Annotated in this window: 61 protein-coding genes, 2 tRNA genes and 2 pseudogenes (1 of these 65 cut by a window edge); 30 read left to right on the forward strand and 35 right to left on the reverse strand. The window is 40.3% G+C overall.

The window, feature by feature from the left end; all coding sequences use genetic code 11:
• The 5 genes in view from PQO01_RS10645 to PQO01_RS10665 are tightly spaced (at most 46 nt apart) and all read left to right on the forward strand, a layout consistent with a single transcriptional unit that may run on beyond the window.
• A protein-coding gene (locus PQO01_RS10645) for a vWA domain-containing protein (RefSeq protein WP_274313990.1) crosses the window boundary here: on the forward strand, positions 1 to 128 show its 3' end. The gene continues 898 nt to the left of window position 1, outside the view; only the last 128 of its 1,026 coding nucleotides appear in the window; its start codon lies off the left edge, out of view; its stop codon occupies positions 126 to 128.
• On the forward strand, positions 125 to 2,281 hold the full coding sequence (locus PQO01_RS10650) for a VWA domain-containing protein (protein ID WP_274313991.1): 2,157 nt from the start codon (positions 125 to 127) through the stop codon (positions 2,279 to 2,281). Before PQO01_RS10645 ends, PQO01_RS10650 begins: the two co-directional genes overlap by 4 nt.
• Positions 2,281 to 4,098, forward strand: a complete 1,818-nt coding sequence (locus PQO01_RS10655) for a BatD family protein (protein WP_274313992.1) — start codon at positions 2,281 to 2,283, stop codon at positions 4,096 to 4,098. Before PQO01_RS10650 ends, PQO01_RS10655 begins: the two co-directional genes overlap by 1 nt.
• Positions 4,091 to 4,882: a tetratricopeptide repeat protein gene (locus PQO01_RS10660; RefSeq protein WP_274313993.1), complete on the forward strand. Its 792-nt coding sequence runs from the start codon at positions 4,091 to 4,093 to the stop codon at positions 4,880 to 4,882. The genes PQO01_RS10655 and PQO01_RS10660 overlap by 8 nt, the downstream gene beginning before the upstream one ends.
• Before the next feature lie 46 nt (positions 4,883 to 4,928).
• Positions 4,929 to 6,320, forward strand: coding sequence for an SLC13 family permease (locus tag PQO01_RS10665; protein ID WP_274313994.1), 1,392 nt, complete (start codon positions 4,929 to 4,931; stop codon positions 6,318 to 6,320).
• A 199-nt stretch (positions 6,321 to 6,519) separates the two neighbouring features.
• Here the strand turns inward: PQO01_RS10665 and PQO01_RS10670 are convergent.
• From PQO01_RS10670 to PQO01_RS10715, 10 genes are all read right to left on the reverse strand, one after another.
• A tRNA-Asn gene (locus PQO01_RS10670) sits at positions 6,520 to 6,595 on the reverse strand.
• Positions 6,596 to 6,610: 15 nt separating this feature from the next.
• Positions 6,611 to 6,686, reverse strand: a tRNA-Asn gene (locus tag PQO01_RS10675).
• Between the two features lie 121 nt (positions 6,687 to 6,807).
• Entirely contained in the window at positions 6,808 to 8,529 is a 1,722-nt protein-coding gene (locus tag PQO01_RS10680) for a hypothetical protein (protein WP_274313995.1), read from the reverse strand.
• A gap of 108 nt (positions 8,530 to 8,637) precedes the next feature.
• Positions 8,638 to 9,228: an ATP-dependent Clp protease proteolytic subunit gene (locus tag PQO01_RS10685; RefSeq protein ID WP_274313996.1), complete on the reverse strand. Its 591-nt coding sequence runs from the start codon at positions 9,226 to 9,228 to the stop codon at positions 8,638 to 8,640.
• A gap of 114 nt (positions 9,229 to 9,342) precedes the next feature.
• Entirely contained in the window at positions 9,343 to 11,070 is a 1,728-nt protein-coding gene (locus tag PQO01_RS10690; RefSeq protein ID WP_274313997.1) for a hypothetical protein, read from the reverse strand.
• Positions 11,070 to 12,710 (reverse strand): ABC transporter permease, encoded by a 1,641-nt coding sequence (locus tag PQO01_RS10695; protein ID WP_274313998.1) that lies wholly within the window; start codon positions 12,708 to 12,710, stop codon positions 11,070 to 11,072. Before PQO01_RS10695 ends, PQO01_RS10690 begins: the two co-directional genes overlap by 1 nt.
• 7 nt (positions 12,711 to 12,717) lie before the next feature.
• Positions 12,718 to 13,641 carry an ABC transporter ATP-binding protein gene (locus PQO01_RS10700; RefSeq protein ID WP_274313999.1) on the reverse strand — a complete coding sequence of 308 codons (924 nt, stop codon included), beginning with the start codon at positions 13,639 to 13,641 and terminating at the stop codon, positions 12,718 to 12,720.
• The gene (locus PQO01_RS10705; protein ID WP_274314000.1) at positions 13,638 to 15,818 is read right to left on the reverse strand and encodes a DUF7408 domain-containing protein; all 2,181 of its coding nucleotides are present in this window, start codon (positions 15,816 to 15,818) and stop codon (positions 13,638 to 13,640) included. The genes PQO01_RS10700 and PQO01_RS10705 overlap by 4 nt, the downstream gene beginning before the upstream one ends.
• Complete coding sequence (locus tag PQO01_RS10710; protein ID WP_274314001.1) at positions 15,815 to 17,965, reverse strand: O-antigen ligase family protein; 2,151 nt, start codon at positions 17,963 to 17,965, stop codon at positions 15,815 to 15,817. The genes PQO01_RS10705 and PQO01_RS10710 overlap by 4 nt, the downstream gene beginning before the upstream one ends.
• 29 nt (positions 17,966 to 17,994) lie before the next feature.
• Complete coding sequence (locus PQO01_RS10715; protein WP_274314002.1) at positions 17,995 to 18,879, reverse strand: PSP1 domain-containing protein; 885 nt, start codon at positions 18,877 to 18,879, stop codon at positions 17,995 to 17,997.
• 247 nt (positions 18,880 to 19,126) lie between these two features.
• Here PQO01_RS10715 and PQO01_RS10720 point away from each other — a divergent pair, with 247 nt between their 5' ends.
• The 8 genes and pseudogenes from PQO01_RS10720 (at position 19,127) to PQO01_RS10755 (ending at position 27,701) form a co-directional block, all read left to right on the forward strand.
• Positions 19,127 to 19,936, forward strand: coding sequence for a c-type cytochrome (locus PQO01_RS10720; protein WP_274314003.1), 810 nt, complete (start codon positions 19,127 to 19,129; stop codon positions 19,934 to 19,936).
• A gap of 74 nt (positions 19,937 to 20,010) precedes the next feature.
• Positions 20,011 to 20,559, forward strand: coding sequence for an oligoribonuclease (orn, locus tag PQO01_RS10725; protein WP_274314004.1), 549 nt, complete (start codon positions 20,011 to 20,013; stop codon positions 20,557 to 20,559).
• Entirely contained in the window at positions 20,556 to 21,368 is an 813-nt protein-coding gene (locus PQO01_RS10730) for a lipopolysaccharide kinase InaA family protein (protein ID WP_274314005.1), read from the forward strand. The genes orn (PQO01_RS10725) and PQO01_RS10730 overlap by 4 nt, the downstream gene beginning before the upstream one ends.
• 96 nt (positions 21,369 to 21,464) lie before the next feature.
• On the forward strand, positions 21,465 to 22,475 hold the full coding sequence (locus PQO01_RS10735) for an ABC transporter permease (RefSeq protein WP_274314006.1): 1,011 nt from the start codon (positions 21,465 to 21,467) through the stop codon (positions 22,473 to 22,475).
• Positions 22,475 to 23,677, forward strand: a complete 1,203-nt coding sequence (locus PQO01_RS10740) for an ABC transporter permease subunit (RefSeq protein ID WP_274314007.1) — start codon at positions 22,475 to 22,477, stop codon at positions 23,675 to 23,677. Before PQO01_RS10735 ends, PQO01_RS10740 begins: the two co-directional genes overlap by 1 nt.
• Complete coding sequence (locus PQO01_RS10745; protein WP_274314008.1) at positions 23,674 to 25,740, forward strand: extracellular solute-binding protein; 2,067 nt, start codon at positions 23,674 to 23,676, stop codon at positions 25,738 to 25,740. The genes PQO01_RS10740 and PQO01_RS10745 overlap by 4 nt, the downstream gene beginning before the upstream one ends.
• Positions 25,740 to 26,732 carry an ABC transporter ATP-binding protein gene (locus PQO01_RS10750; RefSeq protein WP_420792904.1) on the forward strand — a complete coding sequence of 331 codons (993 nt, stop codon included), beginning with the start codon at positions 25,740 to 25,742 and terminating at the stop codon, positions 26,730 to 26,732. Before PQO01_RS10745 ends, PQO01_RS10750 begins: the two co-directional genes overlap by 1 nt.
• Positions 26,726 to 27,701, forward strand: a pseudogene (locus PQO01_RS10755) (ABC transporter ATP-binding protein). Before PQO01_RS10750 ends, PQO01_RS10755 begins: the two are co-directional and overlap by 7 nt.
• Before the next feature lie 4 nt (positions 27,702 to 27,705).
• On the opposite strand, the gene PQO01_RS10765 reads toward PQO01_RS10755, so the two are convergent.
• Genes PQO01_RS10765 through rsmD form a run of 3 tightly spaced genes read right to left on the reverse strand, consistent with a single transcriptional unit; the run spans position 27,706 to position 32,795 of the window.
• Positions 27,706 to 31,629 carry a DEAD/DEAH box helicase gene (locus tag PQO01_RS10765; protein ID WP_274314012.1) on the reverse strand — a complete coding sequence of 1,308 codons (3,924 nt, stop codon included), beginning with the start codon at positions 31,627 to 31,629 and terminating at the stop codon, positions 27,706 to 27,708.
• On the reverse strand, positions 31,626 to 32,237 hold the full coding sequence (locus PQO01_RS10770; RefSeq protein WP_274314013.1) for a hypothetical protein: 612 nt from the start codon (positions 32,235 to 32,237) through the stop codon (positions 31,626 to 31,628). The genes PQO01_RS10765 and PQO01_RS10770 overlap by 4 nt, the downstream gene beginning before the upstream one ends.
• Positions 32,238 to 32,795, reverse strand: coding sequence for a 16S rRNA (guanine(966)-N(2))-methyltransferase RsmD (gene rsmD, locus PQO01_RS10775; protein ID WP_274314014.1), 558 nt, complete (start codon positions 32,793 to 32,795; stop codon positions 32,238 to 32,240).
• 645 nt (positions 32,796 to 33,440) lie between these two features.
• On the opposite strand from rsmD, the gene PQO01_RS10780 reads away from it, so the two are divergent.
• Entirely contained in the window at positions 33,441 to 34,205 is a 765-nt protein-coding gene (locus PQO01_RS10780; protein WP_274314015.1) for a TorF family putative porin, read from the forward strand.
• A gap of 106 nt (positions 34,206 to 34,311) precedes the next feature.
• On the opposite strand, the gene PQO01_RS10785 is transcribed toward PQO01_RS10780, so the two are convergent.
• Positions 34,312 to 35,154: a S1C family serine protease gene (locus PQO01_RS10785; RefSeq protein WP_274314016.1), complete on the reverse strand. Its 843-nt coding sequence runs from the start codon at positions 35,152 to 35,154 to the stop codon at positions 34,312 to 34,314.
• A gap of 82 nt (positions 35,155 to 35,236) precedes the next feature.
• Entirely contained in the window at positions 35,237 to 35,839 is a 603-nt protein-coding gene (locus PQO01_RS10790; protein WP_274314017.1) for a hypothetical protein, read from the reverse strand.
• A 254-nt stretch (positions 35,840 to 36,093) separates the two neighbouring features.
• Between PQO01_RS10790 and PQO01_RS10795 the strand changes: the two genes are divergently transcribed.
• From PQO01_RS10795 to PQO01_RS10805, 3 genes are read left to right on the forward strand one after another with little or no spacing between them, the layout of a single operon-like run.
• Positions 36,094 to 37,290 carry a hypothetical protein gene (locus PQO01_RS10795; RefSeq protein WP_274314018.1) on the forward strand — a complete coding sequence of 399 codons (1,197 nt, stop codon included), beginning with the start codon at positions 36,094 to 36,096 and terminating at the stop codon, positions 37,288 to 37,290.
• A 58-nt stretch (positions 37,291 to 37,348) separates the two neighbouring features.
• Entirely contained in the window at positions 37,349 to 37,618 is a 270-nt protein-coding gene (locus PQO01_RS10800; protein WP_274314019.1) for a 2Fe-2S iron-sulfur cluster-binding protein, read from the forward strand.
• Positions 37,618 to 38,226, forward strand: coding sequence for a 4Fe-4S dicluster domain-containing protein (locus PQO01_RS10805; protein WP_274314020.1), 609 nt, complete (start codon positions 37,618 to 37,620; stop codon positions 38,224 to 38,226). The genes PQO01_RS10800 and PQO01_RS10805 overlap by 1 nt, the downstream gene beginning before the upstream one ends.
• A gap of 2 nt (positions 38,227 to 38,228) precedes the next feature.
• On the opposite strand, the gene PQO01_RS10810 is transcribed toward PQO01_RS10805, so the two are convergent.
• Complete coding sequence (locus tag PQO01_RS10810) at positions 38,229 to 39,200, reverse strand: RluA family pseudouridine synthase (protein WP_274314021.1); 972 nt, start codon at positions 39,198 to 39,200, stop codon at positions 38,229 to 38,231.
• Between the two features lie 3 nt (positions 39,201 to 39,203).
• Positions 39,204 to 40,043 carry a prolipoprotein diacylglyceryl transferase gene (lgt, locus tag PQO01_RS10815; protein ID WP_274314022.1) on the reverse strand — a complete coding sequence of 280 codons (840 nt, stop codon included), beginning with the start codon at positions 40,041 to 40,043 and terminating at the stop codon, positions 39,204 to 39,206.
• A gap of 171 nt (positions 40,044 to 40,214) precedes the next feature.
• Between lgt and PQO01_RS10820 the strand changes: the two genes are divergently transcribed.
• The 4 genes from PQO01_RS10820 to PQO01_RS10835 are packed head-to-tail and all read left to right on the forward strand — an operon-like array spanning position 40,215 to position 43,344.
• Positions 40,215 to 41,942: a VWA domain-containing protein gene (locus PQO01_RS10820; RefSeq protein WP_274314023.1), complete on the forward strand. Its 1,728-nt coding sequence runs from the start codon at positions 40,215 to 40,217 to the stop codon at positions 41,940 to 41,942.
• A gap of 48 nt (positions 41,943 to 41,990) precedes the next feature.
• On the forward strand, positions 41,991 to 42,497 hold the full coding sequence (locus PQO01_RS10825; protein WP_274314024.1) for a hypothetical protein: 507 nt from the start codon (positions 41,991 to 41,993) through the stop codon (positions 42,495 to 42,497).
• A gap of 43 nt (positions 42,498 to 42,540) precedes the next feature.
• The gene (locus PQO01_RS10830) at positions 42,541 to 42,813 is read left to right on the forward strand and encodes a hypothetical protein (protein WP_274314025.1); all 273 of its coding nucleotides are present in this window, start codon (positions 42,541 to 42,543) and stop codon (positions 42,811 to 42,813) included.
• Positions 42,814 to 43,344, forward strand: a complete 531-nt coding sequence (locus PQO01_RS10835; protein WP_274314026.1) for a hypothetical protein — start codon at positions 42,814 to 42,816, stop codon at positions 43,342 to 43,344.
• A 76-nt stretch (positions 43,345 to 43,420) separates the two neighbouring features.
• Here PQO01_RS10835 and PQO01_RS10840 read toward each other — a convergent pair whose 3' ends face one another.
• From PQO01_RS10840 to PQO01_RS10855, 4 genes are all read right to left on the reverse strand, one after another.
• Positions 43,421 to 44,620 carry a class I SAM-dependent RNA methyltransferase gene (locus PQO01_RS10840; protein ID WP_274314027.1) on the reverse strand — a complete coding sequence of 400 codons (1,200 nt, stop codon included), beginning with the start codon at positions 44,618 to 44,620 and terminating at the stop codon, positions 43,421 to 43,423.
• Positions 44,621 to 44,787: 167 nt separating this feature from the next.
• Complete coding sequence (locus PQO01_RS10845) at positions 44,788 to 45,015, reverse strand: hypothetical protein (RefSeq protein WP_274314028.1); 228 nt, start codon at positions 45,013 to 45,015, stop codon at positions 44,788 to 44,790.
• Between the two features lie 132 nt (positions 45,016 to 45,147).
• The gene (locus PQO01_RS10850; RefSeq protein WP_274314029.1) at positions 45,148 to 45,285 is read right to left on the reverse strand and encodes a hypothetical protein; all 138 of its coding nucleotides are present in this window, start codon (positions 45,283 to 45,285) and stop codon (positions 45,148 to 45,150) included.
• Positions 45,286 to 45,444: 159 nt separating this feature from the next.
• A complete protein-coding gene (locus tag PQO01_RS10855; RefSeq protein WP_274314030.1) occupies positions 45,445 to 46,899 on the reverse strand; it encodes a sulfatase family protein in 1,455 nt (484 codons plus the stop codon).
• Positions 46,900 to 47,101: 202 nt separating this feature from the next.
• Between PQO01_RS10855 and PQO01_RS10860 the strand changes: the two genes are divergently transcribed.
• Genes PQO01_RS10860 through PQO01_RS10870 form a run of 3 tightly spaced genes read left to right on the forward strand, consistent with a single transcriptional unit; the run spans position 47,102 to position 50,925 of the window.
• Positions 47,102 to 48,496, forward strand: a complete 1,395-nt coding sequence (locus tag PQO01_RS10860; RefSeq protein WP_274314031.1) for an MFS transporter — start codon at positions 47,102 to 47,104, stop codon at positions 48,494 to 48,496.
• Between the two features lie 15 nt (positions 48,497 to 48,511).
• On the forward strand, positions 48,512 to 49,582 hold the full coding sequence (locus tag PQO01_RS10865; protein ID WP_274314032.1) for a Gfo/Idh/MocA family protein: 1,071 nt from the start codon (positions 48,512 to 48,514) through the stop codon (positions 49,580 to 49,582).
• A gap of 14 nt (positions 49,583 to 49,596) precedes the next feature.
• A complete protein-coding gene (locus PQO01_RS10870; protein WP_274314033.1) occupies positions 49,597 to 50,925 on the forward strand; it encodes a 3-keto-disaccharide hydrolase in 1,329 nt (442 codons plus the stop codon).
• A 157-nt stretch (positions 50,926 to 51,082) separates the two neighbouring features.
• On the opposite strand, the gene PQO01_RS10875 is transcribed toward PQO01_RS10870, so the two are convergent.
• From PQO01_RS10875 to PQO01_RS10885, 3 genes are all read right to left on the reverse strand, one after another.
• A complete protein-coding gene (locus tag PQO01_RS10875; protein ID WP_274314034.1) occupies positions 51,083 to 52,633 on the reverse strand; it encodes a sulfatase family protein in 1,551 nt (516 codons plus the stop codon).
• A gap of 74 nt (positions 52,634 to 52,707) precedes the next feature.
• Positions 52,708 to 53,574: an endonuclease/exonuclease/phosphatase family protein gene (locus PQO01_RS10880; RefSeq protein WP_274314035.1), complete on the reverse strand. Its 867-nt coding sequence runs from the start codon at positions 53,572 to 53,574 to the stop codon at positions 52,708 to 52,710.
• Positions 53,575 to 53,600: 26 nt separating this feature from the next.
• On the reverse strand, positions 53,601 to 55,049 hold the full coding sequence (locus PQO01_RS10885) for a sulfatase-like hydrolase/transferase (RefSeq protein ID WP_274314036.1): 1,449 nt from the start codon (positions 55,047 to 55,049) through the stop codon (positions 53,601 to 53,603).
• A gap of 153 nt (positions 55,050 to 55,202) precedes the next feature.
• On the opposite strand from PQO01_RS10885, the gene PQO01_RS10890 reads away from it, so the two are divergent.
• Positions 55,203 to 57,323, forward strand: coding sequence for a serine/threonine-protein kinase (locus tag PQO01_RS10890; protein ID WP_274314037.1), 2,121 nt, complete (start codon positions 55,203 to 55,205; stop codon positions 57,321 to 57,323).
• Positions 57,324 to 57,418: 95 nt separating this feature from the next.
• On the opposite strand, the gene PQO01_RS10895 is transcribed toward PQO01_RS10890, so the two are convergent.
• The 4 genes from PQO01_RS10895 to ltrA all read right to left on the reverse strand — a co-directional run bounded on the left by PQO01_RS10895 (position 57,419) and on the right by ltrA (position 63,715).
• Positions 57,419 to 58,018 carry an RNA polymerase sigma factor gene (locus PQO01_RS10895; protein ID WP_274314038.1) on the reverse strand — a complete coding sequence of 200 codons (600 nt, stop codon included), beginning with the start codon at positions 58,016 to 58,018 and terminating at the stop codon, positions 57,419 to 57,421.
• Positions 58,019 to 58,105: 87 nt separating this feature from the next.
• Positions 58,106 to 60,709, reverse strand: coding sequence for a hypothetical protein (locus tag PQO01_RS10900; protein WP_274314039.1), 2,604 nt, complete (start codon positions 60,707 to 60,709; stop codon positions 58,106 to 58,108).
• Between the two features lie 13 nt (positions 60,710 to 60,722).
• A complete protein-coding gene (locus tag PQO01_RS10905; RefSeq protein ID WP_274314040.1) occupies positions 60,723 to 62,171 on the reverse strand; it encodes a sulfatase family protein in 1,449 nt (482 codons plus the stop codon).
• A 197-nt stretch (positions 62,172 to 62,368) separates the two neighbouring features.
• The gene (ltrA, locus tag PQO01_RS10910; RefSeq protein ID WP_274312433.1) at positions 62,369 to 63,715 is read right to left on the reverse strand and encodes a group II intron reverse transcriptase/maturase; all 1,347 of its coding nucleotides are present in this window, start codon (positions 63,713 to 63,715) and stop codon (positions 62,369 to 62,371) included.
• 1,491 nt (positions 63,716 to 65,206) lie between these two features.
• Between ltrA and PQO01_RS10915 the strand changes: the two genes are divergently transcribed.
• Positions 65,207 to 65,947 carry a hypothetical protein gene (locus PQO01_RS10915; protein ID WP_274314041.1) on the forward strand — a complete coding sequence of 247 codons (741 nt, stop codon included), beginning with the start codon at positions 65,207 to 65,209 and terminating at the stop codon, positions 65,945 to 65,947.
• A gap of 430 nt (positions 65,948 to 66,377) precedes the next feature.
• Entirely contained in the window at positions 66,378 to 66,713 is a 336-nt protein-coding gene (locus PQO01_RS10920) for a low molecular weight protein tyrosine phosphatase family protein (RefSeq protein WP_274314042.1), read from the forward strand.
• A gap of 165 nt (positions 66,714 to 66,878) precedes the next feature.
• Here the strand turns inward: PQO01_RS10920 and PQO01_RS10925 are convergent, their stop codons facing one another.
• Positions 66,879 to 67,190, reverse strand: a complete 312-nt coding sequence (locus tag PQO01_RS10925) for a hypothetical protein (RefSeq protein WP_274314043.1) — start codon at positions 67,188 to 67,190, stop codon at positions 66,879 to 66,881.
• A gap of 449 nt (positions 67,191 to 67,639) precedes the next feature.
• Between PQO01_RS10925 and PQO01_RS10930 the strand changes: the two genes are divergently transcribed.
• Positions 67,640 to 69,253: a DEAD/DEAH box helicase gene (locus PQO01_RS10930; RefSeq protein WP_274314044.1), complete on the forward strand. Its 1,614-nt coding sequence runs from the start codon at positions 67,640 to 67,642 to the stop codon at positions 69,251 to 69,253.
• A gap of 369 nt (positions 69,254 to 69,622) precedes the next feature.
• On the opposite strand, the gene secA is transcribed toward PQO01_RS10930, so the two are convergent.
• From secA to PQO01_RS10960, 6 genes are all read right to left on the reverse strand, one after another.
• The gene (gene secA, locus PQO01_RS10935; protein ID WP_274314045.1) at positions 69,623 to 72,661 is read right to left on the reverse strand and encodes a preprotein translocase subunit SecA; all 3,039 of its coding nucleotides are present in this window, start codon (positions 72,659 to 72,661) and stop codon (positions 69,623 to 69,625) included.
• 66 nt (positions 72,662 to 72,727) lie between these two features.
• Complete coding sequence (locus PQO01_RS10940; protein ID WP_274314046.1) at positions 72,728 to 73,156, reverse strand: hypothetical protein; 429 nt, start codon at positions 73,154 to 73,156, stop codon at positions 72,728 to 72,730.
• Positions 73,157 to 73,309: 153 nt separating this feature from the next.
• On the reverse strand, positions 73,310 to 74,287 hold the full coding sequence (locus PQO01_RS10945) for a hypothetical protein (protein ID WP_274314047.1): 978 nt from the start codon (positions 74,285 to 74,287) through the stop codon (positions 73,310 to 73,312).
• A gap of 124 nt (positions 74,288 to 74,411) precedes the next feature.
• On the reverse strand, positions 74,412 to 76,133 hold the full coding sequence (locus tag PQO01_RS10950) for a Na+/H+ antiporter NhaC family protein (RefSeq protein WP_274314048.1): 1,722 nt from the start codon (positions 76,131 to 76,133) through the stop codon (positions 74,412 to 74,414).
• A gap of 94 nt (positions 76,134 to 76,227) precedes the next feature.
• Positions 76,228 to 78,186 (reverse strand): acetate--CoA ligase, encoded by a 1,959-nt coding sequence (acs, locus tag PQO01_RS10955; RefSeq protein ID WP_274314049.1) that lies wholly within the window; start codon positions 78,184 to 78,186, stop codon positions 76,228 to 76,230.
• A gap of 19 nt (positions 78,187 to 78,205) precedes the next feature.
• Entirely contained in the window at positions 78,206 to 78,724 is a 519-nt protein-coding gene (locus tag PQO01_RS10960; protein WP_274314050.1) for an adenine phosphoribosyltransferase, read from the reverse strand.
• Positions 78,725 to 78,904: 180 nt separating this feature from the next.
• On the opposite strand from PQO01_RS10960, the pseudogene PQO01_RS10965 reads away from it, so the two are divergent.
• Positions 78,905 to 79,883, forward strand: a pseudogene (locus PQO01_RS10965) (serine/threonine protein kinase).
• On the forward strand, positions 79,880 to 80,437 hold the full coding sequence (orn, locus tag PQO01_RS10970; protein WP_274314051.1) for an oligoribonuclease: 558 nt from the start codon (positions 79,880 to 79,882) through the stop codon (positions 80,435 to 80,437). Before PQO01_RS10965 ends, orn (PQO01_RS10970) begins: the two are co-directional and overlap by 4 nt.
• The last annotated feature ends 377 nt before the right edge of the window (positions 80,438 to 80,814 follow it).

Consider the following 80,814-nt stretch of genomic DNA (forward strand, 5'->3'; position numbering starts at 1 on the left):
AATCAAAACTCAAAGCCATTAGCTACACCGACAAATCCCCCGCTTTTAGCATTTTTTCTTTACTCTGCATTTTCTTTCTCTTTATTCATAGCCTTCTTAAATCCACGATCTTGCGGGTGTCGCCATGAATTCAATTTTAGCTCTACAATTCCTCGCACCAAAAATGGCTGTCTTATTTCCCATTTTAGCGCTCTTGATTTATCTGATGATTCATCAGCGTAAAAATAATCAAAAGGATTTACTCGCCTTCTCCCAGCTCAAGCTCAGCAATAACAAAGCGCAAAGCAAAGCCTTTTTACTTTGTTTCACCGTGGCCTGCCTAATTATTGCGCTCATGCGTCCCTCTTGGGGCAGCGAAGACAAGCTCCTCAAAAAAGATGGGCACTCAGTAGTTTTCATTCTCGATATCTCAAATAGTATGCGCGCCGAAGACGTTTATCCCAACCGTTTAGAGAAAGCCAAAAATCTGATTGCAGAATGTGTTTCCTCCCTAGAAGAACACCGCGTCGGACTCGTAGTTTTTGCGGGCTCCGCAAGTATTAAATGTCCACTAACTTTAGATTATGACTTTTTCCTAAAAATGCTCGATAGCGTCAGTTACGATAGTGTGGCTCATGGCGGCACGAGAATCGAAGATGCCTTAATGAAGACTTGCGACAAACTCTTTAGTGGCGACACCCAGCAACATAAAGATATTATCCTCATTTCCGATGGTGGTGATCAAGGTGAACTTTTGGACAAGGCAATTGAGACCGTCAATGAAAAGCAAGCTCGACTGATGCTAATCGGTATGGGAGACGAAAAAAATGGCGCCCCCATTCCAGAAGCAGAAGGGTCAGGCTATATGATGCACCAGGGGCGCGAAGTTTTAACTAAACTCGAGAGTAACACCATGCTTTACCTCAGTGAGCAATGTAAAAACGCCGTTTACCTTCCCCTTGGGACCAAACAGATGAATTTAGCTCGTATTTACCGTCAAATAAGTGAGCAGCAACTCACGCAAGAACTCTCCAAAAATGCCATCCAAGTCCCCATAGAACGCTTCAAAATATTCCTTTACTTAGCACTCATCTCCTTTTTACTGCTGCTCTACACCCCCAATTTCAAAATGGCAAAAACGAGTTCATTTATTGTCATCATGCTTTTGATGAGTCTCAGTCCTTTGCGAGCTCAGCAATTTTCTGCCGACGATTTAAAGGGCATGGATGAAGACATGAAAGAACTCATCATGGCCCAAGAGCAAGAAGAAGAGCTCGTGGAAACTCCAGAGATTCTCGCTTTACTCGAAAAACTCGAAGCCTTTCCCGAGTCCCTTGAACTCAACCGTGCACTCGCCGAAGAGTATGTAAAAGAAGAAGCCTACACGCAATCCTTTCATTACTACCGCCAAGCAATTGCTCTTGTCGACAAGCCCTATGCGGTTTGCTTACTGAGCTATAATTTAGCCAATGCCCATATCAAAGAAGCGCAAAGTGAAGAGGATTACTACACGGCAAAAAATTATATTCAGGATGCCATTCGACTCTATCGCAAAATTGTCCTTAGTCAGCCTCAAATCAAAAAAGCGATCTATAACTTAGAATTGAGCAAAACTTACCTGGCGCAAAGAACTCAGGAACAAGAAGAAGCTGAGGCACGTCAAGCTGCTTTAGAAGAGCAAATCCAAGCCATAAAAAAATTGTTGACTGAAGCCATTGCTGATGAGACTCAAGTGAAATCGAGTATCGAAGAATTATTAAGTCAGGAAAAAGAAATTTCCGAGCTCAAAAATAAACAGGTCCCCATTCAAGAGAATATTAAAAGCATTGATGAGAAGTTTATCCAAATGCAAAAAGAATTCTTCAATAGTCCCGAAGACCCCGATTTCCCCTTTGGTGAATCACAAGAACTCAGTCAAGCAGCACAGGCTAAAGGCATAGAATTAATTCAGGAACTAAGCGAAAACTTAGCTGAAAGCCCTGAAAAAAGTCAAAAAATTATCGATGACCTCACAAAGGCACTCGAATTGATGAATCAAGATCAACAACAGCAAGAACAGGATTCTGATGGCGAATCGCAAGAGGGTGAAGAAAGTGACGAATACGAAGAATCTGACGAAGAAGGTGAAGAAGGCGATGATGAAGCGATGCCTGATAGCTCCAAAATCGACTTAGGTCGCCAAGAGCTCCCTCCACCTGCAAAGAACCCTCAAGATATCATCAAAATGGAACAAGAACTTCAAAAAATTCGCGAGGCCAATAAAAAACCGGCCAAGCGTAGCAAGGTTGAAAAGGACTGGTAATGAAAAATTTATTTATCATCGTTTTACTGCTTTTCTCGAGTCTCATTCAGGCGGAGGAAACAGCAGTTGAAAGCGATCCCATCAAAGTGCACGCCACGAGCTCCACAAATACGTATTTTTTAGGCGAACAATTTTTTCTCGATATTATGCTCATGGGAAGTGATACGGTGTCTCCCTTCGAGGTCAATGAGCTCACGAGTTTTCAACATACGATCATCAGCCAAAAACCCATTCAGGTTCAAAATGAAAAAGCTTACCATATACGCTTGGCGCTGCTTCCCATCAAATCTGGTGAACTCACGATTCCAAGTCAAACTGTTATGATCGCCGACAAAAGCTATGAAACACAAGAATTAGTCATCAATGTCAAACGTCCTGAGATGAGTTCCGAAATCAAACTCGATGTTCAACTCTCCAATACCGATGTCTTTGTGGGTGAACCGATCTTGGCTACTGTTACCTGGTACACAGCTCTTCCCCTCTATGCTTTTAAGGCGGTAGATATCGAGATTCCCGTTTTACAAAACGCTTCTTTCCGCGTTTTAAATAGTAAAAATGAGCCCAATCCAAACGATAAAAATGCCATCGGCCTACCCGTTTCACAAAATCGCATCATTGCCTTGCGCGGTTCAACTAAAATTGGCGAAAAGGAATACGAATTCTTGCGTTTCCAACGCGTCATTATACCATTGAGTGCTGGCTCATTTGAACTCGGCGAAGCTCGTTTACTTTCCGTTTTCCCCAATAAACTCAAAACGACTCAACAGCAAAAACGTTGGCGTCCCACCTACCCTAGCTTTTTCAATAATAATTTTTTCGATAATGAGGTCAACAATAGCGACGTCAAAAAGCTCATGTGCCTTTCATCCGAATTATCTCTCAAAGTTAAAGAATTACCTTCTGCCGGACGCCCATCAGATTTCTATGGTCTTGTTGGCAAAGTCGATTTAACTGTCAAAGCAGATAAAGTTGTCCTAGAATCTGGTTCACCCATAAAATTGGAAATTGATCTAGCTAATCATGCCTTCCCCGAGATTTTGGAACTCCCCCAATTGGATCAGCAACTTCCCTTCACTCAAAATTTCAAATTACTGCCTAATAAGCGCATTGGTGAACTTCGCCAAGACGGTAAAAAGTTTGAGCGCACCTTGCGTCCCATCGATACCGATGTCAAAACTATCCCCACCATTCGCATTCCCTACTTTGACCCAAGTACTCAAACTTACGAAGTAGCCCAAAGTGAAGCCATTGCCATCAATGTAAGTGCCGCTAGTGAACTCACTGCTTTTGATGCCATTATTCAGGGCCCAAACAAACTCAAGAATCACTTGGAAGAAAACCCCGATGGCATCCGTCATAATAATCTATCGAATAGTATACTGAAAAACGACCCCTTAGTATCCAGTTGGATTTGGGCCTTCCTCATTCCCCCAGCTTTATTTCTCATTTTTTATCAAGCCACTGCTTATTCACGCTTATTAATCACCAATCCTGCCCGAGCCCATGCTATTCGCTCTTACCGCAATTTTAAATCTAAAGCTAAAGCCAAATCTAACGATGAGTTAAACCGACAACTCCAGGATTACTTCGCTCAACGTCTACAGCTCACCTCTGGTGCTATCATTTCCTCTGATCTAAAAGAACTTTTGAGTTCACATATAAGCCCCGAAGACTTCCAAGAGTTAAGTACCATACTCGATAGCCTGAAAATTCAGCGCTTTGCAAAAGATCACGACTCAAATATTGAACTCGATCAATTAATCCAACGAAGTCAAAGGATTATTCGACTTATCGAAAGGAGGCTCCCCAATGCCTAAATTCCTACTCTGCTTTATCTTTTTATGCACTTCGCTCTTTGCCGTGGAGTTAAATGAAAAGGATATCCTTACACAAGCTAATAATGACTTTGAACAAGCTAAAGTAGCCGCTTTACAAAACCCAGAAAACTCTGAAGAGCTCTACATCAAATCTATTAATAGCTACCGTTTTCTCATCGAAGAAAAAGGCTATAAAAATAGCCAACTCTACAACAACTTAGCCAACGTTTACTTTATGCATGGTGAAGCAGGTCTCGCCATCTTAAATTATCATCGTGCCCTACGTCTGGATCCCACTAATGCCGACATCTTTCACAACCTTAAATTCGCTCAACTGCAAACTAATGATGTCGTCCCCCAAAATACTTTCCAAGAAATACTGAACTTCATCTGCTTTTGGCATACTTGGAACCCCAAAACACGCTTGGGAATTTTCTTTGCATTCAATATCATCTTCTTCGCCTTGTGTGCCTATGCACTCAAGGATAAAAGTACTTGGATTAAAAAGTCACGTCTTTACGTCGGCTTAGTCACCCTCGCTTTTGCCATTTCCATTCTCATCAGTGTGTTTTCACTCGATCAAAATATTGATGGCGTCATTATTGCCAAAGAAACTAATCCTAGGCAAGGTAATGGTTATATCTACAATAATGCCTTCACCAATCCCCTACATGCCGGCACCGAATTCGCCCTCCTCGAAGATCGTGGCGAATGGTTGCACATCGAACTCCTCAATGGCTCCACCTGCTGGATTAAAAACTCCGACATCGCCCTTCTCAAGTAAGTTTAGTATGTTATAATTCTCAGTAAAATTAAATCTTAACTTACTGATGCATAAAACTTTTAGCTTAATCAAACAATACTCACTCTTCTTAGGTCCTCTCTTAGCCTGCCTCACTTGGGCACTGCTAAATCATTATACTTGGGCAAATGATGCCTGCTGGGCTGGTGCCATTGCCTGCCTTTGTGCTACTTGGTGGGTTTTTGAACCCATCCCTATCCCCGTCACCTCACTCATCCCACTAGCATGCTTTCCCACTCTCGGGGTCATGACTCACAAAGACGTTGCCCTTGCTTACGGACATAAACTGATACTTTTATTACTCGGTGGTTTTATCCTTTCGCGTGCTATGGAAAAGAGTGGCGCTCACAAAAAGATCGCGAGTGCCATCATTGAGCTCGTCGGCACCAATAGCAAACGACGCGTCATTTTCGCCTTTATGATTGCCTCTGCTTGCCTAAGTATGTGGATTTCTAATACTGCCACTACCCTGATGCTTTTACCCATTGCCTTAGCCGTTTTAACAAAGACAAAAGATCGCAGTATGGATATCCCCCTCCTACTCGGTTTAGCTTATGCTGCGAGTGTAGGGGGAATGGGTACACCCATTGGCACACCGCCAAACATCATTTTTATCAATGAATACCAAGCGACTACTTCTAAGGAGATTTCCTTTTTCTCTTGGATGAAAATGGCTCTTCCCGCCGTTATAATTGCTATCCCCATCATGTGCTTATATTTGACTCGCAAACTCAAAGGAAGTTTAGACTTCAAATTTTCTACAAAAGAGAAATGGACCACGGCACAACTCAGAACCCTCATTGTTTTCTCACTCACTGCATTAGCATGGATGACGCGTCAAGAACCTTTTGGGGGCTGGTCCACTTGGTTTAATTTACCCGGAGCCTACGATTCAAGTGTGGCACTTGTGGCCGTTATAGCCTTGTTCATGATCCCCAATGGAGAAAAGACTGGAGAGAAGCTCTTAGACTGGGAACACGCCAGAAACATTCCTTGGGGCATGCTCATCCTCTTTAGTGGTGGCGTTTGTATTGCCAATGCCTTCAAGCAAACAGGGCTAAGTCTTGCCTTAGGCGAACAAGTCACCTCGCTCGCTCAAGTCCCCCTCTTCATATCAGTTTTATGCATATGCTTAGCCGTCACCTTTTTAACCGAACTTACAAGTAATACGGCCAGTACCGTACTGCTCATGCCAGTCCTTGCTAGTGGTGCTCTCGCTTCAGGAACTGATCCCCTAGCCTTTATGCTCCCCGCCGTTTTTAGCGCGAGTTGCGCCTTCATGTTACCCGTAGCCACAGTACCAAATGCCGTTGTGTATGGTTCCGGAAAAATAACAATTGCCGACATGGCAAAAGAAGGCTTCTACCTCAACCTCATCATAGCCCTATGCCTCTCTATCTACTGCTTCATCATTCTCTAATTCGCAGGAAACCTTAGAGCTACTGTTCTAGCTCATCTTAGCTAATCTAAACCTTCAAGAGCGCATGAATTTGCACATTATAAACTAGTGATATAAAAGGGATCTTGGCAATTCGTGTATGTTTTATGTAAAAGGAAATCTAAAGTATAAATGAGCAGTTCATTATCTCTAGTTTTAAAGGGGGAAAGGAGGGAACAGATGGCTCCGCGAATAGGACTCGAACCTATGACAAAGAGATTAACAGTCTCCTGCTCTACCAACTGAGCTATCGCGGAACATCTGGGGTTACTTGGCTCCGCGAATAGGACTCGAACCTATGACAAAGAGATTAACAGTCTCCTGCTCTACCAACTGAGCTATCGCGGATTAGTAACGGGCACAACCATAACTTAAGCGGAAACTTTTACAAGCCCGAAAAATGAACTTTTTGCAGTGATTTTTAGCTTTTTTTTGAAAGTTGATTTTTTCGATGATTTCAAGTCAAAAACTAAGGAAGTGACGGTTGCTTTAATTCAAAAGAGATTTCCTTTTCATAAGGGTTCTTCTGCCTGCTATTCAGGCTCCCATCGAGAGATATAATCACATATGTTAGAAGTAATTCTTCAAAGGATTTAAACTCTTCATTTTCATTATTTTGTAACATTTCTTTATTGATATCCACATTGGGGAAACGACAGTAAATTTTAAATCTTTTTTGATCTCGTAAATCTTCGGCTGTTAGTTGAACAAAGATTTTTTTCTTGACTGATTGCTCTTTCCATTGCGCTATCAGTAAAGAAAACAGCTGCTCCCAAGTTTTTTGTGAACTTTGCACTGAAAAACCTTTACCAAGAAGATTTATATCAATATCATAACTCACATTTTCATTCTTGAGTTCATTAAATATTCTTTCAAAAACCTGATCTACCTCAACTTTTTGTAGTGGCTCCTGTTCTAATTCCTTATTCTGAAAAAGCTCTAAATCATTTAATAAGTTTAAAAGTTGTTGTTTTTCTAAAGAATCACTTCCTGCGAGTTTATTAAGCTTATAATGAATTTGCTCTAAGATTTTCCCAAGGGTCTCAAACTTCATTTCCGAATTTTTATTGAGCTTTCTCTCTTCATTTATTTCTGAAATGTTTATGAGCTGTTCATCTAGCTCTTTTTCTTTTTGTCGCAGAGTATTTAGTTCATCTTCTAAGCGATCTCGAGACAAACGCTCTTTAGTTACATCTGTAGCGACGATCACCCATCCGGATTCATCCTCTGCGACTCGAGAGTGTTTATTAATATGTAGTTTTAAAACAATATCCTCTCCATTTCTTTCGCGGATGATCTCCACCCTCTTACTAAATGAACTCTCTACAACCTCTGGGATTAATTCTTTTAAAGGACGCCGGGCATCGCTTTGATATTCCCCTGGACGATCTAAAGAAAACATACGCAAGGCAACTGGATTTAAATCCGTCACTTCTTCTTTAGAATTAACAATCAAAACCCCCTGCTCTGAAGATTGAAACAACTCATAAACTAAATCACCTAAAGAGAAGGGTAACATATAATATTTTGATATGGCTCGATGCATACAATAAGCCATAATTGCAATGGTCGAGCCTGCCGCTTGGATAGTTGATCCCTCTCCCATAAAGTGAGGCGCTATTAAATCGGTATACATCCCTACATACAGAACAAAACAGCACCCTGCTATCATCAACTTGCGTTGCGATCGTTCATTTTTATCTTTTGCCGTTTTAAAATTAAGCAAAATACAGAGTGCGTACTGCGCCGGAGCAAAAATACATACTATGGCAGCAGGTATAAATAATAAACCCGGCTCATGACGTAAGCCCCACCATACAGGTGTATAGGAATAGACCATAAAGGGCGTAAACACTCCCACCAGCGACACCGTTAAGGGAATAACATAGAAATTCTTATAAAACCAATCTTCTGTCTTACCCACCATAGAGTAGATAAAGCGCATAAAAAAGTAGGCTAAAAAGACATAAGAGGGTACCTGTAAGCGATAAATCGTCATAGTAAACTGATGAGGCATTTGGGACCAGTTCCAGTTAATAAAGTCACAAAAGGTCCACATCGTTACGCAAGTCATGAAATAAACATAGTCGCGATGGACTCTCTTAGACATACCTCGGTGCAAGCCCACACCCAGTAAAACTGCGTTACTTAAGAATGCGATAAAAGGTAAAAATGAATAAATATTTGACATGTAATTTGTTCTCCCTACCCTATGAATTGAACTTCGGAATGTATTTATTCAAGTCACAAAAAAAGCCTTCCATTGGGAAGGCTTTTAATTAATAGCTTTTTGAAAGAATTATTTCAGCATTGCGAATGAAGTAATAACTTTCGAAACCATACCATATGATTTTGCTTCGGCTGGACTCATCCAAAAATCACGATCGGCATCTTTGCTGACTTCTTCTAAAGATTTCTTACATACATCTGCTACAATTTGATTGTAGCGTACGCGAGTTTTATTGATCTCATCGGCAGTAATTTCGATATCTGAAGCTGTACCTCTAACACCTGTACTCGGTTGGTGAAGCATAAAGCGAGAATTAGGTAGAGAGAAGTTTTTACCTTTTTTAGCCGCTAAGAAAATTAAAATAGCCGCACTAGCACACATACCACTACAAACAGTGTAAACTGGTGCTTTAAAGAACTTTAACATATCATAAATCGTAAAGCCTGAATCTGCACAGCCTCCGCCAGAATTGATATAAACATAGATAGGCTCTTTTTCAGAACGCTTATTTAATAAGATCAACTGACTTAAAACTCGTCTCGACAACTCAGGAGAGATTTCTTCTGCAATGATAATTGTACGAGTATCGAGCATCTCTTTCATCATGCCTACTGGCTCTTGCTCACTTTTCTTTTCTTCATCTTTTAAACGAAAATACATTTTAACTCCTTAAATTTTGAATATAGGCAACAATAGGCTGAATTTTACATTTTCCAACAGTTCAAGACGAGCTTGAGAGCGGAAAAATAAGTTCTTCGTAGTTGGACTGACAAGTTAGCGAATCGGCCTATCTATGAGCCTTATGGCTAAAGACTTCGTATAAAAATAATTTTGACTTTGTTTTTGACCTTTCAAGATGCGTTCTGCCATATCTAAAACCTGATCAAAGCTATCGCTATACTCGAGACCTTCCTCTTTTTGCCATTCAACGAATTCCTGAACCTCTTTAAACATACGTTGACCTTCACTCGAGCCAGCTTTTGCCCAGCGAGCTAAACATAAATACGCATTTTGACGCACATATGCTGGATCAAAAACGTTTTCACTCATTGGGACTTTAACCAATTTCGTGGTAATCAATTTCTTTAGCTCAAATAAGTTTTGGTTATTCACATGTTCACTTTTGGTCATTGCCCAAATCATATAAGCTCGCACCGTTGAAGTTGGCTGAGGGTTTTTCTTGCCATCTTTTCTATTCTTTAAACCTGGAGTAATAAGTTTCGCAAAGTCGACTTTAGGGTTGTGGGCCATACCATCAAACAGTGCTTGACGTATATTCATATCACTATCTTGTGAGTACTTCACCAACTTTTGTATACCTGATTGTTTTGCGGAGGCCGCAAGATAAAAAACGGCTCCTTGACGATTAATGACATCACGACTTTTGAGTTGTTTACTCACAAACTGATTATCTACCAAATATTTCATGACACCAAGGTAACGCATTCCTGCAGCAACAATGCCTGGATTAGAACTTTCATTAATTAATTTAATGGTACTCTGGTGACCATAGGACAAAGCCTGATCTTCCATAACACCCAATTTAACCATATTAACTGCATCCGCATTATTCTTAAGTATACAAAAGTTCTTTTGTAAATCAGCAGGGATGGGATGTTCGTTAAAGAGTCCACTTGCAATAACTCCAGCGGTTTCTGGGAGTGTATATAACTTGGGCAATAAATAAGCCATATTATTTTTATTTTCTACCAAAAATGAAGTCGCCGAGATTTTTACTTCTTCGCTTGCATTGGGCAAAACTTCTTTGGCGACATCATCAAAACTTTTATTCCAACCTAACTCTTTCATACGCACAAAGGCTTGAGATGCAAATTTCTTAGATCTTGCTTGTTTAACTAAAAAGCTCTTCGATGTCGTGGAGGCAATAAATTCACTTCTGTGATAATCACTTTCACATTTTGCATAGGCACTGTCATTAGCTAAGCGTGCTAATTGACGAAGGATCAGTAATTTTTGATAATCTTCTTGAACTTTACCAAGAGCTGACATCAAGGTTTTTGAATCGGAAACATTCTTTGCCAAGCAGGCAAGTAATAAGTATTCTTCCGAACGACTTAGATAATCACTCAATTCATTCGGCTTAAGATTTCTTGCGAGAACCGCAAAAGCATCCAAGGTATATTCCTTGTCTTTAGCTATGTTTTTGAGGCGATCTAAATTAACTACACTCTGTTTCATATACACCAAGCACGATAGTATTTGATGCTTCACCAGTTGATTTTTTTCCATCGCAAAAAGTTCTAATAAAGCCGCCGATAACTCTTGGCTCTGAGTGACTTTACCCATCTCTGACAACAAAGTTTTTTTCTCATTTATATTATAATGAGGCCATTGTTTAATCGCCATTTTCAAAAGAGATTGATTCAACTCATAATGTGTGTAATGACTTGGGTAATCCTGTGAAAGAATTGGTCGTTCAATTACGATTTCTTGGTAATCAGGCACCTGTACCTGAATTCCGGCTAACAACATTGCAATCATTAGGCTTTCCTCCTACTCATTAACTGTCCAACTTTAATTGCACCTAAAATCGACAACACAGCGGAAACTATAATTAAAAATAATACATTAATTTGCCAAAATGAGCCTTCTAGAAAATCGGTAAACATGCGATCTGTGTTGCGTAAACCACCTGCGACGGGATTTAACATCAAAATTTTACGCATGAGTTCCTCACCCAATTTATCGGCAAATAATAAAACTGATAAGCTGCCTACTGTTAATGTGAAGGCAAAAATATACGATGCTGCAGTTGCTCCGGCACTCGTTTTTGAGATCGAAGAGAAAAATAAACCGGCACAAATGAAACAAAGTGATGTACTGGCAAGTAACCAAATCATCGGCAACAAGTTGCCTCCCCTACCGTCTTGGAGGAAGTTCAAACTGAAAATGACGGGAATACTGCAAGCCATGATGAAGAAGATATAGATGAAGCCAGCGTAAAGTTTTCCCATCACGTAGCGAAAAGCACCAATACGACTCATACGAATAAATAATAAGTTTCCTGAATTCACATCTTCTGATATTGAGCTCGCACAAACGCCCGGCGCAATTAATACAGTCAAACCCAGTTGATAAATTACCGCGCCATATTCTACAGAATTCTGTCCCAAATGAGTAGCGTAACCACTTGAGAGGACAATTAATAACACAATGCTTATGGCATTACAGGTCGAAAAAGTCCATAAAAGGAAACGAGGATTACCCAGTGTTTTACTGCGTAATTCCGCCATGAAAACTGGATTAATTAACAAAGGGGTTAAACGCTTGGTAGCGGACGTATCAAAAATAAACATCAGTTTGTAGAACAAGCTCTTGCCTTCTTTAACTCTGCTCTGTCTCGCCTTGCTCTGATTACGAGATAGTAATTTGACTCTAAAGACAAAACATGAAATAAGAAATACAATCACATTAAAGCCTAAGAACTTTAAGGTATTATCTCCCATACCACCACCTAAGAGTGTTCTATGTTCGCTGTAAACGAGTTGATAGAGAGCATCAAAAGGACTAAATGAACGTATCAGCTCGAGCGTTGGCTTTAAATTTTGTTGGCTCAAAAGTAGATCGGGGAGAAACACAGCACCACTCATTAAAGCCACTAATAAATAGGCTCTTATAAGGGCAGAGTTACTACTACTAGCACTCGCAGAAACAGCTAAACAAACTCCACCGTAACAAACCGCTGAAATCAAAATAATGATTTGCCCTTGTAACAAAACCTCTGCATTTACGCCACCTGACAAAAGGCACAAAGAACTAATGGGAAGAAAAAACAAAACCATTAACACTTGCATTGTTATGACCGCAAATAGCTTACCAAACATTATATCGCCAGGCTTTAACATGGTGGTGATTAACATCACAAATCGGTTCTTTTCTTTTTCGTCAGAGACCGAACAGGCACACAGAGCCGGAACAAAAGCCAAGATAATCGCTAAGTTAAGTAGTAGAATGATAGAAAAAATATGTCTTCCCGAAGCTCTAATCACTGAAAAGACATCGCTTTCTGGCCATAATAAGCAGAGAAAACCCGCCATCACCAAGAAGGCAAAGAAAACAAAACTCTGAAGACGTACATCCCGCAGATATTGCTTTAGTTCGTGTATAAATATTGTATACATCCGCGACCTACTTAGCTGCTAGCTGCATAAACATTTCTTCTAACTCTAACTCTTGAAGTTTAAATGAGTTAACACGAATATTATTTTCAATGAGGTAAGCTAAAACCCTGGCACCTAAATCCTCTTCTTTCTTGCAAGAAAAAGAAATTTGTTGCTCACGAATCTGCACCTCGTTGATCGAGCCCATATTTACTAAAGTTTCTTTTGCTCGACCTAAATCTTCACCATGGACTTCAATAACATAAGTTTTCTTATCAGTTAATGACTCCGTGATTTCTTCCAACTTACCAAAGGCTTCCATATTGCCTTTATTTATAATGCCCACCAAATCACACATATTCCCCAAATCTGGCAGTATATGAGAAGACAAAATGATAGTTTTGCCCAAATTCTTCAATTCACAAACGACCTCGCGCATCTCTATGCGTGCTTGCGGGTCAAGACCACCGGCGGGTTCATCAAGAATTAAAACTTTAGGATCAGGTAGAATTGTTTTTGCCAAACCAACTCGCTGGCGCATCCCTCTCGAAAGTGATGCTACTTGATAATCGACCATATCTTCTGATCTTGTGAGTTCTAAGGCATTGAGAATTCTTTCTTTTCTCAATTTACGCGGGATGCGATAAGCAGCTCCGAAAAAATCTAAATATTGCCAAACCGTCATGCGGTCATACACACCAAAGATATCGGGCATGTAACCAACACTCTGCTTTAATTTCTTTAAATTGCGTGGTTTAACGGGAATCCCATCAATCGTTGCACTACCACTATCAGGGTCCATTAAACCTGTCAATATTTTGAAGGTTGTCGTTTTCCCAGCACCATTATGACCAACGAAGCCCATAATCGAGCCTTCTGGAACTGTAAAAGTAAGATTGTTAACGCCTCGGCCAGAACCAAAAGACTTGCTTAGTGAGTTTAATTCAATCATGGTAGTTCTCCCTTTAGGCTAATATTAAATTCTTTTAATGTAAATTCTTTTATTGTTTGGAGTCCTGATTTCGACTCAAATGCTATTTCCATATCAAAGTATAATTCATTTATATCTCTAGCTTTTTGCAAAGAGTAGTTAAGTTCATCTCCATTGAAAGCTTTTCGTTTTTTACCTTCTATTAAAGAAATTTTTGCAGGAAAGGATGAATCAATCTTAAATTTAAGCATTAAGTCCTTAACTTTTAAACCTGAAAGCTCTACTGGTACCTGAAGTCTAAAACCGCAACGGTAAATCCCTCCCGTTGCTGTTTTTGTAATCATATTTCGATTAATGTCCCATAAGTTCTGGAAGTCGGTAAAAGCGATCCCTACAAATTCACTCGGGACCAACACTTTCTTTGATTTGGCTTTCAAGACTACTGGACGCGCTGTAATACGCCCCTTGCCATCATCATTTAGCTTGTTTTTATAGAGGACGACTTGGGTGCGTCCTAAGCCTTTAAGTAAAGGCTCTACGATTGCCTCATTAAAGTCGTTGTCTCCCAATAGGATCGAGCCATTATTACCTAATAACACGGCCTCTATATCATGGTTCTTGGAGTTTACACCTGATTCATCAAGAGTAATGGTTAAAGGCTTTTCAATATTATCGAGAGTAGGTAGCGTCCACTCGGCAAAACTTCTCCAAGTTTCTGCCTCAACCTCTGTCCCTGATAAGCTTATTTTTTCCTTGTCGGCACCAATATTCAAGAAATTCACACTAAGCCCCTGAATATCAACTTCTGTTTTTTGATTCTTATTTGTTGAGGTCACACTCATCATTCGAGAACCAGGAGCTTTGGCTTTTTCATAAGTACTTAAACTTAACAAGCGCGACTCCCCCATCTTAGCGTTAAAATCCAAATTTCCAGCCTCAATTTCATACAGACTAAATACTCCTTCTTGTAAACCATCTCTTACTAAATGAGCATATTCTAATTGTAAGTTTTTCGATGAAGAAGGCACATTAATCATTTTATCTTTTGAAGAAATCAGATATAAGCTAAAAGCAATTGAGACTGTCGCTACTAGGGCCCAAGAATACTGGACTTTTTTCAAGATCCTCGCTAACACAAAAATAGCAAAAACACATGCACCATAAATTAAAAGTATCATAAATAGACCACTACTTTTCGGCGCCACCATCCCACTCATACTCGAGGTATAGCGCTCTAGACTCGAATCACCTTTATCTGATGGTAAAACAAGACGTCGACTATAGTTTGTAAAAAACTTCATAAACTCAGCCATATCTTTACTATGAGAAGCTAGTGATTCTTGCGCTAAAGGAATAGCGTAGAAAAAGCTCAACCCTAAGCCCACCGCTCTCGATGCAACTAAGGGATCATTTTGATCCTTTAGCATTACGTAGCTATCTTCAAAAAGTTTTACTTGCATAAAGTCGAAGCCCTGAGGCTCAATCAAATTTGCGTAAGCTTTTTTTAGCATTAATCGACTCTTATTCTTTTTCGTCAAAGATAAGAACTGCGCTGGCAACAAATCCCCATAGCCCAAATCATAAATATGATTAATGCTCTCTGGGTGTGTAAACAAAATACTACCGCCATTATGAACATACTGAGAAATCACCTGTAAGGCTGATTTACTAAGCTGAGCTTTTGGAGGGTTATTGATGATAAATAAATCTACATTCTTTAATGCCACCCAATTGGTAGGTACAGTCGCAACTGTATTAACAACTCTTTGTGAAGATTTAAAAAAGGAGGATTTTAAATAATTTGTATCGAGTAGATCATCTAAGATTAGTATTGTTTCAACATTCTGACTAAAGACCTTAACCTTCACTTGGTTGATTTGGCGTCCACCTTGTTTTAACTGTAACTGCATCTCACGGCAATTGGCATCAAGTTTAAAAGGAAAGTCCCTTATCGAATGAGATTTTGGCGCTAATGAGAATTTATAAGACCAAGTATTTAAGGGGTAGGACGAATTAAAAAACACTAAATCAACGTCGGCCCGTTTATTCGACCGGTTCTCAAAACTAGCGCTCATCACAACGGCACTTTGTGAGCCGACTTTCATGGTCCCGTTTTGCTTAATAAAAGCATTGGTTAATTTTAAGTCCTGGGCTACAACAAGTGTAGTCATCAAAACTAAATATAATAAATACTTCACACTCTCTCCTTAAGCTGCTCGAGCAACTTCGTTACTTTTTCATACTGACCTAACAGTTCTTCATCATCTTTAAATTCTCTTAACAGAAATAAATTCAATTGTTTCATTTTAGCTGAGAGTTCAAATAATTGTTTCTCTTGCTCTTCACTAAGCTTTCTACCTTGACGTAAATTAAACCGAATTCCCGCCATAGATATTTCACTTAATTGTATATGGCTTAATAATTCCTGCCTTTTAAAATCAAAACCCAACCTACGGTAATAATCGCCATAGCGAAGGACCATGTTATGCCCTCTACGACTATCAGGACTAAGTGCCAAACCATCCGCCAAGCTTGACATCACCAATTGTGGAGATTTCTTCCTTTGAAACTGTAACTCCGCTAAACTTAGATAATTGAGCCCATAACGGGGTTCGCTTTTAATGGCTTTCTCCATAGACCTTTCAGACTCAAGGAGGTATTGCTCCATCGCGACCTTATCTACCGCTACGCCTTGCTCAAGAAGGTACTTTTGTCTAAAGTACATGATCATTAATTTCTTACTGGCCATCTTCCATATATCTGGCCTCTCCATCAACTCATCGAGCACTTCACATTCTTTGACAATCATTTCAGCTGACAAGAAACTTGGATCACCTAAAACTCCACAAGAAACGCAATAAGCTAAGTTATCCTGCTGTAATTCTTCGAGGCAATAATCACATTTACTCAGGTCATTGTTAGCGACTTTAGCAAAACGGTAATCAATCAAAGCGCCACCAAAAAACTTATCATGTGTCAGTGAAAAGCGATGTAAAGAATACATGTCTTTGACAAACAGAAATACACTCACAGAAAGACATAGAATCACAATATTGATTCCCGTGCTGGTTTTCTTTCCGAGTATTTGCTCATCACTTTTTGGACGTTCAATCAAAGCCAACATTACTGCAAAAGTCGCTAATGTTCCTGGAATAAAAAAATTGAAGTCTAACTGGGCGTGAATAAACCAAGCTAGCAAGCCCCAGAGAATAAAGTGGTTTAGGGTCCATTTACCTTTATCCAGTATACGAATAATATAGATAAAACTTGCCATAAATAATAAGAAGGCTAAAAGCCCTGGAATTCCACATTGTCCGAGAAGAGTCATAGACATACTATGAGGCAATACAGCTCCTTCTGCTCCGGGGATTTTCCCTAACAAGTAATCATTGCGAAACTCCCCAATACCTGCTCCTAAAGGTTTGTCTGATAACATAGATAAACTTACTCTCGCATATTCACCTCTAACTATTACAGAACCTATTTTAGATAATGTTGGGAGACTGACAAGAGAAAGTAGGAACACCGACAGCCAAATCGAATATTTCTTTTTATTTGTTAAATTGAGTGACAGTGTTATCAGGGTTGCAATAAAGAAGGCCACAAAAGCACCACGACTACGCGTCAAGATTAAACATGATATTAATGGCATCATGAATATTACTGTCCATAATAAAACACGTTTATTATCTGCTATAAAGGAATTAAGGATATGCCTCGTCATATAGAGAAAAACCCCGAAAACCAAGACTAAATGAGCGGCATAACTATTTGATAAAACAAAATCGGCATAGAGTAAAGTTTCTTGCGCCCGACCTTTAAAGTCGCCCAAATTAACAGATGAAGATTGCTCTATACTTTGAACGTTTTGTTGGAAGCCATAAAAATACTGATAAAGCCCATTGAAAATTGATTTGCAACTACCGCAAAAAATAGCCCCTAAAAACATGAGGCGCATTTTGGGTTTCTGATTAACAATAATCCATACAGATAGGGCTAAAGCAAAAACCATAACCACATGACTAATATATTGATTTAAGAAGGCCTTTTCAGTCGTTCTAATTCCCCCAGGAAACAAAGCTAATATGAGAGCAAACCATGGAACTAAAAAATAACTCTGCCTCAGTTCATTTTTAGAACGCTGAGGATAAACGACCACTGTAAAAATCAAACAAAGTAGCGACGCAATTGTCAATATTTGTAAAGGCCATGCTGAAGTATAAATCCATGAAAACAAATCTAATGGGCTAAGTTCTACTGCATTCTGCCCGAAGTTTAAGCCAAAATATAGAGGGCAAAAAAACAATAGCAGCGATATACATAGGACTAATACTCTTTCTGCCAATTTTAAATCCTGAAAACGATTAAGCACCATTACTCCCCACAGCTATCGCAATCACTTGTCGAACAAGATGAATCGGTGGAGCAATCATCCCCGCAAGCGCCCTCTTTCGTGTCAACTAAATCATCCAACTGCTCTCGTGAAACATTCATCACTCGACCATCTTGTTTGACACGTACAAGAACAGAGCGATTCAATAAGGTCGTATCTAACACGCGTGCTTCTTGACCTCTAACCATGATTTTACTTCCATGTAAAGGCATATCTTCGGAAAATAATTGATAACCTTCGTACTCAAACGCTAAACAACATTTTAAACGACCACACTGACCAGATATAATATTATTATTTAAGGACAAGTGCTGCTCCTTAGCCATCCGCACATTAACACTTTGAAATTCGTGTATCCATGAAGTGCAACATAGAACCCGACCACATGTACCAATGCCACCTCTCATTTTAGCAACATCGCGAACTCCAACTTGGCGCATCTCAATTTTCATTCCTAAACTAGAAGCTAACTCTCTAACCAGTTGTCTAAAATCAACCCGCTTTGGCGACAAAAAGCGAATCACCGCTCTTTTTCGATCAAAAGAAATATGAGCATCGACCATTGAGATATCTAAACTTGATCGCTCAATGATTTTTTCTGCTTTCTGAGAAGAGGTACGATTAAAACGATGATTTTCATTGGCTTTATTTTGATCTTGTAAGGTAGCCCGGCGTAAAACTTGAGGCATACTCTCTGCGTCTGCCTCGATTGGCAACTCTCCTCGACAATGGACAACTCGTGCATATTCTTTATATACACCAAAGTCCAAAACGACTGCATCATTCTTTTTCAATTTCTGGTTTTCTAAGCCTAGGCAATCAGTACGAATACCAGACTCTAACCAAACTTCATAAACTAACTTCATTAAATTCCCTGTTTGACGTCGGTTCTTAGGATAAAACTTTTAGAGTGAAAAGCAATACTTGACCGTATGATTAGACCTTAAAGCCTAAAAATAAGTCACTACTTTTATGAAGTTTTTCTACATAGCTAATAAATCATGTTTATTTAAGCTTGCTTTTTCGTTTAAAAAAATATTGACAAGCGCAAGTTCCGTTTTAATTTCATTAACAGAATTTAAATAGTACATACACAATCAAAGGATAAAAATCATGTCTAGCAAACCAAAAAACACTGGTGGCCCTTTAGTTCTCGCTTTCACCGCAGTTCTAGTTGTAATGTTATTTGTAGGCTTCAAAGGCCTCGCAAAAACAGCTAAAGAAAGTTACGCAAAAAACCAAGCTACTATTACAGAGATCCAAGAGCAGCAAGCCAAAGAGCTTAAATCACGTTCAGAAAAAGCTCAAGCTGCTATTGCTCAACAAGAAGACATGAAAGCCCAAGCTGCTTCACCCGTAGCTGGTGCCAATGCCGAATTAGGTAAAGCTAAGTACGCTCTATGTGCTACTTGTCACGGACAAAACGGCGAAGGCATGGCTGCTTTAAAATCACCTGCTCTTGCTGGTCAAAGTGCAGACTACATCATTCGTCAGCTACAAAACTTCAAACATGGTGTTCGCGGTGCTGACCCCGCTAAAGATATGGCAGGCGCACAAATGGCTCCTATGGCTAAAATGCTTTCTGAAGAAGATATGAAAAATATTGCAGCTCACATTGGCACACTCACTGGTAAAGCTGTTCACACACTCACTGGTGATGCCGCTGCAGGTAAAGCGAAGTATGCACTTTGCGCAACTTGTCACGGACCAAATGCTGAAGGTGTTCCAGCAATGAAATCTCCTGGCTTAACTAACCTCCCCGACTATTATGTAGTAACACAGCTCAAGAACTTCAAACATGGTGTTCGCGGTGCTGATCCTTCAAAAGACATGCAAGGATCGATGATGGCTCCTATGGCTAAAATGCTTTCTGAAGAAGACATGAATAACATAGCTGCTTACATCAAAACTTTAGCTAAATAATTTAGTACAGCACATTCTTTTAGGAGCACTTAGGTGCTCCTTTTTTTTTAAAAAAAGCATCTTAAGGCTAATCAATGAGTAAACTCTTCTGGATTGATATGGAAATGACTGGTTTGGACTTAGAAACCAACCGTATCCTAGAAATAGCTATACTCATCACCGATCACAAGCTCGACATAATTGATCGCTTTCAAGCCGTTATAAGGACTCCACAGTCTATCATTGATGGAATGGATGAATGGAACACTCGAACTCATACGGCCAATGGCCTCGCTAAAGAAGCAATTAATGGACGTTTCATACAAGAAGTCGAGATTGACCTACTCAAACTTGCCGACAAACATTTTTCAAACAAACAAATATTTTTATGCGGCAGTTCATTAAGCCTAGATCGTATGTTCATTGAAAAATTCATGCCGAGTTTCGCAAAAAAACTCCACTACCGCATTGTTGACGTCTCTTCCTGGAAAGCCATTTTTCAAACTTTCTTGGATTTGCGCTTTCATAAACAAGATGCTCATCGCGCGATGAATGATATCGAAGAATCCATCCGTGAGCTAAAGCTTTACCTCTCCTATATTGATTCTGAAAAGTTACCCGAAGTACTCAATTTAAGCTTATGAAATTATTACCATGCCTCCATGGGACATTTACACATTACGAAAAACCATGGGAAACTGAACTTAAGAGTCTAGGAATTTTACCAACAGTTCCTTGGACCGAAATCAAAGCAGGAACACAAGTCAGTGGAAGCAAGAGAGTAAACTGCTTCCTCGTTGAAAAAAATGGTAAAAAAGCCTTTTTCAAAACCTACCAACTTCACGATAAATTTTGGGAATTTTTCTTAAGACCTTCCAAATGTCTTACAGAAGTACGCAATTATTTGATCATGAAAAAAATCGGCATCCCATGCCCGCAAGTCATTGCTTATGGTGAACGCCGAAACATAGCAAGCCTTCACGAAAATTTTATTGTAACAGAGGCAATTGAAGACGCAGAGGACTTGAGTGACTACGCTGAAAAATGGCACACCATAAAAGACGCAAGTGAAAAAAACGAGATCTACCGTTCTCTATCCAAAGAAATCCTCAAACAAACTCTAACTGCCCACAACAACAACTTCTTCCATTTTGACCTTCATTGGCGGAATATACTCATCAAGAAAAATAAAGATAGACAATGGCAATCTTTTTGGATTGATAGCCCTCGTGGCCGCACCATGAACTTTAATTCTCAGCGAGGTCGAATCGTTGATCTATCCTGCCTAGCACGCCTTGCGATCTATTACTTGTCAAATACACAACGATATCGCTTCATTTGTGACTACCTTCAAGTATCTGGAGGGCCAAAGGCCAAAGCACTTTTTAGAGATATTGACTCACGTTTATCTAGACGCCCTCCACCTCCCCCCAAAAGCATGAAAAAATCATAGATTTTTCAAGTCATATTCCATTCTAGGACTTTAACTTATTTCGCATGGTTGAAACTTAAGGACATGGGAACTTATATACTTAGAAGAATCTTACTCATGATCCCCACTTTTTTGGTGATCACTATACTCGTCTACTTCCTTTGCAGAACGGTTCCAGGAGGACCGATCGAAAGAGAAAAAGAGCGTATGATGATGGCTCAACTGGAAGAAGGGGCTCAATCTTCTGGATCATACAACGACGAATTAGATAAATTTGCCACAGGTGAATTATCAGACGAAGATAAGGCTGAGCTCATGGCTCAGTATAACATAAGTGATAATGCTTGGGCAGATTACTTCGCATGGCTAGGAAGAACTCTCAGTGGAGACTTAGGTGTTTCTGCCACCTACAATGAACCCGTCTCAAAACTCGTCATTAACCGCATGCCTATTTCAATTTTCTATGGAGTTATCTCCATGTTTTTCATCTATGGAATTTGCGTACCCCTGGGGGTTCTCAAAGCTTTAAAAAATGAAAGCCTTAGCGATAACATCAGTTCCTTTTTTGTCTTCGTTGCTTACGCAATTCCAGGCTATGCATTTGGCGCCATCCTCTTGGTTTATTTTGCAGGTCAATGGCAATTATTCCCCCTCGGGAATTTCGTCTCCGACCATTATGATTCCTTAGGTTTTTGGGGGAAAATTTACGACCTACTTCATCACGCTGTCCTGCCAATGAGCTGTTACCTCATTGGTTCTTTTGCATTCATGACCATGTTGGTCAAAAACACCATGTTAGACAATCTCTCTTACGATTATATTCGCACCGCTCTCGCCAAAGGAGTTCCTTACAGAAAAGCGGTCTTTAAACATGCATTAGATAATAGCCTCATCCCTTTAGCAACACATTTTGGCAATAGTATTTCGATTATCATTGGCGGTTCTTTCCTTATTGAAACCGTCTTTAATATTGAAGGCTTCGGACTACTAGGGTTTAATTCTTTAGAGAGCCGCGACTATGAAGTTGTCATGGGCGTATTAGCTATATCCTGCATCTTACAAATGGTAGGTAATTTGCTCTCTGATATTTGCGTAGCTTATATTGATCCTAGAGTGAAGTTCGACTAATGAATCCGATTAATCAACAGCGCTGGCAAAGGTTCTCTAAAAACAAGATGGCCATGTTGAGTTTGAAAATTTTTCTTGCTCTCACAATCATTTCTTTATTATCAGAAGTCTTCTTTAACGACAAAGCTCTAGTCGTCTATTACAAAGGCGAAATGCATTTCCCTTTCATCCAAAATGCGATCCCCGCAAAAACCTTTGGTTTAGAAAATGAGAGCGAAGCCAACTACCTAGAGTTACAAAAAACCTTCCGTAAAAAACCTGAAGATGGAAACTGGCTAATGATGCCATTTATTCCTTATCATTATCGCAGCATAACTAAGATCGATACAGAACCTATTGATCTTCAACTCAAAAAAACTGAAGATTTTTATAGTAAACAAATCAAAGAACTGCAAATAGACCCTAACGCTAACAAAGAAAAGATCTATCAACTCAAACTCACTCGCAACCAAGCCTTAGGTAAACTTGACTCACAAAAATACCATCCCCTACCTCCAAGCTTGGCACGCAAACACTTTTTGGGGACAGATAGTACTGGCCGAGATATTCTCGCACAACTAAGCTACGGTTACCGCATTGCTATTGCTTTTGCCATCATACTCCTCATCATTAACTATATCATTGGCATTGCTATAGGCTGCGCCATGGGTTATCTAGGTTCTTGGTATGACTTACTCATGCAAAGAGTGATTGAAGTACTTTCCAATATCCCTTTCCTTTACATCATCATTATTATTGCGGCCATCTTACGTAGTCATGGCTTCACGATGGGCTTTTGGGCACTAGTTGGGATCTATGTATCACTTGGTTGGATGGGCATGACTTGGTATATGCGAACCGCAACTCTAAAGGAAAAATCACGTGAATATGTTTTAGCCGCTCGTGCTGCCGGAGCTTCAGATACACGCATTGTCTTTAAACACATCCTTCCGAACGTCGTTTCACTCCTGGTCACCTTTGCCCCCTTTTCAATATCAGGCTCCATCATCGGTTTAACCTCACTCGACTTCCTGGGTTATGGCCTACCAAAAGATTACCCCAGTTGGGGCTCGCTCATAAAACTCGGCACAGATAATATTCAAGCACCATGGATTATCACTTCTATTGTCTGTGCCATGGTACTCGTTTTATTTTTAATTAACGCGGTAGGCGAAGGTATTCGCCAAGCTTTTGACCCAAAAAAGATTTCACACTTCGAATGAAAAAATATTTAACAGTCGTGGGCTTTCTATTTTTCGCCTCAATCTTAACGATCATCCTCCTAGCTGCTCGTAAAAACACCTTTTTGCGTGAAACACGAGAAAATATCTCCATTGCTGATATTAAAAGACCTAAACCTTTCCCCATTTGTGATGAACAATGGCCCACTGATTTAGTGTGGCACAACGGCATGGATCAAGACATCTTCTCAGACCCTAAGGCCACGAAAGGTGGTACTTGGAATACATCCCTCACTTCATTTCCACCAAATTTCAGGCAAGTAGGCCCTGACTCAAACTCCGGCTTTAGAGGTGCTATGGACGATAATGACCTAGGTCTAGTGGACGTACACCCTGTGACTCAAAAACTCATACCAGCACTAGCGAAAGAATGGGCCATTAGTAAAGACCGCACGATAGTCTATTTCAAAATTGATCCTGATGCTAAATGGGATGATGGCATGCCCGTAATAGCAGACGATTTCATCTTCCGCTTAAAGGCTATGAGATCTCCAGGGATTGTCGCTCCCTGGTACAATCAATATTACTCCACTATGGTGTCTGATATACTAAAATTTGATAAACACAAAATTGCCGTCAAACTGCCCTCTCCTATGGCTGACACTGTGCTAAAAGCTGCCATGCGTCCCCTTCCTTATCACTATTATGGTGAACTTCGCGAAATACGCAAGAAATACCCCCTAAGCCGAGCTATCTCATATTTAAAAAGGGATAACAAAGAGGTCCCGCCGAACATATTAAAAATCAAAGATGAGTACGAAAGCTCAGTAACCTCAGCTAAAGAAGGCGAAAAAACACCTAAAGAACCCTCTGTTGAAATCACAGTAGAAGACGTCGAGGCAAACTGGGTCAAAAACCACAACTGGAAAATCCAACCTCGAACTGGTCCCTATAACATCAGTTCTTTTATCAAAGGTAAAGAAGTCACTTTTGAGCGCAACAAAAACTGGTGGGCTAAAGATAAGAAATACTACAAAAACCGCTATAATGTCGATCAAATTCGCTATACCGTGATACGTGACACTAACTTAGCTTTTGAAAAATTTAAACTGGGCCAACTCGATCAATTTGCCCTTCTCCTCCCCAACTACTGGCACTCAAAAGCCAAATACCTGGATCCTGTCGACCGTGGCTACATGCAAAAACTCTGGTTTTACACTCAAAAACCCGAAGGGTCATCACAAATAAGCTTTAACCTCGATCACCCTCGACTCAAAGACAAAAACCTTCGCTTGGGGATTATTTATGCACTCAACATTCAAAACATGTTGGATACCGTTTTGTATGGAGATTATGAACGTTCAGAGACTTTTCATGAAGGCTACGGCGAATACTCTCACCCTACATTAAAAGCTCGACGTTTTAACCCTCAAAAAGCTATTGAATACTTTAACAAAGCCGGCTATACAAAAATCGCTAGAGATGGTGTAAGAATAAATGATAAAGGCGAAATATTGAGTTTCAAAATCTTGTATGCAGCCCCTTTTCATACGCAGCGAATTTTAGCTTTGCAAAATGAAGCTAAAAAACTCGGTCTTCATTTAGAACTTGATAATTTTGACACTACTGCCGTCTTTAAAGCCATGCTAAACAAAGAACATGAAATTGCCTGGCATGGCTGGGGTGCCGGTTTACGTCCACAATACAGAGGGCAATTCCACCAAAGTTTTGCTCATAAAAAACAAAACAATAACTTATCGAACTTAGACGATGACGAAGTCAGTCAGATGATTGATGAATATCGTTTTGCCCTCGACACTCCCACTCGTGTCGAATTAGCCCACAAGATCGAAGAACGTTTATTCGAATTGGCTCCTGCTGTTCCTACTTATAAAGTTCCTTACTTCCGCCAAGGTCTATGGCGCTGGGTCAAATACCCACCTTTTATAGCCACTCCTAGTAATGACATGATCATGGACGCCTACGGTCTCTTTTGGATTGATGTAGAGCTCCAAAAAGAAATCCGAGCAAAAATGACAAAGAAAGAAATCATTTACGACATCCCACCCCTCATCAAAAACACTCGTTATAAAGGGGCTCCCTAATGCTACAGGTAAAAAATTTGAGTACCACATTTGCCTTGGAAAATGAAACTGTTTGCGCCGTCGACAAACTTTCTTTTGATTTACCACAAGGAAAAACTCTTGGCATCGTTGGTGAATCTGGCTCGGGAAAAAGCGTGAGTGCCTTATCAATTCTTAGACTTCTCCCCAGACCCATGGGACAATCTACTGGTGAGGTTCTTGTGGATGGTAAAAATATCCTCGACATGAACCCAGAGGAAATGTTAAAAATCCGTGGCAATAAAATCTCAATGATTTTCCAAGAGCCCATGACGGCACTTAATCCTGTTCACTCCGTTGGAAAGCAACTTATGGAGACCTTTTTCCTTCATTTCCCAGAAATAACAAAAGCTGATGCTTGGAATCGCTCTTTAGAAATGCTCACAAAGGTGGGCATACCTGCTCCCGATAAGCGCATGCATGAGTACCCCCACCAACTCTCGGGTGGCATGCGCCAACGTGTGATGATTGCTATTGCCCTCTCTTGTGAACCCGACATACTGATTGCCGATGAACCGACAACCGCACTGGATGTGACTGTTCAAGCTCAAATCATCCAGCTCATGAAAGATCTCCAGAAAAAAAATAATATGTCCATAATCTTCATCACTCATGATCTTGGTGTTGTTGCGGAAAGTTGTGACGAAGTCTTAGTGATGTATGCGGGGCGAATGGTTGAGCAGGCTCCAGTTATTGAACTTTTTGAAAAACCTTCCCATCCTTATACCAAAGCGCTTATGGCTTCTCTACCCCAATTGAGTCAACAAAGAAAAACGCAACTTCAAACTATCTCAGGGCTTGTACCTTCCCTCAAAGAACTTAAAGATGGCTGTCGCTTTGGGCCACGATCAGGCTTCCCTCATGATGAAGAAAGTTTAACAAAACGACCTGAAATCCAACAAATTACTGAATCACATCGCATTGAGTGGTGCCCCATTTGCCAAAAAGCTCTTCAGGAGACTTCCTTATGCTAAATGTACAAAATTTAAAAATGCATTTCCCTGTTTTCGGAGGACTCTTACGTCGTCAAGTTGCTAAAGTTTTTGCTGTTGATGATGTAAGCCTAAAAGTCGAACCTGGAGAAACTTTGGGTTTAGTGGGAGAGTCTGGATGCGGCAAAAGCACTCTTGGACGAGCTATTTTACAGCTTTATAAGCCCACCGGAGGATCTGTTCAGTTCCTTGGAAAAGAACTCACTGAGCTAAGTAAGAGCCAAATGCGTGATGCCCGTAAGGATATTCAAGTTATCCTACAAGACCCTGGAGAATCACTCAACTCCCGACACACTGTAGGTCGTATCATTGAGGAACCACTAGAAATCCACGGCATTGGAAAAACCGCAAAAGATAGAAAAGAACGTGCTATTGAGCTTTTAAAGAAAGTTGGTTTACAGGAGGATTCTTATAATCGTTACCCCCATGAATTCTCTGGTGGCCAACGCCAAAGAATTAGTATTGCCCGTGCCATTGCCCTTGAGCCAAAACTCATTATTTGTGATGAAGCCGTCTCTGCTTTAGACGTATCTATTCAATCTCAGATCTTAAACCTGCTTATGGATCTCCAAAAAGAAATGAATTTAGCTTATATCTTCATTTCTCATGACCTCTCAGTTGTACGCCATGTCTCAGATCGCATTGCGGTCATGTACTTAGGAAAAATTGTCGAAATTACTGATACTGACACACTTTATTCTGATGCTCTCCACCCCTATACTCAAGCACTCATGTCGGCGATCCCCATGCCGGATCCCCGCAGAAAAAAAGACGGCTCAAATACTTGAGGGTGACGTTCCTTCACCGCTCAAACCTCCTCAAGGCTGTCACTTCCATACGCGCTGTCCGCAGGCCATGGACAAATGCAAGAGCCAAGTGCCCATATTAAAAAGCTACTCCAGTAATGAGAACGAACATTTAGTCTCTTGTCACCTTTTGGAAGATAAATAGAAACTTAAGTTAATAGGCGAAGTAATTCATCAGCTGACATTTTTGCTGATGAACTCTGTGTTCCCAGCATAAAGTCCGCCAACTCACGTTTTGTTTCATGAAGCTTTAGAATTTTCTCTTCGATTGTACCCTCACTAATCAAACGATACACTGTCACCGCCTTTTCTTGACCAATCCTATGTGCTCGGTCAGTTGCCTGATCTTCAACCGCTGGATTCCACCAAGGATCTAAATGAATAACATAATTTGCAGCCGTTAAATTAAGTCCAAACCCACCCGCCTTAAGACTAATTAGAAACACGGAACTCTGCCCCTCTTGGAATTTTTTAACAAGCTGCGGACGTTTTTTCGCTGGTGTACTACCATCCAAGCGTAAAAAATCTACATCTTCTTCACACAAGGCTTTTTCAACAAGATCTAGAAAGCTCGTGAATTGAGAAAAAACTAAAGCCCTATGCCCTGCTTCTTTGAGTTCTTTTACCAGTTCAATAAAACGTTGTAATTTCGCACTCTGATCACTGAATTGTTTATCGAGTAATGAAGGGCTACAAGCCGCCTGACGCAAACGAGTAATTTCCTCTAAAATGAAGAACTTATCTTTGCGATCACCGCGCTTCCCTAAGCGCTCTGATGCGCATGCACGCAGGCCATTATAGACTCCTCGTTCTTCGGCACTTAGCGGGATTCGCAAATTAATTTCAGTGCGTTCAGGTAAATCTTTTAAGACATCTTTCTTGAGGCGTCGTAGAATGAATGGCTGAACGCGTCTTCGTAATCGCTCCCCTAAGCCATTCATGGCCTGGCTCACACCTCCAGAATTAATTTCTTTGCCAAAGGAACTTTGACTCCCCAAATATCCTGGATTCAAAAAATCAAATAAGGCCCAGATTTCTCCTGGATGATTCTCCACAGGGGTTCCTGTAGTTGCAATCTTAAATTTCGCGTGTAAAAGTCGCGCCGCTTTTGAACGTCCACTCTGGGGGTTTTTAATTGCTTGAGCTTCATCTAAGACAACGCCATTCCACTGAACTCGCGAAAGCGATTCTACATCGCGCTGTAACATTGTATAAGAACAGATGAGCAAATCAAATTCAGACAAGTTATCTATTGCGGAGTCCGTAAATGACGAATCGTAAATTTTGACTTTGAGATTAGGCGAAAAACGATTCACTTCTTCTTGCCAATTACCACAAACCGAGGTCGGTGCTACAACTAAACTAGCTCCCAAGTGAGCTCGTGCCGAGAGCACTGCTAAGGCCTGCACTGTTTTCCCCAAGCCCATATCATCTGCCAAGCAGGCTCCAGCACCCCATTCTGCCATACGACTCAACCATTGGAAACCCTCTTCCTGATAAGTCCGTAGATCAGCTTTAAAATCTTTCGGAATAATGAAACGACGATTGAAGACATTTCTCAATTTACTCACATCGGCATCCCAATTTTTGGGTAATACTTTATCTTCCACATTCGCCAAAGCGCGCGCCATCTCACTCTGCCTTAACTTAGGGAAGCCTAAGGCACCTTCATACTCCCCTAAATTGGCCTGCATAATCTGTATTTGCTCCTTAAGTTGAAGACTCAACTTAATAAAGCGATCATCACTGAGCTTCACATAGGAACCATCTTGAGATAAGTTTTTAAATAATTCCGCAAAATGCAGTGCGTCACCATCAAATTCAGCATTCCCATGGAGGCTAAACCAATCGGCATCTTTTTCTATCTTCACATTGAGCTGACCTTTAGCCGCTTTGATTGACCATGCTTTCTTGGGCCAGAAAATATCAATTTCGTTCTCGTGAAGAGCCATTAAAAAGTCTAGCGCCAGCTGTTGTTCATAAAGCGATAAAAAACCATCCTCTTCCATGTGTGGAAGATCATCAACTAAACTTAGAATTTTTTGCAGTTTACGCTTCTCTTCATCTATATCACGCAGGCATTGCTTTCCATCTTTCCAGATAACCACAGGACCTTCACCCGGAACAAACTCCGGAGTTCCTGATCCAAACACAGGCACACGTAAACGGAAGTTCACCCCTTCATCTTCATCCATGGGCTCGGCAATGACGCGAATATCGCTAAATGATTCATTTAATTGCGCTTTAGAATTTTCTTCATCTCGCCAATTACTCATAACTGGCATTTGCTGACTGACTTGCGGAATCAAATTTCTTAAACGCTCATTTTGAGTTTTAGGAACCCTTAAGCCTTCTACTCCCAATTGCTGCTGAATCTCTTCAAAACATTCAGGGAAGCGATAGTACTTATATTTGTAGGGACCGGCACGTTTAATAATGACGTTTCTTTTGTATTCATCGGGAAGATCTAAAATGAAAAAATTATCACTCTCATCTAAGCATATTCCGCCTTCTTCTATCTCGATAGAAATCGACTGATCTAAGTCATAGGCATCAAATAATAAGGGATGCTGAGCAGCTAATTCAAGGACATCATTACCTGTCCATTCAATGTAGTTTCCACTCTGATAAACGATCCTCGATAAAATCTGCTTATCTAATTCACTCAAGTACGTTTTGTGTTGAAGCTTATCAAAGCTAATTTGTTTACCTTTTAACCAAGCTGATTTACCGTGCTTTTGCTCATAGGGCCTTAGGTCCCAGCCCGCTTCATTAAGAGTAAATCTCCAAATCACGCGATACTGTTCCAAGGGAGAAAAAAGTTTTTCCATAAACTCCAAGCCCGTCTCCCATTCCTCCTTCACTTCAATGAAAGAACTAAAACTAGGAAAGCTCAAGCATTCATTTAAGGTCTGTAATTGTACGGGATTTTTATCACTCCCTGCCAACTTTAAAAGAGACAGCCACTCCCTGTAAAGAAGCTGATCCTCACTATCTTGTTCGGCAATGTAGCCACACTCCTTCAACTCCGATTCACTAAGTTTACGTTTCTCCATAAAGAGTCGCAAAGCTTTATAAAAACTGATTTCACTACCGTGTAGAGTAAGCTCTCGCATCGGTGGTAGCTGCCCTGTTTCACGGTATTCATTTATATGCAACAAAGCTTGCTTATGAGAATTCTGTAATTGTCGCCCTTCCAAAATTTTGCGATCTCCGCGCAAACCACTCAGAGCTAAACACCGCAAATAGATCTCATCAAGTTCATTGGGAAACTGCGTCCACTTATCTAATTTTAATTTTGCCAAGCGCGTAAGAGCTCTTGAGGCTTCTCGATAATTTCCTCGAAAAAATTGGTCGATAGCTTCGACTAAATCTTTGGCTAAAGTTTCCTCCCAATTTCGAGAAAGGATTTTTAATCTGAAAAAATCTTTTTCTTTAAGTGCTTTGGCTAATTGATTGAACTTAGATATAAAGGGGGACTGCTCCACCCACTGACTAAATTCTTCCTCATACTCTCGTGCCATTGGTCCCGTCAAAAAATCATCCACCAAGAGTTCATACCAAAAATCTTTGAGTAATTCGGGATTAATTTTCGATGTATAGGCAAAGCCTTCACACTGTGGTTTAATGAGTGTCTTAGCATAAAAATTTACATTTTTTTTGATGCTCGATGGATCCTGCCCAGATAAATAGAAATAACGTAAGTAAATCCTTTTTTCTGCTAAATCCCAAATTCTCACTTCCGATAATTGCGGTGCAATAAACTTTAAATAAAAATGATCTAAGTCTCCATCATCTACCATTTCCATCAGCACTTCTGTTTGAAACAAACTTGAGTACTTGTTCGAAAAAGAAAAGACATCAATATCGAATTCTCGTAAGCTTCGTATCTCATCTTTAATACTATCTGTACTAAGAGCTACGCCCTCGTCAATTTGCGCATCCCGCAAAACTTTTGTGACTTGGAAGGGGGAAAAGTATTGTGGACACAAGGCAAAGATCTTGATAATGTATATTTGAATTTCACTAAGTTGTGTTTTATACAATAACCACTTTTCACCTAGTGACTTCATTTTTCTTCTGTACGTAACTTAGTCAAATGATCAACTATTGCGTCGTGGACTTGCCTTAAATGCCCCATCATCGCCACTGTAATTGTCAGATAGCGCTTATGAACTCTGCCCAAGTCTTCAATTAAACCTAGGGCCGCATTCAGATTTTTTAGGGCCCGTTTACCTGCTGAGATAAAAGACGCCGGCAAATCGTACTGACCATCCGCTAATGAACCTTGATAATAAGCTAATGCTCGACCTAAGTGAAAAATTATTTTTACACCATAGGGGCGATCTTCTTCTGTAAGTAAGGTTGAAAAAATATTACACCAACCAATAGAAACCTGCCTAAGTAAGAGATAAGATTTATCGCGCTCATAAAAGTAAGCTGGAGTATTCATTTCTATCGGATCAAAGGGCTCACTCTCAATTTCAAAATCGAAATCATCTTCATCCATACCCGGTAATTGAAACTCCTGCAGCTGTTCCATAATGTGTTCATCAGCTCCAGAGACTTCCCCAAAATCACTGAATAATTCCATGTATTTATGGGCATAAAGATCCGATTGGCGCATAACATGCTCCCAATCATATTCATCCCATTGATCGTTTGGCTCCATTTTATCCATTTATTTGGTCCTTTCAAAAAATGAAAAGCTTGTGGGATTACAGTGTTTAACTTTCAATCTCTTCCAACTCTCTGAACTGAGCTGACTCCGAGTTAAATGTTCTAAAATAACAAACAGATTATCAGTACCTGCTTTCAAAAGTTCTTCACTTGATAATAACTCGCGCGCCAGTTCACTATCCTCCCCATAAGGAGGGTCAGAAATGAGCACATCAAGCTCAGTGTTAATTTGACTTAGTGCTTGACGCCAATCTTGGCAAATAAATTCAACGTCGCCACATGTCCCTGCCATAGATTTCTTAACTTTTTCGTAGTTACTTTTAATAATCTTCATTGTCTGAAAATCATTTTCAATAAAATAAACTTTACTTGCTCCTCGGGACAAAGCTTCTAAACCTAGCGCACCTGAACCGGCAAACACATCGGCTACCACATCACCTTCCAAGTTGCCTATCATATTAAATAAAGTCTCCTTTAAGCGATCCGTCGTTGGTCGTGTCACCGGGTTATCTCCGGCTTCCAACTTAATACCGCGGGCACCACCACCAATAATACGCATTAAATTCTCGTCCTATCAGTTACATGATTAAGGTCATTGCATTGAGGGCAACGTGACATCGTTTCATAACGTGAAATTAAGTAAATGTGTGAACAGTTTTTACAACGACACAAACGTTCCATCGAGAGGTCTGACTTGGGTTTAGCTCTTTTTAATTCATTATATAACCACAGTCCAGCCAAAAGTGCTAAAATTAGCACACAGTATATAAGTAGGATGTCTTCGGCATTTATCTGAAACATGGCTCTCTCTCTAAAATTCCTGCAATATGCCTTCAGTTTAAACTCTGACAAGTAAGCCTCAATAATGTTAAGCCATATATCTTTCCTAGTAATTATAATATCTACATAAAATAGTAATCGAATTTATTGAATTACACCTGCAGTGTTAATAAACGATAAAATCCTTCACCCTTAATACATCATTCCTAAGGAAAACTTGATTTTTGGGTTAATTACGCTAAACTCAACCTTAACATGGAGTTTACATTTTAAGGATCTCAGCAAGAAAAAAGAGTGGGAAACTACCAAAAACGTAACTTTATTGTACTTTTTTACAAAAAATACCCAAATAGCAATTGACGTATGTATAATTTAATTTAAAATAATGCAACCCTAAACAAACAACACTAAAGGAATAAACGCAATGACTAAAAAATTAGTATTCGCACTCCTTACAGCAGGTTCTTTTTCTGCTGTAGCTCAAGAAGAAGCTCCTGCAGCAACTTCATCTGAATCAAACCTCAGCCTAGATGCATCAATCGGTTACACAAGCCGTTATGTATGGCGTGGTATTACTTTTGCTAACGAGTCTGCTCAAGGTGATATCTCAGCAACTTACGATGCTGGTGATCTTGGTTCATTTAATGTGGGTGTATGGGGTCAACTTGACCTTACTGATGACTATGATGAAGAATTCAACTTCACTGAAGTCGATATTTATGCTGGTTGGGAAAAATCTTTCGATATCATCACTCTTGGTGCTGGTGTAATTAACTACCAATTCCCTAGTATGAACGGCGATGCTGATACAACTGAAATCTACGGTTCTGTTGGTCTTGACGTGATCCTCGCTCCTTCAGTAACAGTATATTACGACGTTGACGCAGCAGAAGGCGATGCTTTCTACGTAAGTACTTCAATTGGCCACGATTTTGATCTTGGATTTTCTACTCTTTCACTTGGCGGTGCGATTGGTTGGGTAAACAGTGATGGCGGCGAGTGGCTTTACGGCTCTGGCGATGGCTTCACAGATGTTGCTGCAACAGCTTCACTCAACTTTGATTTAACTGAAAGTCTAAGCATCTCACCTTTCGTATCTTACACAGCTCTTATCGAAGACGCTAAAGATGCGAACGGTAATGACAACGAAGAGATCTTCGGTGGCATTAACTTAAGCTTCTCTTTCTAATTTAGAAAGAATTTAGTTTATTAAAAAAGGCGGTCGTTGACCGCCTTTTTTATTGCCTACATGAGAAAGAACACATTCACCAATGTATTCTTTCCTAAAGAAAAATTTAATTAACTTCTTTTAAAACCTTAAGAAGAAATTCGACTACTGCTGAATTGGGAACCGCAAAGTTGAGACTATTTGTGGAAGGTATCTGAGCTGTATTCACCCCTACCCACCCTCGTCGCACAGAAACTAAAGGCCCACCTGAAGAACCAGGATTGATGGCCGCATCAGTTTGTAAATAGCCTACATTTATAGTGGATTCATTTTGGAACTTAGATAAGTCTCGATGCTGCTGAGAAACGATCCCCATAGTGACTGAATGACCAAAACCATAAGGGTTGCCTATAGCAACTACTACTTCACCCTCGAGGTCATTATTAATTGTGCACATTTTTAAATATGGAAAACCTTGTTTTAGGTTTTTGATCTTCAACAAAGCTAAATCTTTACCCGGCTCTTCTGCTAAAACTTCCAACTCATACACTTTACCTGTATAATCAACCGCAGATATAACTTCCCCATTTCGAACCACATGTTCATTAGAAATAATATAGCCATCTGGATGAATACAAAAACCAGAACCTAAGCTCTGGCCTTTCATAGCAACTTTCATCTTAGGCCCAGGCAGGAAAGATGGTAGCAAATGAATATTCTTTTTAGTCCTACCACTTATAAATAAGTTTAGAACAGCTTTTTTTGATTGACTCGAGATGCGTGAAACATCATCGAGCATTAGGTCTTCCTTGAATCCATCCTGGACTTTGAGTAAATGCTGGAGTTTTTTCCCTTTTAAATCATTTGATCTCACACTCAAAATCACCCCTTCTTGAACGGGTGCTTCATATTCACTTACACATGAACTAACTGTAAGTAGCATACTTCCAAGAAAAAAACTCTTCCACAAATTATTAATGTTCATCTCCTATTAATTTTATAGAATAAAGCCCCTAGCTAAGAGTCTGTAAATCAAAACATCAATATTTTTACTACTTAACTTCAATCAAGCCGCGTTTTTTTGCCTGTGAAGGTACACTTTCTACTTTTATGAGTTGCGGATTACGCAAGGTAAAATCGCCTTGATACTCTCCCAGGAGAATTTTCATATACGTCCCTAATGAACTCGTTTTTTCTTTCACAGTAAAATAACATAAATGCGTTTTCCACTCAGATGAAAACTCTGAAGTAGGAGCCATTAGACCTAAATTCTGGCCCTTATCTTCATCTTTTGAACGACCCTTGGTCTTCTTCTTTGTTTTCTTTTTAGAAAATAGATCGCCATATGTCCCATAAGCATAAGTCACTGCTCCTTGACCATCTGCTTTAACCTCTGCTGAAAATATGTAACTTTCCCCTTCGTCGAGTTCCACTGCATGATAAAATGCTAAATATGTCTTCGAAGATGATGATGGAGTATGAAATGAAAACACCCCTTTTTTATATTGTTCTTTTATACTTTTGTATTCTTTTGATTTTCTTAGATGCCAATTATTCTCAGCCTTTTTGAAACTCGGGTCGGAGATAAGATTCTCATCCTTCGCTTGTAAAGAAAACATTAACAAAACAATCATCAAAGCAAATATCTTTTTCATAAACCAATCTATCCTTTATTTTAATTATAAGATAATAGCACTACGTCACACAAACCACATATCTAACAAAGCACAAGAACATTACTCTCACCCCATACGGTCATATTGAATTTTTTTCTCCTATGGGCCTTTCTACAACTATTAAAAGAAAATATTAAGGTATTTCACACAGAAAATTAACAAAAACAACTTTTTTATACAAGTCATTATATTATATTATCGAGACTAAATCTTAAATGGGAAGTTGTATTACCATGTCTAATCGCACGTATAAATGCCATAACTGTGGTCGTAGCAATAACTACTTCCAAAAATACTGTAATGCCTGCGAAATGCCTGCTGCGGTAGCCAGCTTAAGATCTACAGGCAAATCAAATCTTCCCATTAATTTGCTACTCCCGCTTTTACCATCTAAACAATCTATTGGTTCAAATATTCATTCAGATATTCTATTACCTTCATTGAATGTCCCTGAATATTGCTGTGATCTGAACTATGCAGATGGATTGTTTTATTTCTATTCAACTACGGCAAACACAGCAATCAGTTTCAACTCTAAAAAAGTAAATAATGACAAAAAATACGCACTGGAACATGGCTGTATTATCAATTTTTCTGATGAAGAGTTCGAGTTAATCTACTTCAACAAGTACAACCGCAGCCCCAAACTACAAAAGCCACATTTATTAAATATGGCTCGTCAGGCAGTAAGCACTTCCGTGAGCCGACAACTGCTAAGTATAGCTTTTAAAAATAAACTCTTTGAATGCCATACTATTGCAGATGTTTTTTCACTTACTTTAGATACTGCTTTATTAATGACCGGCCTTGAACGCGCCTATGGATTTATTAACACCGCAAATGAAAGTGAGGAGATTAAGCTTAATGAAATCCTCGCGAAAAATAGTGATTTCATTACTCTTAAAGAGAATCATTTCACCATTTCTCAATCAATTATTAATAGCGCAATCAAAAGTCACGATTCAATTTACATAAGCAATTCTGACATCATAAAGCAAAAATCAGCTTCAATGTACGACTTTGATATAAAAACCATTATCTGCCTACCTCTAAGTATTCGAGATAATTCTTCTCGTGAACACTTACTCGGTATACTTTATTTGGATAAACAATATGCATCTCACCACCTTCCTAAAAAGCTCACTAACAACTTAAAAATCATTGCCTCTATGGCAACAAAAAGCATCTATCAATTATCTAACACCAAGAGTACTTGCCCTCCAGATCTACACGATAAATTACAATATATAAAAACTGAAATAGGCAATCTAAAGTCACATTTACAAACGAGCTCTGCACTTATCAATAAATATCAACACGGCAACCCAAGCGCTATAAAAACTCGACTTCGCGAGTGCCGCAAAGATTTACATCGCTTATCAAAAATAATTTCTGGTTCCTCCGAAGTACCAAGCATTCAAAAGCTATAGGCTTAAACTAGCCATTTACGAACTTTATGATATAATTCATTAAGTACAGGAAGAACCCATGAAGTATACATTACAGTTTAGTTTATCTAAGAAAAGCATCACATACGACCCAAATCGCAATAGTTTTTTCTCTATTCTCGATTTGGCAGATAAAGCTGGTGTCGATATTCGTAGAGGTTGTAGAAGTGGACACTGTGGCACATGTGCGGTCCCATTACTCAAAGGAAAAGTTGAGCACATTTTTGGAGATCATATAGACAATGATTCACCCTCATCCATCCTTACTTGTTCATTTAAAGCAAAATCAGATTTAATCATCGAGGCCTAATGGAAAATCGACGTAGTTTATTTAGAGGTTTCAAGAACTTTGGTTCGCTCATGCGTGATGTTGTGCATGAACATAAAGAGCTAAAAAAGGAACTTAATAAAAACCCTAACTCTCCAGCTGAGTTCTTTCGCCCCCCTGGAGCACTACCGGAAGTTCAATTCCTCGACAAATGTACTCAATGCAACGACTGCATGGAAGCCTGTACTCCTGGCGCTATATATAAGCATTTTGACCCCAATTCAAAAGCTAACCTCACTCCAATTATTGCTCAAGACGTGATTCCTTGCGAACTCTGCGAAGACACCCCTTGCGTTACTGCCTGTGAAGTAGATGCTTTAGTTTTAAAGGAAGATGAAAAGCCGATAATTGGCAAGGCTCAAATTTATATTGATAATTGCTACACCTGGAATGGTATTGATCCCGAGTGCTCTGCTTGCGCGGATGCCTGCCCACTCCCTGAGAAAGCCATAAAAGCTGATTCTCAAGGTCGAATGAGAGTTAATAACTCACTCTGTAATGGTTGCACTCTTTGCACTCACGTTTGCCCCGAGTTTCACAATGCCATAAAAGTTGTACCCCTCACTGAAGAACGAACAACTCCGCAATAGCCTTAGCCGTCAAACTGAATCCCAAAGTCATTACAGACATCTTTAAAATCATCATGTAAAGGTGCTGTAAAGGTCATAATTTCCTGAGTTCCGGGGTGAATAATTCGCGTTCTCCATGCGTGAAGAATATGACGATCTGGTGATTCTTTCTCATCCAAGCGTCTAACCCCGTAGAGTTTATCGCCTACAACTGGGTGATTAATACCAGCCATGTGCACACGAATTTGGTGAGTACGACCAGTATCGATTTTCAATTTAACTAAAGTTGCTCCATTATTATCAGCTAGAACTTTATAATGAGAAATAGCTTCTTTACCACGATTGGGATCATTGGTGTTTTCCATCTTCTGCCTATTAGATCGCGAACGTCCAATATTCGTTGTAATGGTATCACGTCCAACTCGAATAGTTCCTCGGCAAAGAGCAACGTAATATTTCTCCACATCACGACGAGCAAAAGAACGGCTCAATTTATCTAGATTCTTTGCACTTTTCGCAACAATAATGACACCAGATGTTTCTTTGTCTAAACGGTGTACAATACCAGGACGACCATTGCCTTCATCCATCGAACTAAAAGTTTTTAGATCACGCCCCATCAAGGCATTCACTAGAGTTCCGGTATAATTACCTGCTCCAGGGTGAACAACCATACCTGCAGGTTTATTCACTACTAAGATATCGTCATCTTCATAAATAATATCCAGCTCAATGTCTTCAGGTAAAAGGTTGCTACCATCTTCGACTTCAGGCATCTTATAATGAATCAAATCACCTTCAATCACATTCTCTGACATGCGAGCATTAATCTTGGCACCGGAACGAATGAGTTCAAAATCACCGTCCTTTAAACTTTTCTGCAAAAAGGTACGAGAGTGATCTGGCAACTGTTCAGATACATAACGATCTAAACGCTGACATTCTGCAAATTCATCCACTAACCACGCGTGAGTAAAACCTTCTGGAACTTCCATAAACTATTCCTTATTCAATTGGGGAAAGTCAAATTCCCGATTTCGGCGACACAATGTAATGATCGCAATTCCAAGTGACAATGTTCCTAAAGCAATATATTGAGCTAATGATAAACCCCCAGTCAAATCCTGATCATCGCGAAGGAACTCTACTATAAAACGCCACAAACTATATACACAAAAATAGAGGCCAAATATCATACCTGGCTTAGCTAGTTTCTTACTTAAATAACACAATAAAAGACAGATACCTAATAGCGCAAAAACAGAATATAAGGGCGCTGGGTGCACTGCGGCAGACAACTCCGCCTGTTGATCAATCAAACCACGCTTCAGGTGATCTGACCATGGGAAACTCCCTTTCGGATATTGAACAGCTAATGCGTGAATATCGCATTGTCCACCATAGCAACACCCATTCAAAAAGCAGCCGATTCGCCCAAAAGCATGCGCCAAAGCAATACATGGTGCGGCAATATCTAAAGCGGTTAGGAAATTAATTTTATTGCGTTTACACACGAAATAAGCAACAATTAAACCACCTATTAAGCCCCCCTGAAAAACTAAGCCACCTTCGTGAAAAGCAAAGATTTTTGAAAATGGCCGGTTGGCAAAGTTCTCATCCCAATACCTTATAACAAATAGAGCTCGCGCTCCAATGATCGCTCCAATCATGGAATAAAATAAGGACGTTTCCATCTTGTCCGGATCTTGACCATATATCTTGGACCTCTTTTTCAGAAGGAATAGCGCCGCCAGGAAACCACTGGCCGCCATCACCTGAAACCAACGCAAAGTTATGTGCGTGCCAAATAGGTCAAATTCTAAAAAAATTTCTTTCATAAATATCTTCTAATATTTTTTGTTTTGTGATTTTAGTCGGATTAGTAAGTAATTCCACAGAAATCGGATACTTTAAGTAGAGTTATTTGGCTATATAACTCAGCTAGTTACTTGAATTCAAACTAAAACCAAGCGGATTAAACAAAGCTTTCCAATCAAAAAACTACGATTATGAATAAAAAAAGTTACACTTCATACATACTGATTTCGATTGTTATTTCTCTGGCCTTTCACGCTATTCTTGCCTTAATTTTCTCTACTCAACTAAAAAATGTCCTTAATACATTAAAAACTGATACCAAACGCCCCCTTCCCAAAGAGCAATTCAAAAGCCCTGCTCCCCGCGTTGAAAAATGGCAACCCAAACCCAAACGCGATCTAGATGCGGAGCTTAAAAATGCTTTGCGTCCTTCATTCACTCCCGCTAAAATCAATCTAGAAGACCTGAAAATCAAAGCCGATATCGCACCAAAAGTCGATTCATCTGCCTTGGCTAAACTACAGATGAAACAGAGCTCACAAATTCCTGGCCAATCTCTCTCCACGCAACTCCCCCCACAAATTTACGAAATCAAACCCGAACTCAGTGATCAACACCTTTCCGAGGCTAACAAGAGCCTAATCGACAAACGCGTCAAAGATTCAATTGATATCGGCAACCAAGCCCTTTCCTTCAGAGCAAATGATGGTTCAAGTATTTCTGGTTCCTCTCTTGGAGGTCCCGTAGCACCTTCGATAACATTACCCGTCAATAGTATTCGTCCCACAATTAGCTTGACTCCTCCTAGTGACCCTCGCAACCAAAACTCACTTAGCTTAATCAACAAGCCAAGCCTACCACAAATTTCTGTCGAAGAGAACAATCAAGGCCAACTCGATGACGTTCTTAAAATCACTCCTCAGATTTACCTCGACCCCAGAGATCAACAGGGCTATTTTCGAGTCGATATAACTTTAGACAAAAACTCAAAGCGCTTAATCTCTCAAGCCAAAGAAATCATGTTTATCCTCGATACTTCTACGAGTATCCGCTTCAATCAATTTACTAATTTCACTTATGCCATAAAAAAGGGAATCCAGAGCCTTTCACCACAAGACCGTTTTAACATTGTAACCTTCAATGTGAAAGACCGACGCTGCTTCCCCAATTATGCTCCTGCAAACGAAGAGAATATTGCCACCGCAATTGATTTTTTAAACAACACCAAACGCGGGGGTAAAACGGATGTTTACAAAAGCTTACGTCCTTATATCTCACAAAGAACTCAAAGTCAGTACCCCAGAATCATTTACCTCGCAAGTGATGGCAACACGACGACTCGCGGTGGCGTTGAAGGAGTGGAAATCATTAGTAAAATCACTCAAGACAACCAAGCAAGAACTTCAATTTTCTCCATCAGTAATGGCGAAGACACATCGCCATTCCTTTTAGATCTACTCACACTGCGCAATCGTGGCTTTAGTATCTTGCAAGAAGAACCCGATGGCTCAGGTCTAATGTTTGAAAACTTCATTAAAACCTATTCCGACACCGTCGTCAGCAAACTTCACTATCGTTTTTCTTCTCAAATTGATCATAAGGAGATCTTTCCACGTGAACTCCCTCACTTATACCGAGGCGGCACCCTCTCTATCTACGGCCAATATCAAAGCGGACAACAATCAACTCTTGTTCAAGTGAAAGGCATCGGCGCCAAAGGCCCTGAAGAAATCACTTTTAAAATAGATTTTAATAAATCCAGTAAGGGTGATGCTAGCTTAGCACAAAACTGGGCTCATCACAAAATCTTATATCTTCTTGGTCAGTTAACCGACACGCCCGAAGACAAAGACATTAAGACTCAGCTTCGCAATTTGGTTAATAAATACAATATTCCGATTCCATACGAAATTGAATAAGCCAAGGCTTATCAATAAAACTTTATCGTAAGCAAGATAAAAATTAATATGAAAGCTCTACAAATTGGCCTCGCCGGCCTTGGTGTCATTATTGGTATTTTATTCATTGCGGCTTTAGTCGTTTTTGACCGCGGTCCGGAAACTTATGTCTACAAACAAAATCGCATCCCAAAAAGATTCATCCAGCAAATTATAGAACTCAAACTTATAGACGATTCTGAGCAGGTTAAATATTTTTACTCAGATGGTTTTATCAATATTGACGAAGGCATGTATTTCATCACCAACAAAAAAATTGTTTTATATTCAAAAGACTGGCATGAACCAGCTGAAAACATTTTATTTGATGATATAAATGAACTCATCGTCGAGTATAACAAAGCTTGGATGGATGACTCATGGGTCTACGTCAGTACAAATGACTTCGATTACGAATTCCCACTTTCTAGTGAGCGTAAGGGAGACAAGAGCTTCGTCAAATACTTACAATCTAAACTGAAGGAAGATGTGCCCGTAGAAATCATCCATCTATCCGATGAAGAAACAAATGAATAAAAAACCTTAAATTATTAAACCTAGCCAAAGAGCTGAAACAAATATGGACATCCCCAATTTAAAAGACAAAGTCATCTCGATCACCATCAAAGACGATAGCATTAATCATGACTTTATTGATCCCAAATTTACTGAAATTCACGGACGTATTTTCATTACTGGCACAGTACCAAAGGGACATGCCGACTCCTGCTGGACTGATAACTGTGAAGGCGGTGTGGCCTGGGATCGCGTCACTGATTACGTGATTTTTGATTCTGTCGAAAGCTATCAGTACGCCATCAAAAAATCTCATGAAAACGACAAAGATAATTAAATGAAAATCCTTACCACACTTCTCTACTTATCATTTACATTAATATTGATCAGCTGCGGGGAAAGACCCGCCGATATTTCTGACGCCAAAAGCTATAGAAACAAGAGCTTAAGCTTCAAGTACCCAGGAAATTGGACTGTCACTGGGGATAGCGATTTTGAAGACTTTCAAAACCTTTTTATAGAAACGAGTGCCGAAGGCATTGTGATTCTACAGGCTTACCCTTTAGAAAATGCCCAAAGTCATGAGGACTTTGCCAAAGCTTTCTCTGCCTCGACTATAGATTCCATGCCTATCGGAAACATAGTTGACTCGAAATTCGAAATCAATGAATCGACTTCTCCAAATAAGATAAATGAAACTTTCTCCATAGAGTTATTCAGCGAAAAAATTCCTCACATCAGAAAATATGTTATGAAAGACTTCCCTAAACAGCGATGCTTCCTCATTCTTCAAATCACAAGTAAAGATGAGGCCAAAGCCATCAAGGGCTTTGAGCTCATCCAGTCAAGCCTTAAATTTGTGAATTAAGATTTGAGTAAAAGAATATTGGCTTTTATCATCAGTCTTTGACAATTAAGTTGAACACCTACGATACGGCCGGCGATTAAGCTTCAAATAAGACCATTGATTCTAGGTTCGCCGTTCCTGCGAACATGTCAATTGGCTGAATGACTTTGGCTTTATAGCCTTGCTTTTGCCATTCTAAAATCTCTTTGGGAACCACGTCCGTACCACAAAAAATTTGCAAGACACGCTTGGGTTTTCTTTTTGCGATCTCCGCAATTACACCCGACTCACAACCCTGCCGAGGGGGATCTAATAAAAACAACTCGCTTTGTCTTGCTTCAGGAAATTTGTATTGCACTAAAGAGGCATCAATTTTTTCAGAGAAAAACTGCATGTGATTTTGAGTCTTGAGTCGTTTGGAAATCTCTTTTGCCGATTCGATGGCAGTAGAACTCAGTTCATAAGCAAAAACTTTTTTGCAAGCTTGCCCAAGAGTATGACTAAAGAGACCATAGCCACAATAAAGATCAAAGAGAACATCATCGCGATGGGGCTCCAACATTTTTTTAGCTAAGTCAATCATTTCAGGCACCATGGATTCATTGACCTGTGAAAATCCAATCGGGCTATAACGCATCAGCACCTCATCAACTTTGAGACCCAAAAGACGAGGACCAAAGAGATGTTTAATCTGCAATGATTTTACCGGGCGCTCAGCCTCGAGATAATAATCCGAACGAGAAGGATCAAAGTAAATCATCGCACCTTCAACAATATTTTCTTTCTTGAGGGCATTAACTAACACTTTTACCTTACGCATAACATCCGCATCCATTTTAAAAATATTCAAAATGAGAAACTGGCGCTCATAGCCCCCGCGTAAAATCAACCAATTTAACGCTCGCGCCAAAGAAAAGTAAGTACGTTTCGAAAGAGTTTTTTGTAGGAAATAATAAATCTCTTGATGCTTCTTAGGCTCTAAATCAGACTCTGTGCATACCCCTGCTTTAACTGGCTTAGAAAAGCCCAAACCAATTCCAGCGCCCTCTTGAAAGACTCGGCGCTTTGTTGTGGTGCGATAATATCTCGGCTTTGGCGAAGCCAAAACTTTCTCGGGAGCTTTTTTAACCCCCGATTTTGACAAAAATTGTGCAAAAGCCTTATCTTTTAAACTTAATTCTTGCTCGTACTCCATTTGCGCCAGTGGCTCAGGTGACTTATCATCCCAAGTAATGGCTGATAATTCTCTGACTTCGTGCTCAAAAGATAATGTTTTATAATTACGAGGTTTCGACATTTTGGCTCCGCTTAAATATTGCTGCACTCTAATCCCAAAAAATTTAATATCACTCAAAGCTCTAGACTTATTTGCGAATATCGCAAAGCTTCAAGCTGTGCGCAACAAAAGAAAGCCAATCATGCTTGATGATTGGCTTTACACTCGCTTATCAATTTTGAACTAAATCAAAGTCCATATTGAAAAGGCGAACTAGGAATATTTTGTGGTCCTACTCCTGCGGGTAAATAATAACCCATAGCTAAAACAAAAGCCAAAACCATAAATAAAATGATCATAGCATTCAGTGCTAAGAATTTACTATCATGCCACATCTCGTGACATTCTTGGGAAACTTCACTCATATTATGCGGAACAACGCAGTGAGTAATCCAGTCTTTTGTTGATGCATCCATCTTTGACTCCTTTTGTAAATAGTTACATACAATAAGGCAGGCTCAAAATCGTGGGTCTGTCTATTCTATACTTAATATATTACAAACTTTTCAGTTTCGTAAGTCCTCACTTAGCCTTTATACATGCTTCAACTACTTCTTAGCTTTGCGTTTCCCTCCGCCACCACCAAAATATGGATGAACATCAAAGCCACCATACAAGGGATCTTTTGCCCTCGGGTCATAACGTTCTTCCAAACCCTTTAACATTTGCTGATCAAGTTTTTCCATTATCGCAGCATACTCAGGATCTTTGGCAATATTATTAATTTGTAAATAGTTACATACAATAAGGCAGGCTCAAAATCGTGGGTCTGTCTATTCTATACTTAATATATTACAAACTTTTCAGTTTCGTAAGTCCTCACTTAGCCTTTATACATGCTTCAACTACTTCTTAGCTTTGCGTTTCCCTCCGCCACCACCAAAATATGGATGAACATCAAAGCCACCATACAAGGGATCTTTTGCCCTCGGGTCATAACGTTCTTCCAAACCCTTTAACATTTGCTGATCAAGTTTTTCCATTATCGCAGCATACTCAGGATCTTTGGCAATATTATTAATTTGCTCAGGGTCTTTTACTAGATGGTAAAGCTCTTGTGCCGGACGTTTTGCAAAACACAGCTCATAAGCTTTTTTTGCTTGTGGATCCTTGTCTTTGTTATCGATAATATAATTTTTTGTTGGCCCTCCATCACAATCTGAGTACCACTGACCTGGTTTATTAGTATTGCCATTTCCTGCTCCCATGGGCCAAAGTTCTGGACGATAATTGCGAATATACAAAAAATCTTGTGTTCGTATGGCTCGCGAGGGATAGCCCCCCATATTGGGCTTTTCTTGTGCTGGAGTATGACGCTCCCTTCCAAAAATGGCATAGGGACGCTCCGTTTCTTCTAATCGCCCTGATTGCTCACTCTTTAATAAATTCACGAAACTCTTTCCCGTCATGACTTTGGGAACAGGCACTTCACAAAGCTCTAAGAGCGTCGGTGCGACATCCGCAAGAGAAATAAAATCTCTGTTTTCAATACCCTGCTTAAGGTTTTTTCCCCAACGTACTGCAAAGGGAACGCGAACACCAGAATCATAAAGATTGCCTTTACAGCGAGGAAATGGCATCCCATGATCTCCCGTCATAATGACAATCGTATTTTCTAATTTCCCTTTTTCTTCTAACAAACTTAAAGCTGAGCCCACTAAACTATCCCAACGTTGAACTTCGAAGTAATAATCGGCAATATCCTTGCGCACCGTCAAGGAATCCGGATAATGATCAAAAAGGTGCACTTTTGAAGCATCTATGCCACTCTTAGCTCCCGAGTCTTTTTTGTAGCCCCTGTGAGGATCGCTCGTGGCTAACCAAAAGAAAAAAGCTTTATCCTCTGCCTCTGTTTTATCAAAGAATTCCGCTAAATCCTTAAAAGTATCTCCCGCAGGTGCTTTACCGTGATGCTTCCCCCAGGACTCGATCTTCCCTGGCCCCCAGGTCTTGGGACGATTTTGACCAATCACATACCCCGCATCTTCTAATAAGTGAATAAAACTCTCGTGCTCAATAGGCAAAACACTCCAAAGATTTGCTCCCGGTCCTAATTGCCAGTGATACTTACCAGTAATAACCGCATTACGACTGGGAGTACAAGATGGACTTGAAACGTAAGTGTGATGAAACAGCACACCCTCTTTTGCAATACGATCAAAATTGGGAGTCTTAACACCGTCATCACCATAGGCTCCTGCATGAGGCCAGCCCCAATCATCTGCCATACAAAATAAAATATTGGGTCTCTGCTCAGCTGCCAAAAGTGAGATCGAAAAGAATAAAATCAGTAAGCGCATAAATTTTTCCCTAAATAATTTTTTCGTATAATACACCCGCAAAACCATGAAATTAACATTGAAAGGCTCAAGAATAAGAAAAAACACATTTTAACAAGCAGTATATTTACTATTTTTTACCAAAAAACACAATTTTATATTGACAATTAATACTTGCGCTAGTATCTATAAGAACAAATGATTACTATTTAAGGAGCTCCTTGTGACTATTACAGAACAAAATAAATCCCCCATGATACCACTATCCATCATGATGTTTTTACAATTCTTCATCTGGGGTGCTTGGTATGTAACTGCGCCTAATTTCTTGGGCACCATTGGTTTTGGTGCCGATGATTTTGGGTGGACCTATTCAGTCGGTCCGATTGCTGGGATGATAACGCCTCTATTTGTAGGTATGATCGCAGATAGATTTTTCCCTGCTCAAGTCGTCATGGGAGTCATGCACCTTCTTGGTGCTTCATTTATGTTCCTAGCAACTGGATACATGGATGGGAACTCATCGGCTACAACAATCAACTGGTTTTTCTTCGGGCATATGTTGAGTTTTTACCCCACCCTTGCACTCACCAATACGATTGCCATGAAAAACATGACTAATTCAGAAAAGCAATTTCCCATTGTTCGCGTTTTTGGTACGGCGGGTTGGATTGTTGCAGGTCTTTCTCTAAGCTGGTTAGCTTTTGACGCCAGTATTAATATGTTCAAAATATCTGCAGCTTCTGCTGCCTTACTTGGCGTTTTTAGCTTCATGCTTCCCAATACACCTCCAGTGAAATCTGACAAAAAGATCACTGCTGGAGAACTCCTGGGACTAAATGCACTTACACTCCTCAAAAACCGTTCTTACCTAATTTTCATGATTAGTTCCATTCTAATCTGTATTCCACTAGCATTTTACTACCAGATGACTAGCCGTATCGTGCAATTAGTTGGCCTCCCCGTTGGACAAACAATGTCCTATGGTCAGATGTCAGAAGTTCTTTTCATGTTAGTCATGCCACTATTTTTTGCTCGCTTGGGTATTAAGAAAATGCTATTTCTCGGAATGCTGTGCTGGGTCATCCGTTACGGTTTATTTGCCTTTGGCACACCGCAACAAGTTTCATGGATGATTATACTTGGCATTATTCTCCACGGCATTTGCTATGATTTCTTTTTTGTAACTGGTCAAATCTACACAGACCGAGTGGCTCCAGAAAAACTAAAAGGTCAAGCACAAGGTCTACTAGTTCTCCTGACTCTTGGCTTAGGGATGTTCATCGGAGCCCAAGTTGCAGGTAAAGTAGAAGCTAAATACACACCTGCCATTGTCGCTGAGAATGGAGAAAAAATACAATCGACTGCAGTCCAAATTGCTGAACTCACAAAGTCGAAAACTCAAGTACAAGGTGATAAATTAGCCAATATTGAGAATGAAATCGTTTCTCTCAAAAAAGTCCAAGGAGACTTAGCTATGGCTAATATAAAAGCTCTTAACTGGAAAATGATTTGGGGAATCCCTGCTGTTATGGCCTTAATCGTTCTCGTTTTCTTCTCAATCTTATTTAAAGAGCCTAAAGAAGCAGATGCTTCTCAGCCCGAAATCAATCATTAAACACAGGTAAATATTATGTCAAAAATTAAAATACTCGTTGTGGGTTGTGGAAATATGGGAAGGTCTCATGCGCTCGCCTACCACGGCCTCAATGATTTTGAAATCTGCGGAATTGTTTCTCGCGGTTCTAGCAAAGAAAAACTCAATGAAGAACTCGGTGGGAATTATGCGCTTTACGCAGATTACCATGAAGCCCTAAAAGAGACTCAGGCTGATGCGGTTTGTATCTCAACTTACCCAGACACTCACGAAGAGTATGCGATAGCAGCTTTTGAAGCAGGAGCACATGTATTTCTAGAGAAGCCCGTCGCACCAAGTGTAGAGGGCTGTGAACGCGTTGTTGCAGCTGCGATAGCCGCAAACAAAAAACTCGTCGTTGGCTATATCTTGCGTCATCATCCTTCATGGATGCAATTCATTGACCTTGCCAAAGATTTAGGCAAGCCCTTAGTCATGCGCATGAATCTTAACCAACAATCCCATGGCAAGATGTGGGATACTCACAAAAATCTCATGAATTCCATGTCTCCCATCGTCGATTGTGGTGTTCACTACGTGGATGTTATGTGCCAAATGACGCAAGCTAAACCCCTTCGCGTTAGTGCGATTGGTGCACGACTCAGCGAGGAACTGAATCCCGGCATGTATAACTATGGTCAGCTGCAAGTCACATTTGATGATGGTTCCGTTGGTTGGTATGAAGCGGGCTGGGGTCCCATGGCCTCTACAAAAGCTTTCTTCATTAAAGATGTTTGGGGCCCCAAGGGTTCCGCGACCATCAGTGCTCAAAATGCTTCTGAGGAAGATCAATCCGATAATGTCGATGCTCACAGCAAGACCGAACAGATTCGTGTCCATTCGGCTGAGATCAACGAGAAAAATGAATTCATTAATGAAGATCAATGGATCTCCACTGAAGATGAACCCGATCATGATGGCTTGTGCCTACGTGAGCAAGAATACTTTCTCAAATCCATCCAAGAAGATCTAGATTTAACAGATCACATGAACGATGCCATTAATTCACTCAAAATTGTTTTAGCCGCTGACCAGGCATTTAAAACAGGCCAAGCCATCCAACTATAAGCATAGGAAAAACCATGAAACTTATCAAAATTGCTAGTCTAGTTTTTTTCACCTTTATCAGTGTATCCAGCGCTGTGGCTTCCAGTGAAAACTTGACTTTCACAAATCTTTTTGAAAAAGATGCGGACCTCGCAACAAACTGGATTGGTAATACCAAGGGCTATAAAGTCGAAAATAACACTATCATTGCTCAGCCGAGATGTGGGAATATCTACACAGCTAAGGAGTATCAAGACTATGTTTTACGCTTTGAATTTAAATTAGCTCCACATGCCAATAACGGAATCGGTTTAAGAGCTCCGCACCCCAATGACAAAACAGTAAAAAGACATGACCCCGCCTATTCCACTGTCGAAGTACAAATCCTCGATAACACTCATCCCAAATACGCCAAACTCAAAGACTACCAATTCCATGGTTCTGCTTACGGCATTGCCGCAGCGAAAAAAGGCGCTGAAAAACCTTTAGGCGAATGGAATCAGCAGGAAATACGTCTTCAAGGTAATCAACTTAAAGTCACACTCAATGGGCAAGTCATTTTGGATACCGATATTTCAAAAGGCGATGCCGGAAAGTTTGCGACAGGCCGTAATCGCGCCGCTGGGCATATTGCTATCGCAGGTCATGGACCGGGCGTTAGCTTCCGCAATATCTCGGTTGCTGAACTCGACAATGCTTTTGCTTTGCCAAGTACAGATAATCAAGCTCCAGAAGGTTTCACTCAACTCTTTAATGGCAAAGACCTCACAAATTGGAAAGGCCTACTTGATCGCCCCTTTGATAAGCCACACAAACGCAAAAGCCTAAACACAGACAAACTGAAAGAACTGCAAGCCAAAGCTAATGTGAGCATGAATAAACACTGGTCAGTTACGGAGCAAAATGAATTGTTTTTTGATGGTGCTAAAGGCGGACACAGTTTGGCGACTGCTAAACAGTACAAAAATTTCGAGTTCCACGTTAGTTGGAAAATCAATGCTGGTGGAGATAGTGGCATCTACGTCCGCGGCCTTCCACAAATTCAAATTTGGGATCCTGCGGATACTAAAGCACATCGTCATGGTTCCGATAAGGGCTCAGGCGCTTTGTGGAACAATCCTAAAGAGGGGAAATGGCCTTTAGTTAAAGCCGATAATCCCACTGGCGAATGGAATCATTTCTTCATCCGCATGATTGGTGATCGCGTTAGTATTTGGCTAAACGGCAAACTCACTGTTAACGATGCACCTCTCTACAACCTCTGGGAAAAAGGTAAGGCCCCTATCCCTGAGATGGAACAAATTGAGCTCCAATGTCATGGTCATCCAACTTGGTTAAAAAATATTTATATCCGCGAACTCTAAAAGTCAGCCTATAAATCGGCCTGCTCTCAGCAGCTCATAAATTAAAAAAGCCTTGGAATCCAATTCCAAGGCTTTTTTATCTTTAGTTTTTTAATAAGTTTTATAGACTTAGTTTTTCCTTTAACAATTCATTAAAGAGCTCAAAGGGGCGCTCTCATTAAAACTCGCCGAACTGACCGGGCTGATCTTTTATGTGTTCAGATAAAAGCGCTTTCAAACTCTGTAATTTTTTGGCGTATTCAGGGTTATTAGCTAAGTTGCGTTGTTCTTTGCGATCCTTGCGAAGATCATAGAGTTGGTCGGTATCCCAGTAGGCCTTATAGTTTTTAGGGATTTTCTTTTCTAAACCACGACCACCACGCGTAGAAGCAATATGGTAAAGTGGCTTGGGTTTGGCGTCTCCCTCAACATCAAAATTCTTTTCGCGATCAGGGTGTACTCTCCAAGCAATGTATTTAAATTCATCACTTAAGACTGCGCGAGTGGAACCAATTTGTAAAAATACAGCTTCGTTTGTCGCTTTATCATCGCCTTCAAGCAGGCTCAAAAAGCTCTTGCCATCCATCTTCACTTGTGATTCATTGGGAATTCCGCAAAGTTCGTAAACCGTTGGCGCAAAATCGATGTTAGCCAAAAGTTGATTAAGACGTCTACCACCTTTTAATTTTTTGCCCCAAACAAAGGCTGGAGATAAAGCTCCGCCTTCATAAAGAGCGCCCTTGGCTCCCATTCCATTGTCATTAAAGAAGAAGATAATCGTATTATCTAGCTGCCCCATATCTTCAATTTTATTGATTATTGCCGTAATACCATCGTCCAACCATAGTGGATCTGAGTGATCACCCTTATAGGCTATCCCCGCTTCTTTTAAACGCTTTATAATGGACTCCCGCGAAGGCTGAACGCGAAGTTCATCTTTCAAAACTCCCGCCGCAGTAAAGCGTGGATCCGCAGAATACTTTTCACCTGCTGGTCCAGGACCATGGTTGAGTGTGGTACAAAAATGTAAATAGAAGGGCTTATCCTGCTTCTCTGCAAGGTTTAAAAAATCGAGGCCCGATTTTGTAATCCAATCCATATTATGTGCCTCCATGGCAATGGGCATATGACCTGGAACATTGCCTGCATATATACTCCCCGCGAAATCAAAACCATTATTGAGGACACTCTGCACTTCTGCTGCTTGCTTTTTTTGCAGGAATGCTTGAGTCTTGGCGTCAAAGGGGTCGGCATTGCGATAAGCCTTTATACTCGGAACTTTAATAGATTCATCATGAATAACGTGATTTTTTCCCGCAAACCCAGTGAAATAACCATTAGCTTTGAGCACACTTCCCATATGCGCTTTTCCGGGCGTTATGTGTACATTAAAGTGAGGGTTTGGCTGATTCCCGTAGGACTTCATGTCATTTAAAAAACCACTATCTAAACTTCTACTAGGGTATTCACCCGTCAAAACACTATAGCGACTCGGAGTGCATACTGTTGAAGTTGCGTACATACGATCCAAAATAATCCCTTCACTGGAAAGGCGATCAATTGTTGGGGTTAAATTGCGGTTTTTACCATTCTCATCTTTACCCTCAGGTAAAAAGTTAAACTCGCGGCGCCACTGATCATCAGTCATGATAAAAAGTATATTGGGGCGTTCCTTAGCTAGTGCACAACAGCTCACTAAGAAAAAAAAGGCAATGAGATATTTATTCATAAAGTTTGTCCTTGGTTTATATCAATTTTATACACTTGAGAACAAGAGAATCTAACTGATCTTTGATTGCTTGATTAATTATCTGTGATTTCGATAATCACTGGATAATGATCTGAAATTGTTTCTAAAGCACCACCTTTGGGAATATCGGCTTTAAGTAATTTCTTAGCCGTCTTCTGGTCAGACAAAACAAAATCAATTCTGCGTAAATGTTTTTCCTGAACCTCACGATTGGGGATTTTTTCTAATAAAGTACTCGGAAAGCTTCCTTTGATTGCTTCTTTTCCAAATAACTTTTCATGACACAAATCAACTAAACCGAGCTCATCAAAAGACGACATGATACTCACATCAAAATGCCCCTTATTTAGGTTAGCTTTTTTCTTGGGGTTTTGGCGCATTTCCTTTAATAAATCATCCAATTCTGAAAGGCGATCCAAATCCAAATGACTGAAAGAGTTGAAATCACCTAAGACAATTAGTCCCTCATCCTTCTTGAGTAAATCTTTAATCTGACTGGACATATAAGTCAACTCTTGCTCACGCGCCGTCAAACGCTGAGAGGTCATGTGAACGACCATGAAACTATAGCCATGACATTTCAGCTTCAAAAAACCGCGCTTCACACCTTGGTGAAGTTCTTCCACTTCCGTGATCGGGAAACGAGAACTAAAAGCGAGTGGCATACCCGGTTTACGATTGTAAAAATAGCTATAGTCATGCCCCCAAGTTTTTGCGAGTTCAGCAAACTTATCTGCGCTAAAGCCCTTCACTTCCTGCAAAGCGACAAAGTCGGCTTCTTGTTCTTTCAGCCATTGACTTGCTACTTCAATACTTTTCCCATGATTGAAACCATAAAGTACATTATACGAAATAATCTTTAAACTATCTGCGTGTAGGCTCGATAATAAGGCGAGGTAAATTAATATTTTCTTTATCATTATAGCTCTAAATTTTAGAAGATTTTTTAAAGTGTTTCGTCATAGTGTTGGTAATCGCTATGATTGTGAAGGTGCTTTTCAATTGCCTTAGGACTTGTGGCAGTTTTGAACCAGATTTTACCCTTTTTAGTCTGAAACCATGGGTCATCTTTTTGTAACGCTGGTTTTGAAGACAAAATCGTTTTCATGTATTTATATGCCTCTGCGTGTTCAGGGTTTTTCTCGGCACGTACATAACCCTTCCCCTGCCTATTATTGGCACAATAATAAAAGCGTCCATTGTCGGCTCCCATCACGGGATTAATCACTTCCATGAGATGAGTTCGTGTGCGTATAAGCTGCGATGTGGAAGTGCAAGCGTAAATCCAATCACGATGCGAATCTGAATCTCCGTTTAAAAATGGCTTTAAACTTTTACCATCTATATATTCTGGTATTTCACCCCCTGCCCAATCTACAAAAGTAGGTAAAATATCTGAAAAGTCCATAATCTCATCTGTAGCACCACGTTGAATTATTCCAGGTCCCTTTGCGGTAAAAATGACATGTCCCGCACGTTCAACGCCACGTGATTTTGCCGTCACTGCAGTTCCATTATCCGAAGCAAAAATAATGATTGTGTTTTCCTCTATACCTAAGTCTCTGACCTTCTGCTCGATTCTGCCTACTAAAATATCGATGTAATCATTGAGGGCCCTAAATCGACGTTCTGATTCTTTCCCTCTATTGGCCTTGGAACCTAAATCGCCAACTTCTCCATAAATAGGGCAAGTGGGGTAACCCTCACGTGCTCCATGTGGTCCTACCATTGGGTAATAAGCTAAAAATGGCTTTTCTTCTTTGACACTTTTCTCCATGAATTCACAAATAAACTCGGTAAAAATATCTGGCCCGAAATCAGATTTTTTCGTGGCTAAAAGATGATGATTTTTTATAATGCAAGGACCCCAAAAGCGCGACGGTGTACTTTTGTCTTCCCAGAGGCCCGTATGCTTAGGCTGACCAGGCAAAGCTTTGAGCTGCTTGACTCCTTCCCAAAGACAATATTCATCAAAGCCCACAATTTTTTCATGAGGTTCTTCAGCGGGTCCCACATGCCACTTTCCCGCAACCGCAGTCCTGTAGCCTTCTGTTTGCATGAGCTTAGCGAAACTAGGGTACTTCCCAAAAAAGCTCTCTCCCGAATCTGTATTTTTAAAGAAACCATTGTAATACGCCCCCGTCGTGTTGGCATAAGAACCCGTCATAATGAGAGCTCTCGATGGCCCACAAATGGAAGATGACCAAGCGGTGCGAAACATCACGCCTTCTTGAGCTATACGATCTAGGTTCGGGGTTTTGGCATTTTTATTTCCGTAAAAGCCATACATGTCAGGGCTCACATCATCTGCGAGAATAAAAATTATATTAGCCTGCTTAGCTGCAAATAAATTCATCGTCCATAGTAAACTCAAGAGAGTTATAAATTTGATCATCTACTTAATCCTTATAAATTTCGTTTAAAACTAGTACAAGATCCCACTTGCTAACTTAACTCGTTAATGAGAGAATAAAGAGAAAAAGTAGCAATTGTGTGGACTTGTCTAGGCTGTGAGCTTAGCTTAAAAGAAACTTTAATTGCGTGAGTCATGAGCCACAAAGAAATAAACTTAGATGAATTTTACTCGGATTTCCAAGAGGACCTAGGCGACCTCTACGATGGCGCACAAAAGCCTTCTGAAGAAGACCAACAAGTTCAGGAAATTATTGATCAGCTCCTCAAAAAACGCTATGATGGAGAAGATTTTATTGCCGAAGGTGGCATGAAAAAAATCATCCGTAGTCGCGATAGCTTAACTTCCCGAGACGTGGCCATTGCTTTCTTAAAGCCTGACAAAAAAGAAAAATTGACTTCATTCATCAAGGAAGCGCGATTAAACGCCCGCTTACAACACCCCAATATCATGACGGTTTACGACATTGGTGTCGATGATAATCAAGAAGTATTTTTTACCATGAAACTCATCGAAGGCCAAGAATTGGGCGACATACTCAAATCTCTAAAAGAGGCCCCTTCCTCTACTTTCGATCTTCAACGCCTGCTCTATATCTTTCTCAAAATTTGTGAAGCCATTTCTTTCGCCCATTCAAAAAAGATACTTCACTTGGATCTAAAACCAGAGAATATACAAGTCGGTAGATTCGGTGAAGTTCTTGTCTGTGATTGGGGCTTAGCAAAAGATCTGAATGCGCAAAAAGAAACTAGTGAAATTGACTTAAATGACTCACCACTCTTCAAAGCTGATAGCAATCTAGATGTGGATGTTTGCTCAACCCTAGATGGCATCGTCAAAGGCAGCCTAGGTTACATGGCTCCAGAACAAGCCGAAGGACGCAATAAGGAAAAAGACGAAAGAACAGATATCTATAGCTTGGGTGCCATTCTGTATTCAATCCTTACTTACGAAAACTCTGTTAACAAAACAGACATCGCCGCTGCCCTCACCCAATGTGTCAGTGGTGCCATCCAGCACCCTTCCCAACGCGTTGCCCATAAAGTACCCGAAGCCCTAGAAGCCGTCACACTGAAAGCCATGGCCCTAAAACCCGAAGCTCGTTACCAAACTGTGGATGCATTAGTCAAAGATATTGAGGCCTACTTAGGGGGCTTTGCCACCAGTGCCGAAGACGCCGACTTTATCACTCAAATCAAGCTTTTGATTAAACGCAATAAGACTGCGAGCTCACTCATGACTTTGTCTTTCCTCATTATTTGTTTCCTAGTGGGGGGCTTCATACAACAAATTTCAACACGTGAAAAAGAAGCAGTCTTAGCTAAAGAAAAAGCCGAAAAACTTCAGGCCATGGCAGAGAAAGAAAAACGACGTGCCGAAGACGAAAATAAATTGCGCATGGAACTCAGTTCTAAAGCCGCACCAGCTTTTTTTCGTCGTTCGCAATTGACTTGGAAAAACTTTCAATTCCAAGCTTTTCAACACGCGATAAAAATGACTTTAGAACTCAATCCAAATTCACAAAAAGCCTGGAATCTCTACGCATTTTATTTACTTGGCAATATGGAATTTGATCGAGCTGAAAGTTCTTTCCAAAAAGGTTTTGGCGGCAAAGCCTATAAGGGTCTAATCCAAAAATGGAAAACTCAAAAAGTTGACAAAAGCAATGTGCACCTTTTCATTTTCGACCTGCAAAAACTCAATTTAAATCGCGAAATAGCTTTAGTGATGAATCATTTTCAGTCGCAAAATTCTTATCAAGAGAAATACCAATTTCTCGCTAAGACCATCAAATTAACCTACCAAAATAATTCCCCCATTGAGGTCGATTATAATATCGATCAAAAAAGCATTAAAGTCATTGGAAAACACTTCCGTAAAAATGCCCTATTAAATGGCCTCGCACTCAAGAAAATTGATTTATCTAACACCGTAATAACGACCTTAGACTTATTCCATGGCTGGGCTCTTACAGAACTAAATATAAGTAAAAGTAAAGTCAGCGATATCTCACCGCTAAAAACCAATCCCATTGTGAATTTAGATATTTCCTATACCTCTGTCAATGATATCAATATCGTTCAATCCCTGCCGATAAAAAGCTTAAATATTGCTGGTCTTAGACTGAAAAACCTAGCCCCCCTACTCAACTGTCCATCTTTGGAAAAAGTGACCCTGAGTAAAGATATGGCTCAGAAGGAACAAAATGTCGTCTCGGCACTCAAAGAGCGTTGCCAAGTCATCATCATCCCATAAGCTTTAAAGATCACAGGCCTTCTAGAATTTTTAATTACTTCAACCGCGCGCGGTGGCAACCGCAAGCCGCTCTTAAGCGATAGCCCATAAAAACTTTAACAAATCTCTTCTTCTAAGCGTTTTATTTCTTTAAACAAAACTTGCTCAACGCGTTTTTTATACACGTAGGCCGAGCCTTCAGTCACACCCACCTCACTAGCGATCTCCGCAACTTTTTTACCTTGGCGAAACATCAAAAACGTATCGCGGGCATTGGCATGCAAATCGTCTTTCACATTCTTCCAAGCAAGGTTGGCAATATAAGTACGCCATTCACTTTCAGCAATTTCCTCAATCTCGGGTAAACTGACTCCATTGAGGTAGCCCTCCACTTCTTGGCGCTTCACTTTTTCGTAGCGTTTTAATCGCGCCTGCTGCGATTTAAGAAAATTTTTCACTGTGTTGCCCGTCACTGTACAAAGCCAGCCCCGAAAGCGCCCCTTTTGTTGACTATAATCAAACTCAGGCATTTTATCCCAAAGCTTAATTAAGACATTTTGACTTATTTCTTCTGAATCATGATGACTCAAATTCATGCGTCGCGCAATGACATAGAGATACGGGCGATAATAATAAACGAACTCTTCCCAAGCCGACTCATCATCGTGATTCTTAGCTCGTAAAAGAAGGGTCTGACGAGTATTCCAATCAGTCATTGCATAATCCTCTTAAATTTTAATTGAATATAAGGGAGCAGCAATGACTAACAAGTCCAAGTGAATCGCTTTGAGATAGGAAAAACTTTATTTTAAATAATTTAAAGAGAGTTTTTGCGCACTTATGAACTCATTTTCCAAGATCAACAATTCACTAGGCTTCAAAATTTTAGACGCCTCCTCAATCACATAGTCCCTTTCCATTTTTTCAAAATCTGCTAAACGTTTCTTAATCGTCGCATAGCCCCTTTTACCCTCTTCTAATTCACTTTCGGCCTTCTTTAATTCCTTATACCAATTCACATTTTCCTGCCACCAAAAACGCTTGTAGAGTTCAAGCACATATCTTTTTGATTCTTGCGTCAAAACAGATTTATCAAGTCTTTCAGGTAAGCTGAATTCTTGTGCCATAGGTATCGACTGTTCAGGATAATTGTAATCGTAATTCTGCACCTCTTTAAGGCCTCCAAAAGTCCAGGCATCACCTTTTGTAACATAGCCATCAACCTTATTATCAACACGCCAATAATAGTGTTTTTGCGGATCTATTTTACCAGGATTAAAAATATTGCTACTTTGATTCCCTTTAAAACAACTTGAATCCATATCCGCATTCTCCACTTCGTCTTTGTTTTCTGAAAAGTAAATATTAAAAGATTCACTTGTCCTAGCGGGGCGCCACATCAAGTCCGCATCCTCTTTTACATTACTCGCATTCATACCCGGAATCGGCATACTGCATTTATCGCTTTTATAACCAGGTATCCAATAGTTTTCCACACCAAAATCATAAGGACCTATTCCCTTCAATTGATTGACGGGACGAAAATCTAAATTCGTCGGATCCCTTAAAATACTACGTGGATTTGTCTGCAAATTATTTTCATTTTTACAAAAAAGTGGCACCCCTTTACTGACCACAAAATGACCATTAATTGCCCCCGCAATATTATTGTTCACCTGTGAATAACGGTTGTAGCCACCCATCAAGGGGACACAAGGTAAGGCGATGTCTGTTTTTCCTGCCGCAAACGCATCAAAAGAAAGATTGTTGTATACGACATGACGATCTCCTTTCAGTTTTAAACCCGCCGAATCCCATGCCACATTATGATTTACGGTTCCTCCCTCGCCCCAATTAACATAAGCCGTAAACATACTTGATGTATCAAAACGAATCGCCGCCTTATTTCTCAAACCATGGATCCAGTTGTGATTTACTTTCACATCTTTAATCGCCGACACACCACAGTTAATAGCTGATCCATCGTGCTGTAATAAACTCATATTATGAAGATAATTATATTCGATCACATCTCCCGGGCCTGAACGATACCCCTCAGAATTACCCGCTGTATGCACCGTGTTATAACGAAAAGTCGTATTACGTCCTTTGCCCATTTCTATTGTTCCACCATCACCGCCGCCAATACAGGTGAAATCGATATGATGAAACAAGTTATTCTCTAGTAAATTCTGATAACCTGTCATTTTAATTGCGGGTCCATCCGCATATTCAAAAACGCAATTTAAAACTCGATTATTAGTAGCTTCCATCCCCGAGTTCATTTCATTCTCAATCACCGTGTACTTATTTTTCGAGAAATCACCTAAGACAAATTTGTTGAACGATGGGTACTTAAAGTGACAGTCATCTAAGGTCATGTTAGTGCATTTTTTGAAATTCAGTGTCGTTGCAAAAAACTGAATGCCTGTGAAACTCAAATGACTTGAATCTTTCACCACCAAATTATAATCCTGAACCTTAGCACGGATTTTTTTCTGTAAAGGCAATTCCGCTTCTGCTAGTTTTATGTAAACCACCTTGTCTTCTGGGGTGTAGTACCATTCTTTTTCAGCATCAAGTGCCATCAAGCCTTCCAAATAGTAATGTCCCAACTTCTTCTTATGCGCAAAGAACTTATCATTCTTTAGCATATTCAAATTGCCTTTCATCGTCTCTGTATCGTAAGTAAAACTATTGCTTCCTGCCTCGTGTTTCGACACCTTCTGCGCATAGCTCATCCAAGCATTAATATTTAGAACTGCCACTGCCCCAGTGAAGTCAATCCCCGTCTCTGCTAAAGTCTGTGTATTAACTCCCTCTTTCAAAGATTTGGGGCGTGCATCAACCATTTCACCAAAAGTACTTTCCTTTCCTTGGTGACGCCAAGTCGACTCCATATCAAAAACTGAATCATCATCAAAAGAAGCATTTGGCCAACGAGCAGTCACAAACATTTCATCATCAATGAATAACTGTGTCACATCAAAGTCCAATTGCTGAGCAAGAATCCCATTGCCCATATCTTGCCAATTATTAGCTAAGTCAACTGAACCATCAAAAATGACTTCCTCACCTGGGTAGGCAATAAAATTAATCGGAGCATCCTTACTCCCCTTCAACTGCGCGATCTCATTTACTTCTCGATAACGACCGCCTCGAATTATCACTCCATCACCAGCTTTTAATCTAGGGATAAGTTTATTTAGTGATCGCAAAGGCGAGCTAATTTGCCCCTCTGCTTCATCATCGCCATCCATTGCAAGGAAATAAGTCTTTCCCGTGAATTTCGGCAATACGACATCCTTTTTCTTGATTTCTCTTACTTCCATCACGCTCGTATTATCACATGAATTCACGCTCAAAAGCAGGCCTAACTTAATGAGGATTCGCCATTTATTTTTCATATCTTTACCTAACTTAGTGACTTTTCTTTTTAAATTTTTTGAGCGCTTCATAATCAATTGCAGGTGGGTTTTCACAATCAAAATCTTCCCCCATTTGAGCCTGCAGTTCCTTGAGATCAATTTTTAAATTTTCTATGACGGATTTATACTCAGCATTCGTAGATAAATCATTCATTTCCTTGGGATCTTTGCTCAAGTTATAGAGTCGGTATTTCTTTGCGTAAGGATAAGCAATCAGCTTCCAATCACCCTTCAAAATCATGCGCTGATAATTGATATATTTACCAAAAATTGCCGGGTAATGCTCACTCGTCTCCTCTTCTATAAGCGGTAATAAACTTTTAAATTCTACGTAATTCGGCTTACTTACTCCCCCCAAGTCCAAAGTTGTTGCCATCGCATCTTGAATATAAATCGCCGTATCATTCCTTTGCCCCTTTGGAATCGCTGGTCCCACAATAATGAAAGGACTACGCATACTGTGCTCATACATATTCTGCTTCCCCACTAAGCCGTGCTCTCCCACCGCCAAGCCGTGATCCGAAGTGAAAATTATGTATGTATTATCTGCCTTGCCTGAATCTTTTAAAGCCTTTAAAACACGGCCAATATTTTCGTCCATATGGGTTGTCGCCGCAAAATATTCCTGACGATTGATTTTTGTCGCATACTCCGACCTAGGAAAAGGTATCACACAAGCATCGCGCAACTGTTTGCCACAACCTATTTGATCGCGATAAGGATAGAGTCCTGCGTAGTTCGCTGGCAAAGAGATCTCATCAAGCGGGTACATATCAATATATTCTTTGGGTGCTTGGCGAGGATCATGCGGTGCATTGAAACCCACATACATAAAAAATGCTTCATCAATATCTTTCGCTTCATTCAAGAAATCAATCGCATGATCTGCAGTAACTTCCGTCCAGTGCTTTCCACCTTCCCAAAAACCACCATGAACCTTATCCCATGGCTTCCAGCCCTTTTCATAATCCTCTGGACTCAAGGGACGATTCATCCCTGCTTCAGTTTGTGCCGGCATCCCACCACGAACATCTCTACAAATATCAAAAGGAGGATTCTTTGCTGTCTTCCCAGGTACATGCCACTTACCCGTCATATAAGTCTTATACCCCGCCGTTTTCATAAGCTCTGCCCACTGAGGCTGCTTGCGCACTGTTTGATTGGCTCGATTGACAAAGGCACCCGAGTTAAACATCGCACGGCTTGCCATGCATACTGCCCCACTCCAAGCTCCCATATTATAGGCACGGGTAAACATCACCCCCTCTTCAGCTAATTTATCGAGATGCGGAGTTTTACATTCCGTCTCGCCCATAATGGATAAAGTTTCTAAGGCTTGGTCATCCGATAAAATAAAAAGTATATTGGGTTTTGCCTGCTCCGCAAAAAGCCCCTTTGCGAAGAGCGCCAATAAAACTAAAAAGCTAAAAAACTGCGTCATGAATTTTCCTTGTATAATGATTCTATTCCTAATACAAAGCAAAATCAGACTATTAAACTCAAATTAAGCCACTCGCATTTTAATTTCTCAATTTTTCATTACTTCACCCCACCCTAGATAAGGGTAGGGAAAGCTCCTTGCGGAGCCTCCCCTCCTTCCGAACCGTACGTGCGGATCTCCCGCATACGGCTCTCCGGTCAATGCTTACTCCGAAGAGACTGAGATTCCAGTAACCAGGCCTCTTCCAGTGAAAAGAACCCTAGTTCTACAAAGTATTTCTTGGTATATTTCTTGTTATCGATAATCCGATGAGTACCTCTCTTACGGTTGTACTTAGCGATGATACTGCGCAACCTTCTTCGAAAGAAAGCATCAACTTCGAGCATGGTCCAACGATTGGAATGCTTGAAGTACTCATACCAACCTTTGAGACTAGGCCTGAGGGCTTTAATAATTTCTTCTATGGATTGCCAATGACAACGCCTCGTACGCTTGCGTATAGTATCCTTAATTTTAGCCATACTCTGTTTTCGGGGCCACCTATTTATTCTGCCCGTCCTTTTCGAACGCTCAAAGTGATAACCTAGAAATTCAAAGTACTCATCTTGCTGATTCATGTCGGCAATTCGGGTTTTATCGGGGTGAAGATTCAGACCATGGGCCTTCATCCAACGCTTTATCTTGCGCAAGCCCCGTTTAGCCGATTTTGCATTATCGCACATCACCAGAAAGTCATCCGCATACCTCACTATTTCAAAACCAGCGTCTCTCATCCTATGGTCGAATTCATCGAGATAAATATTGGCGAGCAGTGGGCTAATTACGCCTCCTTGCGGAGTCCCTTTCTCGGGTTCCCACTCCTTGATTCCGTCGAATATCCCCGCTTTGAGGAAAGCTTCTATAAGGTCAAGGACCTTGCCATCACTTATTTTCTCTTTGACTCGTGCCATGAGTTTGTCGTGCGGTATCATATCAAAGTAACTTTGAATGTCCGCATCAACGACATAGAGCTGTCCTTGCGTAAGTAGATGATGAACCCGCCTAAGCGCGTCTTTACATCCCCGTTGCGGACGAAAACCAAAACTCTGTGCAGAAAATTCCGCATCATATATCGGTTCAATAACATTCTTGAGCGCAGTCTGAACAACTCTATCTCGCACGGTTGGTATTCCCAATGCACGCGTTTTACCGTCGGCTTTTGGGATCTCTACCCTGCGAACGCATTGCGGAAGGTAAGTCCCCGCCTGTAATTGCTTCATCAATTGTTCAGTATTGTGCTCTAACTCTGATTCATAACGATCCAAGCTCACCATATCCACCCCGTGACTCCCGCCGTTTGCACGAACAGATTCCCAGGCTTCTACAAGGTTCACTTCTCGCGCTACTTTATCTATTAAGCTATACCATTTCCTACCTTCAACTCTTGTTTCAAGAGTTCCCAGCATCTGATCTGTCCAGACTGAAGTTGAGGCCCACGCACGAATCTCTTCGGTGCGCCCTAACTGCTCCCATGAATGTTTAGTCGTCTCTGACAATTGTTTCATTCCTTCATTCTTTTCTTCTCAGTTTCATCTTCCTACTCTCCTTCGCTCTGACGGCTTTCACCGCCTTCTTTACTACTATGAGAGCTCTGACTTCTGCATGCCTTATTGCACTGCACATGCAGATCTCCCTGATTAACGTCACACAACCTTCACGGCATTCCGTCTCCAACCACCCTATAGACTTCCTCTACTGCTTTGCTACTCGCTGATATTCAGCATAGAGGATTTTCAGAACTACCTTTTTTTTTCATTCTGTTCCAAGCTTCGCCAAGCGCACGCAGGCTCGCCAGTACTATAAAGCCGAATCGAGTTCGTCATCCTACGGACTGCTGTTTCGTCTTGCCTTGCTCTCCACCCCGCCTCACGACAACGCAGTTAGGTTCGACTACAACATAATCAGCCTTTGTTGATGAGGACTTTCACCTCATTGATTGTGTGCGCTCTCAGGCGCACGAGCGCAGGCGTCCCGCCTGCTTCATACCATTCTTTTTCTATAAATTTAACTTCTGAACTAAACCTCATCCCACCCTGGGAGCACAGGAGTCTCGCCTGCTTTATACCATTCAAAATTTAAAATTCACTTCTCACTATACCGCCCGTCGATGGCTGGCAAGCCTCGCTGGGAAGGGGACAGAGTCTCTAGACTGCCTACAGGAATTTAACTTCTCCCTCCGCCTTCTACCGCCTGGTCGAGGAATGGCAATTCCTCGCGGGGTGTATGAGGGGCAGAGCTCCCTCATCTAATAATTCCAAAATATCACTATAATCCCCCCTACCGCCCGTCGATGGCTGGCAAGCCTCGCTGGGAAGGGGACAGAGTCTCTAGACTGCCTATATAAGTTCATCTCCCCTATTGCCTACGGTATTAGCCACAAGCCGCTCTTAAACTGTACCTTCCTTCCGGAGGAAACATTCTCACATGGGGATGCCAAATTGCCGCACTAAAGACTTATTCATAAAAATAGCTTACAAATTCAAATCTATTTGTAGCGACCTTCTCGCCTAAGCTTTGCGGAGTACGCAAAGCCCTGCTCTATTAAAGTATTGATATTTACTTGGAGGTAGGAGTCACTCACACAACACAATTCCCACTATTTTCACAAAAGTGCTTTACCCACTTTTGATGCGGAGCCTGTCTTAATCAAGACATAACTAAACGTCAAATAATACCTGAATAACGGTATTATTCACTTGTTAAATAACACCTGATTTACGACATTATTTACCGATGCTACCAAAATCAAAAAGACTTTAAAAGGAATGAACTTATTGAAAAATAATAAAACCCCCGAGTTATTCACTCGCCAAATAATATCCGAATAACGACATTATTTACAGCTAAAGCAAATTGATACAACAGGCACCCATAATAGAAACAAGTACAATTATCACCAAAACCACTTCACGTTATACAACAGACGAATTAACTTAGAAATCAAAAATCCCGGGAAAATCAACCGCCATATAAAACCATGTTAGATTAGACAAATAATGAAAACATATAAAAGTCATAATAAAAATTTAAGAATTTATCCTTCACCAGAAGATGTGTTTTTATCTGATATAGAAACTCATAAAAAATATTTGTTACCCTGTTCCCTCTTATACTTACCTAGTTTAGATAATTCATTAGATGGATATCTACCCATAATTATACCTATAGAACCTGAATGGGGTTGTGTAGGTTATCTAACAAATGACTATCATAATTATTATAGTAGAGAAAACTGGATTGGTTATAAAATAAAAAATGGTAAATGTTCTTTTATAGGAGACTTTAAATTTTTCCATCAAAGTGCATTTGAAAACAAACCTAGTTTAACTGAAGACGAACATTCTTTGTTAGAAGGTGCCATAACAGGTCATCCAATAATCCTGAACAGTTACAACTTGCAAAAGAAACGGTTAACCCAATTAAATTTTTTAAGTAAAATTTTAAATAAACAAAACAATCCTATTTTATTTAGCAGAGAGCTAGATGATAATAGTTCATTAGGTAATTGGGCTCAAGTTGAAATGCCTTTATCAGAATCAGCATATATTGACAGCCATGGTGATCGCAGTTACAAACGTGTCCCCATAACTCAAAGTGGTAAAGAATTTATTTATATTGGTACTGTAGAAACAAATAACTATGTAGCTCTTTCAGATGATATGTATTATGGAACACAAATGTTGATTTTTTATCAACCAGAAGAAGAACTCATGTTAACTACATTTGAATACAGTTAATAAATCTAACAAGAAGCCGGAAGGAAGATTTTCGCTAAGGCTCAATCTCCCTCAGCTTAGACGTTAACTAGTAATAAAAATAGATGAAACGAACTTTTAACAGATTTGATTATTACCTCGACGACGACAATCAAAAGGTTGCATGTAAAAGAAAAAGAAATCTGAAAATTCACCTTATAATTAACGTGGCATTGATTCTATTTCATTATTTATTTCAACATGCAATGAGTGAGGTGTTATTTATCGTAATATGGGCATCATGGTTAAGTATGATAATTCATTTATATCCAAAATATAAATGTACCAAATGCAATCAAAAAATGGTTAAACAATTAAACAGAGCTGACCACATAATGTTTACTTGTGATAAATGTAAATTGTATATAGACTCTAACTTAAAACAAGAAGAAATAGACTAAAAAGCTAACAAATGAACATACTTTTCATATGCTCCATGAACCGATGGAGGAGTCCCACTGCAGAACAAATCTATAAAAATCATAGTCGCATTAATGTTCGATCTGCGGGAACAAGTAGAAAAGCAAAAAGAACTATTTCATATTCCGACATAAAATGGGCTGATGTAATCTGCGTCATGGAATCAAAGCACAGAAGTAAGTTGAAAGCTGATTTCAGAGATTTGATGAATCACAAGAAAATATATGTCTTAGATATTGAGGATAATTATAAATATATGGACTTGGAACTTATTGAATTATTAAGTCAAACAATTGATCCAATAATCGAAAGCTCAACGGGACTATAATCAGCAAAGATCTATATCCTAAATCGTTTTCTCTAGGCTAGAATGCAGATGGCACCATGATAATCTAAATTTTCTAAAAACAAAAAAGCCTCATTTAGTTGAGGCTTTTTTGTTGTGATATTTTGTGAGTGGATATAGCCTCTTGATAGAAGCGTATGAGAAGATCTATTTCTTATACTTCTTTTTATGTTGATCGGATTTAAGGGAGTGAAGTTTTTTTGTTAATGCATGATATTCATCCCATGAAATATCGCCCCATTTTCCTTCATCGGCTAATTTAGCGGCATTCTTTTTTATAGCGGCTAAGCGGAAGTAAATTTTAGAGGCTTCAGGGTACCCCTTTTCCAAACTCTTTTTCGCTTTCATTTCGTACTCAACTGCGGCTGCACGAAAATCATCACCTCCCTTACCTTTCTTGCCTTCAGCAATTAAACTTGTACTCAAGCACAGAATTAGTATGATAATTAATTTTTTCATTGTTCTACCCTTCTTATTATTAAAGATTTACCGAAACTCATTGTGGAGCTCTTACTTACTTAATCTATAGGATATAGTAAAAACCTTTCACGACGAAAGATATTTTTATAAATTTCTTTGAAATTAGTTTTTTAAAATAATTATGAGGATCGAGGTTTTATTTAAACATTTCGGTATAAAATACATTTTAAAGACATCGTAAACTTACCTCAAGTAGAAGTAAGACAAGAAATAAGCTACATAAAAAAGAGAATAGCCTACATTTAAAAAGCACGCGAGCTTGCTATTTTTTATACTGGCAGTATATGGAGGTCGCAAATTTAAAAAACTGAGGCATACCGATAAGAGCCCGGCAACGACCGGCGTAAGGTTTTTTATGAGATGATAAATAAGCACTTCTGACTTATTTGATTTTTTTGTCGGTGAGCCTTAACACAAAGGTATCTATTATGGATAAATTCACCGATCTGGGCCTCGAGCCCTGGATTACTCAATGTCTTGAAGCTAAAGGTTTCAAAGAACCATCTCCCATTCAAGAACAGGCCATACCTGTTTTATTAGCTCAGGATCACGATATTATTGGTCAAGCTCAAACGGGAACAGGTAAAACTGCAGCTTTTGGTCTTCCTATTGTTCAAAAAATTGAGCCAGGCCTCAAAAAGCCACAAGCTCTCATTCTTTGTCCTACTCGCGAATTAGCTATTCAAGTTAATGACGAAATCAAAAGTTTTTGTAAAGGCCGTGGTATCACGACTGTTACTCTTTATGGTGGCGCTCCGATCATGGATCAAAAACGCGCACTTAAAAAAGGTGTTGATTTAATTGTAGCCACTCCTGGTCGCTGTATTCACTTCATTGAAGATGGTAAGCTCGACCTTACTAGCCTTCAGTACTTAGTACTTGACGAAGCTGACGAAATGCTCAACATGGGTTTTGTTGAAGACGTAGAAAAAGTTCTTAAAGCTTCACCAGATGAACGCACAATGCTCATGTTCTCTGCAACTATGCCTCCACGTCTGAAAAAGATCGCTGAATCATACATGCGTGATAGCATCACTATTAAAGCTAAATCTGAAACCATGACAATGGAAACAATTGATCAAGTGGTTTATGAAGCTTACCCTGAAAACAAATTTAACGCGCTCTGCCGTATCATGGATCTTGAGAAAGATTTCTACGGGATCATTTTCTGTCGTACTAAAGTTGAAGTAGAAAAAGTATCTGCGGGCCTCGCAAATGAAGGCTATGCTGCAGACTATATCCACGGCGACGTCGCACAGGAAAGTCGTGAACGCTTACTCAAGCGTTTCCGTAACCGCAACATCTCTTTGCTCATTGCAACTGACGTTGCCGCTCGTGGTATTGACGTAACTGACCTTTCACACATTGTGAACTTTTCTCTACCCGAGCAATACGAATCTTACGTTCACCGCATCGGCCGTACTGGTCGTGCAGGTAAAAAGGGTACAGCTATCACTCTAATTACGCCGAAAGAGCGTAGTAAAATGAGCTTCATCGAGAAGAAGACTGGCGCTAAGACTGAGCGTCGTAAACTTCCTTTCGGCGAAGAGATGATCAAACTTAGAATTCAAAAGCTCAGTAAAGAACTCGCTCATTTCCAAGAAAATAATGCAGAACTCGAAGAGCTCGCACCAATTAGAGATGTAGCGACTCAACTTCTTGAAGAAAACTCTCCAGTTGATCTCATTACTGCTCTCCTCTCAAAGATTTTTGGTACAAAACTCGATGCGAGCAACTACCCAGACATCAACTGCTCTGCAGCTAAGAAAAAGTCACGTGACTCACGCAATTTCAAAGGCAATACTGATTCTGGTGATAACAAGTCACTTTTCTTTGCCAAGGGTAAACGTGATGGCATGATGCCTAAAAAAGTTATTAGCTTCATTTGTGGTAAAAGTAAAATCCAACCACGCGGGATCGATAACCTCAAAGTATTTGATAAGTTCTCTATCTTTACAACGAATGCAAATGATGCAGAACGCATTATCAGATCTTGTAACCGTAAGGGCATGACACCTGTCGTTCGTTACGATCGCGGCTAAGCTTAGCCCCACTTGATTTTAAAAAGCCTGAATGATTTCATTCAGGCTTTTTTGTGCCCTCATGTCAACAGTGTGATACTGTTTATATGAGTGCACTATAAACAATAACATAATTATCCATCTAAGCGTGACCAGCTTGTTTATGCGCCGTTCCTTCAGAACGGTAAAACTTCTTAAATATCAGCTCTATGGTTAAAACCACAGTCTGAATTATACTATGTACCATTGGCACAATCGAGTCTCATCGTTAAGTAGATAACCGTACACAATAATTAATACTGTCATTAAGTTTTATCAGTAGAACTACTATCTAAACACAAAAAAAGCAGTGATTGACTCACCGCTTTTTTCAAATTATGACCTAGCTAATTAGCCGTGGCACACTTTATATTTTTTCCCTGAACCGCAAGGACATGGATCATTGGGGCGAACTTTAGGTGTTTCACGCTCAATGGGTTTACGCACTGGAGGAGCCTCAATAATCTCTTGCTCTTCAGGCTGAGCTTCCATTTGCATCATATCATCAATGGAGACGCCTTCTGGATCAAGCCCCTGCTGCTGAAGTAACTTGAGTTGCTGAATGAGGTTTTCAAATTCAACATCTTGCGCTGACTGCTCAGTCATTGGAATATTGTGTAACATCTCTTCAATAGACTCAAGTGAAACTGCCGTACGGAACATGTTAGATAAAATCTGCTGTGAGATATTATCCTCGAGCTCAGCAAAGAGCTGGAAAGCTTGTTGCTTGTATTCAATGAGAGGATCTTTCTGTGCGATACCCGCAAACTGTACGTTTTGGCGCAAGCTATCCATAGCACGCAAATGTTTAATCCACAGTTCATCGAGTGCACTTAGCATTATGTTGCGCTCAAGGTACTGAATCTGAGCTGGATCTTCGTGACTTTCTTTCTCTTCATAACCACTAACAACACGCTTAATGATGACATCTGCAAGCGGTGCAATTTCGATGGGCTGTTCGAAATCAAAACCATTCAAATCGAAATCAAGTGGAAAAGTTGTTCCTAACCATTGCTCGAGCTTCTCTTTGTCGACACGGTAAGCACCGCGACGCCCCGTAGAAAAGACTTCAACTTGGTCTTCAATTGTGTTATTAAGGATATCATAGAGGCGGATTTTTGGGTCATCAGAAACTAAGATATCTTTACGTAGTTCATAAATAATCTCACGTTGCTTATTCATCACATCATCATATTCAAGCGTGCGCTTACGAATCATGAAGTTTTGGTTTTCAACTTTTTTCTGAGCATTCTCAATCATCATGGTGGCCATGCGACCCTCAATGCTCTCGTCTTCATCCATGCCCATTTTCATACGATCTAGAATTCCAGTCATACGGTCGGCAAAAAGACGTAAAAGGTCATCTTCAAAACTTACATAGAAAACACTTGAACCGGGATCACCCTGACGTGAACAACGACCACGTAACTGACGGTCAATACGACGTGAATCATGTCGCGTTGCACCCAAGACGTGAAGTCCACCCAATTCAACAACTTCTTCAGTCAATTTAATATCGGTACCACGACCAGCCATATTAGTTGCAATAGTGATTGCACCACGTTGACCCGCATTAGCAATGATCTCTGCCTCTTCTTGGTGACGACGAGCATTCAAAACGCGGTGGGGAATTTTCTCCATGCGCAAGAAGCGACTAAGGATCTCTGAAACTTCAACTGTGGGAGTACCAATGAGAATTGGACGACCAATTCCATTGACTTCTTTAACTTCATTAATGATTGCTTTGTATTTGCCTTTCATCGTAACAAAAACACGATCATCAACATCTTTACGAATACACGGACGGTTGGTTGGAACTTCAAGGACATCTAGCTCATAGATATCTTTAAATTCTTTGGCTTCCGTTACCGCTGTACCCGTCATACCACCAAGTTTGTCGTAAAGACGGAAATAGTTCTGAATTGTAATTGTTGCTAAAGTCTGTGTCTCACGTTCGATACGAACGTTTTCTTTAGCTTCTAGAGCTTGGTGTAAACCCTCAGAGAAACGACGACCCGCCATAGCACGACCAGTATTTTCATCAACAATGACAACGCGATCTTCGCCATTATCATCTGGCGCCACAATGTAGTGAATATCTTTGATGTAGAGACAGTAAGCTTTTAAAAGCTGAGAGATATTATGCATCTCTTCAATTTTTTGTTCATACTGATCCTGCGCTTCACGTTTCTTTTCGATTTTCTCAACATCTTCGTAGGCTTCATTAGAATCAATTTCTTGCATGAGTTCTAAAATATCTGGAATGACGTAAGCATCTGGGTCGTTTGGCGACATGTAGCTACGGCCCTGGTCGGAAAGGTCGGCGTCGTTCTGACGTTCGTTAATCACGAAATAAAGTTCGTTCTTAACTTCTTGAAGAACTGATTTATTGGCATCTGAATTGATAAAGAGCTCTTTCTTTTCAACCGCACGGCGCACATCAGGATCTTCTAAGATACGGATAACCTGATTATTACGGGGCATACCCATACGCACTTTACAAATATCGAAAATTGCTTCATCGAATTCATCTGAATCTTTTGCTGCAGACTTAAGTTTTTCTCTAGCATCGGCAATAAGCTTGTTACAGATCTCGACCTGCTGTTTGTAAACGCGATTAACATGTGGATTAAACTTATCAAACTGATGCGTTGACTGAGCAACTGGCCCAGATATGATGAGAGGCGTTCTGGCTTCATCAATCAAGATAGAGTCAATTTCATCAATAATCACAAAGAAGTGATCGCGCTGAACGAGCTCTTCTTTCGACATCGCCATACCCATGTCGCGCAGGTAGTCGAAACCAAATTCTGAGTTTGTACCATAAGTAATATCGCACTTGTATTGCTGACCTCTAATATCAGGTGGCATCATACTTTGAATACAGCCCACTGTTAGACCTAGGTAGCGGAAGATGGTTCCAATCCACTCCGAGTCACGTTTCGCAAGGTAATCATTGGTTGTTACCAACTGACAGTTTTTACCAGAGAGTGCATTGAGGTAAAGCGGTAGACTCGCTGTAAGAGTTTTACCCTCACCCGTCATCATTTCCGAAATACCACCATCGTGAATCACCATACCGCCGATGAGCTGAACATCGAAAGGGATCATGCTCCAAACTTCTGTCTTGTCCATGTAAGTGACTTCTTGACCATAGAGGCGACGACAAGCATTTTTTACAGTTGCAAAAGCTTCAATTTTCAAATCGTCCAAAGTTTCACCTTTGGCTAAACGGTCACGGAATTCTTGCGTTTTTCCTTTGAGTTGATCTTCGCTAAGGCTTTGGTATTCTTTTTCTTTTGCGTTAATCGCATCAACTAGGGGCTGCATGCGTTTAACAAAACGTTCGTTAGACGAACCAAATAATTTCTTTAATAAGGGGGCAATCATTTTAAATCCTGATTGTAATGATGTAAATAAAAAGGGAGTTTGAACCGGGGGTTCAAAAAAGTGTGCTTAGGCGCAAATAGTTATTTGCTGAGCCGGCTCATCATCATATAAAATCAATTGAACTGATTGTAACAATTCAAGACTAGGTGCTATGAGCGTGTGTGCTTGATAATGATCGACAGCCTTCTGCGAAGCATGCTCATACGGAGTCTCTTGCTTTGTAAACTGCTGGTAAAAGTCATTAGCTTGTGATGATTTTTCAAGAATATTAAAACGCAAGCCATTGAGTGTCGAGCTTTTGTCTTTAGTGACTAAAACAGCGGTAAGGCGACTTCCCTTTTGCTGTTTTTCAATGCGTAAAACTCCTTCTTTTTGCAAGCGATAAGATGTCTTCGGGCTGAGCTGAAGCTCGCCGTGGACAAAATCGGCTTCGATGTCATTCATGGCATTAACTGCGAGAACGACGAGGAGTAAAACTTTTAGATTTTTTGGCATCTTGAACTTTTCTAATTATTGATCGCTCAAGATAGGTAAGTTCGAGTGGAAATCAATCCTTATAAAGGCCTTATTACATGAGTTTTCACAAGAAAAGCCGCTGTGAACACAGCGGCTTTTCTAATCATGAGTTTTTGTTTTTAAAAGCGAACTTTATTTAGCTTCACTCTCTGACTTTTTCTTAGCGTGATGATGACGTTTGTGAGCCCATTTCTTTTTCATCTGCTCACGCATTGCCTTCAATGTATCAGGCGACACACGCATGGTCATTTCTAGAATGCCATCCATTACTTGAGTCTTAAAATTATCAGCGCTCATTTTCATTTGTGGTTTTGCGATTGCAAAGCCCATCATCATTTTTACAAAGCTTTCAACGCCTTTTAAATCCTCTTCTTTCTCCATGGATAATTTAGTTTCAACAATGAAATCTTTTTCAAAAGTCACTTTACCAAAAAAACCTTGGTAAGTCTGCATCATGGGGTGAGCGATCTCAACTTTGCCTTTGGGTTGATGAACGGCAAAAGCAAGTGTGTCCTTATTGGATTCTAATTGATTGATGAAGAAACTATCCGAAATAAGTGATTCTGATGAACTTAAGGCCAATGCCTGTTTAACTGTTTCATACTCACCTGCCACCCATTGAGTCGGAGAAATTTGTGCGTAGGTGTATTTGCGTTGTTTAAATGGAACTACATAAGCGAGTTTGCCAGCGATCGAAGATTTCTCAAAATTTAAGCGATTCTTGCCTTGGGCTTTTTTCTCTTTATATTTAGCTTCTAGCTCACTTAAATTAGGTGCAGTTTTATATTCAATGAACATCAACCACTGACGAATACGCTCTAATTGAGCTTCCGAAGTTCGAGTTTGCTTGAGTTTAATAAACTCCGACATATTTGCGGTAAAGGCAAAACTTTGCATGTTTTTGAGATCAATCCCCACCTTCTGACACCACTGCATCTTGGGATTTTCTGCATACTTTGATTCCATACATTCCATCACCATGGGAAGTTCAGCCACAGATTGAGGCTGTGAAGAAAATAAATAATCAAAATTTTGAGGGCTATAGCGCAAGGCCAATGGTTCGGCAAAGAGGCCAAAACTAAAGAATAAACTTACTATTATATACTTCATATCACATCCTATCATTTTTTTGCGTGAGTATAAAGCTATGCTAATAAAGAAGATAAAACAAGATTTTATTGGGTTTTATTCAAGTTAAGTTACAAAATATGTGATACTTTAATCTATATCTCGATCATATGAAAAAAGCTAGGCAAATAAACCAAACAACACAGGCTAAGGAAGCCGCAAAAATCGCTTGTGGCGCCTGACTCTTTACATGATCCATTAGGTCACACCCCGTACTCATGGAACTTAAGACCGTCGTATCAGAGACTGGCGAGCATTGATCGCCAAATACCGAGCCATCCATCACACACGCAAAACAAATTGTCATGAACAACATTGCGGACTCCGCAGGAATCGCTCCACTATTAGCAATTGACCACGCTAAAGGCATCGCCAAGGGGAAAACAACTGCGTAGGTTCCCCAGCTGGAACCAGTTGAAAATGCAATCACAATAGAAATCAAGAAAAGGATAAAAGGAAGAAGCATGTATGAGACATCTCCACCAATAATCTCGACTAAATAAGTTCCCGCTCCAACTTCTTTACTAACTGCCCCCGTCACAAAAGCCATCAATAGAACAATTGAACCACCAAGAACCCCTTTCATTCCACTCACGGCCGCCTTAATTGTCTCCTGAATCTCCATACCTTTAAAGACTGCCATAGTAATCGAAAGTGCAAAGGCCAAACCAAATGCTAAAAGAATATCGGGAGAGTCGTAAATAACATATGTTCCTATTGCGACACCAAGAAGCGTAAATAGCGGGAGTAAAAACTCAATCACATGCGGATTGTAACCCTTTGGCATATCGACATTACTCAACTCATCTACTGCTAAAGGTTCCGAGTTTGGCGCATCCAGTTCTCCAGTTTCACGCGAGCGTTTTTTAGCCTCTTTGAGGCGCTTGCAAGTGAACCAAGGCTTTTCAATACTGAGCATAAAGGTCCCCAAGACCGCAAAAATGGCATAGAAACAAAAGGGAACTGATTTAAAGAAGAAATCGATACGATCCAATTCAGTCGCCAAAAAAGCCACACCAGGAACATAGATGAAGGCCTGCACATATCCTGGCCAGGCATTAAAGGCTAACTGAGACGCAATTGGCGAAGAAGTTGAGTCGACTATGTAAGACAACTCTTCATGGGAAATATTTTCTTTATCCGCCACAGGTTTAACTGACGTTCCCACCAAGACTGAAGAAATAGTTCCACCTTGAAAAAAAACCACTCCCAATCCCCAAGCCACGAGTTTAGCTGAGCGTGGTCCTTTAACAAACTTTTCAGTCATGAAATTCGCAAAGGCCAAGGAGGCTCCCGTCCTTTGCCATATGCCAAGAAGGCCGCCCAATAACCACAAATATAGAACTAAAGTTTTGGCGGGACTTTTTTGCGCTAACATCTCGACGGTATACTCAGGAAAGTGATAGGAACCAATCATGATCGCTCCACAGGCTGCGCCAACCGTCAAGGAAACGATTGGTTCACGAGTAAAAAAACAAAGTACAATCGCTGCCAAGGCGGGGAGTAAACTAAAGAAATTAAAGTGATAGGCTTTTTTGAACTGAAAATACGAGGTCTTTTCGTCTTCGATTTTTTTAAGAAACTGCTCTTCGGGAAGTTCATCAAGCTCACCTTTTTGAGTAAAAGGACTCTGCTCCCACAAGACGGCTTGATCAAGAAAAACTTTTTTCTTCTTGTAGGTATAATAAGCTTGCCCCTGCTCATCCACTTCGTGCTGGAGCTTAATTTCTTGAATGGCAACATTGGGCTTAGTGTATTTACTTAGGCCAAAAGCCAAGAGGAGAAATGAAACAATGAGAATTGCCTCAAAAAATGTTTTTTTCTTCATAAGTTCATTTCTTCCTATTATTCATTTAAATTTTTCTTGGATTCAACTTGGGCACAAAAAAGTCTCGGTTAAACCGAGGCTTTTTTATTAGTGCTTAAGCTTTTGCGGAAGCCGCAAGTTTTTTGAGTGCAGCAATATCCTCAATTGTACTCAAATCACCTTCAATATCACGACCTGCAGCGATCTCTTTCAAGACGCGACGCATGATTTTTCCAGAGCGAGTTTTAGGAAGTGCATCAGCAAAGTGAATTTGATCGGGACGTGCAAAGGCACCGATTTCACCAGCAATATACTTTTTCAAAGCAGTCTTATCTTCTTCTGTTTGAGTGAAACCACTATTAACGATGACATAAGCAGCAATGCCTTCACCTTTAATATTGTGTTCAAAACCAACTACTGCAGCTTCAGCCACACTTGGGTGAGCCACTAGACAACTCTCGAGTTCCATAGTTGAGAGGCGGTGACCTGACACGTTTATCACATCGTCGATACGACCGAGAATGGTGATATAACCCTTCTCGTCTTTAACGGCACCATCACCAGCGAGGTAATAACCCTGCTCTGCAAAGCGACTCCAGTAAACATCTTTAAAACGCTCGAGGTCGCCCCAAATATTAGTAAGCATTGAAGGCCAAGGTTTACGGATAACCAAAAGACCACCTTTACCATCGGGTACTTCATTACCTTTTTCATCAACAATTGCTGCATCTACACCAAAGAAAGGAGTCGTTGCACAACCTGGACGCGTTGCAGTCACACCTGGAAGTGGCGTAATCATCACAGCACCAGTTTCTGTCTGCCACCAAGTATCCATAATAGGACAACGAGAAGCGCCAATTTTTTCGTGATACCACATCCAAGCCTCTGGATTAATGGGTTCACCTACTGTGCCGAGAAGGCGAAGTGAGGAGATGTCATGCTTCTCAACATGTTCGTCACCCCAGCTCATGAAAGCACGTATCGCTGTAGGAGCTGTATAGAAAATTGAAACTTTATACTTTTCGATCACATCCCAGAAACGATCGAGATCAGGGAAGTTTGGAGCACCTTCGTACATGACAATTGATGCACCATTAAGTAAAGGCCCGTAAACCAAGTAACTATGGCCTGTAATCCATCCAACATCAGCTGTACACCAGTAAACGTCAGTATCTTTCATATCAAAAATATATTTTGTCGTCGTGTAAGTCCCCACCATGTAACCAGCAGTTGAATGCTGAACACCCTTGGGCTTACCCGTAGAACCAGAAGTATAGAGAAGGAAAAGTGGATCCTGTGACTTCATTGTTTCTGCTTCAAAAGCAGTACCTGCAGCAGGATAGATATCGTTCCAGTAAATATCGCGGCCATCTCTCATTTCGTGATCACATTCTGCGCGCTGAACAACGATACAAGTTTTGACGATATCAGTCTGGTTAATAGCCTCATCAACAATGTTTTTAAGACCTAAAGTTTTCCCACGGCGCCAGCCACCATCAGCAGTGATGACCACTGCGGACTCCGCATCTTTTACTCTGTCTAAAATGGCACCAGAAGAGAAACCACCAAAAATCACTGAGTGAATTGCCCCAACTCTCGCACAAGCAAGAACTGAAATCATTAATTCTGGAACCATTGGTAGATAAATTGTTACACGGTCGCCTTTTTTGACGCCTTGCTCACGTAGCATAGCCGCCGCACGACAAACGCGGTCGTGAAGTTCTTCATAAGTAAGTGTCAAACTATCGCCAGGCTCGCCTTCCCAAATTAAAGCCGCTTTTGTGCGTCTTTCTGTATCTAAATGGCGATCGAGGCAGTTTTCCGTAATGTTAAGTTCCGCACCATCAAACCATTTCGCGACTGGAGCATCTTCCCAGTTAATGACTTGGTCCCACTTCTTTTTCCATGTAAAGCCTTCCGCAATATCACCCCAGAATTTCTCTGGACTACGGATTGACTCCATATACATGGCATCGTATTGACCTTTTGATTTAATGTGTGCTTGTTCAACAAATTCGAAAGTAGGTTCAAAAAGCCTATCTTCCTGCATAGTTACTTCAATATCGTTACTCATCTTATCCCTTCAATTTTTATTAAAACTTGACTAAAGAATGAACTGGACCTGACTCCAGTAGCTGTTTTCCATTTAAAAAACTTAGTTCGACAAAAAATGCGTATCCCGCAGTTTTTGCTCCCATCTTTTCCACTAAATCACTTGCAGCACGTGCGGTCCCACCCGTTGCCAAGACATCATCGATCACGAGGACCCGATCGCCTGCATTAAAGGCATCTTCTTGGATTTCTAGGGTAGCACTGCCATACTCTAAATCGTAGGATTGTGAAACAACTTTACCCGGGAGCTTCCCTGGTTTTCTTGCCATCACCATGCCTAAATTGAGTTTTTGTGCTAGAGCAGTTGCAAAAATAAAACCTCTCGAATCAATTCCTAGGAGATAATCTATCTCTTGATTTTCGATAAGTTTTGCCATCGCATCAATCACCTCAGTGAATTTTTGTGGATTAGCTAGTAGCGGACTAATGTCTTTAAATATGATTCCCGGACTCGGAAAATCCGGAATATCCCTCAAACAGGAACTAAAGTCCTCACTCATTCTTATTACCTAAATTTATTTTATATTTCATTTTCTAGCAACGACACCACACTAAATTGCAAAAAACATCTGTAAAAGTAGGAAAAAAAACTCTAAAGTAAAGCCATACTGCCTTGAAAAGGCGAGCCTCAGAGGCAGTTTTTAAAGGATTTATCATTTTTTTAACTTTGGGGAACAGAAATGTCATATTCCTGTGAGCACTGCGGAAGGGTTTTCGAGACAAAATTATCGACAGATGGAGGCATAGATTTCTGTTCCTTTTGCGACAAATTAAACATTGCCATACTAGACAATGGTTCTGATATCATTTTTGGCGACTTTTTAATTGAAGAAGCCATTGGCGCTGGCGGTCATTCTATTGTCGTAAAAGCCAAACATATACCATCAGGAATTGACTACGCTTTAAAGCTCTTTTTCAGTAAATGCGAAGATGATAATCACATTTCACAAGAGTTCCTACAAGAAGTAGAAACGGCTTCACAACTCGTCCATGAAAACATTGTGCGCATTTACGAAGGTGGGGTCCATGAAAACATCATGTATATTGTCATGGAACATATAGATGGCCTTAACCTAGGAGAATATTTAGAGCTCTACGTTCAAATGGAACCCAAGGAAGCCGTTGCCGCCATGGTACACGCCTGCAATGCCCTCGATTACGTTTGGTCCAACTTCCTTATGATTCACCGAGATGTAAAACCCCACAACATTATTGTCACCAAAGAAGGGGGCTGTAAAACTTTGCGATTTTGGCTTAACTTCAAATCATGAAATGGCTGTCCAAGAGAGTCGTAATATTTTGGGAACTCCTTTTTACCTCTCACCTGAAATGATTCAAACTGATATCTACCAAGATAATCGTTCTGATATCTATTCTCTGGGCTGTACACTCTATCACTTAATTGTAGGCCTACCGCCTTTTAATTATGGCGGACTTCTAGAAGTTGTTAATGCGCGAATTGAAAATCCGCCACCGGACCCTAGAGAAGATTTTGCCGAATGCCCCGAGGCTTTGGCAAAAATCATCATGACGATGATGGCTACTGATTCTGACGAACGCTATGCCACTGCCTTTGAAGTTTCCGAAGACTTATTAAGATTTTTAAAAGACGAGGCTCCGCACTTAGTGGATCCCAACCGAGAAAGAGCCAATCAATGAAAAGTAGCAACAACCTTGTATGGATGGATTTAGAAATGACTGGACTAGATCCAGTAAAAGATAAAATCATCGAAATCGCCACCCTCGTCACCGACAGCGAACTCAACATTATTGCCAAAGGTCCCTGCTTAATTATTCACCAAAGTGACGAAGTCATGAACAACATGAATGACTGGTGCATTAAACACCATGGCCAGTCAGGCCTTACACAAGCTGTCAAAGACTCCAAGGTAAGCCAAGAAGAAGCTTGCCAGCAAACACGTGACTTTATCTTAGAGTTTTGCGAAAAGGGTCGCGCTCCCTTATGTGGTAACTCTATCGGTCAAGACCGCATGTTTTTAATGAACCACATGCCTGAAATTATTAACGTTCTGCACTATCGAGTTGTTGACGTTTCAAGTATGAAGGAACTCTTCAATCGCTGGTATGGCCAGAAGAAATCCTACTTCACCAAAAAAACAACTCACCGAGCTTTAGATGACATTATTGAATCAATTGAAGAATTAAAATTTTATAGAGAAAAGTTCCTCATTCCAAAAGATGAGTTGAAATAGCCTTAGATCTCAACCAAAAAAAAGCCCTTCGTTAGCGAAGGGCTTTTTTGATTTTATAAAACTAAGAACTACTGATGCGCCATGGCGTAGTATAAACTCATCAAAGCATAAGAAGTTACGAGTTGGCGATTATTTTCCTGCCAACGCTTTTCGGGATTAACCCAACTGCCCTCTTCTGCTTGCATAGAGAGTAATTTTTTTACAAAGATCCTTGCGCCAGTGGTGCTGAGCTCCACTTTTCACCTTCGACTACTTCAATTTCAGCTGCATGTAAAGCTTTTGCAAAAGTATGAATGTAGTAAAAATGTCCCTGAAGTTTCAAACCAGGGTTTTCATCTAAAGTGTAATTATGCTTTACCCATTCCATGGCTGCTTTA

This window comes from Lentisphaera marina (assembly GCF_028745505.1).
Classification (GTDB): Bacteria; Verrucomicrobiota; Lentisphaeria; order Lentisphaerales; family Lentisphaeraceae; genus Lentisphaera; species Lentisphaera marina.

Bases quoted from the DNA above. Each gene is read 5' to 3' on its own strand.
- PQO01_RS10730 (WP_274314005.1), top strand. From the start codon at position 20,556: ATGAAATTATTACCATGCCTCCATGGGACATTTACACATTACGAAAAA.
- PQO01_RS10875 (WP_274314034.1), bottom strand. From the start codon at position 52,633: ATGAATAAATATCTCATTGCCTTTTTTTTCTTAGTGAGCTGTTGTGCA.
- PQO01_RS10745 (WP_274314008.1), top strand. From the start codon at position 23,674: ATGAAAAAATATTTAACAGTCGTGGGCTTTCTATTTTTCGCCTCAATC.
- PQO01_RS10940 (WP_274314046.1), bottom strand. From the start codon at position 73,156: ATGCCAAAAAATCTAAAAGTTTTACTCCTCGTCGTTCTCGCAGTTAAT.
- orn (WP_274314004.1), top strand. From the start codon at position 20,011: ATGAGTAAACTCTTCTGGATTGATATGGAAATGACTGGTTTGGACTTA.
- PQO01_RS10790 (WP_274314017.1), bottom strand. From the start codon at position 35,839: ATGAAAAAGATATTTGCTTTGATGATTGTTTTGTTAATGTTTTCTTTA.
- PQO01_RS10680 (WP_274313995.1), bottom strand. From the start codon at position 8,529: ATGTCAAATATTTATTCATTTTTACCTTTTATCGCATTCTTAAGTAAC.
- PQO01_RS10690 (WP_274313997.1), bottom strand. From the start codon at position 11,070: ATGATTGCAATGTTGTTAGCCGGAATTCAGGTACAGGTGCCTGATTAC.
- PQO01_RS10870 (WP_274314033.1), top strand. From the start codon at position 49,597: ATGAAACTTATCAAAATTGCTAGTCTAGTTTTTTTCACCTTTATCAGT.
- PQO01_RS10720 (WP_274314003.1), top strand. From the start codon at position 19,127: ATGTCTAGCAAACCAAAAAACACTGGTGGCCCTTTAGTTCTCGCTTTC.
- PQO01_RS10650 (WP_274313991.1), top strand. From the start codon at position 125: ATGAATTCAATTTTAGCTCTACAATTCCTCGCACCAAAAATGGCTGTC.
- PQO01_RS10735 (WP_274314006.1), top strand. From the start codon at position 21,465: ATGATCCCCACTTTTTTGGTGATCACTATACTCGTCTACTTCCTTTGC.
- PQO01_RS10900 (WP_274314039.1), bottom strand. From the start codon at position 60,709: ATGAAAAATAAATGGCGAATCCTCATTAAGTTAGGCCTGCTTTTGAGC.
- PQO01_RS10905 (WP_274314040.1), bottom strand. From the start codon at position 62,171: ATGACGCAGTTTTTTAGCTTTTTAGTTTTATTGGCGCTCTTCGCAAAG.
- PQO01_RS10825 (WP_274314024.1), top strand. From the start codon at position 41,991: ATGAAAGCTCTACAAATTGGCCTCGCCGGCCTTGGTGTCATTATTGGT.
- PQO01_RS10765 (WP_274314012.1), bottom strand. From the start codon at position 31,629: ATGAAGTCACTAGGTGAAAAGTGGTTATTGTATAAAACACAACTTAGT.
- PQO01_RS10855 (WP_274314030.1), bottom strand. From the start codon at position 46,899: ATGCGCTTACTGATTTTATTCTTTTCGATCTCACTTTTGGCAGCTGAG.
- PQO01_RS10660 (WP_274313993.1), top strand. From the start codon at position 4,091: ATGCCTAAATTCCTACTCTGCTTTATCTTTTTATGCACTTCGCTCTTT.
- PQO01_RS10945 (WP_274314047.1), bottom strand. From the start codon at position 74,287: ATGAAGTATATAATAGTAAGTTTATTCTTTAGTTTTGGCCTCTTTGCC.
- PQO01_RS10865 (WP_274314032.1), top strand. From the start codon at position 48,512: ATGTCAAAAATTAAAATACTCGTTGTGGGTTGTGGAAATATGGGAAGG.
- PQO01_RS10850 (WP_274314029.1), bottom strand. From the start codon at position 45,285: ATGGAAAAACTTGATCAGCAAATGTTAAAGGGTTTGGAAGAACGTTAT.
- PQO01_RS10810 (WP_274314021.1), bottom strand. From the start codon at position 39,200: ATGGAAGTTCCAGAAGGTTTTACTCACGCGTGGTTAGTGGATGAATTT.
- PQO01_RS10930 (WP_274314044.1), top strand. From the start codon at position 67,640: ATGGATAAATTCACCGATCTGGGCCTCGAGCCCTGGATTACTCAATGT.
- PQO01_RS10695 (WP_274313998.1), bottom strand. From the start codon at position 12,710: ATGTATACAATATTTATACACGAACTAAAGCAATATCTGCGGGATGTA.
- PQO01_RS10685 (WP_274313996.1), bottom strand. From the start codon at position 9,228: ATGTATTTTCGTTTAAAAGATGAAGAAAAGAAAAGTGAGCAAGAGCCA.
- PQO01_RS10915 (WP_274314041.1), top strand. From the start codon at position 65,207: ATGAAAACATATAAAAGTCATAATAAAAATTTAAGAATTTATCCTTCA.
- PQO01_RS10780 (WP_274314015.1), top strand. From the start codon at position 33,441: ATGACTAAAAAATTAGTATTCGCACTCCTTACAGCAGGTTCTTTTTCT.
- PQO01_RS10890 (WP_274314037.1), top strand. From the start codon at position 55,203: ATGAGCCACAAAGAAATAAACTTAGATGAATTTTACTCGGATTTCCAA.
- PQO01_RS10845 (WP_274314028.1), bottom strand. From the start codon at position 45,015: ATGGATGCATCAACAAAAGACTGGATTACTCACTGCGTTGTTCCGCAT.
- PQO01_RS10655 (WP_274313992.1), top strand. From the start codon at position 2,281: ATGAAAAATTTATTTATCATCGTTTTACTGCTTTTCTCGAGTCTCATT.
- rsmD (WP_274314014.1), bottom strand. From the start codon at position 32,795: ATGCGTATTATTGGTGGTGGTGCCCGCGGTATTAAGTTGGAAGCCGGA.
- PQO01_RS10885 (WP_274314036.1), bottom strand. From the start codon at position 55,049: ATGATCAAATTTATAACTCTCTTGAGTTTACTATGGACGATGAATTTA.
- acs (WP_274314049.1), bottom strand. From the start codon at position 78,186: ATGAGTAACGATATTGAAGTAACTATGCAGGAAGATAGGCTTTTTGAA.
- PQO01_RS10925 (WP_274314043.1), bottom strand. From the start codon at position 67,190: ATGAAAAAATTAATTATCATACTAATTCTGTGCTTGAGTACAAGTTTA.
- PQO01_RS10920 (WP_274314042.1), top strand. From the start codon at position 66,378: ATGAACATACTTTTCATATGCTCCATGAACCGATGGAGGAGTCCCACT.
- PQO01_RS10665 (WP_274313994.1), top strand. From the start codon at position 4,929: ATGCATAAAACTTTTAGCTTAATCAAACAATACTCACTCTTCTTAGGT.
- PQO01_RS10880 (WP_274314035.1), bottom strand. From the start codon at position 53,574: ATGATAAAGAAAATATTAATTTACCTCGCCTTATTATCGAGCCTACAC.
- PQO01_RS10770 (WP_274314013.1), bottom strand. From the start codon at position 32,237: ATGGATAAAATGGAGCCAAACGATCAATGGGATGAATATGATTGGGAG.
- PQO01_RS10795 (WP_274314018.1), top strand. From the start codon at position 36,094: ATGTCTAATCGCACGTATAAATGCCATAACTGTGGTCGTAGCAATAAC.
- ltrA (WP_274312433.1), bottom strand. From the start codon at position 63,715: ATGAAACAATTGTCAGAGACGACTAAACATTCATGGGAGCAGTTAGGG.
- PQO01_RS10700 (WP_274313999.1), bottom strand. From the start codon at position 13,641: ATGATTGAATTAAACTCACTAAGCAAGTCTTTTGGTTCTGGCCGAGGC.
- PQO01_RS10800 (WP_274314019.1), top strand. From the start codon at position 37,349: ATGAAGTATACATTACAGTTTAGTTTATCTAAGAAAAGCATCACATAC.
- PQO01_RS10895 (WP_274314038.1), bottom strand. From the start codon at position 58,018: ATGACTGATTGGAATACTCGTCAGACCCTTCTTTTACGAGCTAAGAAT.
- PQO01_RS10715 (WP_274314002.1), bottom strand. From the start codon at position 18,879: ATGAAGTTAGTTTATGAAGTTTGGTTAGAGTCTGGTATTCGTACTGAT.
- orn (WP_274314051.1), top strand. From the start codon at position 79,880: ATGAAAAGTAGCAACAACCTTGTATGGATGGATTTAGAAATGACTGGA.
- PQO01_RS10835 (WP_274314026.1), top strand. From the start codon at position 42,814: ATGAAAATCCTTACCACACTTCTCTACTTATCATTTACATTAATATTG.
- PQO01_RS10840 (WP_274314027.1), bottom strand. From the start codon at position 44,620: ATGTCGAAACCTCGTAATTATAAAACATTATCTTTTGAGCACGAAGTC.
- PQO01_RS10740 (WP_274314007.1), top strand. From the start codon at position 22,475: ATGAATCCGATTAATCAACAGCGCTGGCAAAGGTTCTCTAAAAACAAG.
- PQO01_RS10950 (WP_274314048.1), bottom strand. From the start codon at position 76,133: ATGAAGAAAAAAACATTTTTTGAGGCAATTCTCATTGTTTCATTTCTC.
- PQO01_RS10750 (WP_420792904.1), top strand. From the start codon at position 25,740: ATGCTACAGGTAAAAAATTTGAGTACCACATTTGCCTTGGAAAATGAA.
- lgt (WP_274314022.1), bottom strand. From the start codon at position 40,043: ATGAAAGAAATTTTTTTAGAATTTGACCTATTTGGCACGCACATAACT.
- PQO01_RS10805 (WP_274314020.1), top strand. From the start codon at position 37,618: ATGGAAAATCGACGTAGTTTATTTAGAGGTTTCAAGAACTTTGGTTCG.
- PQO01_RS10830 (WP_274314025.1), top strand. From the start codon at position 42,541: ATGGACATCCCCAATTTAAAAGACAAAGTCATCTCGATCACCATCAAA.
- secA (WP_274314045.1), bottom strand. From the start codon at position 72,661: ATGATTGCCCCCTTATTAAAGAAATTATTTGGTTCGTCTAACGAACGT.
- PQO01_RS10960 (WP_274314050.1), bottom strand. From the start codon at position 78,724: ATGAGTGAGGACTTTAGTTCCTGTTTGAGGGATATTCCGGATTTTCCG.
- PQO01_RS10820 (WP_274314023.1), top strand. From the start codon at position 40,215: ATGAATAAAAAAAGTTACACTTCATACATACTGATTTCGATTGTTATT.